Annotated in this window: 96 protein-coding genes and 4 pseudogenes (2 of these 100 cut by a window edge); 43 read left to right on the plus strand and 57 right to left on the minus strand. The window is 46.1% G+C overall.

The features are described 5' to 3' along the window. From QUB77_RS05320 to QUB77_RS05330, 3 genes are all read right to left on the minus strand, one after another. Positions 1–591, minus strand: partial view of a GDSL-type esterase/lipase family protein gene (locus tag QUB77_RS05320; RefSeq protein WP_333170719.1) — the 5' portion only. 495 nt of this gene lie to the left of the window's left edge; the window shows 591 of its 1,086 coding nt (coding positions 1–591); its start codon is at positions 589–591; its stop codon lies off the left edge, out of view. A gap of 27 nt (positions 592–618) precedes the next feature. After that, positions 619–1,914 carry a TldD/PmbA family protein gene (locus tag QUB77_RS05325; RefSeq protein ID WP_333170716.1) on the minus strand — a complete coding sequence of 432 codons (1,296 nt, stop codon included), beginning with the start codon at positions 1,912–1,914 and terminating at the stop codon, positions 619–621. A 434-nt stretch (positions 1,915–2,348) separates the two neighbouring features. Further along, on the minus strand, positions 2,349–3,209 hold the full coding sequence (locus QUB77_RS05330) for a Tab2/Atab2 family RNA-binding protein (protein ID WP_333170713.1): 861 nt from the start codon (positions 3,207–3,209) through the stop codon (positions 2,349–2,351). Positions 3,210–3,631: 422 nt separating this feature from the next. Between QUB77_RS05330 and QUB77_RS05335 the strand changes: the two genes are divergently transcribed. Next, positions 3,632–7,135, plus strand: a complete 3,504-nt coding sequence (locus QUB77_RS05335) for a HEAT repeat domain-containing protein (RefSeq protein ID WP_333170711.1) — start codon at positions 3,632–3,634, stop codon at positions 7,133–7,135. On the opposite strand, the gene QUB77_RS31675 is transcribed toward QUB77_RS05335, so the two are convergent. Beyond that, the gene (locus QUB77_RS31675; protein ID WP_445251720.1) at positions 7,047–7,298 is read right to left on the minus strand and encodes a catalase; all 252 of its coding nucleotides are present in this window, start codon (positions 7,296–7,298) and stop codon (positions 7,047–7,049) included. The two genes, QUB77_RS05335 and QUB77_RS31675, sit on opposite strands and share 89 nt — an antisense overlap. A gap of 356 nt (positions 7,299–7,654) precedes the next feature. On the opposite strand from QUB77_RS31675, the gene QUB77_RS05340 reads away from it, so the two are divergent. The 3 genes from QUB77_RS05340 to QUB77_RS05350 all read left to right on the plus strand — a co-directional run bounded on the left by QUB77_RS05340 (position 7,655) and on the right by QUB77_RS05350 (position 10,546). Then, positions 7,655–8,440 (plus strand): nucleotidyltransferase domain-containing protein, encoded by a 786-nt coding sequence (locus tag QUB77_RS05340; protein ID WP_333170708.1) that lies wholly within the window; start codon positions 7,655–7,657, stop codon positions 8,438–8,440. A 62-nt stretch (positions 8,441–8,502) separates the two neighbouring features. Continuing rightward, positions 8,503–9,225, plus strand: coding sequence for a pyridoxine 5'-phosphate synthase (locus QUB77_RS05345; protein ID WP_333170706.1), 723 nt, complete (start codon positions 8,503–8,505; stop codon positions 9,223–9,225). A gap of 574 nt (positions 9,226–9,799) precedes the next feature. Beyond that, the gene (locus QUB77_RS05350) at positions 9,800–10,546 is read left to right on the plus strand and encodes a hypothetical protein (protein WP_333170703.1); all 747 of its coding nucleotides are present in this window, start codon (positions 9,800–9,802) and stop codon (positions 10,544–10,546) included. A 91-nt stretch (positions 10,547–10,637) separates the two neighbouring features. On the opposite strand, the gene QUB77_RS05355 is transcribed toward QUB77_RS05350, so the two are convergent. The 3 genes from QUB77_RS05355 to QUB77_RS05365 form a co-directional block, all read right to left on the minus strand. Beyond that, positions 10,638–11,660, minus strand: coding sequence for a tetratricopeptide repeat protein (locus QUB77_RS05355; RefSeq protein ID WP_333170701.1), 1,023 nt, complete (start codon positions 11,658–11,660; stop codon positions 10,638–10,640). 490 nt (positions 11,661–12,150) lie between these two features. Beyond that, positions 12,151–12,513, minus strand: a complete 363-nt coding sequence (locus tag QUB77_RS05360) for a hypothetical protein (RefSeq protein ID WP_333170699.1) — start codon at positions 12,511–12,513, stop codon at positions 12,151–12,153. 324 nt (positions 12,514–12,837) lie between these two features. Further along, positions 12,838–13,032 carry a hypothetical protein gene (locus QUB77_RS05365; protein WP_333170696.1) on the minus strand — a complete coding sequence of 65 codons (195 nt, stop codon included), beginning with the start codon at positions 13,030–13,032 and terminating at the stop codon, positions 12,838–12,840. 128 nt (positions 13,033–13,160) lie between these two features. Between QUB77_RS05365 and deoC the strand changes: the two genes are divergently transcribed. The 6 genes from deoC (at position 13,161) to QUB77_RS05395 (ending at position 19,535) form a co-directional block, all read left to right on the plus strand. Continuing rightward, entirely contained in the window at positions 13,161–13,841 is a 681-nt protein-coding gene (gene deoC, locus QUB77_RS05370) for a deoxyribose-phosphate aldolase (protein ID WP_333170693.1), read from the plus strand. A gap of 220 nt (positions 13,842–14,061) precedes the next feature. Beyond that, complete coding sequence (gene recO, locus QUB77_RS05375) at positions 14,062–14,937, plus strand: DNA repair protein RecO (protein ID WP_333170691.1); 876 nt, start codon at positions 14,062–14,064, stop codon at positions 14,935–14,937. 231 nt (positions 14,938–15,168) lie between these two features. Next, a complete protein-coding gene (locus tag QUB77_RS05380) occupies positions 15,169–16,740 on the plus strand; it encodes an MFS transporter (RefSeq protein WP_333170688.1) in 1,572 nt (523 codons plus the stop codon). 26 nt (positions 16,741–16,766) lie between these two features. Then, complete coding sequence (locus tag QUB77_RS05385; RefSeq protein WP_333170685.1) at positions 16,767–17,993, plus strand: glycosyltransferase family 4 protein; 1,227 nt, start codon at positions 16,767–16,769, stop codon at positions 17,991–17,993. A gap of 90 nt (positions 17,994–18,083) precedes the next feature. Continuing rightward, complete coding sequence (locus QUB77_RS05390) at positions 18,084–18,512, plus strand: NUDIX hydrolase (protein WP_333170683.1); 429 nt, start codon at positions 18,084–18,086, stop codon at positions 18,510–18,512. A gap of 111 nt (positions 18,513–18,623) precedes the next feature. Next, positions 18,624–19,535, plus strand: a complete 912-nt coding sequence (locus QUB77_RS05395) for an NAD(P)H-dependent glycerol-3-phosphate dehydrogenase (RefSeq protein ID WP_333170680.1) — start codon at positions 18,624–18,626, stop codon at positions 19,533–19,535. Positions 19,536–19,818: 283 nt separating this feature from the next. Here QUB77_RS05395 and QUB77_RS05400 read toward each other — a convergent pair whose 3' ends face one another. The 13 genes from QUB77_RS05400 to QUB77_RS05460 all read right to left on the minus strand — a co-directional run bounded on the left by QUB77_RS05400 (position 19,819) and on the right by QUB77_RS05460 (position 40,940). Further along, a complete protein-coding gene (locus tag QUB77_RS05400) occupies positions 19,819–20,124 on the minus strand; it encodes a small RNA NsiR4-regulated ssr1528 family protein (RefSeq protein WP_333170677.1) in 306 nt (101 codons plus the stop codon). 239 nt (positions 20,125–20,363) lie between these two features. Continuing rightward, the gene (locus QUB77_RS05405; RefSeq protein ID WP_333170675.1) at positions 20,364–23,576 is read right to left on the minus strand and encodes a helicase-related protein; all 3,213 of its coding nucleotides are present in this window, start codon (positions 23,574–23,576) and stop codon (positions 20,364–20,366) included. A 19-nt stretch (positions 23,577–23,595) separates the two neighbouring features. Next, the gene (locus tag QUB77_RS05410) at positions 23,596–23,778 is read right to left on the minus strand and encodes a hypothetical protein (protein ID WP_333170672.1); all 183 of its coding nucleotides are present in this window, start codon (positions 23,776–23,778) and stop codon (positions 23,596–23,598) included. Next, positions 23,768–24,349 carry a zeta toxin family protein gene (locus tag QUB77_RS05415; protein WP_333170670.1) on the minus strand — a complete coding sequence of 194 codons (582 nt, stop codon included), beginning with the start codon at positions 24,347–24,349 and terminating at the stop codon, positions 23,768–23,770. The genes QUB77_RS05410 and QUB77_RS05415 overlap by 11 nt, the downstream gene beginning before the upstream one ends. A gap of 146 nt (positions 24,350–24,495) precedes the next feature. Beyond that, positions 24,496–27,336 (minus strand): DUF1156 domain-containing protein, encoded by a 2,841-nt coding sequence (locus QUB77_RS05420; protein ID WP_333170668.1) that lies wholly within the window; start codon positions 27,334–27,336, stop codon positions 24,496–24,498. A 1-nt stretch (position 27,337) separates the two neighbouring features. Then, positions 27,338–27,838: a PIN domain-containing protein gene (locus QUB77_RS05425; RefSeq protein ID WP_333170665.1), complete on the minus strand. Its 501-nt coding sequence runs from the start codon at positions 27,836–27,838 to the stop codon at positions 27,338–27,340. Further along, positions 27,835–28,116, minus strand: coding sequence for a hypothetical protein (locus tag QUB77_RS05430; RefSeq protein WP_333170663.1), 282 nt, complete (start codon positions 28,114–28,116; stop codon positions 27,835–27,837). The genes QUB77_RS05425 and QUB77_RS05430 overlap by 4 nt, the downstream gene beginning before the upstream one ends. Before the next feature lie 147 nt (positions 28,117–28,263). Continuing rightward, a complete protein-coding gene (locus QUB77_RS05435; RefSeq protein ID WP_333170661.1) occupies positions 28,264–28,647 on the minus strand; it encodes a hypothetical protein in 384 nt (127 codons plus the stop codon). Between the two features lie 4 nt (positions 28,648–28,651). After that, a complete protein-coding gene (locus QUB77_RS05440; RefSeq protein ID WP_333170659.1) occupies positions 28,652–29,080 on the minus strand; it encodes a DUF7680 family protein in 429 nt (142 codons plus the stop codon). Between the two features lie 111 nt (positions 29,081–29,191). Continuing rightward, entirely contained in the window at positions 29,192–29,617 is a 426-nt protein-coding gene (locus tag QUB77_RS05445) for a four helix bundle protein (protein WP_333170657.1), read from the minus strand. A 77-nt stretch (positions 29,618–29,694) separates the two neighbouring features. Continuing rightward, the gene (locus QUB77_RS05450; protein WP_333170654.1) at positions 29,695–32,922 is read right to left on the minus strand and encodes a DUF499 domain-containing protein; all 3,228 of its coding nucleotides are present in this window, start codon (positions 32,920–32,922) and stop codon (positions 29,695–29,697) included. Between the two features lie 119 nt (positions 32,923–33,041). Further along, on the minus strand, positions 33,042–34,007 hold the full coding sequence (locus tag QUB77_RS05455) for a threo-3-hydroxy-L-aspartate ammonia-lyase (RefSeq protein ID WP_333170653.1): 966 nt from the start codon (positions 34,005–34,007) through the stop codon (positions 33,042–33,044). Between the two features lie 627 nt (positions 34,008–34,634). Beyond that, positions 34,635–40,940, minus strand: a complete 6,306-nt coding sequence (locus QUB77_RS05460) for a cadherin-like domain-containing protein (protein WP_333322842.1) — start codon at positions 40,938–40,940, stop codon at positions 34,635–34,637. 1,418 nt (positions 40,941–42,358) lie between these two features. On the opposite strand from QUB77_RS05460, the gene QUB77_RS05465 reads away from it, so the two are divergent. From QUB77_RS05465 to QUB77_RS05480, 4 genes are all read left to right on the plus strand, one after another. Further along, positions 42,359–42,613 (plus strand): hypothetical protein, encoded by a 255-nt coding sequence (locus QUB77_RS05465; RefSeq protein WP_333170650.1) that lies wholly within the window; start codon positions 42,359–42,361, stop codon positions 42,611–42,613. 4 nt (positions 42,614–42,617) lie between these two features. After that, the gene (locus tag QUB77_RS05470) at positions 42,618–44,315 is read left to right on the plus strand and encodes a CHAT domain-containing protein (RefSeq protein WP_333170648.1); all 1,698 of its coding nucleotides are present in this window, start codon (positions 42,618–42,620) and stop codon (positions 44,313–44,315) included. Between the two features lie 1,768 nt (positions 44,316–46,083). Beyond that, entirely contained in the window at positions 46,084–46,494 is a 411-nt protein-coding gene (locus tag QUB77_RS05475) for an AbrB family transcriptional regulator (protein WP_172184952.1), read from the plus strand. A 113-nt stretch (positions 46,495–46,607) separates the two neighbouring features. Next, positions 46,608–47,075, plus strand: coding sequence for a regulatory protein RecX (locus QUB77_RS05480; protein WP_333085570.1), 468 nt, complete (start codon positions 46,608–46,610; stop codon positions 47,073–47,075). 103 nt (positions 47,076–47,178) lie between these two features. Here QUB77_RS05480 and QUB77_RS05485 read toward each other — a convergent pair whose 3' ends face one another. Further along, positions 47,179–47,694, minus strand: coding sequence for a DUF4385 domain-containing protein (locus tag QUB77_RS05485; protein ID WP_333170646.1), 516 nt, complete (start codon positions 47,692–47,694; stop codon positions 47,179–47,181). After that, positions 47,691–48,116: a DoxX family protein gene (locus QUB77_RS05490; protein WP_333170645.1), complete on the minus strand. Its 426-nt coding sequence runs from the start codon at positions 48,114–48,116 to the stop codon at positions 47,691–47,693. Before QUB77_RS05490 ends, QUB77_RS05485 begins: the two co-directional genes overlap by 4 nt. 858 nt (positions 48,117–48,974) lie before the next feature. On the opposite strand from QUB77_RS05490, the gene QUB77_RS05495 reads away from it, so the two are divergent. The 5 genes from QUB77_RS05495 to ureG all read left to right on the plus strand — a co-directional run bounded on the left by QUB77_RS05495 (position 48,975) and on the right by ureG (position 52,493). Then, the gene (locus QUB77_RS05495; RefSeq protein WP_333170643.1) at positions 48,975–49,241 is read left to right on the plus strand and encodes a hypothetical protein; all 267 of its coding nucleotides are present in this window, start codon (positions 48,975–48,977) and stop codon (positions 49,239–49,241) included. A gap of 324 nt (positions 49,242–49,565) precedes the next feature. Continuing rightward, positions 49,566–50,015, plus strand: coding sequence for a DUF4168 domain-containing protein (locus tag QUB77_RS05500; RefSeq protein ID WP_333170641.1), 450 nt, complete (start codon positions 49,566–49,568; stop codon positions 50,013–50,015). 431 nt (positions 50,016–50,446) lie between these two features. Next, positions 50,447–50,884: an urease accessory protein UreE gene (gene ureE, locus QUB77_RS05505; protein ID WP_333170640.1), complete on the plus strand. Its 438-nt coding sequence runs from the start codon at positions 50,447–50,449 to the stop codon at positions 50,882–50,884. A gap of 130 nt (positions 50,885–51,014) precedes the next feature. After that, on the plus strand, positions 51,015–51,728 hold the full coding sequence (locus QUB77_RS05510) for an urease accessory protein UreF (RefSeq protein ID WP_333170638.1): 714 nt from the start codon (positions 51,015–51,017) through the stop codon (positions 51,726–51,728). 162 nt (positions 51,729–51,890) lie between these two features. Further along, positions 51,891–52,493 (plus strand): urease accessory protein UreG, encoded by a 603-nt coding sequence (ureG, locus tag QUB77_RS05515; RefSeq protein ID WP_333170637.1) that lies wholly within the window; start codon positions 51,891–51,893, stop codon positions 52,491–52,493. Here ureG and QUB77_RS05520 read toward each other — a convergent pair. Both QUB77_RS05520 and murG read right to left on the minus strand, forming a co-directional pair. Then, on the minus strand, positions 52,490–53,104 hold the full coding sequence (locus QUB77_RS05520; protein ID WP_333170635.1) for a hypothetical protein: 615 nt from the start codon (positions 53,102–53,104) through the stop codon (positions 52,490–52,492). The two genes, ureG and QUB77_RS05520, sit on opposite strands and share 4 nt — an antisense overlap. A 76-nt stretch (positions 53,105–53,180) precedes the next feature. Further along, positions 53,181–54,281 carry an undecaprenyldiphospho-muramoylpentapeptide beta-N-acetylglucosaminyltransferase gene (gene murG / locus QUB77_RS05525; protein WP_445251889.1) on the minus strand — a complete coding sequence of 367 codons (1,101 nt, stop codon included), beginning with the start codon at positions 54,279–54,281 and terminating at the stop codon, positions 53,181–53,183. 185 nt (positions 54,282–54,466) lie between these two features. On the opposite strand from murG, the gene QUB77_RS05530 reads away from it, so the two are divergent. Further along, positions 54,467–55,372: a nuclear transport factor 2 family protein gene (locus QUB77_RS05530; RefSeq protein WP_333170634.1), complete on the plus strand. Its 906-nt coding sequence runs from the start codon at positions 54,467–54,469 to the stop codon at positions 55,370–55,372. 309 nt (positions 55,373–55,681) lie between these two features. Further along, positions 55,682–56,470, plus strand: a complete 789-nt coding sequence (locus QUB77_RS05535) for an SDR family oxidoreductase (protein WP_333170633.1) — start codon at positions 55,682–55,684, stop codon at positions 56,468–56,470. Between the two features lie 1,088 nt (positions 56,471–57,558). Here QUB77_RS05535 and QUB77_RS05540 read toward each other — a convergent pair. After that, a complete protein-coding gene (locus tag QUB77_RS05540; protein WP_333035640.1) occupies positions 57,559–57,780 on the minus strand; it encodes a hypothetical protein in 222 nt (73 codons plus the stop codon). Beyond that, the gene (locus QUB77_RS05545; RefSeq protein ID WP_333170852.1) at positions 57,777–59,546 is read right to left on the minus strand and encodes a S8 family peptidase; all 1,770 of its coding nucleotides are present in this window, start codon (positions 59,544–59,546) and stop codon (positions 57,777–57,779) included. Before QUB77_RS05545 ends, QUB77_RS05540 begins: the two co-directional genes overlap by 4 nt. 255 nt (positions 59,547–59,801) lie before the next feature. On the opposite strand from QUB77_RS05545, the gene QUB77_RS05550 reads away from it, so the two are divergent. The 3 genes from QUB77_RS05550 (at position 59,802) to QUB77_RS05560 (ending at position 62,593) form a co-directional block, all read left to right on the plus strand. Next, complete coding sequence (locus tag QUB77_RS05550) at positions 59,802–60,218, plus strand: hypothetical protein (RefSeq protein ID WP_333170850.1); 417 nt, start codon at positions 59,802–59,804, stop codon at positions 60,216–60,218. A 452-nt stretch (positions 60,219–60,670) separates the two neighbouring features. After that, complete coding sequence (locus QUB77_RS05555; RefSeq protein ID WP_333170629.1) at positions 60,671–62,371, plus strand: pentapeptide repeat-containing protein; 1,701 nt, start codon at positions 60,671–60,673, stop codon at positions 62,369–62,371. A gap of 30 nt (positions 62,372–62,401) precedes the next feature. Further along, positions 62,402–62,593, plus strand: coding sequence for a hypothetical protein (locus QUB77_RS05560; RefSeq protein WP_333170628.1), 192 nt, complete (start codon positions 62,402–62,404; stop codon positions 62,591–62,593). A gap of 15 nt (positions 62,594–62,608) precedes the next feature. Here QUB77_RS05560 and QUB77_RS05565 read toward each other — a convergent pair whose 3' ends face one another. The 7 genes from QUB77_RS05565 to QUB77_RS05595 all read right to left on the minus strand — a co-directional run bounded on the left by QUB77_RS05565 (position 62,609) and on the right by QUB77_RS05595 (position 72,463). Then, the gene (locus QUB77_RS05565; RefSeq protein ID WP_333170626.1) at positions 62,609–63,574 is read right to left on the minus strand and encodes a hypothetical protein; all 966 of its coding nucleotides are present in this window, start codon (positions 63,572–63,574) and stop codon (positions 62,609–62,611) included. Beyond that, positions 63,571–64,509, minus strand: a complete 939-nt coding sequence (locus QUB77_RS05570; RefSeq protein WP_333322844.1) for a site-specific DNA-methyltransferase — start codon at positions 64,507–64,509, stop codon at positions 63,571–63,573. The genes QUB77_RS05565 and QUB77_RS05570 overlap by 4 nt, the downstream gene beginning before the upstream one ends. 144 nt (positions 64,510–64,653) lie before the next feature. Further along, the gene (locus QUB77_RS05575) at positions 64,654–66,747 is read right to left on the minus strand and encodes a HEAT repeat domain-containing protein (RefSeq protein ID WP_333170622.1); all 2,094 of its coding nucleotides are present in this window, start codon (positions 66,745–66,747) and stop codon (positions 64,654–64,656) included. Positions 66,748–66,963: 216 nt separating this feature from the next. Further along, a complete protein-coding gene (gene nirD, locus QUB77_RS05580) occupies positions 66,964–67,323 on the minus strand; it encodes a nitrite reductase small subunit NirD (RefSeq protein WP_333170621.1) in 360 nt (119 codons plus the stop codon). A gap of 221 nt (positions 67,324–67,544) precedes the next feature. Then, a complete protein-coding gene (gene nirB / locus QUB77_RS05585) occupies positions 67,545–70,109 on the minus strand; it encodes a nitrite reductase large subunit NirB (RefSeq protein ID WP_333170620.1) in 2,565 nt (854 codons plus the stop codon). A 301-nt stretch (positions 70,110–70,410) separates the two neighbouring features. Then, positions 70,411–71,199 (minus strand): ABC-2 family transporter protein, encoded by a 789-nt coding sequence (locus QUB77_RS05590; protein WP_333170618.1) that lies wholly within the window; start codon positions 71,197–71,199, stop codon positions 70,411–70,413. A 283-nt stretch (positions 71,200–71,482) separates the two neighbouring features. Further along, positions 71,483–72,463: an ATP-binding cassette domain-containing protein gene (locus QUB77_RS05595; RefSeq protein ID WP_333170617.1), complete on the minus strand. Its 981-nt coding sequence runs from the start codon at positions 72,461–72,463 to the stop codon at positions 71,483–71,485. 200 nt (positions 72,464–72,663) lie between these two features. On the opposite strand from QUB77_RS05595, the gene QUB77_RS05600 reads away from it, so the two are divergent. Beyond that, a complete protein-coding gene (locus QUB77_RS05600) occupies positions 72,664–73,473 on the plus strand; it encodes a calcium-binding protein (RefSeq protein WP_333170616.1) in 810 nt (269 codons plus the stop codon). Between the two features lie 60 nt (positions 73,474–73,533). Here QUB77_RS05600 and QUB77_RS05605 read toward each other — a convergent pair whose 3' ends face one another. After that, complete coding sequence (locus QUB77_RS05605) at positions 73,534–74,541, minus strand: NAD(P)-dependent alcohol dehydrogenase (RefSeq protein ID WP_333170615.1); 1,008 nt, start codon at positions 74,539–74,541, stop codon at positions 73,534–73,536. Positions 74,542–74,701: 160 nt separating this feature from the next. Then, a complete protein-coding gene (locus QUB77_RS05610) occupies positions 74,702–75,505 on the minus strand; it encodes an SDR family oxidoreductase (RefSeq protein ID WP_333170613.1) in 804 nt (267 codons plus the stop codon). A gap of 443 nt (positions 75,506–75,948) precedes the next feature. On the opposite strand from QUB77_RS05610, the gene QUB77_RS05615 reads away from it, so the two are divergent. Both QUB77_RS05615 and QUB77_RS05620 read left to right on the plus strand, forming a co-directional pair. Then, the gene (locus QUB77_RS05615) at positions 75,949–76,875 is read left to right on the plus strand and encodes a DMT family transporter (RefSeq protein ID WP_333170612.1); all 927 of its coding nucleotides are present in this window, start codon (positions 75,949–75,951) and stop codon (positions 76,873–76,875) included. 163 nt (positions 76,876–77,038) lie between these two features. Next, positions 77,039–77,896, plus strand: a complete 858-nt coding sequence (locus tag QUB77_RS05620; RefSeq protein WP_333170611.1) for an Hpt domain-containing protein — start codon at positions 77,039–77,041, stop codon at positions 77,894–77,896. A gap of 139 nt (positions 77,897–78,035) precedes the next feature. On the opposite strand, the gene QUB77_RS05625 is transcribed toward QUB77_RS05620, so the two are convergent. After that, positions 78,036–78,410 carry a hypothetical protein gene (locus QUB77_RS05625; RefSeq protein ID WP_333170610.1) on the minus strand — a complete coding sequence of 125 codons (375 nt, stop codon included), beginning with the start codon at positions 78,408–78,410 and terminating at the stop codon, positions 78,036–78,038. 489 nt (positions 78,411–78,899) lie between these two features. Between QUB77_RS05625 and QUB77_RS05630 the strand changes: the two genes are divergently transcribed. The 3 genes from QUB77_RS05630 to QUB77_RS05640 all read left to right on the plus strand — a co-directional run bounded on the left by QUB77_RS05630 (position 78,900) and on the right by QUB77_RS05640 (position 84,051). After that, positions 78,900–81,419, plus strand: coding sequence for an ATP-binding protein (locus QUB77_RS05630; RefSeq protein ID WP_333170609.1), 2,520 nt, complete (start codon positions 78,900–78,902; stop codon positions 81,417–81,419). A 122-nt stretch (positions 81,420–81,541) separates the two neighbouring features. Then, a complete protein-coding gene (locus QUB77_RS05635; RefSeq protein ID WP_333170608.1) occupies positions 81,542–83,005 on the plus strand; it encodes a CIA30 family protein in 1,464 nt (487 codons plus the stop codon). Positions 83,006–83,172: 167 nt separating this feature from the next. Beyond that, positions 83,173–84,051, plus strand: coding sequence for a sugar ABC transporter permease (locus QUB77_RS05640; protein ID WP_333170607.1), 879 nt, complete (start codon positions 83,173–83,175; stop codon positions 84,049–84,051). A 453-nt stretch (positions 84,052–84,504) separates the two neighbouring features. Here QUB77_RS05640 and QUB77_RS05645 read toward each other — a convergent pair whose 3' ends face one another. After that, positions 84,505–85,206, minus strand: coding sequence for a DUF4079 domain-containing protein (locus tag QUB77_RS05645; protein ID WP_333170606.1), 702 nt, complete (start codon positions 85,204–85,206; stop codon positions 84,505–84,507). 607 nt (positions 85,207–85,813) lie between these two features. Between QUB77_RS05645 and QUB77_RS05650 the strand changes: the two are divergent. Beyond that, a pseudogene (locus tag QUB77_RS05650) lies at positions 85,814–85,930 on the plus strand (winged helix-turn-helix domain-containing protein); the annotation flags it as partial. A 93-nt stretch (positions 85,931–86,023) separates the two neighbouring features. Here the strand turns inward: QUB77_RS05650 and QUB77_RS05655 are convergent. Both QUB77_RS05655 and QUB77_RS05660 read right to left on the minus strand, forming a co-directional pair. Continuing rightward, positions 86,024–86,446 (minus strand): DUF6335 family protein, encoded by a 423-nt coding sequence (locus QUB77_RS05655; protein ID WP_333170604.1) that lies wholly within the window; start codon positions 86,444–86,446, stop codon positions 86,024–86,026. A gap of 238 nt (positions 86,447–86,684) precedes the next feature. Then, positions 86,685–86,891, minus strand: a complete 207-nt coding sequence (locus tag QUB77_RS05660) for a hypothetical protein (protein WP_190734170.1) — start codon at positions 86,889–86,891, stop codon at positions 86,685–86,687. A gap of 165 nt (positions 86,892–87,056) precedes the next feature. Here QUB77_RS05660 and QUB77_RS05665 point away from each other — a divergent pair, with 165 nt between their 5' ends. Next, entirely contained in the window at positions 87,057–87,470 is a 414-nt protein-coding gene (locus QUB77_RS05665) for a peptide chain release factor 1 (RefSeq protein WP_333170602.1), read from the plus strand. 247 nt (positions 87,471–87,717) lie between these two features. Here the strand turns inward: QUB77_RS05665 and QUB77_RS05670 are convergent, their stop codons facing one another. Further along, on the minus strand, positions 87,718–89,229 hold the full coding sequence (locus QUB77_RS05670; protein WP_333170600.1) for an FAD-dependent oxidoreductase: 1,512 nt from the start codon (positions 89,227–89,229) through the stop codon (positions 87,718–87,720). Between the two features lie 101 nt (positions 89,230–89,330). Here QUB77_RS05670 and QUB77_RS05675 point away from each other — a divergent pair, with 101 nt between their 5' ends. The 4 genes from QUB77_RS05675 to QUB77_RS05690 all read left to right on the plus strand — a co-directional run bounded on the left by QUB77_RS05675 (position 89,331) and on the right by QUB77_RS05690 (position 93,559). Next, positions 89,331–90,176, plus strand: a complete 846-nt coding sequence (locus QUB77_RS05675; protein ID WP_333170598.1) for an ABC transporter permease — start codon at positions 89,331–89,333, stop codon at positions 90,174–90,176. A gap of 109 nt (positions 90,177–90,285) precedes the next feature. Next, the gene (locus QUB77_RS05680) at positions 90,286–91,137 is read left to right on the plus strand and encodes an ABC transporter permease (RefSeq protein ID WP_333170597.1); all 852 of its coding nucleotides are present in this window, start codon (positions 90,286–90,288) and stop codon (positions 91,135–91,137) included. 51 nt (positions 91,138–91,188) lie between these two features. Then, the gene (locus QUB77_RS05685; protein ID WP_333170596.1) at positions 91,189–92,250 is read left to right on the plus strand and encodes a spermidine/putrescine ABC transporter substrate-binding protein; all 1,062 of its coding nucleotides are present in this window, start codon (positions 91,189–91,191) and stop codon (positions 92,248–92,250) included. Positions 92,251–92,470: 220 nt separating this feature from the next. Next, the gene (locus QUB77_RS05690) at positions 92,471–93,559 is read left to right on the plus strand and encodes an ABC transporter ATP-binding protein (protein WP_333170847.1); all 1,089 of its coding nucleotides are present in this window, start codon (positions 92,471–92,473) and stop codon (positions 93,557–93,559) included. A gap of 165 nt (positions 93,560–93,724) precedes the next feature. Here the strand turns inward: QUB77_RS05690 and QUB77_RS05695 are convergent, their stop codons facing one another. Further along, positions 93,725–95,812, minus strand: a complete 2,088-nt coding sequence (locus tag QUB77_RS05695) for a thioredoxin domain-containing protein (protein ID WP_333170595.1) — start codon at positions 95,810–95,812, stop codon at positions 93,725–93,727. A gap of 127 nt (positions 95,813–95,939) precedes the next feature. Here QUB77_RS05695 and QUB77_RS05700 point away from each other — a divergent pair, with 127 nt between their 5' ends. Then, a complete protein-coding gene (locus tag QUB77_RS05700) occupies positions 95,940–97,514 on the plus strand; it encodes an outer membrane protein assembly factor BamB family protein (RefSeq protein ID WP_333170594.1) in 1,575 nt (524 codons plus the stop codon). Between the two features lie 189 nt (positions 97,515–97,703). Beyond that, positions 97,704–97,835: a hypothetical protein gene (locus tag QUB77_RS05705; RefSeq protein ID WP_333170593.1), complete on the plus strand. Its 132-nt coding sequence runs from the start codon at positions 97,704–97,706 to the stop codon at positions 97,833–97,835. Here the strand turns inward: QUB77_RS05705 and QUB77_RS31680 are convergent. After that, positions 97,772–97,912 (minus strand): annotated as a pseudogene (locus tag QUB77_RS31680) (DUF255 domain-containing protein); the annotation flags it as partial. The gene QUB77_RS05705 and the pseudogene QUB77_RS31680 sit on opposite strands and share 64 nt — an antisense overlap. 174 nt (positions 97,913–98,086) lie before the next feature. Next, positions 98,087–98,308, minus strand: coding sequence for a hypothetical protein (locus QUB77_RS05710; protein ID WP_333170592.1), 222 nt, complete (start codon positions 98,306–98,308; stop codon positions 98,087–98,089). 1,116 nt (positions 98,309–99,424) lie between these two features. On the opposite strand from QUB77_RS05710, the gene QUB77_RS05715 reads away from it, so the two are divergent. The 3 genes from QUB77_RS05715 (at position 99,425) to QUB77_RS05725 (ending at position 102,763) form a co-directional block, all read left to right on the plus strand. After that, complete coding sequence (locus QUB77_RS05715) at positions 99,425–100,147, plus strand: PEP-CTERM sorting domain-containing protein (RefSeq protein WP_333170591.1); 723 nt, start codon at positions 99,425–99,427, stop codon at positions 100,145–100,147. A gap of 1,018 nt (positions 100,148–101,165) precedes the next feature. Continuing rightward, positions 101,166–102,002: a cyanoexosortase A gene (gene crtA, locus QUB77_RS05720; protein WP_333170590.1), complete on the plus strand. Its 837-nt coding sequence runs from the start codon at positions 101,166–101,168 to the stop codon at positions 102,000–102,002. 263 nt (positions 102,003–102,265) lie between these two features. Beyond that, positions 102,266–102,763 (plus strand): 2TM domain-containing protein, encoded by a 498-nt coding sequence (locus QUB77_RS05725; RefSeq protein ID WP_333170589.1) that lies wholly within the window; start codon positions 102,266–102,268, stop codon positions 102,761–102,763. A 140-nt stretch (positions 102,764–102,903) separates the two neighbouring features. Here QUB77_RS05725 and QUB77_RS05730 read toward each other — a convergent pair whose 3' ends face one another. The 10 genes from QUB77_RS05730 to QUB77_RS05775 form a co-directional block, all read right to left on the minus strand. Continuing rightward, positions 102,904–103,908 (minus strand): CHAD domain-containing protein, encoded by a 1,005-nt coding sequence (locus QUB77_RS05730; RefSeq protein WP_333170588.1) that lies wholly within the window; start codon positions 103,906–103,908, stop codon positions 102,904–102,906. Positions 103,909–104,335: 427 nt separating this feature from the next. Next, positions 104,336–104,674 (minus strand): cytochrome c6 PetJ, encoded by a 339-nt coding sequence (gene petJ, locus QUB77_RS05735; RefSeq protein ID WP_333170587.1) that lies wholly within the window; start codon positions 104,672–104,674, stop codon positions 104,336–104,338. A gap of 125 nt (positions 104,675–104,799) precedes the next feature. Beyond that, positions 104,800–105,300: a photosystem II cytochrome PsbV2 gene (gene psbV2, locus QUB77_RS05740; RefSeq protein WP_333170586.1), complete on the minus strand. Its 501-nt coding sequence runs from the start codon at positions 105,298–105,300 to the stop codon at positions 104,800–104,802. 86 nt (positions 105,301–105,386) lie between these two features. Continuing rightward, positions 105,387–106,568, minus strand: a complete 1,182-nt coding sequence (locus QUB77_RS05745; protein ID WP_445251719.1) for an RNA-guided endonuclease InsQ/TnpB family protein — start codon at positions 106,566–106,568, stop codon at positions 105,387–105,389. 193 nt (positions 106,569–106,761) lie between these two features. Continuing rightward, on the minus strand, positions 106,762–107,250 hold the full coding sequence (gene psbV, locus QUB77_RS05750; protein ID WP_190663569.1) for a photosystem II cytochrome c-550: 489 nt from the start codon (positions 107,248–107,250) through the stop codon (positions 106,762–106,764). A 145-nt stretch (positions 107,251–107,395) separates the two neighbouring features. After that, the gene (locus tag QUB77_RS05755) at positions 107,396–107,587 is read right to left on the minus strand and encodes a translation initiation factor IF-2 (RefSeq protein ID WP_333068403.1); all 192 of its coding nucleotides are present in this window, start codon (positions 107,585–107,587) and stop codon (positions 107,396–107,398) included. A 384-nt stretch (positions 107,588–107,971) separates the two neighbouring features. Then, positions 107,972–108,922 (minus strand): acetyl-CoA carboxylase, carboxyltransferase subunit beta, encoded by a 951-nt coding sequence (accD, locus tag QUB77_RS05760; RefSeq protein ID WP_333170585.1) that lies wholly within the window; start codon positions 108,920–108,922, stop codon positions 107,972–107,974. Positions 108,923–109,037: 115 nt separating this feature from the next. Further along, positions 109,038–109,259, minus strand: a complete 222-nt coding sequence (locus QUB77_RS05765) for a hypothetical protein (protein ID WP_006633441.1) — start codon at positions 109,257–109,259, stop codon at positions 109,038–109,040. A 61-nt stretch (positions 109,260–109,320) separates the two neighbouring features. Further along, entirely contained in the window at positions 109,321–110,151 is an 831-nt protein-coding gene (locus QUB77_RS05770) for a prepilin peptidase (RefSeq protein ID WP_333170584.1), read from the minus strand. Between the two features lie 228 nt (positions 110,152–110,379). Next, positions 110,380–110,640, minus strand: coding sequence for a hypothetical protein (locus QUB77_RS05775; protein WP_006633439.1), 261 nt, complete (start codon positions 110,638–110,640; stop codon positions 110,380–110,382). Between the two features lie 88 nt (positions 110,641–110,728). On the opposite strand from QUB77_RS05775, the gene QUB77_RS05780 reads away from it, so the two are divergent. Further along, positions 110,729–112,306 carry an adenylate/guanylate cyclase domain-containing protein gene (locus QUB77_RS05780; RefSeq protein WP_333170583.1) on the plus strand — a complete coding sequence of 526 codons (1,578 nt, stop codon included), beginning with the start codon at positions 110,729–110,731 and terminating at the stop codon, positions 112,304–112,306. Between the two features lie 32 nt (positions 112,307–112,338). On the opposite strand, the pseudogene QUB77_RS05785 reads toward QUB77_RS05780, so the two are convergent. Beyond that, a pseudogene (locus QUB77_RS05785) lies at positions 112,339–112,500 on the minus strand (YgiT-type zinc finger protein); the annotation flags it as partial. 81 nt (positions 112,501–112,581) lie between these two features. Between QUB77_RS05785 and QUB77_RS05790 the strand changes: the two are divergent. Continuing rightward, a pseudogene (locus tag QUB77_RS05790) lies at positions 112,582–113,431 on the plus strand (IS630 family transposase). Between the two features lie 339 nt (positions 113,432–113,770). Here the strand turns inward: QUB77_RS05790 and QUB77_RS05795 are convergent. The 3 genes from QUB77_RS05795 to QUB77_RS05805 all read right to left on the minus strand — a co-directional run. Next, entirely contained in the window at positions 113,771–113,995 is a 225-nt protein-coding gene (locus QUB77_RS05795; RefSeq protein ID WP_333170582.1) for a DUF4258 domain-containing protein, read from the minus strand. 161 nt (positions 113,996–114,156) lie between these two features. Next, positions 114,157–114,666: an N-acetyltransferase gene (locus QUB77_RS05800; protein ID WP_333170581.1), complete on the minus strand. Its 510-nt coding sequence runs from the start codon at positions 114,664–114,666 to the stop codon at positions 114,157–114,159. 39 nt (positions 114,667–114,705) lie between these two features. Beyond that, positions 114,706–115,343: the 3' portion of a tetratricopeptide repeat protein gene (locus QUB77_RS05805; RefSeq protein WP_333170580.1), read on the minus strand. Its footprint extends 451 nt past the window's final position; the window shows 638 of its 1,089 coding nt (coding positions 452–1,089); its start codon lies beyond the right edge, outside the window; the stop codon is at positions 114,706–114,708.

Genomic DNA, 115,343 nt, shown 5'->3' on the forward strand with positions numbered 1-115,343 from the left:
CAGTGGCGTGCAAACATCTAGATAAGGCACTTCTAATTCGCTGCAAACTTGGGAAAAATGTTCAGATAAGTTGGCAATCCGGCTTGTGCGATCGGCATCAATAACTGGCGGTGGCCCTACCATTAATACTGGAAATACATTTTTGGCTGACGTGAGAATAGAGCGGGTATTTTCAATTGATTTGTCAAATTCTATGCGAATTTTTTCGTTTTCTAGGTAAGTGTCGTTGACGCCAAAGGAAAATACTATTCTGCCGTCGGTGTAGTGAGGTAAGCGGGCAGAAATTTCATTGAACCAACGAGTTTCTATATCGGCACTGGTTTCTCCCCTTATTCCTAAATTGTAGTAGGTAATATCGTGTCCTTGTCCGCAAGCGCCAGCGCAAATCCGTCCTGTCCAACCGAGACATTTTGGATCGCAAGTACCGTTTACAAAAGAATCGCCGATAAAACAAATACGCATATTATGTGTGGGAAGTGAGAATTGGTGACTGTTGACTGCTGGCTGTTGGCTGTTGACTGTTGGCTGTTGACTGTTGGCTGTTGACTGTTGACTGATGATTGATGGCTGATGACTACTAACAACTAACAACGGCCAACTGCCAACGGCCAACTGACTTTAATTCTTGCCGATGACGGACAATCCCTCTACAATTACAGACGGTGTGTGGCAAGAACCATTCCACTCAGAGTCTCCTCCCAATTCTACTAATTGTTTGAGGACGCTGTAGACGTTGCCAGCTACCATTGTGTCTTTGATTCTGCCGACTATTTGACCTTTTTTGACTCGGTAGCCGAGATCGACATTAATTGAAAAATCGCCGGAAATTCCGGCACTGCCGCCAAGCATTTGATCGACTACAATTCCGTCGTCTAATTGAGCGATTAAATCGATTAGGGAAAGCGAACCTGGTTTAATCAAAACATTGAACAAACTCGGCGTCGGATAGCTGCCCAAACCCGGGCGAAATCCGTTGCCGGTGGTGCCGCTGCCCAAGGCTCGACCGGTGGTGCGATCGGTATAAAATAGCTGCAACACTCCGCTGTTGATAAAGACGATCGCCCGAGTGGGAGTACCTTCGTCGTCAAAGGGACAGCTATAGGGCCCGATATCCGGCTGCTGCGAGAGGGTGACAAGCGCCGATGTCACTTGTTGGCCTAATCGATCGTTCCAAGGCGAAGCGCCTTCGAGTACCTGTTTGCCGTTCAACGCCGCACACACAGTCCCCCACAACAAGTCGGCGGCTTTGGCTGTAAATAGGACTGGCACGCGGCCCGTGGGAGGGGCTACATTGTCTTTCGCCCATTCTAAACGCTGCAAAACCCGCTTGGCGCTGGTGTTTAAGTCGAGGGTGCCGCGTTCGGTTTCGCCTTCCCAAATGTTGAGGAAATCTTCGCCCCGCACTAATTCTGCTGATAAGTAACCGCTGAGGGTGGTGTCGGTGTGACTGGAATCCAAGCCTAGTGTGTTCAGCAAGCGGGTGCTCTCGATTTCGCAGTCGAGTTCGGCGGTGCAGAGGCTTTCTGGATAGGCTTCCCGGACGATCGCGATCGCCTCTTTGCCCCAGTTTACTAGCTGTTCGGCCGGCACCGACACTCCGCGATCGGGATAAACAACTTTCTCACCGGTGCCGAGTTCGATGGTTTCCGGTTCGTTAAGTTGCGAAAGCGCGATCGCCCTGTCCACCAAAATTTGCGGTTCCACCGGCCCGTAGGCCACCGCCAAACCCGGCCGCCCGTCCCGCCACAGCCGCAGGGCAATGCCTTCTGCTTGGGCGGTTTCTAGCTGTTTGAGGCGGTTTGCTTCAAAAAAGACCGGCCGCGAGAGCGATTGCGATTCCAATACCTCAGCAGCTTCTGCACCTGCTTTGGTGGCTAGTTCTAGCAGTTGTTCTGCTGATTGGTCATGGGTCATTGTTCTCGGTGGTTGCTAATGGGCGATTCGATTTTCGATTTTCGATTTTCGATTTTCGATTAAAGAATTGGCAAGGACTTACTGGATATGGCTTGGGAGCACGGGCCTACATTTAGATTCTTTGGGGAAACTGGTGGAAGGCGCGATCGCAATATTGTACGCATTTGTGATTGTTTGCATCTTGCCAACCGCTTAGCGTCGATTTTAGCTTTTAGATTTACTCCACAGATGAATCTGAGAACTTGAACTAGAATCTAAAATTTTCATATCTCCATTACAGGAGTACGTGGGACGCTATCTGTTTTTGGCTGCGGTCAGAAACCGACTTTTTTGCTGCGGTTCAGATCTAAAAGCCGAGATTTTTTCTGAAAAAACCCGGTTGCTTAAATCTGATGGAGAATGCTGCCCGATATCAGTTATTGCTAAGCTATTAACTAAATAGTTAGTTCGTGCAGCAGCCAAAATCCTGCAAAAGATTCCGATTCTGGATTCGACTGAATTGCTAAGAAATGTACTTTTTTTGCTTGCTTTTTAGCTTCTTCAAATCCTTTCGCTTCTCTCTCAGTTGCTGCGTCTCTGAGATTAGCTAAAATCCAGCGATCGTTAGCTCCGGTATCTAATACCAGCCTAGCAGGTGGGCCGCTCTCAAATTTCAGAAAAGCCAACTCCAACCCCGACATCCAACCTGCCAAAGCTGTTGCTCTCGACGAGTAGATAATTAGTCCCGGAATTTGCGTTTCTGGGGCGAGGCGTGTCATCGGCAGTCCGAAAGCTTCGCCAAATCCGATATCCCACTCGGACATTTCGTCAAAAGCTGCGATCGGCAAACTCACAAACCTCCATTTTTCGCCGATTAAAGCATCCGGCAGCGCAACTGGCGTTTCGGGTATAAATTGAACGCTAGGGTTCACAACCGGTTGATAGCCCGGTTCGGCGGGATAAACGTTTTGCATCCGTTCTTCCAGCCACAGGCTGAGGGCGAGGGTGCGGCGGCTGCAGGCGGCGGGAATGTCCAAATCCTCACAGGCTTTGGTAATCATGTTCCCCATTTGGCGGCGGAAAAAGCGGATTTTTTCAGGTCGTTTGGGTGCTGCGGCGATCGCATCTTTAATGGCGCCAGCCAGCCACAGGGAATTCACGGTAGAACTAGAGCACAATTGCGAGTAGCGAAACAGAGATTCGGCATTGTCGCCTACATTCAGCGGGCTTTCGCAGATCAACACTTCCCATTTTTTTTTCTCTCGCTCGTCTAGGATTGGACGGCTGTAAAAGTCGAGTTCCCAAATAGTAGCCATGCCGCGCTGTTAAAAATTAATCCTTTCTCATGTTACCGGACAGCGGGCAAGTTTCTGATTCTGACAATATAAGGCTGATTTTCAATCGCGGGCGATCGCATTAACCTAAATCTGGGTCGGTCAAACCCTTGCCGCTCAAAATTGTCAGTGCAATGCTTGGCACTCGTTGGTTAGTATATGGTTGATAGAACTGCTTAATAAATATCGGCAGTAGTTAAGTTTAGTAAATCTCATCATGCACAATAATTAAAATATCCCGATAACTGTTGTCAAAAGAGTCGGTATCAAATATAGAGCCTTACATAAAGCTGCCCGTCATACTGCATCTTAGCCGGAGTAGTTCCTAAATCAATATTTTTTGCCTGCTGTGATAATTCTTGTGCCAGAGTGGCGATCGTCGATGACGTAAACAGGAAAAACCTATGATATCGGCTGAATCTCTGATTGATGCTCTCAAAAACTCGGATTTGGAATTGTGCCACAGTGCGGCTAGAGCTTTGGGTATTGAATCTCTGATTGACACCCTCAGACACCCAGACTCGGAAGTGCGCCAGAGTAGTGCCATTGTTTTGGGTGAACTGGGTGACAAGCAAGCGGTTGCACCCCTGATCCAAGCTCTCAACGACTCAGTGACAGGAGTCCGCCAGTACGCCGCCTCCGCTTTAGGTCAACTGAGTGACAAGCAAGCGGTTGAACCCCTGATTCGCGCCCTCAAAGATGAGCGTACTGCGGTACAGGGTACGGCTGCCCGGATTTTGGGTGAGATGGGTGACGCACGAGCTATCGACCCACTAATCAATCTATTTAGCGATGATGAGTGGGGGCTGCGTCGGACAGCTACGGAGGCTTTAGTTAAGCTTGGTGAACTGGGATTATCACCGTTGCTCAACGCGCTCGCCGATGAGAATAAATGGGTGCGGTTTCAGGCCGTAGAGACGTTGGGCAAGTTAGGCGACGCACGAGCCACCCTGCCACTGATCGAGGCACTCAAGGACTTTGACTTTGATGTTCGTAGGAGTGCTGCCCAAGCTTTGGGTGAGCTTGGGGATAAGCGGGCGAGTGAACCGCTGATAGAAGCTCTCAAAGATAATGATGCTGAGGTGCGCCGACTAGCTGCGTTTTCCTTGGGTAAGGTTGGGCACACCGACAACACACGGGCAGTAGAGTCTCTGATTAATGCCCTCAAGGATACGAACCGTTATATTCGCTGTAGTGTCACTGTTGCGTTAGGTTATCTAGGTAATCGGCAGGCAGTTGAGCCACTGATCGATGCTCTTAAAGATGGCGATGACAACGTGCGTAGTAATGCCGCTACCGCTTTGGGTGAGCTACGTGATGTGCGGGCAGTTGAACCTCTGGGCCTCGCCCTGAGCGATCCGTCTATGTCGGTACGCTGTTGTGCTGCCAAAGCTTTGGGTCAGTTGGGGGATTTGAGAGCTATTGACTTGCTGATTAACGCGCTCAATGACTCGGAGTGGCAGATGCAAAAAGCTGCAACCCTCGCCTTGGGTGAGTTGGGCGGCTTGTCGGCGGTTGAACCACTAATAAATAAATTAAAAGATTGGAAAGGCAATGGATCTGTGCCAGAACCTACCATTACTGCTTTAGTCAAACTGGGTGAGCTTGCGGTATTACCGTTGATTGAAGTCCTCATGAATGCCTCGCTTTCGGTATGGGTACGCAAGGCAGTCGTCACAATTTTAGCGGCTGTGGGGGATGTGCGGGCGGTAAAACCCCTAATCCAAGTGCTTAAAGATGAGGACGACCGTGTGCGTGCCGGAGATAGGTACAACTGGGTGCGTGCCGAAGCCGCCCTAGCTCTGGGTCAATTAGGTGATGTGCGAGCCATTGAACCCCTAATTGAAGTGCTTAAAGACTCTGATGAGAGTGTCCGCTCAAAAGCAGTTGGAGCCTTGAGCAATTTTAGCCACTCGCCTGTGGTTGAACTGTTTATTCAGATGCTTGAGGGCAGGCGTTGGAGCGCAGAAATGCTCCCGAATATAGCCCGATTTTTGGGCAAAATGGGCGATAAGCAAGCTATTGATCCACTAATAAAATCACTCAACTATTCAAATGAATTTAGGTGTGGCTTTGCCATCGGCAACGATGAAATGGAAAATGGCGGCTACGTGCCAATGTTTGCGGGACTGAAGGTTGAGGAGCCTCGTCTGGCTGTTGTCGAGGCTTTGAACCAGTTAACGGGCAGCAGTGCCGTTGAGTTACTGTTCAACATCCTCCGACAGCCAAATCATCCTCTACGCCCGGATGCTGCTAAAGCACTGGGCAACTTGGGCGAACTGTCGCAATTGCGATTGATTAATGCACTTCAGGATGAAGATAGTTTTGTGCGACAAAGTGCGGCTAAGGCTTTGGGCAACATTGGGGATAAACAGGCAGTTCCAGCGCTGATTGAAGCGCTCGATGACGAAGATGACAAAGTGCGTTTGAGTGCGATCGAGTCTTTGCGCTGGATTGACAACAAAAAAGCGGTTGAACCTCTGATGCTTCAGCTTAGAGATTCTAATTGGCAAGTGCGCGAAGCTGCCATCAGAGCCTTAAGTCGGCTGCGAGACGATCGGGCTATGAAACCGCTCACCGATATGCTCAAAGATGAAAATAGCGAGGTACGCGAGCAAGCTCTTTATGCTTTAGGCAAGTTTGAGGGCCACCAAGATGTTGAACTGATAATCGAGTTGCTTAAAGATAGTGATTGCAAAGTGCGTCAGCAAACAGCCTATATGTTGGGTCAGGTGGAGGACGTGCGGGCAGTTGAACCGCTGATATCGGCGCTGCTAAATGACTCTGACTTGTTTGTGCGTAAGTTGGCTGCGATATCTTTAGAGCAGATTGGTGACAAGCGGGCAATTGAACCACTGCTCGAGGTTTTTAAACAAGAGGACGAAGATAGCGAGCTGCGTTCTACGGTTGCCTGGGTTTTAGGTAAGATTGGCGATCGGCGGATAGTTGAACCGTTTATCGATGGTATTGGGAATTCAAAGAGCAACATCTACTCTGCTGTTAGTGCAATACTTCGGACTGTTTTTAATTTTTTTAGACGACCGAATAAGGGTTTGAGGCAAGTCAGGACTTACGAAACATCAACTATTCAAGTCTCTTTTCCCCACGGAAGTGTCCGAACTCTTGTTACAGAGGCTTTGGGTGAGTTAGGCGATCCCCGTGCCGTCGAACCGCTGATCCAATTGCTTGAGGAGGGGCTTTTTGAGGAGCGTCAGCAGGCGGCTAGGGCTTTGGCAAAAATTGGGGACGTGCGAGCCGTAGAGCCCCTGCTCCAAGCTCTGAAACAGCCTTGGCCGAGTCCCCGTTTAGAGGCGACCCAGGCTTTAGAAAAGTTTGCTGATGTACGGGCGGTGGAGCCGCTGATTGAAACGCTTAAAGATGAGCATGAAGAAGTGCGATACGCAGCGGTTAAAGCTTTGGGAATAATTGGCGATCGCCGATCGCTTTTACCGTTGCTTGATGCCCTCTCTGATAGTAGTTGCCTGGTACGTGTTTACGCTGTGGAGGCTTTAGGTAATCTCGGCGATCTCAGTGCAGTCGAGCCGCTCATTCCGCTGCTTAAAGATAAAACTTGGCGAATAGACAGAATTGCTGCTAAGGCTTTGGGCAATCTTGGAGATGCACGGGCTGTCGGGCCGCTAATCGAAACCTTCCAGGATAGACATGACGACAATGATGCTGCCCTTGAGTCTTTGGTGAAGCTGGGCGAGCCTGCCTTAGTGTCCCTGTTTGAGGTCCTCAAGGATCAGAATCAAAACGTGCGGCGGAAAGCTGTTGAAGCTTTGAACAAGTTTGGGGATGCACGGGCGATCGCACCGCTCACTTCTGTACTAAAAGATCGAGACCCAAACATAGGTTATGCGGCTCGCAACGCGATCGAGAGCATCCGCAACCGGAATCTTCTTTAAGCTCACAAACCATTGTTGGGGTTAAAGTTGCACGCTCTTGGGCTTGAGCAAAGCAGTTGTCGGGATTGCGATTGGGCACCATTTTGCCGATCGCCGCCACTGGAACAAGTTCTTCAGGAATGATTTTATTTGTAGCCCCATGCAAGCTGTTATTGATACCCACGGCTTAAACAATCATCAATAAATCCGAGATGACTACTGCAAAATTGCTAAACTATAAAACAGAAAGCAAATTCTATGTATCAGTCCTCTTTGAGGGACACAACGAATAGCAGTTATTGCTGCTCGCCGCTTGTGCTGCGGATTTTATCAATAAATAATTCAGGGATCAAGAGTCAGAATTCATGCTGACTTCTGAAGGAGAAGAAAGAATTCAGTAGTAATTATAATTCCTGAATTATTGTTCGTTAATATGACTCCTCAATTATGACTTTTAAATTGTTATTCAATTGCGCTTTGCTTTAAACGGCATTTACAGAATTGACCTTACAAACACCACCCAAAGTATAGCTTTATTCTATGAGACAAATCATTCTCGAAAAGATTGTTTCTACCTTACAACCTTTAGATTTTGTTCTCGGTTTGTGGCAAGGAGGTTCAGCAGCCCACGGATACACCGACGAGTGGTCTGACCTCGATATTGCTGTTGTAGTTGAAGATAACTGCGTGGAAGAAACATTTAAGATTGTGGAAAAAGCGCTCGCAGAACTTGGCGAAATCGAACTCAAATATCGAGTTCCCGAACCAGCTTGGCACGGTCAGTCGCAGTGCTTCTGGCGGCTCAAAGAAACCCCGCCGTTTTTGCTAATTGATTTTGCCGTTTTCCGGCGCAGCAACCGCAACGATTTTCTGGAAGTAGAGAGACACGGGAAAGTGCCCATCGCCTTTGACAAAGCTAATCTAATTGTACCGCCTCCTTTGGATACAAACAAGCATTTATCCCAAATGCAAACTCGATTCAACGAAATAAAAATCCGTTTCGATTTGCTGCAACCTCTGGTAAAAAAAGAGATTTATCGGGGACATTTAGTAGATGCGAGCGGCAACTATCACAATTGGACGCTTCTACCCTTAGTCGAACTGCTGGGCATGATTTACCGTCCGCACAGATACGACTTTGAACTAAAATATTTCACGCGAGACTTTCCGCCCGAAATAGTCGATCGCGTCGCACCGCTTTTCTGCATTGCCAACCTTGAAGATTTGGCAGACAAACAGCAAATAGCTGAGGCTTTTTTTGCAGAAATTTTACCGCTTGCAGAAGCTAATTTTTACTTTGATAACACCCCAACACTACCGCAGTAGGCTCAAAGTTTCGTCCCGAAAACGATTAATATAGTAGCATCAACCTTAAAGATTAACATCCCATGACTAAACTCAGCGTTAACATCAACAGAATCGCCCTCCTCAGAAACTCTCGAAATATCGGCATCCCCAGCGTTACTGAAGCCGCAAAAACAGTAATTGCCGCCGGAGCCCACGGCGTTACAGTCCATCCCCGCCCCGACGAAAGGCACATCAAAGCTGCGGATGTTTACGAATTAGCTAAAATGCTAACCGTCGAGTTCAACATCGAAGGAAATCCGTTTCAGCCGCCATTTATGGATATAGTTTGCGACGTAAAACCGGCTCAGTGTACCTTGGTGCCGGACGCTCCCGACGTGCTAACATCGGATAGCGGTTGGAATATTCCCGAAAATCGCGATCGGCTCCTACCAATCATTGAAAAATTAAAAGACAATGGCATCAGAGTCAGCTTGTTTATGGACGCAGATGCTGCTCTCATGCCACTAGCAAAAGAAGTTGGAGCAGACCGAGTAGAACTGTACACAGAACCCTACGCGACGGCTTTTCGCGAAGGTAGAGTAGAATTTGTTTTTCAACAATATGTCTTAGCAGCTCAAGCAGCTCAATCAGCAGGTTTAGGGGTGAATGCTGGACATGATTTAAATTTGCAAAATTTAGCTAAATTTTGCTCTATTCCTGATATACTCGAAGTATCAATTGGTCATGCTTTAATTGCAGAAGCGCTAGAAATGGGTTTGTACAACACAGTACAAGCTTATCTAAAAATCCTGGCAGGTTCGTAGTACAAAATAACCTCGTGTGGTAGGGCGGATTTTGCCGTAATTAAACTCGTTTTTATCAGAGATTATAACTAAATCCGCCTACTAACATAAAGTATCAAAACTTACGTAAAAAAGGGTTTGACACGCTACAAATATTGTAATGTGGGGCTCGCAGCGCCATAGATAATTAGGCGATCGTCAAAAATAAAGTAAAACTAGAGGCTGTCACCCTGTGGGGGTGCTAGCCGCTTTCTAGTAGCAAGGCAGAGCCTGAATCCCAGACACCGCGTTTTTTGGGGGGGGCATTTCTTTAGCAACCTCCTCGGAAAAAGCTTTAATTTTTCTCCACTAAATTACTAATATTCTTTGATGATATTATGCGTAAGGAGTATCATTAAAATGTCCCGACACACTGAGGCTACTACTTAGCTCCCGCGCTGGCAACTTGCTACCTGCAGGTTTTGTGCAAGTACGGGATATTTACGTGTATCCAATATCCTCCTGTAGCCTCTGTGCGATCGCCAGATTTAATCCGGTGAAAACAGGCAAACACAAGTAACCATATACAATTCCTTACCCCCCTCGGAAGTGCGACATGAAAAAACTAATTTTACTGACTGGAATGCTACTCATGATGACGGCAAAATCAGTATTTGCCAGCCCAGTAGCCCCCAAAATTGCGCCGAGCGAGCTGATGGCTGCCTCGGAAATTACAGAAACCCTTAACAAACCCGTTACCTCTGAATCAGTTTCCAACCTCGAACCGATCGAACGAATGTCAACCTCGGAAATCCGAGAAACCATCAACCAACCCACCACCTATATTTTTGAAGGCATCAAAGGGCGAGAACTCACTCTCTCCCTGTGGGCGGGACAACTGACAGCCGAACTGTACAGTCCCAATGGTGAAAATATGGGGGTTATTGAAAAATCAGATAATCAGTGGATTGGCCAGTTGCCAGAGTCAGGCATCTACCGCGTGCGAGTTACCCCGAAAGGTGAAACCACCAGCTTTGTACTCGGACGCGATTTTAACGCTAAGTGGACTTATAGGCCCGATCGCGCAATTCCCATAGCATTCAAGGAAAAACAAGCCACAGTCAAACTCAAAATGTCCGGCTACCAAATCCAGCCCATCACGCTTCAAGGCAAGCAGGGACAGACAATTAGGGTGACAGCTAGCAACAAAAATCTAGATCTGGCGATCGAATCTCCGTCGGGGCAACTTCTGGATCAAGGCGAAGGTCAAACTTTTGCTCAACTACCCGAATCCGGAACTTACCGTGTGATCGTAGTTGCCAAGAGGCCGGTCAAGCCCTCAATCCGAGTTTCTGTGCAATAGCAAAGATTGCAGAAATACTCTTGAGGGCGATCGAATTTGCGCCACAAAAAAAAATAGCTCGCCCCATTGGCGAGCTATTTTTTGTGTAAAATCAACCTTGGATCAGCGCTTCAAAACGTTCTTGTTTCCAAATGCAGCTTAAATCAGAGTCAGCTAAAGCTAGCTCTCGGTATAAATTAGGGATCAACTCAACAGCCCGCTGCAAATTGTCAAGGGCCAAATCAGCAAATCCGAGTAGCGCATAACAGCAAGCTTTATTGTAAAAAGCGTTAGCAAAATCAGGATTTATTTCTAAGACTGTTTCGTAGCAAGCAATCGCCTCCGAGTAGCAGCCTTTTCGTGCCAATTCCACACCCCGGTTGTACCAAATCAAATAATCTTCAAAGGCACGCTCAGATGTGGGAGTAAACTTGGCATTTCTCTGATTTAAACCTATTAATTTCTCCAAAGCAACTCTCCGTTCGCCCACAGCTTCGGCTCTGCCCGGTTGTAGAGCGATCGATCGGCTAAAACTAGCCACTGCTTGTTTGTAAAGTCCCATTGAGTTGGCAGCTATACCGCGATTGTACCAAGCCTTTGCGTCGTCTGGGTTAAACTCGATCGCCCGGTCAAAACTGTTGAGCGCCTGATAGTAAAGCTTGAGTTCCAACAAGGCATTACCTCGGTTGTACCACGCCCAAGCAGCCTCCGGGTGCAAATTTAAAGAGCGATCGAAACTCCGAACCGCCTTCTCATACAGCCCCATATCGATCAGCGTCAGTCCCCGGTTGTGCCAAATACTCGCCGCACACGGACTGAACTCCAGAGCCCGGTCAAAACTGTTGAGAGCCTCCAACCAGCGGCCCAACTTTCCTAAAGCAATAGCCCGGTTGTGCCAGCCAAAGCTCGCATTCGGCTCCACCGCCAAGGCTTCATCAAAACTCTTCAGCGCCTCTAAGTGCCGTTCTAATTTCCCTAGAGCCATACCTCGGCCGAACCAAGCCTTATAATGATCTGATTGCAACTTCAAAGCTCTGTTAAAGTTCGCCAGAGCACCATGATCATCGTTAGCTTCGAGGTGGCGCGAACCCAGATGGTAATACCAAGCCGCTTCCAAGTTTTGAATTAAGTTCATAATATTTCGTATCTATCTTAAGGATGATTCTACATGAAATCCTACTGGGAGTAAAACTGTAATTCCACTAAAAATCTGAAAAATTTGATACAGGCTGATCGCCCGTACACACAGCCAGTAACAACCTCAACAATTTGCTGTCGAAACTAACTATTTTCCTCTAGTAAAAAGCTCTTTTAGCTAACCGCACTCATCGTTTTGTAGAGCTGATGCGAATCTTAACTCTGCGTCAATTACGCAACTCTTACCAAAAAAAATTGGTTTAAAGCCCCAAGCCTTGTAGGGAGAAATTAAAAGAAGACTATTCATTACTCCAATCCTATTCCTTCCAGGTAGAGGTCGCCCCGCGGTCAACTGTCAACTGTCAACTGTCAACTGTCAACTGAACGCATCCCGAATTAGGTTTGCAGTTACACAAAGAGTCCTAGGGCGCCCCAAGTCTAACTGCAAATCTCATAGTGCTAATAGATCGAACTTCTGCTTGCCCTATTCAAGCAACCACAACCGCTGTTTTAGCATTCTCACTCAACAGCAACTGGCCTGTTGCATCAATACTAAAATCTTTCCCCAGCAGAAAACCCTTGCCCATCAACCGCTGGCAAACAACCAGCGCAGTAATCCGGCGAATTTCTTCCATCACGTCAGCAGGAATCAAATAACTCAAACTCCAAAGCACGGACTCGCAGTCATACCAAATCAAACGCTCAATACTGACAATCATCAAAGCAGCTACACTGTCAACAGACAGCCGCCCTCTGAGATCGGCAATCAAATCCTTACCAATTAAGCTATTGCGAGTCATCATCGCTCTAGCCATCTTCCCAATTTCTTGTTCGAGTTCTAAATGATTCATGCTTGGCACTGGCTTTTATGTTTTTAAAGCACTACTAAAAGTAAAAACAGTAGACGCTACCAGGCTCTGCCATAGCGTAGCTGACGCAGGCTCTACCGCAACTCTTTTAACAAAGTATACCTAAAGAAAGATCAAAAATGTATCTAAAGGGAGATACCAAAATATTATTTTTTTGATATAAATTGTTCAACCAATTCCCACAAGAGTTTTTACCAGCAGCAAATTGAGTATTTATACTTGCTATGGCCCGGAGTAAAGTCGATCGATTTTAGATTTTAGATTTTAGATTTTAGATTGGGGAGCATCTCATATTTGTAAAAACACTTATTCTGGCTCCTTCCTTCTTCCTCCTGACTCCTGACTTCTTCCTCCTGACTCCTGACTCCTGACTTCTTCCTCCTGACTCCTGACTCCTGACTTCTTCCTCCTGACTCCTGACTCCTGACTCCTGACTCCTGACTCCTGACTCCTGACTCCTGACTCCTGACTCCTGACTCCTGGCTTGGCTGCAAAAGTCAATCGATTCGAGAATTGGAGAAAGCAAGCTCACGGAGGAAAGCGGGGGGTTGTACTCTGGCTGCTTTCAGTCGAAGATTGGTAAATTCGCTACATAATAAGGAAGTAGTTACCTCAGAGAGAAAAAAACAATGGCTGCAAACCAGGCAGACATCGATATTGCCCCCTTGATCGACTACGGCCTGATCGACCCCACCGCTACGCCAGAGCAAGTAGAATACTGTTGCCAACAAGCCGAGAGATTTGGGTTTGTCACAGTTTGCGTGTATCCCGCCTACGTCAGACAAGCAGTCGATCTGCTGCACGGCAAACGTCCCAAAGTCTGTACAGTTATAGGTTTTCCCACCGGTGCTTCAACTTCAACGGTGAAAATTTACGAAGCTCTAGAAGCAGCAGATAATGGAGCCGTAGAGTTAGATGTCTCCGTTAACTTAGGATTGTTGAAAGCTGGAAGAATCGACGAATTCCACCGGGAATTAGCCCAAATTTGCGAAGAAACTAATCTCACCATTAAAGCAATTATCGAAAGTTCGCTGCTTTCCGATCCCGAAAAAGAATTAGCGGCTGAGATTTGTATGGAAGCTGGTGTCGCTTACATCAAAACCAACACTGGCTTTTTTGGCGCGGCGAAAGTTGACGATGTGCGCCTGCTGAAGGAAGTTACGAAGGGAAGGATTGGGATTAAAGCGGCCGGAGGAATTCGTACTCACGAACAAGCTCTAGATTTGGTAGTAGCTGGTGCTACTCGTTTGGGGACTTCCCGCGGCCCGGAATTAATCCGCCAGCGAGATAATTTAGATAAAAGTCATTAGACAGTTGACAGTTGTCATTAACTGGTTCCAAGGCTCTGCCTGGGAATCGATATTTAGAGGCTCTGCCTCGGCTGGGATTAGGAGGCAGATCCTCCGGATCTGCGTTACCAGGCAGAGCCTGGTAACGAGTATCTAATAAAAGTTCTGCGTCGCGGACTGTTTTTGCTACTGTCCTTGTAAATCTAAAATCTAAAATCTAAAATCTAAAATCTAAAATCTAGTGAATCGAACTTACAAAGCAACTGGAATTAATCTTAAGAGTGCGCCGATGGGCGAATCCGATCGAGTGCTGACAATTTTGACGCGGGAATTCGGCTTAATTCGAGCCGTAGCACCGGGTGTTCGCAAACAGCGATCGACCATTGGTGGCAGAAGCGAATTATTTGTCGTTAACGAATTGCTAATTGCCAAAGGCCGATCGCTCGACAAAATTACCCAAGCCGACACGGTACAATCCTATCCGGGTTTGAGCCGCAACCTGGGAAAACTCTCCGCCGCGCAATATCTGGCCGAATTGGCGATCGCCAGCGCCCTTTCCGACGAGCCCCAAGAAGAAATCTTTTGGTTGCTGGGCGAACATTTGAGCCGTTTGGAGCGTTTGTCCGATCGCACAGAAATCGAATCCGCCGCCGTGCTGATTGCTCACCTCACCCACGGCATTTTTCACCTGCTAGCCTTAGCCGGCCTCGCGCCCCAAGTCCAAGTCTGCTGCGCCACCAGACACCCGCTCATCCCAAATTTCACCGATCCGAACTGGCAAACCGGGTTTAGTATACCCTCTGGGGGAACCTTCAGCTTGCCGCAGCTAGCTAACCTAGAGGCAGAACTCTCTTCAGAAATCGGTAGCTTGTACAAATCCCCCTCCCGTTCCCGGCAAACAAATGGCAGCAAACACTTGACAAATTTCGAGATTAATGCTAAGGAATTAGCAGCGCTGCAACAGTTGGCTAGTCCAGAACTAGGAGAGGGGATTGCCGATCGAACAACTTGGGTATCAGTAGAAAATATTTTGCGGCAATATGCCCAGTATCATTTAGGTTGCACGATTAGATCGGGAAGCTCGATCGACACCTACCTAGAGAGTTTTGAGTTTTAAATTTTGAGAGTTGATTTAAATAGGTGAACGGGCGATCGTACATCGCACCCCCAACCTGCCGGATACCCGAACCAGCCGGCCATTTCAGGTAAATTCTCAAGGTTGTTGCGACATCAGATAATAGATAGAGATAAAGTTACGAGATTATTAATAAACTTAGGGGTTAACACCTCAATTTCAAATTCCCATCCCCCCAACCTCCACCATCCCAGGCCATCCACCCCAAATCCTATGATGCGACTGTCCGATTCTGATTTGAGAATATCTGTGTTAGCTGTAACCCACCACAAGATGGAAGAACGAGAAAATTTTCCAGATTTTGACTCTTATCCCGTCTCCGCCGATCGACAATGGAGCAACGTCCCAGACCCAGAAATGGATAAATATCCCACAACTCCCGAAACAGAGTCAAGCAACGGCAAAAGCCAACAAGCCGAAGCAATCCCCCCGGTGCCAACACCAGAGCCAGCAGCAGAACTCTCCGAAGCAGTAGCCGAAATTCCCGAACAAGAAACAGGATTTCTGCCAGTGCTCAAAAACCCAAATTTTCTAGCGCTGTGGAGCGGGCAAGTTTTTTCCCAACTAGCAGATAAAGTTTATCTCGTACTGACGATCGCCCTCGTGGCCAGCCGCTTTCAAGCGCCAGATCAAACCATCAGCAGGTGGGTATCGGCAATCATGATCGCCTTTACCATTCCCGCAGTGCTGTTCGGGGCCGCCGCGGGCGTCTATGTCGATCGGTGGTCGAAAAAAGCAGTGCTAGTCGCCACAAACCTCCTGCGGGGAGGCTTTGTTTTAACATTGCCCGTGCTGCTGTGGCTCTCTGACGGGTGGGAACTCGGTCAACTGCCGCTCGGATTCTGCTTGCTACTGCTAGTGACATTCCTCGTTTCGACTCTCACTCAATTTTTCGCCCCAGCAGAACAGTCAGTGATTCCCCTAATTGTGGAACGCCGCCACCTGCTATCGGCAAACTCCCTCTACACCACAACCATGATGGCTTCGGTGATTATTGGCTTTGCAGTCGGAGAACCCTTACTAGCTTTAGCCGACACCCTATTTTCCAACCTCGGCGGCGGACTCGGCATCGGCAAAGAATTAGTAGTAGGCGGAAGTTACGCCTTCGCCGGAGTGCTCTTGCTGTCGATGAAAACAGGCGAAAAAAACGAAGTCGAACACGAACCGCCGCACCCCTTAGCAGATTTGCGAGATGGGCTGCGTTACATCAACGATCAACCGAAAGTCCGCAATGCTTTAATTCAACTAATTATTCTATTTTCCATTTTTGCAGCCTTGGCAGTTCTAGCAGTGCGGCTGGCAGAAATCCTCCCCGGTATGAAAGCATCGCAATTTGGCTTTTTGCTGGCGGCGGTGGGTGTTGGCATGGCTGCTGGGGCGACGACAGTCGGCTATCTCGGCCACAAATTTTCTCACTCCCAACTGAGTTTAATCGGATCTGTTGGCATGGCACTTGCTCTGATGGGCCTTTCTGCATTTACAGACCATTTGTGGCTCTCGGTGCTGTTCATTACCCTGTTGGGTTTATTTGCCTCATTGGTGGGAGTGCCAATGCAGACTACAATTCAAGCAGAAACCCCAGAAGAAATGCGCGGAAAAGTCTTCGGGCTGCAAAACAATGCCACTAATATCGCTTTGAGTTTACCGTTGGCTTTGGCCGGGGTAGCCGAAACATTTCTGGGTTTGCCGACAGTATTTTTGGCTTTAGCAGGATTAGCGATGGCTGGGGGTGTCTTAACCTGGTATATTTTCCGTACCAGTAATAGTAAAGTCGATCGAAGCTAAAAAATAACAAACTCTGACTTACTCGAATGCACATCGCTTGGCTAGGAAAAAAATCACCTTTTTGCGGTAACGTCACTTACTCCAGGGAAGTCACCAACGCACTATTAGACCGGGGATACCAGGTCAGTTTCCTGCACTTTGCCCAAGAAGCGGGCCCGCTGGACAGGAACAATACGGCGTGGAGTATGGCCAATGGTTCGTGGGGCAAGGGAATTGCTCAAACCTCATATACCAATTCGCTCTCGCCCGCTAGTTGCAACGAAGTTTCTTTACCCTGTCACTACAAGTCGCAAATTTATACGATTCCCACTCTCAAGTCCCGCACAGTGCTGATGAAATCTCTGCGGCGGCTCAAACCCGATGTGGTTCACGCTTCCCTGACGCTTTCGCCTCTAGACTTTCTGCTGCCGGAAATTTGTCAAGAATTGAATTTGCCTCTGGTGGCGACTTTTCACCCCCCGTTCGATCGCAAATTGCGGAATTTGACATCGGGAACCCAACACCTGATGTATCAACTGTACGCTCCGTTTTTGGCGAACTACGACTCGACGATCGTATTTTCTTACATTCAGCGAGATATTTTGGTGCGCTTGGGAGTGCCGGAAGAACGGGTGGCAGTGATTCCCAACGGAGTAGACGCGGTGAAGTATTCGCCCGGGCCTTCGGGGTTGAAGTCGGAATTAAAGGCCGATCGAATTTTTGTTTACCAAGGCCGCATTGCCCAGGAGAAAAATGTCGAGGCTTTGCTCAAGGCATGGAAACAGTGCAATTTTGGCCCTGGGAACGTGTTGGCGATCGTAGGCGACGGGCCCCTAGCAGCCTCGCTGCAACTGTTTTACGGGGAAGATGATGGCATTGTGTGGCTCGGATTTGTTGCCGAGGAGGAACGCCGGATCGAAATTCTGCGGGGTGCAGACGTATTTATTTTGCCTTCTTTGGTGGAGGGACTGTCGCTGTCGCTGCTGGAAGCGATGGCCTGCGGTTTGGCTTGTTTGGCAACCGATGCCGGTGCTGACGGCGAGGCCTTGGAGGAAGGCGCGGGGATAGTTTTGAACACTCAGCGGGTACGGAGTCAGTTGCAAACTTTGCTGCCGCTGTTTTGCGATCATCCTGAGTTGGGAATGCTGCTTGGTCAAAAAGCACGCCAACGAGCGATGGAGCGGTACACTCTCAGTCAGAATATTACTGAGTTAGAAAAGCTGTACTCTGAGGTTTTGCAAAAGCAGCGCGTACTAATTCGCGGTTTAGCATGATTCAGCAGGAAGAAGGAACTCCGAACCAGTTGAAATTAAGCCGTTTATCTGTGTCAAAATTCTTGTCGTGCCTTCCTTCTTCCTTTGCAAATGACATACAAAAATCCCGCTCCTACAGTTGATATTATCATCGAATTGGTCGATCGCCCCCATCGCCCGATCGTACTCATCGAACGCCGCAATATTCCCTACGGCTGGGCAATTCCCGGCGGCTTTGTCGATTACGGGGAATCGGTAGAAACGGCGGCAAAACGCGAAGCTTTAGAAGAAACTAGCTTGAATGTAGAATTAATTGAGCAATTTTACGTTTATTCCGACCCAAATCGCGACGCCCGCGAACACACTATCAGTATTGTATTCTTGGCTTCTGCAACGGGCGAACCTCAAGCCGCCGACGATGCTAAAAGTTTACAGATTTTTGAATCTTGGCAGATTCCCGATCAATTATGTTTCGATCACGAGATCATTTTGCGCGATTATTGGCGTTACCGTCATTATGGATTGCGTCCGCGTTTGTAGAGTCAGGATTTTTTAACCGCAGATGCACGCGGATTAACGCAGATTGATTGCTATGATTTATCGGTGATTTATCTATGTTAATCTGCGGTTAAACTTATTAAACTATATTCTATGGCAAACTTGACAATATTAGGCGGAGGTGCTTGGGGTTCGGCACTGGCAAATCTGGGAGGCAAAAAAGGATCTCGAGTTAATTTGTGGTCACGCAGCAGTTCTGTTAATCTAGAATCAGTTATAACAGGTGCGGATGTGGTTGTTTCCGCAGTTTCGATGAAAGGAGTTGGCGCAACAGTCGATCGACTTTTGGCTTTAGAGTTAAGTCCCGATACAATTATAGTTACTGTCACCAAAGGTTTAGACCCCGCGAGCACGCGCACTCCGTCTCAAATTTGGCAAAATGCTTTTCCTAACAATTCAATTGTGGTACTTTCGGGCCCGAATCTTTCCGAGGAAATTCAGCAGGGATTGCCGGCTGCAACGGTAGCGGCGAGTTCGGATTTAGCGGCGGCCAAACAAGTGCAAAATATTTACAGTTCTGATATTTTTCGGGTTTATGTGAATGAAGACCCGCTGGGGACTGAGTTAGGTGGAACTTTGAAAAATGTATTTGCGATCGCCGCTGGTGTTTGCGACGGTTTACAATTAGGAACTAATGCTAAATCTGCTTTGCTGACTCGCGCTTTGCCGGAAATGATTCGGGTGGGAGTGCGTTTGGGATCTCGCGCAGAAACTTTTTACGGTTTGTCTGGTTTAGGAGATTTGCTCGCTACTTGCAACAGTCCTTTATCGCGCAATTATCGGGTTGGTTTCGGATTGGCTAAAGGCAAATCTTTGGAGCAAATTTTGCATGAATTGCAGAGCACTGCTGAGGGTGTTAATACTACTAATGTGTTGATTGATTTGGCTAATCAACGCGGCATTGAAGTTCCTGTTTCTCGTCAAGTTTATCGCTTATTAAATAGTGAAATTACTCCTGAACAAGCTGTTTTATCGCTGATGGAACGAGCTTTGAAACCGGAGTAAGTAAGTTTTTTAGCATTAAAACTTAACTCTTTGGGCGGGCAAGATGCCCACCCCACAACAAGTTTTCAGAAACACCATCCACAATAAATTAATATCAAATCCGTTAGCATCGGAATAGTAAATTCGAGTTCACTGTTGACGGTTGACTGTTCACGGCGTTCAATGTTCACAACGTCAACCGTCAACATCATGTATGAGTGTAACCGGAAATGATATCACTCTTTGTGGAACAGGCCGGACAGCCTGTTGCTGACAATGATGCAAGATGTGAGATTAATGCTATTTACTTAGCGCCGTAATAAAAGGCAATTTCTTTCTCTTTCAGCGGTGCAAAGTTGGCCGCAACCAGCATTTTATCAAGTTCCTCTTGTCCGATGTGTTTGACACCGATTCGGACAATGCGCGATCGCATTGTATTTGACACGCCACTGCGCTGTCTGCCGGCTTCTAATCCCATCACTTGCTTGTAGAGGTCTAATTTTGCTTGCGGAATCGGAGTACCGTCAAAGTCGATTCCAGAGGCGATGGCAACATCGATCGCATCTGCACCAGTTGTAGATTGAGCCGCTGAGTTTGTTTCTGAAGACATTGTACAAATTAAATAAAAAGGACGATCGTCATTAAAAGTAGTTTAGTCCTAAAAGTGCCCTAGTTGAGCACCAAACTCTAGCACTGCTGAAAGTATAGCAGGAGTCAGGAGTCAGGAGTCAGGAGTCAGGAGTGAGGATAAGGATGCTTAACCATTAAGGGTGGAAGAAATCATTAATGTCTTAACGGCCGAGAAGGTTGCTATAGCGTAAACTCGTGAAACAGGCTAAACATATTCGATTAAGAACAGTTTGCCGCAAGGTCGATCGCACTTAGCATTTCTTCAAACAAGGGATTGCCAAAACTCATCAATTGCAGTGAAGCATTTTCCTCAAAGATATCCGGGTAAAATGTGATATAATAATCGCGACTTTTATAGTTAAGCTGCCAAGTGCGATTTTCAGAGCGATCGAATATCACGCCAATCTGCTTTAAAATCAAAGAATTGACAAACAAATTTTCGATTGTTTCAGGAAACAGAGAAGTCGGCTGCAGAGGTTGACGGATTTCTTGCAAGTCTGATTCTACATCCATCGCTACCATTTCATCGAGGGCAGGGCCCGGAGGCGGCGCGTCTAAAGTGCGATCGAACTCTCCCAACAAAACGCCCTCTTCTTCGGGATCTGCACTCATCACAGCCTGTTCGATGAAAGTGGGAACTCTCGCCAGAATCGGCTGCAAATTGCCGACAACGGTTTGAAAAGCATCGATGCGATCGCGCAATTTCTTGTAAACCTTCGCCTCTACTGTTCCGTCATAGTAAAAATTGTGTATTCTGACGGTATCATAAATCTGCCCGATGCGATCGAGTCTGCCGATTCGCTGTTCCACGCGCATGGGATTCCAAGGCATATCGTAGTTAATTAAAACACCGCAAGTTTGCAAATTTAGCCCTTCCGATGCGGATTCGGTACAAAGTAAAATTTTGATTGTTCCTTCTCGGAATTGGGTTTTGATTTGTTCTTTCGGAAAAGTTCGCCATTGGCCATTTTGATACAATTCTCCGCCGCGCCCGGAATAGCAAGCAATCTGAGCACCATATAATTGTTGTAAAGCAGTTCTGAGATAGTCCATTGTGTCGGTGTACTGCGTGAAGACGATCGCACTTTCGCGCTGGATTAGTTCTTGACGCAAAATTGTGATAAAATGCGAAAGCTTGCTATCTTCGCCTGTATTCTCGAACTGATAAAGTAAATCTTCTAAATATTTAATCTCTTCAGGATCGGCGGGTTCAAAATAAGATTCCATCCCTTCCAAAATCACATCATCGGCATCATCTAAATCCTGAAAGTCATCTTCAGTAATGCTAATTCCTTCGAGGCGACGCTGTAAGGATTCGCGAATGGCGTAAAAGGAACTTGTCAGGCGTTTGCGGTAAAGAGTCATCAAAAATCCTAACGCTTTGCGGTTGTCTTTTTGCGCTAGATTGTAAAAGTGCCGCACGTAATTGCTGACGGCGAGATAAAGCGGCACTTCGCGGTTATTTTCTAAAGTAATGGCATTGTCTCTGACGGCGCGGTGGGGAATATCCCGATCCAATAATCCCCGCTGATAGTATTGGCGCAAGGTGTCGCGGGTGTGGCGAAACATCAAATCTTTGAGGGGAGTATTCACTGTCAAATATTGGCGGGAAGCGGCGATAAAATCCGTGTCTTCAGCAACTTGTTTTGGGTTGACTCGCTGGTTTTTTTCCCAGACATCGCGCAACTTATAATATAGCAATCGATCACCCTTTTGTAAATATTCCTGCAATCGCAAACAGGGCGAACCTCCTTGCTGGAAGTAATCGACAGACATCAGTTGCCAAAAATTCAAGGTTTGCCGATCGGGCTTTTCCGACAATGTGCTAAAATAATTGCAGAAATTCTCGCCATAAGACCAATGTCCGCGCAGCCCGAGAAGGTGCAATAAATCGAAAACTTCGATCGCGTCAATCTGCATCGGCGTGGCGGATAATAATAACAGCGATCCGCTTTTTTCTCGCAACTGCTGCATTAACTGAAGCAACCGATTCGGAGTTTCCTTGCGGTTTTGCGGGCTTTGGCGGCGGGCGTGATGCGCTTCATCCAGAATCACCAAATCCCACGGTTGCGCGTCTAGGAGTTCTTTGGTACGATCGCTCCGACGGACTAAATGAGATGATGCTAAAATCAGATTCTGGGAATTCCAAATATTTTCTTCACCTGACTGACTTTTCTCGCCATAAGAATTTTTTAATTCACCTTTGCTGTAACTCCAAAAGTGCAAATTAAATTTTTCGCGCAACTCTTCGTGCCATTGCGGCTGAATGCTAGCGGGTGCTAAAATTAACACACGTTTGACTTTTTTACTGACAAGCAAGTAACGCAGAATCAACCCAGTTTCGATAGTTTTTCCCAATCCAACCTCATCCGCAATTAAGAAACTTTTCGGGAAATTTGCCGCCACTCTACGCAATATCTTAATCTGATGTGGCCAAGGTGCGATCGGAATAGATTTCAAACAATAATCGAGACAACTTGGCGAAGCGTACAAGTTGAGAAGCGGTTCAAATTTAGCATAATCTTGAGATAATTCAAAATCCCCAACTCCTCCTCCTAAATCCCGACTCCTAACTTCTGACTCCTGACTCCTGACTCCTTCCCTCCCGACTCCTGAATTCTGACTTTTTCCCTCCTGACTCCTGACTCCTGACTCCTTCCCTCCTGACTCCTGACTCCTTCCCTCCTGACTCCTGAATTCTGACTCCCGACTCCACACAGGTTTACTGCTAGGCGCATAGCTAAGCAGCTTATTTTTCACCGCTTCCGGCACTTCAAAAACGCGCACATTCGGCGATAAATTGTTCCACAACTGTTCAAACCGAAAAATCTCTTCAGAAACTCGTTCTGCATCTCGGCCCCCTTCCCAAGCACAATAAACGTGGAAAGATTCAACATTGCTTTCCCAACCGCTGAGAGATTCGTTATTGGAACCGCTAAAAGCTAATTGTGCGCCCTTGCTGTCGGTGAAAATGCCGACTTTTTCATGAAAAATATGCTGCCGATCGAGTAAACTTTCAGTATCGACTGGTAAGCCGTTAGATTTGAGGGGAACGGCAATTTTAATATCGAGATAACTGTTTTGAATCAGCCAACTGAGAATTTCAAAATGTTTGAGTTGGGCGAAGGTTTTGGGCGGCTGTAAATCGGTATCGAGGCGGATGGTAACTGCATCTCGGAGGGCGTAACCTTGTTGGATGGCTTGCAAGTCTTGCGGGCTGAATTGACAGCCCATGATTAACCGCATCCGCCCTTGATTGTGCAGCATCGCGCCCAATCCCTGCGCGACTTTACTGAGGATGGCGCTGTTGAAAAAGCCGGATTTGCGATCGTACTGCAGAGCACATTCTAGCGCGGGAATGTAGAAATCGGCGATCGGGTTATTTTCGTTGCTAGAATAGCTAATCCGCCAGGGATAATCTGTTAAATTCATTGTCCTGAATCTGGGTAACTTATTCTGGTATTTGTTGTGGCGGAATCTCATCAGCAGAAAGAGTCACCACTTTTCCATCTTGCCAAATACTAATAGATTGTCCGAGTTTGCGGTGTTTCTCGATCGCCTGTGCGATCGCCATTTTAACACCAGCATCAATTTTTTGATGCAGCGGTGAGAGGGCGGGTGGTTCAGGATTCATCGATACCTCCAGTAATTTGGTTCCAGATTTCCGATCGATAAACAATTGGATCTGCTGCGGCACTATTATAACTAGCCACCACTTCAGAGATTGAAGTTGAATTATCGTAAACTATACAAGTATCACTTAAAGGTAAGTACAATTCTAATAAATTTTTGCGTCCTCTTTCATAGCGGCGGCGAATCACATCTTCAGGAATATTATGCCCCCCACTTTCTACCCGCCGCCGCACCCGATAAACAGCTAATTCCGGGCTTTGCAACCAAAAATAAATTAAATTAATAGTATAACCTTTTAATTTACACTTCCGCAAAAAACGGACATAATTGCGAGAGGCGAGAGTTGTCTCAAAAGCAAAATCAGCAGCGGCATTTGATAGCGCGTCTAACCGTTGCAGCATCAATCGCCCCGCTTGCATCGCCACAGATTCGGGATTGAAAGGTGAAAGCCCAACAGCTATTTCATCAGCATTGACATACTCAAACACATTGAGAAAATGCGGCAACAACTGCATCGCCGTAGTTGTCTTTCCCGAACCGTTACAACCTCCGATCACATAAACATCCGGCATAATTGTTATTAGTAATTTGTTATTGGTTATTTGTTATGTGCCACAGTCCTCGATCCCCCTAAATCCCCCTTAAGAAGGGGGACTTTGAATTAAACTCTTGTCCCCCCCTTCTTAAGGGGGGTTAGGGGGGATCTCTTCTCATCCTTTCAACCACCTACATTCAAATCTAAACTCAACTGCCCCTCAAACTGAATCTCCATCTGTTGATAAACAACCTTCGCCTTAATCTCATCCATCGCCAACCACAAATCTAACAAAGCCTTCTCCTCCGGGATGCGTTTCTTCTCATCCCCAATCCGGGGAATAACTTTCAGCGCCACCTCTATCGCCCGCATGAAATTATCGTTATCAGTCAAAGCCGTTTTTTTCATAAACTCGCGCACGATTTGAATATCTCCATCTTCTTGATACAAACCGATAATCGCGTGCAATCCATCCACTAAATAGGTAATCGAAAAATCTTGCGGATTGACCGAAAAAGCTGATTTTTTCAGCCGCTGTTTCGGTGTCAAAAATTTGCAAGTGCCGCTAACCGAGTCAATCAGTTTGTATTTTTTTGCTAAATCAACGACATCGAAACCGCCGACGGCGAGGGCGAGTTGTCGCGCTTCATCGAAGGGGAACTCGACAGCGCCGAAGGCATCCCACGCGAGGAAATACCATTGAGTCAGGGGGTCAAATCCGGCGGTATCGGTTTGTACAAGTTTGCGGAATCGGTAGTTTGCTATGGCTTTTCTGGCTTCAGCAAATGCAACTTCCGGGCGCACTTCTTCGCCGCTGCTGTCGAGGATGGGATAGGAACGGCTGAACACATTTAAAGCGGGGCCAAAGGCACTCAGGTAGAGGTTAATGCCGGGGTCTTTTTTTTGTCCGCTTGAAGTAGTCACTTGCAAGGCTTCCTCTAATTCTGGGGCTTTCATAAAAACCTGGTTGCGAACTTCAATTTGTAAGTCATCCCACCAAGCTTGGGCGGCGTTAGGATCACGTTTGCGACAGACGAGTAAGACGGTACTGGAAACCGAGTTTTTCTGCGCTTGGTGCAAGTTTTGCGGGTTTTCGGTACTGACGGCCCAGGATGCGGTAATCTCGAAACCGGCATCGATGAGGGATTTTGTGAGCACGTCCCACGCCCCGGATTCTTTGTGGTTGAATTGGACTGTCATCACGCCGTCTTCGCGCAAAACTCGGTAATATTCGCTAAAAGCTAGGGCCATTTTTGCTTCGTAATCTTGTTTGGCGAGTTCGTCGGGGGATGTGCGCATGTTGCGGAAGCGCGACGGATTGGCTACTGCTTCTCTATCTTTGTCGGTGAGTTCTGAGTAGAATAAATCGGGGAATATATCGCCTAATGTGCGCTTCATCCAGACGTAGAAAAAGTCTGAAAGTTCGGCATACTGAATTGTGGCATAGTAGGGCGGATCGGTGATAATTGCATCGACAGATTGGTCGGGAATGTGATAGAGGCTATCGGCTGATGCGGAATGGATTTGAATGGTTTTGGGGTCGTATTGTTCGATGCCGGGTAAACCAGTTGAGTGGGGTTTTGTGCCGAATAAAGCGCAAAGCTTTATATATTGCTTGCTAGCAGTTTCATTACACCATATCCACAAATATGGATCGCCACTTGTTTCACCATAATTCCATAATAAATTTAGTGCGTGTTGAGCTGATGCTCTACGAAGAACTCCGACGCTTGAATCCCAACCTGAAAGACGACTATTGATATCAACACATCTATCTAATACTAAAGCTAGATAAGTAATAATCGCCTCTACTTTCTCCGGTTCGTACTCAGCCTGTAGCAGCACCTTAGCTTCGTTGATAATTTCTACATAAGTGACAAGCGTTAGCAACTGACGCGGGTTAAATAACTGTAGCCATTGATTTATTCCATACCTGATTAATTCATTCGTTTTTTCACCTAGAGCAACATCAACATCAGGCAAAACTCCACTCGCCTGCAAATCAGCCAAATTTTTATTTATGTATAATTCAGATTTAGCAATGCCATCTAAGTCTAAATCTATGGGTAGTCTTAACTCTAAATTACCTTTTCCTTGTTTATAAGCAACCGCATAAAGTTGATGTCCAAGTTTTCCTGATTGAGCTTGAGACTTAATTACATCATCCTCAATCACATTCCCACAATTAGGACATTTGCCAACACCTCGGCTAATCGTGTTATGAACACTCGGATCGAACTCCCCCGCATCGGTTTTAATCGTCGTATCCTTGCCTTTCTTCCCCTTCACCAACTCAAAATCAACCCGCTTCTGTTCCAAGTTAGGAATCGGTTTCACCGCACACCATTTATGTAAATTCTGCTTTTCCGGGCGCTTATACAACCACCAATTCGGACTCAACGGAACAACCGACTGACAACTCGGACAAACCACCGTATGCGCCCACAAATAATTCTGCACAGTTTCCCCCGGTAAAGAAGGGAAAAATTCAGTTAATCTTTTCTCAGCTTCATCCCCCACCCATTTCACCCATTTATCAATATCCTCCTGCAAATCCGGGCCAAATTTCAGCGGATATTCCATCGCCGCCTTCATCGTCACCACCGCCACCGGATTGAGATCCGACGCCAACACATTCAACCCGTACCGCGCCGCCTCAAACGGAATGCTTCCCCCACCCGCAAACGCATCTAAAATCGTCGGCGTGCGATTCCCCCACACCTTCTCGCAATAGTTGTGAACCTTTTTAATTCGCACGGAAGACGGGGGAGTTTTGTAGAGTTTAATTTCCTTCCCCGGTTCCAATCCCAGCAAATATTCAAACTCTTCTAAAGAGATATCAGCGGGTAAAATCGACCCCAACACCGAAGCGCGAGAAAACGATAAAGGTTTGCGCGAATACCAGCGATGCAATCCTTTAAATGGATTGCCGCCGTGCTCGTAATAAACCTGCTGGTTTAGCAGATTTACAGGCATGATTTTCTCGATGAATAGTTTGGGGCGTTTTTTGATACAGTCACTCATTTTACTTCCATCCAGAGGGGCGAATATTATTGAAATTAATAGTGTCAATTCCTAGTGTTTGAAGGTAATTAGCTAACTTAAAATCATCAGTAAGTACGAGATATTTATTCTTAGCAAGATTGATTATACTACAATCCGTTAAACCAAATTTAGTAAAACTGTCTGTCCTAACAACCTCCGTACTTTCCAGATAGGATTCATTTAATCTGGCCACTCCTTCAGCAAATACAGACAAACATTGAGAACGTTCGGGTTCTCCAAGCTGATTCGCTAAACTGTTAACTTCTGTCAGGATGTTTGGAGTTGTAACTATTTTGTTAAAATAAGACAAAATTTGCACCAAAGAATCGTAATCTTCGGGGACAAATTTTTCGGTGCGATTGAATTTTGAAATTCGCTCCCGGTTAACCGTACCAACAAACCATAGCAAAAGGATATTTGTATCAATTAAAATTCCTTTCTGTTTGTATTTCTGAAATAAAGAACGAACAATATCTTTCATGCTTCGCGAATTTTCATAGACTGCACTTCCCCAGTTGTGGCATCTATTTTAAATACTTTATACTCTCGTTCATAATTGCGAGTTGCGATCAAATCAGCAAGGGGATTGCTTGTTTTATCCACTGGTCGGATAAATCCCAATGTAATAAACCAGTGTTTTTTATCCTCTGAAAGTTCGGCTTCTTCTAGCCTCAAATCTTCGGTACCAAAACCTATCAGATCTTGCAAAGAACTAAAATGTTCGCGAGCCGCAACTACTGCACTTCTTACATCAACCATAATCAATTCCCCTCTTCAAAAAATTTACTTGTTATCCAACTGTGCCTGGTACAGCAGATCCAGAATCAGAGACTTTAGGCATTTTCAGGCTCTGCCTTGGAAGCAGTTAAAAGCAGAGGGCGTGGTATTATCCCAAAAATTATTAGCTCAACCTTCAAATACCTCTGCTTTTTCAATGATAAACCATTCGTGGTACAATACTGCTAAGAAAAACTCTTCTCCTTTTGGGCGATCGCACACAGCCATATATCCCGATACAAACATATCATCATCAAAAGTTGTATCCTTAAGAAACAGAGTCAGCGAGTTACCATCCGCACTCCAAATCGTCCGCAAAATCGTGATATTTTGGTGACGAGATGCTTCAACGGGCAATAACACCCACCGCCCCTCAATTTCCATAAATTCCGGTTCGCCGTATCTAAACTCCGACTCCCATGTCTCCGGCCCTTCATGCTTCTCAATAATTCGATCCCACCGCACTGTTTTAATCTTGGCTAAAGTTTCGTTTGACAAATCAGCTACTTTCATAATTTCAATCTCCCAATAAAATCCGCAAAGCTTTCAAAGCATTTGAACGATTGCCATTGGCAATTTGTCCAAACCAATAATGTGCCTCTTCATTACTCATCGCCATAATCCCTTCGGCAATATTCGCAATTCGTTCAGTTTTCGATAGCGGTTGCAGCGATTGAAATAAAATTGCCAAACTCACCCCCGATTCTTCTGATAATATATAAGGCGTTTGTCGCTGCTGAGATAAAGTTTTCGGATCGTAATTATTCGCTTTGAGAGTTGCATAAATTTTTTGTCTCGCCAAAACCAGCGCATTGCCTTTGAGTCGCCCCAATTTTTTAGCCGCTGGACGCTTTTTTTCACCCGCTTTTTTGTAAGCGCATTGATAGAGTTCCAAAGCGAAATTATTATTTTCTAAAGGCAAAACTCGTAATTGAAATTCTTGCATAAGAAAGGAGTCAGGAGTCAGGAGTCAGGAGAAGGGAGAAGAAAGTTAGGAGAAAGGAGGCAGGAGTCAGGAGTCACGAGAAGGGATGAGTAAAAATTCTGACTCCTGAATTCAAAATTCGGACTCCTGACTATTGAATCCTGAAGTCTCTTTTCTTAATCCTGAATTATTATCTCTACGACTTCGGATTTTACTATAGTAGGAGTCTAACAATCTACTAACTTCTTCGATGTCGAAGATTAAAGACTGAGAATTCCGATAATTCAGGTCTTCCGATAGGATTAAATAATATCGACATTCCTCTAAAGATCCTTGGGCGATATTTAAAAATCGCATTTTATCAGCCAGACCTTGTTTTTTAAATCCTTCAGCTATATTAGCAGCAATAGATACTGCTGCGCGTCTAAATTGAGAAGTTAACCCATACAGTTCGCTAGTTGGAAATTTACTGGTAAACTTATAAACCCCTAAAACAAATTTATGAGATTTTTGCCACACAATTAAATCTTGAAAATTTTTAGCTGGTTCGAGTTTCATCCTAAATTCTCCTTTCTAACTCCTAACTCCTGAATTTTATTTTCTAACTCCTGACTCCTGACTCCTGACTCCTTTCCTCAATATATCACCCTTGCCATTAAATTTAAACGTTCTACAGGATTGCGTTCTAGCGTTTGTTTTATACTGCTAATATCCGAGGCATTTGCTGACAAAGCTGGCTTGAATTCTAAGGTGATTTTCAAACTAACATTGGCTTGCGCGTCGGGACTGTTCAACAAACTGTTGATAGTGGAGAAAAAGCTCTGAAATCCCCGCAACGCCCCTTCATATTCCAACCTCACAACTTGGTCGCCTGTTTTAATGGTTGCGGTTTGGTCGATGTGGGGTTGCCAGCGCTGCAATATGGAAATTGCTGTTCCCAATTTGCGATAATCCATTACCCGATCCACAGACAATTCTAGCACTTCGATGCCTTGCACTTTGTAGTCGCTAATGCGATCGCCCAATTCCGCAAATACCTTATTAATCGTGCCGTCACTTTCGATAATCTGCGGTTTCGCCTCCCACAAAGTCCCCTGTAGCCCTTCCACAACATAAGGAGAATTGCCACCATCTCGAACGCTAGAAACTTGAGAATTTAGATTTACATTGGTTGCTTTTTCTGCTGTCTCCCCGTTGCCATAATCGGCCACCACACGAAAAATAGTGTTATTAACAATGGTGATTTCACACTCATCGGAAGGGCGGAAATTTCCCGGCACTAAAATATTATCTTGATACAAACTAACCGTCAGTGCTCCTTTGGCTTTCCACCTGACACGCACGGGTTTTGCCGCTTCTGCACTCGGCATCAATTGGGCGCTGAGTTCCACTTCTTTGGGCGCTGGAGGTTCGAGAATGCCGCGTCTGTAGAGGGAGGCGCGATCGCTAAATTCGATCGTCTCCGGCAGCGCCAACACGCTATCATCAGTTTTGATAAACAGTCTCTCCCCGACTTTCATATCCCAATTCCCCATTTTCAACCCTTCGCGAATCGTCTCCCGCAGCATCGAAACTTCCGCATCGAGGAGAATATTCAAACTCAAATCCTTAGCAAAAGCATCGCGCAGCGCCTTCGTCGTCCAACTATCCAACCCCGCCGGCCAAACTTTTTGCAAGATAAAAGCCGGGGCGAAAGGTTTAGCTTCTTCGGCGCGAATCTTGCCGCAATCTTTGAGGGCTTTGAGAATCACATCTTGCTGGTTATTTTTGCCTTTCACCATACTCGCATCCTGCGCGGAAAGAGTGTAGTGCATCAATCCTTTCGGTGCTTTTACTTGGTCATTTGACGGATAAAATAAATGGCGGTAAGCATTAGTCAAAGATACTCTCACCTCCATATCTTTCCTGCCTTCCCGTTCCTTCAATTCCTTTTGCTGGCTTCCAGATAAATCTTCCATCCGGTTCTGACTCTTGAGAATATTTTGAATTGCTTTGTATTCTCTGGTATTGTCGATCGCCCTTTCTAATTCTCGCCGATTTGCCACCAAAAATAACAAGCGATTTCGGTAGGTGCGAAACTTCCCTGATTCGCCGCTATTGTTGAAAATTCTCTCGATTAATTCCGGCGCTGCGTCGGTAGAAGCATTCACCGTGGCATCGTCAAAGTCGATCGCGCACAGCGCCACATTATCAGGGTTGTCGTCTACATTGCCGGGACTGTCGATATTAGAAACTAAGGTAAAGAATTTCTTGGCAAAAATGCTATCCCGACGAATTCTCAAATCTTCTTTCGCCGCCAATATAGCGACTTGTTCTTTCTCTTCGGTAATGATTTTATTAATCGAAGGTTCTTCTTTAAACCGGGCTAAAGATGTGATCGGATCGGAGTCTAAATACCAGGCTACCTCCGTCAATGTTTTTAAAACGCGATCGACAAAACCGCTATCAACCCCTGGAGTCAGCAGCGATAAATTCAACTCAGCCAGCCGAATACCCGAAGAATTTCCCTGAGTCAGAGAATGCAAAAATATTGTTCTGCTTACCCAAGTAGAAAACGGCGGTTTTCCCGCTGCTATCCATTCCCCATCTTGCAATTGTGCGTAAGCCGGCCTACCATCGGGATTGTAGATATCAGCGCCGATCGCATTCCGCAAGGGCGATCGCTGCAACCGAGAAGTCAGATCGTTAGTAATTTCGCCATCCATCCCTATGGGAATGTGATGCGTGTGAATCATCGGCATCCAACCGTCGCGATTTTCCCACAAATGCCGCACGACTTGCGCGAACAATCGCAAAGCGCCCCGCGTCTTCTGGAATTCGGGAATAGAAGCAATTTTTTTAGTAAGAAGATTGAACAATTCCGGGTGAAACGGATAACTTTGGGCGATCGCTTCTGAGTATGACGCATCTTTGCACCCATCGGGCAAATTAACGCGGCAATTGCGATAAGCCGCCAAATATTCCGATGCCGCTTTTTGCGCCGCTTCCTCGCTAACTCTGTCAAACACGCGCTGTTTGACGATGTTGTAAATTTCGATATCTGTAGAAGGACTCAACACCCTTTCTTGTCTTGCGGAAGCGCGCATCGTTTCTTGCAATTCTGCCGTTTCTTCCGCAAAAGTATCTGCTGTCGAGGCGAGGGAATAAACCAATACTAAATTATCGCAGGCTGCCGCCAAATCCATCAGGGAAAATAGAAAAGCTACCACTTGTTTGGCTAAATCGCTTCTGCCAATTTGTTTCGCTTTTGCCGATCGCAAATACCGGGCAATTTCATCTAAAATAATCACAGTCGGCTGTCCCCCCGTCAACCGTTCTAACACCGAAGTACCGGGGCTGACACCGCTTGTATCGCTGCCTTGCAGTAACTGATAGCCTGAAATCCCGCCAATTTGGTAAGCAATTTCGCCCCAAATAGTGTAGGTTGTCAAGCCGCTGTCCGAGTGATAAACTCCTTGTTCTGGGTCTAAATCTCGACCGTCGATCGCTGCAACTTGGATCGGGCGATCGGGAATAACGCTAATATCTGTAAAGCGTTCCAACCCGTGAATTTCTCGCCCTTGCTTGCAGATATGCCAGAGTGCAATTTCATCGTGAGTTTTGCCGCCCCCAAAACTCGTTTCCAAACGAACCACCCCAGCCCCGGCGCTTTGCTTCATCAAGCGGCTGAAAACTTCCCGGATTAGGGTTTTAATGCCATCAGTTGCGAAGGTATTGGCAAAGAATTTATTGGCATCTTGATAAACTTGAGGTGCAGTTCCTTCGACTACCAGCCGCAATTTTGCTGCAAATAAATCTAGAGACAAGTCCCCCGATAAAATCTCATCTCTGGGCACGCAGGTATCAAAGATTAATGGCAGCATCTCAAAGCTCCTTAACTAATAATATCAATTCCGCACTTCATCAGAATTATTCATCTCTCTCTTGTCTCCCTCTGTGTTCTATGCGTTCTCTGCAGTTAAATCATTCCGATATCCAATAACTAATGACTAAAATCGACATTTCCCCCGCTGACAATTACGCCAACTCTCGCATTTTCAGCTTTCACAACACCTGAAAGCAAAGCTGCTGCCCCCAGCACTCCAGTCGGCTCGACAACTATCTTCATCCGTTCCCACATAAAAAACATTGTACTGCGAATTGCCTCTTCGGAAACTGTTGCCATATCATCAACATAATGCAGCACCAAAGGAAAGGTTAATTTCCCCAAAGATGGCGTGCGCGCACCGTCAGCAATCGTATCCGGGTTAGTAACAGTTTGTAGCGTTTTCGTGCGGAACGATCGCGCCGCATCGTCTGCTTGCTCCGGTTCTACCCCGATTACTTTACACTGCGGAGACAAAGTTTTTGCGGCGATCGCGCATCCCGACAGCAAACCCCCGCCACCGCAACAAACCAGCAGCAAATCCAACTCCCCAACTTCTGCGATTAATTCCAGCGCCGCCGTACCTTGTCCCGCAATCACCCACGCATGATCGTAAGGAGGAATAATTGTCAAGTGCCGTTGGGCGCCAATTTTAGCGGCTAACTCTTCGCGGGAAACTTGAGTGCGATCGTACAAAATAATCTCTGCGCCGTAGCCGCGAGTCGCCTCTTGCTTGACTTTGGGCGCATCTGCAGGCATGACAACAGTAGCAGGAATTCCCAGCAACCGTGCCGCAAGGGCGATCGCCTGCGCGTGATTTCCCGAAGAAAAAGTCAGCACTCCCCGCTGTTTTTCGGCTTCAGATAGCTGCATCAAAGCATTGCAAGCACCCCGAAATTTAAACGAACCCGTGCGCTGAAAGTTCTCGCACTTGAAAAATACCTGAGAATTTGTGCGTTTGTTGAAAGTTTCCGAAGTCAGCACCGGCGTTTTGAAAGCTGTGCCCTGCAAGCGATTTGCCGCCCCCTCCACATCGGCGAAACTGACTGACAAGGGATTTTCAGTAGAGAAGTCGGCACTCATAGATTTTAGATTTGGGCGATCGAGAACTTTATTTGTAGGATGGGCATAGCCCGCTTCACTCCTACCATTAAACTATAAATTTTTATCATAAGCTGTTGCGCTTAATTGTTAAAAAACCTGTTGACTAAAATCAAAGTTATGACAATTTACTATCAAAAAGTAAAGGGGAGTTGGTACTTGCACAGGAGAGGGATTAATGAATACAAATTTAACCACCTTCCAATTAATTGTAAGGAAACGGCACGGCGCAGTGTCCTGATTTTGGGTAATATCAAATCCGTTGGCATTGGAATTATTCATCTATTCATCATCTCTCTCTTCCCTATCTCTGTATCCTCTGTGTCCTCTGCGGTTAAATGATTCCCACCGGAATCGATGTAACGGGTAAACTCAACCGGATTGCATGGTGGAATTACCCTCGCGAGTGCGATCGACTTCAACCATCGACAACAACGCCAAAGAGGACACCGCAAAGCCATTTTCCTACCCAAAAAATAGCGGCTAAATTGTTAAACAATTACAAAAAAAGGACACAGCAATGCTGTGTCCCTACTCGTATCTTGTAGGAACACGGCATTACCGTGTCCCCATCCGTACCGCCGATATCCCGATTAGGATTCTTGCCGTTTAGAACAAGAACAATTCAGAACCACCCGAAATTCCAAAATCGACATTATTGACAGTTGCAAACAAACTGTTACCGCCAACCGTAGAACCGTTGCTATCGTAATACAGTTTAGTAGACAAACCGTCATAGAGAGCAATGATCGACGGCTGGGTTAAAGTTGCTTCAAACACAGTTACATCAGACACTGTGCTGCTGTAAGCGTAGAAATTCTGAGTCAAAAATCCAGTTCCGCTTCCGAAGGCTGGAAAGCCAGTGTTGGAGATGCTAATTTGATCGTCAGCAATGCTGTAATCGGTAATTACATCCCCGCCGCCAGCAGTAGTTCCGAGGAACGTAAACTGATCCGCACCAGCACCACCGTTGAGAACATTGGTTCCCACACCACCGATTAAAGTGTCATTCCCCTCGTCACCGTTGAGAGTATCGCTACCCACGTTGCCGAAGAGACTGTCGTTACCAGCGCCACCGGAGATGCTGTCGTTACCTGCACCGCCGTCGAAAACATCAAAACCCAATCCGCCGCTGAAGATGTCAGCAAATTCAGTACCAGTGACTCTGTTATCAGTCGCATCTCCGGTAAACAAGACAGGAGTGGTGAAGTTGTAACCGCCAGCACCAGAACCGAAATTGTTAAAGTCGGTCGGGTAAGTGTTCCCAGCAGCAGTTAAATCGGCAACGCTACCTGAGTTGGTAGTAGTACCAGTAGGAGAAGAGGCGATCGTACCTGTGAATACAAAGTCCGCCGTTCCCAGATTGCTAGCAGCAGTACCCAGATTTGCAATCAAGGTAGAACCAGCCGCTTCGGTACCGTTCGAGTCAAAATACAACACCGTTTCGTTCGACGCATTCGTAAAGGCGAAGAAACCAGCAGTTGTAGAATTACCCAGGGCTGTAGCTTGTGCAGCTTCCAAAGAGGCATAACTGCCGCCTGTGAAAATCACTAACTCTTGGCCAGTAATGTCAGGATTTGAACCCGTAACACCGTCAAAGTTAGTCCTCGTCAAATTACCGAAAGCGCTCGCGCTAAACTCGAATTTGTCACTTCCAGAGGTAAAGTCAGTAATCGTATCACCGCCTTCGCCTGCTGCTTTGTAAACAAACAGATCCGCACCAGAACCGCCTGTGAGAATATCTGCACCAGAACCGCCGCTGAAGATGTCAGCAAACTCAGTACCTGTGACGCTGTTAGCCTTCGCATCTCCGGTAAACAAGACAGGAGTGGTGAAGTTGTAACCGCCAACACCAGAACCGAAATTGTTAAAGTCGGTCGGGTAAGTGTTCCCAGCAGCAGTTAAATCGGCAACGCTACCTGAGTTGGTAGTAGTACCAGTATCAGGAGAGGCGATCGTACCTGTGAATACAAAGTCCGCCGTTCCCAGATTGCTAGCAGCAGTACCCAGATTCGCAATCAAGGTAGAACCAGCCGCTTCGGTACCGTTCGAGTCAAAATACAACACAGTCTCGTTCGACGCATTCGTAAAGGCGAAGAAACCAGCAGTTGTAGAATTACCCAGGGCTGTAGCTTGTGCAGCTTCCAAAGAGGCATAACTGCCGCCTGTGAAAATCACTAACTCTTGGCCAGTAATGTCAGGATTTGAACCCGTAACACCGTCAAAGTTAGTCCTCGTCAAATTACCGAAAGCGCTCGCGCTAAACTCGAATTTGTCACTTCCAGAGGTAAAGTCAGTAATCGTATCACCGCCTTCGCCTGCTGCTTTGTAAACAAACAGATCCGCACCAGAACCGCCTGTGAGAATATCTGCACCGCTGCCGCCGCTGAAGATGTCAGCAAACTCAGTACCTGTGACGCTGTTAGCCTTCGCATCTCCGGTAAACAAGACAGGAGTGGTGAAGTTGTAACCGCCAACACCTGAACCGAAATTGTTAAAGTCGCTTGGGTAAGTACCGGGATTAGTGATTAAATCCACAACGCTACCTGAGTCGGTAGTAGTACCAGTGGGAGAAGAGGCGATCGTACCTGTAAATACAAAGTCCGCCGTTCCCAGATTGCTAGCAGCAGTACCCAGATTCGCAATCAAGGTAGAACCAGCCGCTTCGGTACCGTTCGAGTCAAAATACAACACCGTTTCGTTCGACGCATTCGTAAAGGCGAAGAAACCAGCAGTTGTAGAATTACCCAGGGCTGTAGCTTGTGCAGCTTCCAAAGAGGCATAACTGCCACCTGTGAAAATCACTAACTCTTGGCCAGTAATGTCAGGATTTGAACCCGTAACACCGTCAAAGTTAGTCCTCGTCAAATTACCGAAAGCGCTCGCGCTAAACTCGAATTTGTCACTTCCAGAGGTAAAGTCAGTAATCGTATCACCGCCTTCGCCTGCTGCTTTGTAAACAAACAGATCCGCACCAGAACCGCCTGTGAGAACATCTGCACCAGAACCGCCGCTGAAGATGTCAGCAAACTCAGTACCAGTGACGCTGTTAGCCTTCGCATCTCCGGTGAATAACACAGGAGTGGTGAAGTTGTAGCCGCCAGCACCGGAACCGAAATTGTTAAACTCGCTTGGGTAAGAGTTCCCAGCAGCAGTTAAATCAACAATGCTGCCTGAGTTGGTAGTAGTACCAGCAGGAGAGGCGATCGTACCTGTAAATACAAAGTCCGCCGTTCCCAGATTGCTAGCCGCAGTACCCAGATTCGCAATCAAGGTAGAACCACCTGTCACCGTACCGTTCGAGTCAAAATACAACACCGTTTCGTTCGACGCATTAGTAAATGCGAAGAAACCAGCAGTTGTAGAATTGCCCACGGCTTTAGCTTGTGCAGCTTCCAAAGAGGCATAACTTCCGCCTGTGAAAATCACTAACTCTTTGCCAGTAATGTCAGGAGTTGAACCGCTAACACCGTCAAAGTTAGTCGTAGTCAGATTGCCGAAAGCGCTCGCGCTAAACTCGAATTTGTCAGTTCCAGACTTAAAGTCGGAAATTTTATCGCCGCCTTCTTTAGTTGTCCTGTAAACAAACAGATCCGCACCGCTGCCGCCGCTTATGACATCCAAACCGAGGCCGCCGGTGATGGTATCGTTGCCGTCGCCGCCGAGGATGGTATCGTTAAAATTGCTGCCGACAATCTTGTCATCGCCTGCTAAACCATCGAACTTAACAGCAGCCGGATAAGTGCCGAAATCGAAATTGTCAGGGCCGGCAGTACCGACAGGAACATTTAGTGGCTCGCCGATGAAGACAAAGTTACTGACATCCAGGCGAATGTCCACCGAGAAACTGGTGACAACTTCAAAGCGCGCGCCAAAACTAAATACCAGCACGGAACGGCCGGTAGTGGCATCTATAAACTGACAGAAAATAGGGGAGTCAGTGTTGCCACCCAACTCTGCAAACCGCAGTTGCAAAGACACGATGCTGTTAACACTGGTATCCAGGGTGAAGTCGAGCAAATTAGCGCTGCCGATCGACCCCACAGTAGAAGTAGCAGTAATCTCCAGTCGGGTCAAACTAGAAACGCTGAGATTACCAAAAGCTGCCGTAGAAAGCTGTAAAACATCGTCATCGACATTAAAGTCAGTAATAAAGTCAGCTTCTACAACTGTTTGAACCTCTTGGCGGGAAGTGAGGTAAATAAAGGTATCGTTCCCATTACCCCCACTCAGATTATTGGTTCCTAGACCACCTTCGATCGAGTCATCGCCATCATTTCCGGTTAATGTGTCATTGCCAGCACCGCCTATTACGGTGTCATCGCCGCCGCCAGCTTCGATATCGTCATCGTCATCGCCGCCGTCGATATCGTCATCATCATCGCCGCCTTGAACTTTGTCGTTGCCCAAGCCTCCTTTTAGTGTGTTTTTGCCTTTACCACCGATGATATCGTCATCATCATCGCCGCCGTCGATATCGTCATCATCATCGCCGCCTTGAACTTTGTCGTTGCCCAAGCCTCCTTTTAGTGTGTTTTTGCCTTTACCACCGATGATATCGTCATCGTCATCGCCGCCGTCGATATCGTCATCGTCATCGCCGCCTTTAATTGTGTCGTTGCCCAAGCCTCCTTTTACTTTGTTTTTGCCTAGGCTAACTTCGATATCATCATCGTCATCACCGCCGTCGATATCGTCATCGCCATCGCCGCCTTTAATTGTGTCCTTGCCTTTGCCGCCGATGATTGTGTCTTTGCCTTTGCCGGCTGTAATGTTATCGTCACCCTCGCCGCCTTCGATGTCGTTATCGAGCGTCGCAGAACCGAAAATAAGTTGAGGTGCTGTAGTGCCACCAAACTTAAAGACATTTTGCTCGACGTTCAAGCTAAAACGCTGGCCGGTGAGAGTTCTTCTGCCGTTGGTAGCTTCAAAACCAAAAGTAGCGGCACCGACAAAACCTACTGTCGCTTTGAAAGTTAACGAGCCTGCGTTAATGTCTGCTTGAGTTAAGGTAAAACCGACTTGTGTTACGGCGACTCCATTAAAGAATAGTTGGCCGATTGTAGGATCGGGCAGCTCGGTTAGCTTGATGACTGTGTTGCTAGGACCTTGCTCATCATCGACAACACGCAACAACTCAGAAGTAATAGTTTGCGAGCCTCCGCTGGAACCAGCAATCAGGAGCTCATTAACTTGCACTCGCGGAGGGTTAACAATCGGAGTTGGAGTTGGAGTTGGAGTTGGAGTTGGAGTTGGAGTTTGAGTTTGAGTTTGAGGATCAACTCCTAAAAAGTCGCCAGCAGTGATAAGCGTTGCGTTGACATTCAACAATAGCGCCAAGGCGAAGTTATTGACCCGAATTTCGGTATTGCCACCGACTTGTATAAAGGTCAAGCTGCTAAAGTTCAAGTCGCCAAACAGCAGAAACTTGTCTGTGCCGTCTTCGTAGTCAGTGATGACTGCACTTGCCCCAGAGGTACTGTTACTCACCACATAAAGGTCATCTCCAGCACCGCCTACACAGGTATGGTTGCCAGTACCGCCCATCAGCGTATCGTTGCCGTTGCCGCCCATCAGCGTATCGTTGCCGTCGCCGCCGCCGCTAACGCTGTCGTCGCCGTCGCCACCGTCTGTCATGTCATTGCCGTCGCCAGTGACGAGGGTATCGTTGCCAGCACCGCCCATCACGCTGTCGTCGCCGCCGCCACCCATCACGCTGTCGTCGCCGTCGTCGCCTGCACAGTTGTCGCTGCCGTCGCCACCCATCACGGTATCGTCGCCGGTGCCGCCGCTAACGCTGTCGTCGCCGTCGTCGCCTGCACAGTTGTCGCTGCCGTCGCCACCCATCACCGTATCGTCGCCGATGCCACCGCTAACGCTGTCGTCGCCATCGTCGCCTGCACAGTTGTCGCTGCCGGCACCGCCCATCACCGTATCGTTGTCGCCGCCGCCGCTAACGTTGTCGTCGCCGTCGTCGCCCATCACGGTATCGTTGCCGGCACCGCCCATAACGCTGTCGTCGTCGGCACCACCGCTAACGTTGTCGTTGCCGTCGTCGCCTGCACAGTTGTCGCTGCCTACACCGCCGCTAACGGTATCGTTATCTTTGCCGCCGTTAACGGTATCGTTGCCGTCGCCGCCGCTAACGTTGTCGTTGCCCTGATCGCCCCTGACGGTATCGTTGCCTTCGCCGCCCTCGCAATCGTCGTTGTCTTTGCCACCGTAGATGGTATCGTTGCCGGCGCCGCCGTTAACGTCATCATCTCCTTCATTGCCGTGGGCCAAGTCATCGCCGTCATCGCCTTCGCAGATGTCGTTGCCGCTGCCGCCCAGGACGGTATCATTGTCTTTACCGCCGTTAAGGGTGTCGTTGCCTCTGCCGCCCTTAACGTTATCTTTATCGCGATCGCCCTTTATTTCATCGTCGTCATCGCCGCCTTCGCAATCGTCGCCACCTTTACCCCCGTACATTTTATTTTTTTTGCCAGGGTTTCCTTTGAGTGTGTCTTCGCCTTTTTGGCCGAATATCTGATCCTGCTGGCCGGTGGCGACAATTAGGTCATCGTTATCGGTACCGACGGTTGGGCCGCCATCGATGCCGCTGCCATCATCTAAACCATCCTCTTCCGTTTCCGTACCTCCGAAGGTCTGGAAAATGTTGTCGCTGTCGTTGTCATCGTCATCATCGTCATCATCGTCATCGCCCACACCTGTCGTGGATCCGCCGTTAGACTGATTCAGAAATGTGGTAACGCCGTCGGTGTTTTCGGCGAGTGCTAAGTTAATTAAATCGTCTAACTCCTCTGAGGAAAGTGTAGGGCTGTTTTTGCCTAAGTCCTCGACAGGATTTTGTGTTTCATTTTGAACTGCCAAAACTTTTTCCTGTCCTTCTTCTAACGAAAATAGGTCATCCATCGTTGATATTTCCCAAAAAATGGTAAGCTTCTTAGAATCAATTTATCAGCAAACAGGAGGCTGCACAAAATTTTTTTTTTTAACTTCATGCTTTCGCCTGCTAGAGGAGCTCGTCTCCTTATCTTTGCTCTTAATAGATGCCACTTAAAATGCAAGGTTTTTTTCATTCTGTTGCGAGTTTTATATTCTGACATTGCGTACCAAAATTAATGGAGCCGCAACCTCCACTGTAAGTAATCCGACCAAGATCCGAGCATTTAGAATGTTCTCGGTAATTTCTACAGTAAGCTGCGCCGAAAAGCCTCAAATTGTAGATTTTCTACGTAATTTCTACAGTGAATTAGCTGAATTTAAACTCGCAACTGACAACTCCTAAATAACTACCCAAAACCTGTATCCCCCCAATTTTACCCTTGCTTTTTTTCCGAGTTCGGCTGGGTGTATTGAAGTTTTGTAACACTCCCAGCTTTGACAAATCCTTCCCTGACTTAGAATTTGAATCTCTTGACTAAACGACTGCACGCTTCTAATTTTAGTTCCCAATGATTAATTAGAAATTTAGATAATTCGCCCGGGCAAATATTTGTTCTAATTTTTAGTTGCACAATTTTCTCTCGATTCGAGGAAACCTCGCGAACTGAGCAAAAGTTTTTTTTCGGCTCAATACTAAGAGTTCTGCCAAAATATATCTATCTCAAGAAGGATTGCGAAATGTGTTAAAAAGTAGTAGTGCAGAAGTCGTTTTTGGTGACAGTTGCAAGCTCGATCGGCATTTTGAGCGGGAATGACCCACGGCGAGGCTGCGAAACCCTATGGTTTTGTAGAGGCTTCCCTACCAAATCCAATAATTATAGGAGAAACCGGCCTGATGAGGCGTAATCCTCTAGATGCCAAAAATGATGGTTGCTTGAGAGTACCGGAATAATTTGATTGCCGTTGTATTGTTGAGAGTTCTTGGCTGCTTACGTTTATTTTTGCTGCTTAACTTTAACTAGATTAAGAGAGTTAAATTAAAAGTTTTCTATATCATAAAAGCGGCAAATTAGCAATAAGTTATTAGCAATTATTGATGGTCAACTATCGATTACCGATCGCCACTGAGGTCTTAAGGATGAGGGCGGAGCACTTACGGATGAGATCCCAGGGCTGACCAATTAATTAATTGACACAAAATCAAGATTACAGATGGGGGGTTGGTGCTAGAGGATAAGCGGTAAAGACCGATCGACCGATCGCCAAAAAAAATAAAATACTCAACTTTCCCTGCGATATTGCCCTGAAACCGGTTGGCGAGACCCGAAGTAATTTTAATAAGAACTAGAGATCCGCCTGGTAAAGTGCCTCCAATTTTACTTTACTCAGCAATGAGAAACTCAAGTTCACGACGAATCTAAAGGGGTCTGCGGTAGAGGTGCAAAATGTTAAAGATAGCAAGATTGGAGAAAATTCGGCTTTCACCGAGCCACAGGGCAATCAAAACTAATAAACTGTTATTAAAGTACAACTTTTATATCCTCAAAGTGTTTGAACAAATATATATGACCCTAGCGATCGCCCGATCGGGGGAAGCGCATTCAGAAACTTTGATTGAAAGAGTAAAAATATTTTTGCCGATCGCTATTGCTAGCCGCAAAAACGCAGGCAAATTCAGAATTAAGGCGGGAGGGCGCTAAACCGGTGAGCCAGGAATTTCAACTCTCAGTCACCCCTGTTGGGGACGACGAATATCTAGTGCGGACAGAAAGGGTTGCACCCGGTGTACCCTTAGCCGAACAACAAGTCCGCTGGCCGATCGACGAATGGCTTGCACTGTCTGCTCAACTGATGAACGACCCGCTGGTGGGCTTGCTCCAGGGAAAAGCAGTACAGGGAACCAATTTTGCTGGTCGCGGCCTCTCCGGTTCGGGAAACAACTCAGCGCCGAATTTAGTAGCCCTGGGGCAACAATTATACAGCGGGCTGTTTCAAGGAAACTTGCGCGATAGCTGGACTTGCGCTCAAGGCATTGCCCAGCACCGCCGAGAAGTGCTGCAACTGCGACTCGGACTCAAAGGCCGGCGCTTGCCACGACTGCCGTGGGAAGTTCTGCACGCCGGCGATCGCCCTTTGGCAACCGGCACCGATGTCGTGTTTTCTCGCTACCAACCAGGTACAAGTTTGTTCAAACAAACCCGGATACTGCCTAGTAGCGGGCCGCTAAAAATTTTAATGGCGATCGCGTCTCCGAGCGATCGAGACAGCTTGCAGCTCAAGCGAGAAGTGCTCCACCTGCAACAAGAACTCCAAAACCGCACCGCTAATCCTCTCAAAAACAACCCCCACTCCCCGGAAATTCAACTGACTATTCTCGAACAGCCCGATCGAGAACAACTTACCCAAGCCCTAGAACAAGGACACTACCAAGTCCTGCACTACGCAGGCCACAGCAACTTAGGTTCCAGAGGTGGCGAACTCTACCTAGTCAGCAGCCGCACCGGCTTAACCGAAACCCTCAGTGGCGACGACTTAGCTGGATTGCTCGTTAACAACGGTATTCAGATGGCCGTGTTCAACTCCTGCCGCGGCGCCTACGGCGACCCCTCAGACCTCGCGGACGACAGCCCGGAACGGAACTTAACCGAAGCTCTAGTGAAGCGAGGCATTCCGGCTGTGCTAGCAATGGCAGAAAGCATCCCCGACGATGTAGCCCTAACTCTGACGCGACTGTTTTACCGCAACCTCAATCAAGGCTATCCAGTCGATCTCAGCCTGAGCCGGGCCAGAGCTGGGTTAATTTCTGCCTACGGTTCTCACCAGCTATACTGGGCTTTACCGATTCTCTACCAGCACCCGGACTTTGACGGCTATTTGACCGGCGCCCCAGTCCACAGCCCGACATCCGGTTCTATGGTGCACATAATCGCGTCGGGAACGCAACCGGTGCTGGCGGGTACTGAATGGAAGGCCCCGTCTTCGGTTTCGGCGATCGCCCAATACCCCCCAATCCCAACCAATCGATCGCATGAGTCAGACAATTCTGACGGCGAAGTCTGGGAATATCCCAACCAATTAAAAGATCGTAGGGATTGGGTTCACCAGAACGATCGACCCGATGCTACTAATTCACCGAACTCACCGACGGCTTCGCCGTCCTCTATTCCTCATTCTGAGTGTGCGGCGATCCAAGCAACTCGCGCCGCTGCAGCGACTCAGAAACCGTTAAAAAAACCGGGGCTGAAAACATCTGTCGCCCTAATACTTTGCTTATTACCCGTTGCTTTGAGTGCTGGCTTTTTTGGGTGGCGGTACTCGAACCAGCGAAGCACGAAACCAGAAGAGTTACTGCCAGCGGTACGGACTCCCCTGTCGCAAAATTACCTGCAACAACGCCACTAAAAGCGATCGCCCACTGCGATGCTGAATTTAGACCCTCTTGACCTGGCTCCAAACTGGGTGGGTTTTGTGCTGGCAATTTGCGATCGGGTGCCGCTGGCAAAGCGATCAAAAGTATACTGCTCGATCGAATCTCGGACTTACCTTCATCAAGCCGGTTTCTAGCCAAAATCAGCAGCAGCGCAACCAAGTATCTAGGAAGAAACAGGGTTTCTCGTGGAGAGAGTATGTCCGGGAGTGCTTAATATAGAATTCGTCAGTCGATTTGAGATTTTAGACTTCGGCTTGAGCCCGGAGTCGAAGGATTTGAGATTTTAGATTTACTCCACAGATGAATCTGGAAGCTTGAACAATAGTCTAAAATTTTGATCTCTCCACGACAGGAGTCGGTGGCTTTTATGCGTTTTTGGGCGGGCTGATTCGGCAGCAGGAGCATTCGTCCTTTGGCACAAGACAATAAAAGCCAGAGTTGCAACAATTAAGAACGTCCTCACCGTCAGCGCGGTTGCTATATTTCACAATTAATTATGGAAGCAGCGTGAGTTTGACCGAAAGCATCCAGGATACAAGCCCCCGGATTCATCCGTCCAGAAATAAAAAACCTGTATCCGATGAAACTTGCCCCCCGAATTTATCCGTAGGGTCAATGCTTCAATTCTTTAATCTAAAATCTAAAATCTAAAATCTAAAATCGATTGACGCGCCCCTCCAGTTGGTGGATAAATTTTGAGAGTCTGGCAGTTTACAGCCCACGAGTGGAAACCAATAGATTCCCATCAAAAGTCCATGTCGGGAACCGCTGCTAATTTGTAGTGCATCAAACATTTAAGCAGTTGTGCATTTAACTCGGTTTTTTTCAATTCCCCTGTGGAAATAACCTCAAATTATCTGGCTTGGGGCCGGAGGAGGAAGATTTTCCCGAGTTACGCCTAGACCTCTACTGATTCTTGGCGAAGTGTTAAGAGTCGCGAAGCAATCTCGCCCGATCAAAACTATTCCCCTCTTAGTGGCTGCCGGATGTTTCTGCCGCCGCGCCCATTGAGTCGGGTTTTAGCTTAAATCCGTTCAACGAAGAGGTGAAATTTCCTTCAATTTTTACCGGATTGGCTTCCCCAGACTGCGTTCTGTGGCAGTTATATGCCCCACACCTTAATAAAAGATTGCTCGTTGGTATTTGGGGTTTTGAGGGGATTTCCAGCCCAAAAAGTAGGGTTTATACCATGTTAGATTTTAGATTTTAGATTTTAGATTGAAGAATTGGGAATGACTTATTCCATAAGGGTTTGGAGCTTGCCTACAGTTGGATTCTTTTTGTAAACTGGTGCGTGCAAGTAACTGGCAGGGGCATTGAGAACAAGTGCTGCCTCCCCTTGTTGAGGTAAAAGTTAACCCCGGCGGGTAAATGCTTTCGGTAGATTTGCAGCGGTCGCGCTCTAGGTATTTCGATTCATGGCTGTCTTGTTTTTACCTTGACCGCAGACTCGATCGGGGATTGGTGAATGCAGGGAACAGACTTTACTGTAAAAAAGTAAAACATTTAATTTGCGACAATAATTCCCCGCGAGATCGCTCCGAGGCTTACACAAGCATTTGGGTCGCGAGGAGCAAATTGATCGCCCTTCGAGCATCCTTACTTGCACCCCCGGTCTTGAGGCGGCAGAAATTTCTCCAGAATCTTAATATTCAGAATTCTTAGTATTGACAGTGAAACAAAGTTCATCTAATGTGTTGTAATTGATATAAGTAAAGTCCAATAAGCGAGGTACGGTCAATGGCAGAAACAGCTACAGCACCCTTAACAGGAAAAGGTCTGCTTCAAAAAATCAAAGGCAGTGATTTGCCGCGCAGAGAACTTGCAAAGCTTTGCGGCTACTTCACTGTCAGCAAAAGTGGAGAAACCCGGATTAATCTGGCTGAGTTTTACGATGCAGTGTTAGCTGCTAAGGGCATTGAGCTAGAGAAGTCGAAAGCAGACGGACGCGGACGAGAAGCAAGTTATCGAGCTAGCGTTCACAAGAATGGTTCGATCGTGATCGGGGCAAATTATACCCAAGAAATGGGATTAAAGCCGGGAGACGAGTTTGAAATTAAGCTCGGATACAAGCACATTCGCTTGATTCAGATCGATGTGGACAGACCGGATGTGGATGTGGATGATGAAGAGGAGGATACAGAAGAATAGAGGCGATTCCCTGCGGGATAGCTTCGCCGCGCGTGATGCAGTCAGCCGATAGCAAGGCGACTGGATTGGGCTTCGCTACACGAGTATTTGCGCGCCACCCTTCGATTTAACTGATGAGCTGTCTTGACTATTTCTATTTTCTCTTGTCCCGCAAAGACTACAGTGCCTCTGAACTTCGCAAAAAGGGGCAAGAGAAAGGTTTTGGCAATGAGGAAATATTGGAGGCGATCGCGCAAATTCAAGACCGCGGCTATCAGTCCGACACTCGCTTGGTGGCAAACTCGATCGCCTCTGCAGCAGGCAAATACGGGAAGTCTGCCATCAAGCGCAAGTGCCTGCAAAAAGGAATTACCAACGATTTGTTTGAGCAAGTCTGGGAAGAAGAAATTGCCGAAAATCAGGACTCCGAAGCAGAAAAACTGGCAGAATTAAAAGCCAAAGTCATGCGGAAATACAAAATCGATACTTGGGGTAAAGCAGATCCGAAAACCAAGGGCAAAGTCTTGAATTACCTGCAATACAGGGGCTTTAATGCTTTTGAAATTTGGCGACAGTGGCAGGCGGAAGAAGAGGATGAGTAAGTTATAGGACAACCCTCGATCGATGCGGCCCCCAGATAGTCAAGCACAACTGTACCGCTACCTGGGGGCTAAATTGTAAGTTCTGAGTTTTTGTAACTTTATGTCAATCCTCAGACTTGACTAAATAAGATTCGTACATCTGCCGGTGTCTGGCTAAAAGCTGGAGATATTTCTCATTGATTTTGGCCAGCATCCATTTCTCTTTAAAAATGGCGGCGGATTCTGCTTTCACCGGATCTGCTTCTAGTGGCAAAATATCTTTTCGAGCTACGGTTTGCTCTGCAACAGACTTCAGCTTCTGAGGGTTTTGCTGGTATTTTCGACCGCTTTTGTGGTTGGCGTAGCGACGCGATCTAGTATACCCCATCTGTAAGAACTTGCGGGCCATGTCGGCTCCAACAAAATCTTCGCGATCGAGATACTCTAAAAACAAGGAGTAAATTTTGCTGCTGGACTCCCTGGCAATTTCAGGAGTCTTAAATCTCCAGAAAGGCAGAATTTCTCCTTTGTAGGGTTCCACCAACAACACTCCCTGTTCTCCTTTCCCTACCCGATAAAGTTCCGGGTGCTGTCGAAAGTCGATGTTCTTAAAATCCAAAGAGTAGTCAAACTGCTTCATCGGGCATTTTCTGTTCTATCTGGAACTAGAGAAGCCCGGGGTTTACCTTCGTCTGGTTGGGTATAAACCCAGGCCCAAGCAATCAAGACGGCTTGAAAAGGCAGCCTGAACCAATACAGTAATTGGTTGTGGGGAATCCCTTCTATGGGAATGTTGTTGACGGCTTGATTGATATTAGCTGGAAACACGGCAATAAACAAGGCAATTAATCCCCACGCCGCCGCCCTGCTGACAGGAGGAACTAACAGCCCAATTCCGCCCAAAACCTCGAAAAAACCGCTGATATAAACCAATGCTTCCGGGTAAGGAAGCTGGGGCGGCACGATTCTGATAAAAGGTGCGGGCACTGCAAAGTGCAGCACGCCTACAATACTGATAGCTACTGCGAGAATAACTCGCCAAATTTCTTTTTGACTTTTCATTGGCAATGGGTAATTAATAATTGTTAAATTGCTGCGCTCATGCTTGCCAAAATTCGCTATCTGCGATCGAGATTATAAGAAAACTAAGGCCCAAAAATTCCAGCTTTCCGGGTTTGTCTACTCTTGCTGGTGGCTGTAACGATTTTATTTCGTAAAAAAACCAGCTTTCTGGGTAACTCCCAGACAAGTTTTCACAGCCCCAAACTTGAGGAAGCAAGAACTGGAATCGAAGGCCTGCGCGTTGACTGCCGAAAACAGATAGCGCGCATTTTGATAACAATATTTTAATGTCTAATGCCCTGTTGCTGTCTCTATCTTCGGGTAGTGAAGTACCCATCACTAATCGGAGTACCGATATAGTTAGGGCTTCCCGTCTCGTCTGCCGTTGCCCGTTTAAACCCGTGCTTAAATTGGTCTTACACAGCATAAGAAGGTCTTTCGACCTTTATACTCCCTTTCAAGAGGAACCCCGGCAGCCGCTCGCCTTCGGCAAGCAGTTTAATTGTTTTTTCGTACATTCCTGTTTGGATTATGTTTTATCGCCTTGTTTGTAGAGCAAGACGAACCAGTGACCGGAATCTTTCTCTCTTTCTCTGGCTAGTTATTTTCGCAAGCATATGACTGCTACTTCGTGTTGTGGTCAGCCGAGTGGACGGGCCGGAACCACTAATATATTATATGACAGACTGAACAATTCCGGGAAATCAAGGAATACTTTGGTGATTCTTCGGACATCCACTTGAGCGTTACCCAGAGGTTAGCAATTGTCGGGGATGCTCTCATAAATCACCCACCTTACATCTTGCCACTAATCGGATTACCGATATAGTGGGAGTATTACGGCGGTGTAGGTAAAACATGATTTTTGTTCTGGCTCTGGCTTCGTCACCAGTCAAACCAGTGGCGGATTTTCTCGATCGACAAATGCACCACCGCTTAACATTAAATAAATCATCGCCGCAATTATTGATGAGTGCGATTGCTGCTAAATTTTGCCTAGCCTTCCAGGCGCTTCCCTACCCTACGGGGAACGGGAACCCTTGGGGGAAGATAGCTTTGCTACCGCGTAGCTTGATGAGACTAATTAAGGCGAGTAATTTGTCAAGAAGTTTTAGAATTATTTAATATTTGCGCTTTGAGAATTATTGGGAGAGGCAATTCGAGAACACTCTGTAATTAAAATTACCATCTAAAGTTTGAATTTTGTCAACTTCCGACAGATGTTATAATGAATGAAATTATTGAATTTGCTAAAAAGTCGATCGTCGTAGCAACTCCCCAACCATCCTGCTGGAATTCAAAATAGTCGTCAACGGCAGGAACTTTTTAGCCACCACATTATTCAAAAAGATTGAGCCTCCAAGCGCTGTGTCATTTTTATCTACACGCAATCAATCACCGACGACCATGAACACCTCAATAAACACCTCTAAATTTGGCATAAACCGGATGCTGCGACAATCGTTGTTTGCAGGCATCATTTCTGCAGCAGCTTTAGCTAGCGGATGGGCGCCCGGTATGTACACACAATCCCCAAACCTTGTTTTCGGAGCTGCAGCCCAAGCTCAAGAAATTAGCAGCGAAGAAATTACTAGCTACGCTCGTGCTGTGTTGGCAATAGAACCCAGACGGGTGGAAGCTTATAACGAAATTAAAAGAATGGCTGGAGGCTCGGTTCCCAGAGTAGTGTGCAACGAAAAGCAGGAAATTAATAGGCTGTCTGGAAATTTTCGTGGCATCGCAGTGAATTACTGCCAACAAGCTAAAAAAGCTATCGAAACCTATGGTTTGACAGTTAGTCGCTTCAACCAGCTTACTTTGCTCCAGCAAGCGGACCCGGCAGTCAAACAGCGAATTCAAGCCGAGCTCCTGCGACTGCAACAAGCTGGCAATCAATAAGCTTGAGGGTTTGAGTCTTTCTTCCTCTCCCGTTCTATTAGACTTCTCCATAAAAGCTTGTTCAGGGCAGGCAGGATGCCTAACAGCTACCTCCCCTCAACAATAATATTGGAGATTTAAATTGTTCGAGTTCCTAGACGGTATGCAAAATTTTTTGAAAAAAAAGCGATCGTCTGTGATTAAGTGCTTGACAAAATAACATAAATTTGGTAATAAGGCCAGAACGGGAGCGGTCAGAGAGATGAATATTTTTCCACTGGCTGTCAATCGGAATGAGATATAACGATCGCCAACACGATTAAGACGTTTTTAATTTCTGAAACATGAGCTGAAGATTGGAACTTCAGTCTTTCTTATTCCTTCGGCTATAAAAAAGATATTCCTCAAAAACTAAATGTCAAGTCAATTGCTCTGAGGAATAGAATATAAAAATGCTAACATTCACAAAACATTTGCCTGCAAATCCCGATGCTATTGTCAGCTTTACTTTACAAATGACATCGGACGATCGCACTCGCAGCCGTCACCGATTCGAGACGGAGACGGGGGAAAGGTTGCACCTGAGTTTGCCCAGAGGTACTGTACTGCGCGATCGAGATTTATTGCAGTCGGAAGACGGTAGCTGTTTGGTACTGGTAAGTGCAAAACCCGAGCCGGTGCTGACAGCGCGGGCATCGAGTCCGCTGCTACTGATGCGGGCGGCTTATCATTTAGGAAACCGTCACGTAGCTTTAGAAATTGCGGATAATTATTTAAGGCTTTCTCCCGACTCTGTATTGCAGGGAATGCTAGAAAAAATGGGTTTGGAAGTAACAGAGGAAATTGTGCCGTTTCAGCCGGAAATGGGCGCTTACGGGCACAGCCATTAGATTTTAGATTTTAGATTTTAGATTTTAGATTTTAGATTTACTCCCACCCTGGAATCCGAGGGCTTATAACCAAATTAGTTTGGGTAATTCAAGAAGGAAGAAGTAAACAGTCAACCGTCAACCGTCAACAGTGAACAATCAACTTTTATGTTTGTTACAGCTAGCTTTTGCACCTGTGGGAGCTTATAGTTATTCTGAGGGAATCGAAAGTCTGGTAGAAGCCGGTGCGATCGACAGCGAGATTACTTTGAGGAATTGGTTAGAAAATTCGCTGCAATTCGGGGCTGTGCGAGTAGAAGCCGCTGTGGTGGTAAGGGCTTTGAGGGCGGCACAGATAGGGGATGTGACGGCTTTGAATTACTGGAATGCTTGGGCGACTGCTACTAAGGAAACAGAAGAGTTGCGCTTGCAAAGTTGGCAAATGGGGCGGACTTTGGTCAGGTTGCTGATGGATTTGCGTGAAGCGAAGCTATCCTGCAGGGAATCGCCCCTTGCTTCTGGGTTAACAACAATTGTAAAAGAATTCGTGGAATCTGGCAGCAATCAGTGCAATTTTGCGATCGGCTTTGGCATTGCCGCCGCCAACTGGCAGATTGAAGAGGAAGCGGCCGTGTTAGGATATTTGTACAGTTGGGCTGCCAATTTGGCGAGTGCGGGCGTGAAACTGATTCCCCTCGGTCAAACAGCCGGTCAGCAGTTGCTGTTAGATTTGCAGTCTCAAATTAGCTGTACGGCGCAAGAAGTTTTACAATTAGAAGATGATGAGCTTGGCAGTTGCAGTTGGGGATTAGGACTGGCTAGCATGGCGCATGAAACTCAGTACACTCGGTTATTTCGGAGTTGAAAATCAGACAATCCAAAATCTAATTAGTAAGGTGCGTCAGCACCCCAAAGCCTCGATAATCGTTCCATAACTCCGTCTGACGCACCCTACAACTACAACTCGGTTATTTCGCAGTTAAAAATCAGAAAATCTAAAATCTAAAATCTAAAATCTAAAATCGCTATGGGTGCTTTTCGTGTAGGAATTGCTGGGCCGGTTGGTTCGGGAAAAACTGCTTTACTGGATGCTTTGTGCAAGGCGCTGCGACAGCAATACCAGATTGCGGTTGTTACTAATGATATCTATACTCAGGAAGATGCACAGTTTTTGGTTCGGAGTCAAGCTTTGGAGAGCGATCGAATTTTGGGCGTAGAAACGGGAGGTTGTCCCCACACAGCCATCCGCGAAGATGCTTCCATTAACTTAGTAGCTATAGAAGAGTTAGAACACAAATTCACTGATTTAGATTTAGTGTTTGTAGAAAGCGGCGGCGATAACTTGGCGGCAACTTTTAGCCCGGAGTTAGTAGATTTAACAATTTACGTAATCGATGTCGCTGCCGGCGATAAGATTCCGCGCAAAGGCGGGCCAGGAATTACTAAATCTGATATGTTGGTAATTAATAAAACAGACCTCGCCCCTTTTGTGGGAGCAGATTTGGGCGTGATGGAACGGGACGCTAAAAAAATGCGAGGCGATAAACCTTTTGTTTTTACTAACTTGAAGACAAAGGAAGGATTAGAATCGGTAGTTAACTTTGTTAAGTTGAATATTGGTGATAATTAGGGATTAAGCGTGCGATCGTCCATTCCAAATGCTAAAATTCCCAAAATTTTACCCAAATTGGTAAGCAAAGTTTCCGTTGTCTCAACAAAAACCGCTTGTCCTTCGAGTTTTAAGAATTTCCACCTATCTCCTGTAGTGACAGCCCCATAAATTGTGGTAATCTCATTACCTTCGCGCTCGTTGAAGATTTTAGCTGCTAGCATTTCAGCTATGCACTGTCCCAATCCAGAATTAATGTTTTCCTTTTTAGCCTCTACAATAGCAATGACTGGGGCTTTTACAATCAACAATTCTGGCGATCGACTTATCAAAAAATCACAATTCCCATTCAGCCCTCTTTCAGCATCTACAGTAAAATCAATGCCAGAAAATAAGCTCACGCGATGGTGCAAAAGTTTTCTCACTTCCATTAAAATGGGCGCGATAATCAGTTCCGAACGCGATTTTTCTGTATTGCTACCGAGAGCTACAGGCAGATTTTCTTGCAAAGTTTCTGTCAGTAATCTGCTGTACTCTAACTCTGGTGCAGGAGTGAAGATTTCGACTATTTCAGAATAAGCTAAGTCAAAGGTTTTCAAAACTCTATCTAAATTAAAGTCACTGTATGCCATTTGACTTTCTCCTGGTTACCAATTCTCGTTAAGCGAAGCTATCCCGAAGGGAATCGCCTATTTACTTTAACACTCCCTACCGCACCACCAATTCCCTGACCAAATTAGCCAAACGTTCTGTACTGTCTGTCACCGCTAATTCAGAAGCAGCTTTAGACATTTTTGCCAAATAGTCGGAATCTCTTAACAAATACAACACTTTGCTTTGCAACACATTTGCTGTCAGTTCGCTTTGACGGAATACCACGGCGGCGCCGGATGCGGCAAATACTTCCGCATTAAATCTTTGGTGGTCGTCAGCGGCGTGAGGAAAAGGAATTAAAATAGAAGGTACTCCCGTCACTGCTAATTCTGTCAGAGCACTCGCGCCCGATCGACTAATTGCTAAATTCGCTCGCTGCAACAAACTCGCCACATTTTCGTAAAATGGCATTGACAAATATTGCTCGTGTTTCAAACTTTCAGCATCCGGGTCATTATTTCCGGTGAGGTGAACCACCCAAGCACCGGCATCAAACCAAGCCGGTGCGCACTCGCGCACTAACTTATTGACTGCGACAGCACCTTGAGAGCCGCCCATAACTAAAATTACAGGTACACTGTCAGGAATTGGCAAATTTAGAGGTTGGCGAGTCAGGAATTGCGATCGCACCGGTGTACCAGCAACCACGGTTTTCGCGCGGGGTAAATGCTGGGCTGCTGCTTCAAATCCGATCGCCACAGCAGTGCACAAAGGACTAAACCAGCGCGTCACCTTCCCCGGAATTGCATTAGATTCGTGGAGAATTACCGGCAAACCCAAAGAACGGGCCGCTAGAATTGCCGGTGCTGCGATGTAACCGCCGGTAGTAAAGACTCCCTGAAAATTTCCCGCTTTGAGCAACTTCCGCACCTGAAGGACCGAGCCGGCGAGTCCGCCCAAAATTCGCAATGTACCGAGCCCAAATCCCTGCTGAAAGCCTTCAACGGCGATCGTGTGGAGGGGGTAAAGGGATGAAACTAACTGGGTTTCCATGCGGTCTGGGACTCCTAGCCATTCGATCTGACAGTCGTTCAACTGCCCAGCGGTGGCGATCGCGGGAAATAAATGTCCACCAGTGCCGCTAGCTGCAACCAACAACCGGAGGGGAGCTTTTGTCAAGGTATTTGTTTCTTTTTTTACAAGTACAAGTTCCACAGGTCGATCAATTTTATATTTGAGGTTTTAGATTATTATGCTTATTATTCCGGCAGTTTCAGCCAATTTTGAATCAGCCATCTAAAATTAGATTGTGCCGTGTCCCTGCTTCCGTTGTCAGTTTTCGTTGCAGGCGAACAGTTGCCCAAGCTACGACCCCTGACAAATAACCAAATTATCATCTAATGCGTAATTTTTTGAATTTAGTGCCAAGTGCATCTCAGTATTTTTCCAGCCGTCGGGACAAAAAAACCGATCGTGCGATCGTTTTTGGCTCTAACGGCAGGCAGTCGATCGCTCAAATGTTGTTATGTTTAACAGTGGTAAGTGCTGGTGTGCTGCATCAAGGTGCGGCAAGAGCGATCGGTGCGATCGCGGCGACTCCCCGAACGATCGCCCAAACCCCTGCAAATGCGCCTGCCCCACTCACAAAAGTGCTAACAGAAATTGACGCAGCGGCCAACCGGCGCGATGTCAAAGCAGTCATGGCATTTTACAGCCCGAATTTCACTCATTCTGACGGCTTAAACAGCCAAAGCATGGCAAAAGCCCTCACCCAACTCTGGGATCGATATCCGAGTTTAAATTACCGCACCGAGATCAAATCTTGGAAAACCGAAGGTAGCGCGATTCTCGCAGAAACCATAACTACAATTGCCGGCACTCAAAAAAAGGATGGCAGAGAATTAAATCTCAAAGCTACAATCCGTTCCCAGCAGCGCTTTGAAGGTGAAAAAATAGTTAGTCAAGAGATTTTAGCAGAACAAACTCAGCTTAGTTCTGGCCAAAATCCTCCCACAATTCAAGTTAATTTTCCGGATCAAGTTAAGGTGGGCGAAGAGTACCATTTTGATGCCATTGTGCGAGAGCCGCTCGGCGATGATATTTTAATAGGGACTGTTTTGGAGGAACCCATTACCGAAAAAACCTTGTTTAATCCCTCAGAAGTCGAGCTGGAGTTGCTAAATTCCGGGGGAATTTTTAAAGTAGGTAAAGCTCCGGCTACGCCAGAAAATCGGTGGGTTTCAGCAGTTTTGATGCGACAAGGCGGAATTGCAACAGTTAGTGTGCGATTGCGGGTTGTCAAATAATAAAATAGGTGTTATGGGTTATACCATTTTAGATTTTAGATTTTAGATTTTAGATTTTAGATGGGGAATAACTTATGAATTAAATTTTGGGAGCGCTGGTCTACAGTTGCATTTTTTAGGGGATGGTATTATCTGGGTAATTTTAGTAGTGGCGAGTTCAAGAAAATCTTGAAGAGAAAAAACAGAAGTCCCTAAACTCGTCACTAAAATAATTATGTTGAATGGACAGTATGAAATATCCAAACCCTTATCTCATTAGTCCTTCCCAATTCCCAAATCTAAAATCTAAAATCTAAAATCTAAAATCGTATGATTTCTCTCCAAAACCAAATTGTTTTCATTACAGGTGCGAGTAGCGGTATCGGAGCAGCCTGTGCCAAGATATTCGCCAAAGGAGGAGCCAAACTAATTTTAGCAGCCCGCCGTCTTGAAAAGCTCGATCGACTGGCAAACGAACTTGTAGAAACAAAATCCATCGCGTCGAGGAACGAGATTTATTTGCTAGAATTGGACGTGCGCGATCGCCCGCAAGTCGAATCGGCCATAACTGCGCTTCCCGATGCCTGGAAAAGCATCGATATTCTGATTAACAATGCGGGATTGAGCCGTGGTTTAGACAAACTGCACGAAGGCAACTTCCAAGATTGGGAAGAAATGATTGATACCAATGTTAAAGGCTTGCTTTACATGACTCGCGCGATCGTGCCGGGAATGGTAAACCGAGGCCGCGGTCACGTAGTGAATATCGGCTCCATAGCAGGCCGCCAAGCTTATCCGAAAGGTAATGTTTATTGCGCTTCCAAAGCAGCAGTGAGAGCTATTTCCGAAGGGTTGAAACAAGACCTTTTGGGAACACCCGTGCGGGTGACGGAAATAGAACCTGGTTTGGTGGAAACAGAATTTAGCAATGTCCGGTTTCACGGCGATGCAGAAAAAGCCAAAAATGTCTATCAAGGATTGACACCGCTGACTGCTGACGATGTAGCCGATGTCGTGTATTTTTGCGCGACGCGATCGCCCCACGTCAATATTAGCGAAGTTTTGCTAGTTCCGACAGACCAAGCTAGTGCAACTCTGGTTCACCGAAAAGAGTTGTGAGTTTTTAGTGAGAAGTGTCCGGATTGCGCTCGAATTCTCAGGAAGCTTAATTGGTAGATGCACCCTGATTAATTAACTCCCGACCAATTTTGGCCGGGTTTTTTTTGGCGATCGCACCCTTAGCCACACATTCTCCAAAATTCTGCCAAAGTGTCCTGAAAGAGGTGCTTTGAGGCGGGAGATTAAATTAGTAGATGCACCCTGATTAATTAACTCCCGACCAATTTTGGTTTGGGGTTTTTTTTGCGATCGCACGCTGAGCAAAAAATTCTCCCAAATTCTGCCAAAGTGTCCTGAAAGAGGTGCTGTGAGACGGGAGACTAAATTAGTAGATGCACCCTGATTAAATAACTCCCGACCAATTTTGGTTTGGGGTTTTTTTTTGCGGTATCCAGGGTGATGCTGAATAAAGTTTGAGGTTGTCCGGATTGGGTTTCCAATTCTCAGGAAGCTTAATTGGTAGATGCACCCTGATTAAATAACTCCCGACCAATTTTGGTTTGGGGTTTTTTTTTGCGGTATCCAGGGTGATGCTGAATAAAGTTTGAGGTTGTCCGGATTGCGCTGGAATTCTCAGGAAGCTTAATTGGTAGATGCACCCTGATTAATTAACTCCCGACCAATTTTGGCCGGGTTTTTTTTGCCTATCGCACCCTAAAGCTCGAATTTTCGTAAATTTTCGCAAACTGTCCGGAACAGGTATACCTCGAACCGGAGACTAAATTAGTAGATGCACCCTGATTAATTAACTCCCGACCAATTTTGGCCGGGTTTTTTTTTTGCCGATCGCACGCCCTCGCCGCCCATGTTCGCAAAGTCTACCAAAGTGTCCTGACAGAGGTGGTGTAAAGCCGGAGAATAAATTAGTAGATGCACCCTGATTAATTAACTCCCAACCAATTTTGGTTTGGGGTTTTTTTTTGCCGATCGCACGCCCTCGCCGCCCATGTTCGCAAATTCTGCCAAAGTGTCCTGAAAGAGGTGTTTTGAGGCGGGAGATTAAATTAGTAGATGCACCCTGATTAATAAACCCCAGCCAATTTTGGCCGGGGTTTTTTTTAGCTCAAAAGCTGCATTAACCAATTAGGCTAAATCGCCTCAAAAGACTGCACCTCAAGCACCGGGCCGATCATAGCAAAAGTCATCACATCCTTGCGGACTTCACCTTTAACACTGACTTTCAAACCAGCTTTTTTCAAGTCAGAAGGAGCATCCTTAAGTTCGTAAGTTTCCCCATCTTCGCCAACCAAAGCCCAAGTACCGGGACCCAATCCTTTGCGTTCAATTACACCTTTGACAGTAATACTCATGCCGATCGCACCTCTGTTTTAATTGCTAAACGCGCCAGTCCGAAACACAGTAAAGCATTGACAATCAAGAATGTTTGTGATACCAAACCTGTGCCCAATCCCCAGACTGCGGGAGACACAAAAGCATTCACCGCTAAACTGCTGGCAAAACCGATCGAAATTGCGATCGCGATCCACTTCCACTGTTGATGTCCTAACAGCAAAGCAATCAAAATCCCAGGAATCAAAACGCTAGCAAAAAAGGGATTCAGCATACTGCTGCCATTAATTGCACCGCCGAGTTCGGGAATAGAACTGCCCATCACCCGCATCGGCCACTGCGGCAAGTCAAATACAAACAAGTTCCGCAGGAAAAAGAACCCTGAACTACCAGCAATCAAACCGCCGGAAAAGCCCCAAGTCCAGGCGAAGGGGAAATAATTCCGCATCAAGAAAGCCAGCAGGTAAGAACCGAGCACCATTGCAATTTTAGGCAACAGGGCGACTGCACCGCCGTCAATCCAAAAGCGGGGGCTGAGATAGCCGTTATCGCGCAGCCAGCGGAAGAAATCGCGGAAGTTGATTTGTCCGCGCTGGGCTAGCTGAACTGCTGCGGCTGCGTCTAGGTGTCCTGAACCAAAATGGTTTAACGGATCTTCAGTGACAGTTCGCGAGGACTGCAAGAGTACGCTGCGAATTTCGTCTGGTTCTGTGATGCCGGAGGCCTTGACAAGGGCTGCAACGGCGGCAACGTGGGGAGAAGCCATGCTAGTGCCTTGGTAGCCTTCAAATACTTCGGCGCCTGTTTCCGGGTCGATCGTACTTTGCAGGATCTTGCCCATTTCAGAACCGCCGGGGGCTGCAATATCAACCCCTGCGCCGAAATTCGAGTAAGAGGCTTTTTCGTCGTCGGGGCCGAGGGCGGAAACGCCGATGACGTGGGGATAGCGGGCGGGATAGGAAGCGGAACTATCGCCGGAGTTGCCGGCGGCTGCGATGATGACAACGCCTTTAGAGTGGGCGTAGTCGATCGCCTCTTCCATTAACTGACTTTCGCCACCGCCACCGAGACTCATGTTAATCACGTCGGCGCCGTTGTCAGCAGCAAATTTAATCGCTTCGGCGATGTCAGAAACCGTGCCACCACCGCTGCCGCCTAAGACTTTTAGCGGCATTAAAGCTGCTTCGTAGGCGATGCCTGCGACGCCATAATTGTTGTTAGTTGATTGGGCGACAGTACCTGCGACGTGAGTACCGTGGCCGTTGTCGTCGTAGGCCTCGGCGCGATCGTTTACAAAGTCGTAGCCCGGTACAAATTTGGTTTCTTTTAAGTCAGCGACTGGAGTAATGCCCGTGTCAATTATCGCTACTGTTGTGCCGCTGCCTTTGGTTTCGTTCCAGGCAGATTCTACGTTGATGCTGCGGAGATTCCACTGCTTGGTATACATGGGGTCGTTGGGAATCTCGAAAGCGCTGTAGACAAAGTTCGGTTCAATGTATTCGGTATCTTTAGCCAAATTTGATTTTCTCAGGGCGTTTAGCAAAGTGCGATCGCCCTTAACTACATATACATTGTCGGCCGCTGAGAATTCGCTGTTGAGTTGCGGTGCGACTTGGTACTGTTGGGCGATCGCATTTACTTCTTTCGCAATCTCAGCAGCACCCAAATCTTCGCGGAAATCCAGCACAATCGAGTCGTAAGTGCCTTGAGTAGCAAGTCCTGGGAAATTAGAAATCGCCCAGCCGAGCCCGATTAAAAATAAGCACAGAAGGAAAAACTTTTTCATTGCCGATCGTCCGTTTAGGGAAGGCGTGTTCACCACAATAACCCAATTTTCACCGCCAGCGCCAGTTTTCCTTGCTGCGACTGGTGGATATTTCCCACGCGAGCGTTGGGTAGTTTTCGGCAGTGGCTGTTGCTAGAACTAAAATTGCTCTAATTTATAGTTTAAATTGCAGAGCAAGTTTTAGGAGTTCAATTAATTGTATCATTATAGAAGATGACAAACAGAACAAGCGAGTATTTTCAACAAGGGTATCGCATGGAAAGAGGTTTAATGTGGCTGCCGCTGCTGGCAATTTTTATTTCTCTGGCTTGGGCTGGATGGAACGAGTATCAAAAGCTAGAAGCGTATCGCGTCTGGGCAGAGCAATTTGCTAAAGCCAAGTACGATATTTATGCTGTACTCGGTCAAAAAGAAGACTGTTTAACTTGGGGAAAACCTACTCGCAGCGGGCCGGTGAATTTGCAAACTTTTTCTTTAAAAGACGTTGAGTCGCTGCGGTTGTTAGTCAACTCTCAGGCAGTTGATTTAGAGTCACCTCCAAATTCGGGAAGTCCAATCGCCATCGAATTTTTGTTGAAAGATGCTGCTGCGGTGCAGGTTCCTTTTACAGAAATTCCTCTAGCGACTAAATGGGGAAAACACTTGCAGCAAGAATTGCAGCGCTTTAGGTAAAAACACTCTCCGGCTGGGCAGCGTATCAGATATGAACTCGGCTACTTGAAGTTACAAAAGTCTGTAAAACTGGTAGTAGAAATAGAACTTAGGCAACAAATCCTTTGAACTGCAATCTATAGGGGTAAAGTACCCACGGATCACCCGGAGGACATGAGTTATTGCAGTAAGTAATAGGAGTAGTGTTCCCGTGCTTAGCCCGCTCGTGTTCCGTGCGTACCTTACAGTTCAAGTTATTGACCGTAAGCATCCAGGATACAAGCCCCCGGATTCATTCCTTCGCCGACTCAGGACCCAGAAATAAAAAACCTGTATCCGATGAAACTTGCCCCCCGAATTTATCTGTGGGGTCAATGCTTTAATCTAAAATCTAAAATCTAAAATCTAAAATCTAAAATCGATTGACCCGCGCGTCCTAAAACAGCTAAATTGCCAGCCCCCCAATCTGCGTAATGCAAACACAAGAATTTTTACAGCGCTATCAACAAGGAGAGCGCAACTTTGGTCACATTGACCTCAGCGGCGCTAGTTTAAGCGGTGTTAACCTGCGAGAAATAGACCTCACTGGTGCTAACTTGACCGGTGCTAATTTGAGCTGGTCTTTTTTGAGCAATGCCAAGTTGATAGGGGCTTGTTTGCGCCGCGCGGATCTCCGCAGTGCGGGGCTGGCTGGGGCGAATCTGAGCGGGGCCAATTTGAGTGGGGCAAATCTTGCTAAAGCGGATTTGCGCCTTGCTTGTTTGGCAGCAGCAGAAATCAATTGGGCCGCGTTTCCCGAAGCGGATTTGGGCGGTGCTAATCTTCAAGGAGTTAAATCTGACCAGATTAATTTTGCTGGGGCTAAACTCGACGGCGCAAAGTTGATGGCGGCGGAATTGATGGAGGCGAATTTCAACCGCGCCAGTCTTGTTGGTGCTAATTTAACGGGTGCTAATTTGCGGGAAGCGCATTTGGTGGAAGCGAATTTGCGATCGGCAATTTTAATCGGTGTAAATTTGATTGAATCTGACTTGAATGGCGCTCAAATGCGATCGGCAAATCTGACGGGCACTGACTTGCACCGAGCTGTGCTGGCGGGGGCGGATTTGACTGAGGCGGTGCTGGATAACGCTGATTTGAGTCGAGCTAATCTGGCGGGTTCTTATTTATTGAAAGCGAGTTTTAAGAAGGCGCTTTTGCTGCGAGCAAACCTGCAAGGAGTGTATTTGCTGCGGGCGGATTTGAGCGAAGCTAATTTACGCAGTGCTGATTTGCGGAAAGCAGATTTGAGTGGCGCTTATTTGATGGATGCGATGTTGGGTGAGGCGGATTTAAGAGAAGCTTGTTTGATTGAGTGCCGTTTGATTCGGACGAATTTGGAGGGGGCGCAGCTTACGGGTTGCTGCATTCAAAATTGGCAAGTTCAAGATGTCGATCTGTCAAGAGTTGACTGCAGCTATGTTTTTACTGAGTTTGATTATACTGCGAAAGTTGCGGCAACTCGCTTTCCGGTAGATCGCGATTTTGAGTCGGGGGAATTGGGGCGGCAGCATCAAGAGGACAGTTCTATTGTGAAGGTGTTTTTTGATGAATCTCCTAATTGGGAGGCTTTGGTTTTTACGCTGCGTCGCGTGGAGTTGGAAAGCCACGAACTCAAATTTAACGTTCAATTTTTTGACTCTGCGGGAGAACAAAATTTACTGCGGCTGAGCGCGAACCGTTTGGTGAACGGCAAGATTTTGGGCGATCGCATTTTGGAGCTTTATCCAGATATGTTGGAAAAGGTTTTAGCCAAGGACGCTGAAATTTTGAGTTTGCTCGACTTGGCTGTTCCTAGTAACAATGCGGAGCCGAGCCAAAAGGAAGTATTGCTCAGAAGACAGGAAATCTACCAGCGAATGGTGCGCCAAATTTCGTTTATTTTGATGTCTCAGACGCCGGATAAATTCTCCGAAAGCGTGCAGCGGCTGTTGGATTATTTGAAGCAGCAAGGTATCCCGACAGAGCAGATTCAAAAGAAAGTCATCAGTCAGGCGATCGTGCAGCGGGCGAAGCAAGATCGGGGTTTTCGGGAACAGTTACTCGCGTGGGAGAAAACGGCGTCCGATAGCGTTCGTTTTTCAATGATGGGGGAAGCGGTGCGGTATGCGATCGCCCTTTTGATCGATTATTAACCGTTAATTGTTAACACTTGAAGCCGGAGAGTGGCTAATACCCGCACTTGCTCTTGTGCGTCGGAAACTACAAGCATCGTGCAGCGGGCCAAGCAAGACCCGGTGTTTCAGGAACAGTTGCTCAGGTGGGAGAAAACGGCTTCGGATCGCGATCGTTGTTCGGTAATGGGGGAAGCGGTGCGGTTTGGAATGCCCTTTTGTGGGAATGAAAGCGTTTTTTAGCCTGCGCTTGCTTAACTATTCTTCGCTTTCCTCGTTTTCGTCTTCTTCTATTTCTACCTCTTCTAGGGACTGTCCATCTCTACTGAGTAAATTCCAAAGATCGTCATAGAAAAAATGATCGATAGTTTGAATGTGCTGTGAGAGCAATGGATCTGTAATCATATTTGGTCTAATATCGCAATAATACACACCATCCAATGGATTTAGCTTAATAGTGTAAGCTTTGAAATGCCCCGTCAAAAAGGTGGCATTAATGCCATAGCGATGCTGTTGCTTCGTTTTCTTTCTTTGCACATCGTTGAGAAAAATCGCAATATGAGGTACATCGGTATTGGTCAATTTCTTGTACAAAAACTTATCTACAAAAATTTTGTCAATACGATCTTTACTTGAGGTTTTTACCGAACCAATTATTTTGAGTTTATCTTCTTTGCTGATCAACAAGTCGTGTTGATAACTGCTATGAAACAAAATTTCATCGTTGTCGTCTTTAACGGGAACTTGTGCTGTTCCAGCGACACAATCTATATTGAGAGCGGAAATTATGAGACATATTAAACGCTCAAAAAGATCCCCATTTACTTTACGAGCTTGATTAGATCTTCCTGAAGGTAGCGCATCCAGAGCAGCGCCTATGGATTGCTGCATCGTGTAGATGGTACAAATTAAAACTTGCCTCAATCCATCATCAGGTAACTCTCTATCACGCAACTGTTCAAGAGCTTGTAAAAACTGAACATAATTAGTTTCAAATACAGATTTATCATACATCAAAGATGTATTAATTGGGCGCGTAATATTGTAATAGCCCTCACTCTGATACTGATAAAACTGGTAGTGATTCTCGTTCTGCGAAACAATTCTAGCTTGCAAACCCGTTTCAATAAATTTTAGATAGCTCTTACAAAAATTTATATAATCCTGAATATTTTGAAAGCGTTTTTTGTCCGTTGCATGATTGACTATATCTGTTAAGCTCATCGTATAGATTCCCGTCTTTCTGCATTTTTCCGATCTAGAGATATCCATTCTTCTTTTGTCATACGACGAACATTTTCTATACGCTTGACTGCCCAATCGTTGTATTCCATATTAAGATCGCATCCCATCCAATAACGATTTAGTTGTTCTGCAACAACGAGAGTTGTTCCTGAACCTGAAAATGGATCGAGAACCACATCCCCTTCATTAGAAGACGCAAGAACAAATTTCCTTAATAACTCTTCTGGTTTTTGAGTCGGGTGAGGTGTTGTTTCACCCATACCGTTACAAGTAGTAGGAATCTCTATTACATCTTTAGGCTTTGCACCTTTTGGATTTGGTGTCCAGTTATGGTTTTTCTTTGTTGCTCCTTGCCCATAAGCACTTGTTTTCGCTTGCGGATGTGAAGGATATTTTAAAGTATGTGCGCCATAGGGAATCCGTACATCATCAATATTTAGTTTGACGCAATCAGATTTACGAAAGTGAAGAATGCTTTCATGCGAACGCCCCCAATCGCTACCTAAATTCGCTTTATTTTTATAGTGCCAGATTAACCAGCGGCAACTCTTAAAATACTTTGATGCTGGATGTTTTAGATCGGCTAAAATTTCCGAAAATCCACAAATATATAGAGACCCTGTTGATTTTAGAATCCGCGAAGCTTCGCTAACCCATTGAAGTGACCATTGAATGTAGTGCTCTTGATTTTCAAAGCGATCCCAATCGGCTTTATTAATGTTATAAGGTGGATCGGCAAAAATTAAATTAACACTCTCAGGCTCAAGAGATTTAAGCCAATCGATAGAATTACCTTGATAAAGTTGCCCATGAGGATGTGAATATTGCACTTGAAAACCTTGTGTTAAAGGTTTTAACTCTTGCTCCCTAATTTGTTGTGTATCACCTACAACGTCTAAGGAGGCTTCCATCATGTTCAAAGCTTTATTAGAACTGACCACCCTCGTTTATTCCTCGCTACCTGTGCAAACGACTAGGGATAGATTATAGTACACAGGGATTAGACCTCACTAATTTTTTGAGACCTAGGACTCAGAGATGGATGGTATCGTTTCCACTTACCAGTCTTGGGTGCGTAGCCGGCGACCCGCTAAGGCGCGGATTTGCTCGTCGCCGTCGGAAACTGCAAGCGATCGCAACAAAGGCACAACTCCCGGATTTTCGGGATAATGTTCGATAATCGCTTCGAGCGCTGTAAATCGGGGATTGTAAGGAAAAGAACCGTTTTGATTGTCAACATCGCTCAAAGCTCGATCGCGCAAAAACTCAAACATTCCCGGCTCGTCTTTCCATCCCCGCATTAACTCTACCAGGGCGATCGCCCGCACCTGCGAATCTTCATCTTTTTGAGCTCTAATTTTCAGCCACTCGAAAGTTTGAGACTGATTTGTCCACCCTCGCGCTAACTGTTGCAAAGCGATTTGCCTGACAGCCGGACTCTCATCGCCCTCTGCTTTAGCCTCCAGCAGCATCCAAGTTTCAGGATTGTCCGGCCAGTTGTCAGCGAGTTCAAGCACCGCCGCTTGCCGCACCAGCGCTTCCCCAGAATCGAGCTCAATTTTGAGCCAAGGCAAGGTTTCCGGGTCGTCGGGCCACCCCCGCACGATCGCCCGCACCAGCACGCTCAGCAGGTGAGAATCTTGCTCTGACTCGACCAGGCTTTTGAGGAAAGGCAGCGTCTCGCCCCGGTGAGACCAGCGTTTTGCGATCTCTTCCACGGCAGTTTCTCGGACGTTCAGGTGTCTGTCTGACTCGGCGAGATTTTGCAACCAAGTAAAGACTTCGAGACGGGGTGACGGCAGTGTGGCGACAGCTTCCACTACTACTTGTCGCACAGTCCAGTAATCTTCGGAATCAGCTATTTTTTGCAGCAGGGGCAGGGTTTCTGGGTGGTCGGGCCAACCTGCTGCTATCTGTTTTAGGGCTATTTCGCGCAGGTCGGCGTCGCGATCGCCCAATGCTATATTTTTCAAAAAAGTCAGAGTTTCGGGGTTCCCGGGCCAGCCAGTGGCAATTGCTTGCACTGCTGAGCGCCGGACGCTCGAACTCGCGTCGGACTCGGCTTTAGTTTTCAGCAGCGGGTAAATGTCTGGTTCATCGGGCCAGTGCGAAGCCAATTCTTCTAAGGCTGCTGTCCGCACTTCTTTGCTGCTGTCGGATTCGGCTAGGGTTTTCAGCAGCAGGCAAACGTCGGCTGCAGCAGGCCAGCCCGCTGCCAACTCCCGCACCGCTACTGTTCGCAGGATAGAACTTCCTGTCTGGGCAAGGTTTTTGAGCAGGGAGGCCGTGCCTAAAAGGCTGTGCCAACCTCTGGCTATTTCTTGCCACGCTGCGACTCGCACTCCCAAGTTTTCGTCGGATTCGGCGGCGGTTCTCAGCACCAGCAAGGTATCTGTGCGATCGGGCCAATTAGAGGCTAACTGTTCGAGTGCTGTGGTGCGGACTGCGGGACTTTGATCGAACTGAGCCAGGGCAGCTAGCAGCGGCAAGGTATCGTTCGTGTCGGGCCAACCACAAGCCATTTCTCGGACACAGGTCGATCGCACTGCCCAGCTTCGATCGGATTTGACGAGGTTTTTGAGCATCAGGTAAATTTCTGGCTGGTCTGGCCAACCACGGGCTATTGCTTCGACTGCTGTGGCTCGGACTTCGCCACAGTCACTGGAATGAGCGAGTATTTTCAGCCAAGGCAGGGTTTGCGGGTCGTTTTTCCAAGTTTGGGCGATCGCGGCGATCGATCGATTGCGAATTTGATAAGTTTCCTGCAATTCTTGAGCGCTTTGATAAAGAATCAGGAAACCCGTGCCGTATTGCGATAACTTTTTTAAAGCGTTTAACACTTTTTTGGCGGTTTTTTTATTAACATCGTTTTCAACTTTTAACAGGCATTGCGCTGCTAAAAATAAATTAATAAATTTTTCTTGTTGACCGTTTTGATCTGTGAGATATTCTATAATTTTGCTCGCTGTTTCTTTGTCGAGCTTGGCTGCAATTTCTCTGAGGACTTCGTGGAAAGATTCGTCCCGCCAGTGCTGGCCGAAAACTTGTATGTTGAGCTCGCCCCAAGTCAGTTGACCGATTTTGAGTTGGGCATGGATTAACTCTGCTACAGTCTGGGGATTATTTTCGGAAACAAGTTTTTTTAACAACATACCGATACCCTGCCCCTGAAGTTTGTTTGCATTGACAATCCTCGCATCAGCTCCGATATTAGTTGAGATTTTTTGAGCGAGCCTGAAGTATGGAACCAATCGACTCTATCTTATACGAAAAATACTGAGTCGGGAGGGCCCCAATGCAAAATCCGCCACAACCCAGAGAAATGTTAGGTGTTGGCGGATGGCGATCGAACAATTAAGCCACTGAATCTAGCTAACAGCTACTTGGACGCGATCGGCTGCAACCCGAACCGCAAAAGTCGGAATCTTTACCGTTTCATCATCCAGACATTGCCCGGTAGTCAGACTAAAGTTTTGTTTGTAAATGGGAGAAGCAACTTTGAGAGTGCCGTTGCGATCGCCCACAATTCCCCGCGACAAAACAAAAGCTTTGCTAAACGGGTCGTAATTACTAAGCGCATAAACTTCATCCCCGTTTCCCACTCGGAAAATCGCCACTTGTTCGCCTGCTACTAAAGCGCAAACTCCAGTATAAGGGGCGATCGCATCGAGAGAACACACATCTACCCAAGTTGTTACTGTATCGGAAACTTGTAATGATTGAACCATCTTCTTTTCCTGTTATTTACTTCAATCTCGTTCCCAGTCTGTGGCTGGGAACGTAGGTTTCGAGGCTCTGCCTCGCCTCGCCGAAGGAGGCAGAGCCTCCCGGAATTCATTCCCAGGCAGAGCCGGGGAACGAGATTCTTGCTCCCTCCCCTTAGCAAGGGGAGGGCTGGAGAGGGGTTATCTTGCTCCCTCCCCTTAGCAAGGGGAGGGCTGGGGAGGGGTTATTCGGAAACTCCAACCAGAGCCTTTTCCTGTTCGTTAGCCGGTCGCGTTTGTCCCCGTTCCGCAACACGAACAATACTCGGATCGGGCAAATCGGAATTCACAAAATGCTGGAACCGCTGCACCTTTTGTGGGTCTTCAATGGTCGTTTTCCACTCACATTGATAAGTGTTCACTAAATGTTGCATCTGCGCTTCTAATTCAGCACAAATGCCCAGAGAATCCTCAATTATTACCTGTTTTAAGTATTCAATCCCGCCCTCAAGCTTGTTCAACCAAGTTGCAGTACGTTCCAATCTGTCGGCGGTGCGGATGTAGAAAACCAAGAATCGATCGATATACTTAATCAGCGTTTCCTTATCGATATCCGTCGCCAGCAAAACCGCGTGCTGCGGCTTAATTCCCCCGTTGCCGCACACGTACAAATTCCAACCATTCTCAGTAGCAATTATCCCAAAATCCTTGCTTTGAGCTTCCGCGCATTCGCGAGTGCAACCAGAGACAGCAGATTTGAGCTTGTGGGGCGATCGCAAACCGCGATACCGCAATTCAACTTCGATCGCCAAACTCGTAGAATCCTGCACGCCAAAGCGGCACCAAGTGCTGCCAACACAAGATTTTACAGTACGCAGAGCCTTACCGTAAGCGTGTCCCGACTCAAATCCCGCATCAATCAACCGACGCCAAATATGCGGCAATTGATCCACGCGAGCTCCAAACAAATCAATCCGTTGCCCACCAGTAATCTTAGTATAAAGCCCAAAATCCCTGGCAACTTCACCCAAAACAATCAACTTATCGGGAGTGATTTCTCCCCCCGGTATTCGCGGCACCACCGAATAAGTACCGTCGCGCTGAATGTTTGCCAAAAAGTAATCGTTTGTATCTTGCAAAGCGACGTGAGGCTTCTCTAAAATATGGTCATTCCAAGTAGAAGCCAGCATCGAACCAACAGCAGGCTTGCAAATTTCGCAACCCTTACCTTTGCCGTGTCTTTCAATCAACTCCTCAAAGGTTTTAATCTCTTGAGAACGCAATAAATGGTACAATTCTTGACGAGAATATTCAAAATGTTCGCAGAGATTATTTTTGACTGCAAACCCAGCTTTCTTCATCTCCGCCTTGAAGATATCCGTCACCAAAGGCACGCACCCGCCGCAGCCAGTCCCAGCTTGAGTGCATTTCTTGACGCTGGCAACATCGGTTAAATTGCGATCGCGAATCGCTGCACAAATCTGCCCCTTGGTAACATTATTGCAAGAACAAATTTGAGCCGAATCAGGCAAACTGTCTACTCCAAAACCCGCCGGTACTCCCCCTTCTCGCGGTGGCATTAACAAATCTTCGGGATGCGGGGGCAGAGCAATTTCATTTTGCATGAATTGCAGCAACGTGCCGTAAGCCGAAGCATCTCCCACGAGAATTCCGCCTAAAATTAGACTGCCGTCTTGATTTAAAACTAATTTTTTGTAAATGCCTTGGAAGGTGTCAGTGACAACAATTTCTTTAGCATCGGCAGATTTGGGAAAAGGATCTCCAAAACTAGCGACATCCACCCCCAATAATTTCAGTTTAGTGGACATATCCGCACCTGTAAAAGTGCTTGTGGAACGGGCATCTTGCCCGTCATCCGCTACACGGCTCAAAATATCTGCTGCTACGCTTGCCATTGTATACCCAGGCGCAACTAAGCCGTAGATGCGATTTTGATACAGCGCGCATTCTCCGATCGCATAAATGTCAGGATCGGAAGTTTGGCAACTATCATTTATGATTATGCCACCGCGTTCTCCTACTTCTATACCGCAAGTTCTGGCAATTTCGTCGCGGGGGCGAATGCCAGCAGAAAACACTATCATATCTGTTGCCAATTCCGAACCGTCAGCAAACAGCATTTTAGTAACTTTGCCGTCTTCGCTGACTATTTCTGTGGTAGATTTGCTGGTATGAACCGAAACCCCCAACTCTTCTATTTTGCTGCGGAGAATTGCACCGCCCATCTCGTCAACTTGCACGGGCATCAGCCGCGATGCAAACTCAACAACGTGAGTTTTTAGACCCATATTTTGCAGAGCATTAGCACACTCTAGACCTAACAAACCGCCGCCAATTACTACACCTGTTTTGCAATTTTTAGCGTAATCTGACATCGCTTCCAGGTCGTCAATTGTCCGGTAAACAAAAGTTCCTGTAGCATCTTTGCCTTTAATTGATGGCACAAATGGATAGGAACCCGTCGCGAGAACAATTTTGTCGTAGGGAACTTCTAAACCGTTGGCTGAAGAGACTATTTTGTGTTCCCGGTTAATGGCGACTGCTTTGTCGCCGATGTGAATTTGGATGCCGTTTTCTTGATAAAATCCCGGTGCAACTAAAGATAAATCTCCCGCTGTTTTGCCAGAGAAAAATCCGCTGAGGTTTACGCGATCGTAAGCAACGCGCGGTTCTTCACAAAAAGTAATTAAATTCCAGTGTTTGGCAGCATCCGAGCTGACCATTAACTCTAGGAACTTGTGACCTACCATGCCATTGCCGATTACAATGAGGTTTTTTTTGGCTGTCATTAGAATCTCTTTTATCCCGTTTATCAGTCGTTGGGTTTATTAATATAAGACTTTATTGTAAACTTTTGTACTTATATATACAAAAAATGGATGTTTATGCAATTGTCGAATACTCCCGATTGCATTTTTGCATGATGTGTGCGATCGACTTAACTAGGTGCGTCAGTTCATTTTAGATTTTAGATTTTAAATTTTAGATTTTCTTTACAGTTAAGAATGGTGCGTCAGCTAAGTTTTTTTGACAAAACGATTAATATTTTACTCTGACGCACCTTACAAATTTCTAATTTTTAATTATTATTTAAGCTCCCATCCCCGAATACTGCTTCAAACCCTGCCGCCAAAGCCAGCGGTTCCACACAAAAAACACCGCAGCCCAACCCAACATTACCAACAAACCGCGGCCTACATCTACGGGCAATCCTATCAAGATTGAAGCGGGAAAATGAATCAAATAAGGAAAAGGCGTCCACAAAACTACTTCACGCACGGGTGCGGGAAACACTTCTAGCGGCGCGATAAGTCCCGATAAAAACAGGTAAATTAGAAACCAGAATTGCTCGATCGCACTTGCCCTTTCCAGCCAAAAAGCAAACAGCGCAAAGGTATACTGTATCAAGAACCGCAAGCAAAAAGCCAAGACGACAACCAACAAAAATAGCAAAAACCTGCCCAAACTCGGCAGCCAAAAAGACTGCGGGTAAAGTGCAAAAAACAGCAGCACTAATCCGAATACAAAGGGCAACCTTGCAAACCTTTCGGAAATGTGAGATACGAAATGGTGCCATACGGGATCGAGAGGCTGCAACAATCTATTAGATAGCCTGCCTTGCACTACTTCCTTTTCAAACTCCCAAATCACCCAAACTACATTTGTTTGCCTGACAATGAAAGCGGCTAAAAAATAACGGGCAAAGTCGATCGAAGTCAGCCCAAATTGACGATTTTCGGCCGCCTGCATCCACACACCCATCAAGATAAACGGCAAAGCTCCCGACAGCGCCCACAAAAACAATTCTGCCCGGTATTCGAGCATATAAGCGTAGTAGGTAACTAGCAAAGTTTTAGCAATTTTGATTGATTTTGTCATATCACTTTTAGATTTAATTTTTCAGTGTTAGCAACGGGCAATATGCCCGTTCTACAAAACATTGAAGCTTTAGTGGAACAAATATCTTGCCTTTTCAATTTTTCAGTGTTAGCAACGGGCAATATGCCCGTTCCACAAAACATTGAAGCTTTAGTGGAACAGATATCTTGCCTTTTCAATTTTTCGGTGTTAGCAACGGGCAAGATGCCCGTTCCACAAAACATTGAAGCTTTAGTGGAACAGATATCTTGCCTGTTATGGAGAATGAACTCATCCAAAAACATTACACTTTTCCCGTGCGGAAAACGCGACCGATTACCTCTTCAATTGGCGGATCGGTAACAGTCAAATCTATCACTTCTAAGTCCGCCAAAATCTTCGCGACGCTCACCGTCAGCTCTTCCCTTTTCACTAAAAAACGTACCGATTGTCCCTCAATAGATTCTACCTCCCCGTAAGCAAAAGCACTATCTTTTGCCAGCGGCTTAGCTAATTTTACCTGAACTTCCCGATAAGGTGCAAACCTGTCGAGCAATCCGTCTAAACTGCCATCATAAACTAATTGTCCTTCATGGATTAACAAAACGCGCTTGCACAAAGCAGTAATGTCAGCCATGTAATGGCTCGTCAACAGCACCGTTGCTTGATAGCGCTCGTTATATTCTCGAAGAAATTGCCTGACGCTAAACTGTGCGTTTATATCCAAACCTAAAGTCGGTTCATCTAAAAATAATACTTCCGGCTGGTGCAGCAGCGCCGCCATCAATTCAGCTTTCATGCGTTCGCCTAAAGAAAGCTTTCGCACTGCCTGATTTAACTTGCCTTCTAGTGACAGCATCTCTGTCAATTCTCCGACTCGCCGCCGATAATCTGTATCGGGAATGCCGTAGACAGCGGCATTGATTCGCAGAGAGTCAAGCACAGGTAAATCCCAAATTAACTGCTGTTTTTGCCCCATCACTAAGGTAATTCTTTGCAGAAAATCTGCTTCCCGACGGAAAGGAGTACGATCGCACACTCTCACAGTACCAGCAGACGGATAAATCAAACCAGTCAGCATTTTTAGCGTAGTAGTTTTGCCCGCACCGTTAGCACCGAGAAACCCCACTACTTCCCCAGGTTCAATACTGAAAGAAACGCCCTCAACTGCTTTGACATTGCGGTAAGTGCGACTAAAAAAGTGCCGCACTGTTCCTTTAAGCCCCGGTTCTTTAATCGCTACCGGATAAACTTTGCTCAAGTCTTCAACTAAGATAATTGGCATCGGCTCAAATTTTAACTTTTATTTTAATCTAGGGTATTTCCATCAGGCTTGTGCCAAGATGGAGCGATCGAGCTTTCTAGTAGGGTGCGCCAGCGATTGCTCGATCGCTCCATAAACATAGTAACTGTGTTCTGGCGCACCCTAATAAGCTGTAGAATATTGCAAAATATCCATAATCACATCGCACAAAGTTTACAATTATGGTACTCACCCCAGATAATTCAGACATCCCTCGTTTGGTAGGAGACAATTCTCCTGAAAATATTACACTTGCACCAGGACAACTTGCTAGTTTTCCTGGGGGACTTTGGATGGTGGGCGGCAATGATACTGTCAGGGGATCGTCAGATGCAGAACGGATTTTCGGTAACGATGGTAAAGACAGTCTGTTAGGTGGTGTCGGCAGTGATTCTATTTACGGTGGCAAAGATGATGACGATGTTTTGGGAGAAATTGGCGAGGATTTCTTGACAGGAGATAGAAATAGCGATTTCCTTGATGGGGGTGCGGGAAATGATTTGCTGCGCGGAGGACAAGGTGTTGATTTGTTAGTTGGCGATGAGGGTAATGATACTTTAATTGGCGACAGAGAGGTGGATATTTACCAAGGTGGTGCAGGTAGCGATGTATTTGTTTTGAGAATCGATCAAGCGGGAGTCCGAGTAGTTGGCATTGAAGTTCCTGACGCGGTAATTGTGGATTTTGATAAGTCTAGCGATTCGATTGGAATTAGTGTGGCATTTACTAGCAGCAATATCTCCTTGGAAGAGGTAAGTTATAGCTTGAACGATCCGAGACTGCTGCTGATCGATCCTGCAAGTATAGCCGGTGGAACTAGCTTATTAGCCAAGGGCGGAATCTCGCAGCGAAGTCTCGATCCCGATGGCAACGGCCGTGTGGAAGCTACTAATATTAGATTTGGTTTTACTAATGCTTTGTTGGGTACTGTGTTGAACGTGACCCCAGCCGATTTAAACGGTCGTTTTATTAATGCTAGTTCTTTGCTTTAAGTCGTGGCTTATATATCTCTAGTAGGGTGCGCACTGCGCACCTTACGCATTAGGCATTATCTAACTCACCGTCAAAACGGCGCGATAGCGCACTTGATTGTCGCGGACTTTCTGCATTGCTTCATTCGCTTGTGCGATCGCAAAAACTTCGACAATCGGCTCAATCCCAAACTTATCTGCAATTGACAGCATTTCATTAATCATAGCGCGACCGCCGATCGGCGAAGCCATAATTCGGCGCCGCTTTGTCAGCAACGAAAACAAGGGAATGCTCAACGGTGCGTCGGGAACCCCCACAAAAGCAAGAGCACCGTCAGAATCGAGCAAATCAATGTACGGAACCCAATCTAAAGCAGCAGGAACAGTGCTCAATAAAATATCTAATTTGCTGCTGGGGGCTTGAGGAATTTCGCCTTTTCCTACTACAATAGCTTCGTCCGCCCCCATTTTCTGTGCAAATTCTGCCTTATCTTGGGAAGTAGTAAAAACTGTAACACGGTTGCCTAATTTTTTCGCAAATTGCACCGCCATGTGCCCCAATCCGCCGATGCCGAGAATGCCAATTTCTTGCCCCGAACTCATCCCCGCATTCCGCAAACCGGCGTAAACCGTAATTCCGCCGCACAACAGCGGCCCCGCTACGTTGGAATCGAGGCCTTTGGGAATAGGAAAAGCAAAGCGGGAATCTACCATCAAATAATCGGCAAAACCGCCCGGCCCTGTAACAATTAATCCCTGGTTTTCATCGCAGAGATTTTCGTTACCGCGCAAGCAGTCGCGGCACTGCAAACAAGACGACCTTTGCCAGCCGACACCAACACGATCGCCCACTTTTAAATGAGTCACTTGCGGCCCTATTTCTGCCACTTCTCCGATAACTTCGTGACCCGGAACGAGGGGATATTTTGATTGACCCCAATCGTTGTCAATCATGTGCAAGTCAGAGTGACAAATGCCGCAGGCTAAAACTTTGATAATACATTCATGTACTTTGGGAGGTTCGACATCGAATTTGTATTCTTCAAGCAATCCGCCTGTTTTTGTAACTGCCAGTGCTTTGATTTGCATGGTGTATTTCCTGGTTTGTTTGCTATTATAGTGTTCGGGTGGCTTTCCTAGTGTCTTTCTTTAGTTGTATATATTCAGGTGAACATACCCCTAAGACTGATGCGCGTTACTAATAATTGGTCGGGTGCTTATGGCGCAGCTTACCAATTCCAAATTAGGATTATAACTTGCCCTTTTCCATTGCCCACTGCATCAAACCGGGAAATAACCGATAAGCTTCCGACGCTACAAAAGCAGGGCCGACGGTAACTTCTGCACGCTGATTTTTCACAGCATCCCAGATAGCTTTAGCAATATCTTCTGGCTGAGTTGCCCACTCAGATTTCAGCATTTTGCTCATTTGCTGACGGCGCACTTCGACTGCAGGTTCGTCTCGATCGCGAAATTGAGCTCTTTCTAAAAAATCACTGTTAATCAGGCCCGGATGCACGGCGCAAACGTGAATACCTTGAGGCGCTAATTCCAATCTCAAAGTTTCTGTTAAACCGGTTACTGCATATTTGCTGGCACAATAAGCAGTCATTTGAGGCAAAGGCATTTTGCCGCCAATGGAACCAACATTGACTATTGTCCCTGTTTTTCGTTCCAGAAAATGTGGCAACATTTCTTGAATTGTGTTAACGCATCCCCAAAAATTGGTATTCATTAATTGCTGCCAGTCTTCGGAGGTAGTGTGCTCGATCGCCCCCGTGAGACAAATGCCAGCATTGTTAACCAAAACATCGATACTGCCGCAGGCATCTAGGGCTTTTTGGACGATCGCGCGCACTTGATGAATGTCGCCGACATCGCCCGGAATAGCTACAGCGGAAGTGCCTTCTCGCTGCACTTGAGCCGCTGCTGCTGCCAATCTCTCTGGCTGGCGAGCTACCATCACTACATCGTAACCTTTACTTGCAAATAAAATTGCTGTTGCTTTGCCACTTCCTTGAGAAGCGCCTGTAATCAGAACTGTAGGAGCCATAGATTGTTATAAATTGTAATATCAATTCCAGTTGAACCGGAATGACCGTTGACTGTTGACTGTTGACTGTTTGGACATTTTAACAATACCGATCCAACCGGAAACGAGATGATTCGGACTTGTGTGATGTTAAATTTTGTAGGGGCGGGTTCGCCAAAAATAATTACCCATAATCTACAATCTCATAAACCCGCCCTGCCCCTACTGCGATATTGAAACTATAACAGAGGTCAGGTAATTTTAGGCGCGCTCTAGGTTAATATTTCTGGAGGATAGCAATTTTTCATGATTGGCGATCGTTTTTTTTTTACAAACCGCGAAGACGCAAAGGACACGAAGGAAGAGAGAAGAGGAAAGGAGAAGAAGAGAAGAGAAATTATTCATAATTTGTGCGAAAATTGCTTTGTAAATTTTCCTAATGTCCAATGCCCAATGCCTAAAAAATGAATCTCCCGAAACAAGCACCTAATTGGTCGATCGCCCTAGTGTTAATTATTGGGGTTTTAGCCGTCTCAACTTCCTCAATCTTAATTCGGCTGGCTAACTTGAAAGCAGGGGCGGGCGGCTTGGGTTTCAGTCTGGTACTCGCGGCCTCTCGTCTGACTTTATCTGCTTTAATTCTGCTTCCGGCTTGGCGGAAAATTCAGTGGAACGCCTTGCAACCGGGAGCTCGGCGCTATGCTGCTGCTGCGGGTTTGTGTCTCGCCCTGCATTTTGCCCTCTGGATTACCTCACTTTCTTATACTTCGATCGCCGCCTCGACTGCCCTCGTCACCACTAATCCTGTGTGGGTAGCGCTGTTGTCGCGCTTCTGGTTCGGGGAAAAACTCAGCAAAATGTCGATCGCTGGCATTACTATAGCCCTGACTGGGGGAATGGCGATCGCTGTGGGAAGTGCGGGCGCAGCCGATGCTGGCAGCAGCCAACTGCTGGGCGATTTCCTGGCTCTGGCTGGTTCCTGGGCTGTCAGCTTGTATTTGCTGCTGGGCCGGGAAGCTCAGCGGCGGGGACTGGGAATTGGTGGCTATATCGCGATCGCCTATACTGTTGCTGCGATCGTCCTGCTGCCTCTCCCCTTCGCCTTCGGCACTACTTATACTAATTACCCCGACATTGTATATTTTTATATTTTGTTAACGGCCGCTTTGCCTCAGTTAGTCGGCCACACCATTTTGAACTGGGCGGTAGTGCAGATTTCCCCAACTCTGGTAACTCTTGCCATCTTGTTTGAACCGGTTGGGGCGAGTTGGTTGGGTTATTTGCTGTTTGGGGAAGTGCCGGCGCCGGCGGTACTCGCAGGTGCTGCGGTGCTGCTGTTGGGGGTAGCAACCGCTACCGTCGGAGCAAAAAAAATCACTGTCAACAGTTAAGAGTTAACAGTTTTCGACATTGCCACTACACTTGCCGTGAGTCAGAATAAAACAAATTAGGGCTTAAAAACCCCAATAACTCATCAGTGAAATATCGATTCAAAACTATCAAATGTCTGAGTAATGACTAATAATACTCGGCTGCCTTTAGGAGAATAAAATTATGCTGCCAGAACAACTACAGCGGATCATCGGCTACTTTATCGAAGAAGCCACAGAACAGATCCAAATTATCGGGCAAGGCTTGCAAGATATGCAATATACCGTGCCAGATCCCCAAAGAATACACCAGCTCATCCGAGCCTCGCACTCGATTAAAGGGGGAGCAGCTATGCTCGGATTTAGCAGCATTCAGCGCATTGCTCATCGGTTGGAGGATTATTTAAAGCTGCTTAGAGAATGTCCGATCGCTATTGATAGCAGGCTACAATCCCTCTTAACCGAAGTTTTTGATATTTTAGTAGCCCTCGTGTCAAAGGTTTCTAAGGGTTTTGGACTCAACCACGAAGATGCAAACCAAATGCTCTCCCTCGCCGAACCGGTTTTTGACGAACTCGATGCTTACCTGAGATTGCGAATTCCCACTCGCCTGACTGTGAGAGCTACTACGGACGAACATATTCACGTTTTCTCCGGTTACTGCACCTCCCTGAGCGAATTTTCCTCGGCTATGGCTTCGCGCGTCGGTTTGCTCGGTGGCACTATTACCCGCCACGAGCAGGATAGCCAGGGCCTACGCCTTTGTATTGACATTTACCTGCCGCCTTACACTAGGATCGAAAACATCCGCCAAGCTGTCGAACTCTCTGGCGCTATTATCGGGAATGTCCAGACGCAGCGCGACTTTTCGCTGCTGGCGACTGCGGATTATCCGGTTTACCAAAGTGCGATCGAACCTCCCGCAATTTGCATCGGATGCCGCTATTATTACGGCAGAAGCGACGGTGGCTACCTGCTCAACTGCACGATCCATCCCCGCGGCCCGGAAACAGAAGATTGTCGCGATCGCGAACCGGAATAACGGCTGAAAACTCAGCCCTCGGAAGCACGATTGGCCACCCGAAAAACTTTCTTCTGAAACCAATATTTTCCCTGGAACATTTCACATTACCCCCCTGCCAAATTCTTTTTGAGTTCCTAGATAATTAGAGCTTTCTCTTTTAGATAACTACATCCTTCTTCCTTCTGAAACCTGCCCTAACCACTGATACCCCAACTCGAATTAATTGCATCATGCTTGCAGGATGAGCGATCGCCCAGACATTGATTGTCAGACAAGTAATTGCCATAACTAGCAAGATGTATGTCGGAGGCATTACTACCCCGATCGCGAACCAGGTGAAAACGTGAAATATCATTGCTGTAGCCCAAAGGCTGGCCACAGCGACAGACGCCCAAATTTGCATTCGAGGTCGGTTTAGTCCTATCAAAATCGCTGTATGCAAAGTAGTCAGCAAGTTTGCCGGAACTAAGAAGGCACAGATAGCTATGCAGTAGGTATGAGAAAATTCAGTAATTGTATTGAAGTCGATCATCAGTCTAATTGTCGGGCCTGTTGGGTATACTTAAAGAGCTTAGCGTGACTTGACTTTCAGATCTTGTCACCCTTACCTTAACTTAATATTTCCGTAAGTAGGCCGCTCTGGAGACGCATTTCTCTCCCCCTTTTCCAGCAGGCAAAATTTTACCACAAATATTAAAGTTTGGGGAAATTATTAAACATACTTGAAGAATGGCAACAATTGCTATGATAATTAACATCGGGAAGCGATAGTATAGAAGAGCCAAGTCGGTAAAATTTCTAGAAGGCTGAGGCTGGTATAACAGCAACACATACTGCAGGCTGGTTTTCGACTAAATCATTTTTGATTCGCTGAGTATCGGGTGATTGATTCTCCGTGTCCGTCCAGGGATCGAGCCATTATGCGATCGAACAATATGAGATTATTATGGAAAAGCCAATTTAATCTCAAATCTCAAATCAATATAACCCTCTCCAAATTTCACAGCGGAAGACAAAGCAAATGGATCAACAAATCACAATTCCCGCACTCGAAGAAGTTGACTTGACAAACTGCGACAGAGAACCCATTCACCTATCGGGGCACATTCAGCCACACGGGGTGCTACTTGTGGTACGAGAACCTGAACTAGAAATACTGCAAGTCAGCGAAAATACGCAAGACTTGTTAGGAATTGATGCCAAAAGTGCGATCGGTAAAAATTTGAGCGTATTATTCAATCGAGTTCAACTAAAAAAACTCAATCTTTGTTTGCGTAATGAAAACTTAAAAACCGTTAATCCCATTAAACTCTCTGTCACAAACAAAGGTAAATATTTAGAATTCGACTGCATTCTCCACCGAATAGAAGAAGTATTGATTGTCGAGTTGGAATTAGCCACAAACCCAGAAAATATTTCTGTTTTTAGTTTTTATCATTCAGTGAGAGCCACGGTCAGTAAAATTCAAAGCGCCCCAAATCTCAAAGAATTATCTCAAATAACTGTAGAAGAAGTCAGAAAAATATCTGGTTTCGATCGAGTTATGCTATATCAATTTGACTGCGAAGGCAACGGCGCTGTGATCGCTGAAGACAAAGCAGAAAACCTAAGTCCTTTCTTGGGATTAAACTACCCCAGCTCAGATATTCCCAAACAAGCCCGACAACTGTATACGTTAAATTGGCTGAGGTTGATTCCCGATGTTAATTATCAACCCGTCCCCCTTGTTTCAGGAAACAATGCTGTTACCACCCAGTCTCAAAACCTCAGTTTCAGCGTGTTGAGAAGCGTTTCTCCCATTCACATAGAATACCTGCAAAATATGGCCGTTGCAGCTTCGATGTCAATCTCATTAATCAAAGACAAAAAACTCTGGGGATTGATTGCTTGCCACAACTATACACCAAAACACCTCAACTATGAATTGCGCGCAGCTTGCGAATTTATCGGGCAAGTAATGTCCTTAGAACTGCAATCAAAAGAAGGAAACGAAGACTACGACTACAAACTATACTTAAAATCGATTCAAACCAAGATTTTTGAAGACATATCCACGTCCGAAAACTTGTCACAAGTGTTAGTTAAATGTCAGCATAATTTGCTAGAAGCAGTCAACGCCCGGGGAGCCGCAATAGTATTTGGGGACAATTGCTATCGAGTCGGGCAAACACCTCAAGGAGAATCCCTCAAATACTTAACTCAGTGGGTGCAAAAGCATTTAAATAAAGAAATTTTTTATACAGACTCGCTGACCAAATGCTATCCTGAAGCTGAGGAATTTAAAGATACGGCTAGCGGGTGTTTGGCTATAGCAATATCGCCGACTCAGAAAATATACATTTTGTGGTTTCGCCCCGAAGTAATTAAGACCGTAAATTGGGCGGGCAACCCCAACAAACCAGTTGAAACCGATGAAGATGGCAACCCTCGACTGTCTCCTCGGAAATCCTTCGAGCTGTGGAAAGAAAATGTGAGGTACAAATCTTTGCCTTGGAAACAATGCGAAATAGACGCTGCCTTGGAACTGAAAAAAGCAATGATTAATATAGTGCTGCGCCAAGTTGACAAACTCGAAAAATTAAATACAGCACTAGAAGCATCAGTCGCCAGAGAACGCGAAAAAACTGCTAATTTAAAAACAGCAATGGCCGAGCTTAAGCGGGCGCAAACTCAATTGGTGCAAAGCGAAAGAATGTCAAGTTTGGGACAGTTGGTGGCGGCGGTAGCTTATGAAGTCACTAACCCGATTAACTTTATCTATGGAAATCTTAGTTATGCCAACGAATACAGTCACAAAATGCTGAATTTATTGCAGCTTTACGAGCAGCACTATCCTTCGCCTTCGCCAGAAATTCAAGCACAAATAGAAGCAGTAGAATTAGAGTTTATAGTTGAAGACTTACCCAAGTTGCTGGGTTCAATGAAAGTAGGAGCTAACCGCATCCGCGAGATAGTTCAGTCGCTGCGAAATTTCTCTAGAATTGACGAAGCAGAGATTAAACCAGTTGACATTCACGACGGATTAGACAGCGCTTTGCTGATTTTGAGCAACCGACTCAAACCGAAGCCCGATCGCCCCGCAATTCATCTCATCAAAAAATATGGCTCTCTGCCTTTGGTTGAGTGTTATGCAGTTCAAATCAACCAAGTATTTATGAATGTACTGGCAAATGCAATTGATGCTCTCGAAGAGGCCTTTGTCAACAATAATTTATCGCCGCAGGGCGGCGGCGAAGAGCCAGTTAAGTACGGACAAATTCGGATTGTCACTGAACTTTGTCCCGGAGAAAAAGCCGTAGCAGTTCGGATCGAGGACAACGGTTGGGGCATGGAAGAAAAAGTTCGCCAGAAAATTTTTGAGCCGTTTTTTACCACAAAACCGGTGGGCAAAGGTGCGGGGATAGGTTTAGCGATTAGCCACGAAATTGTCGTGGAACAACACGGCGGCAAATTGACTTGCATTTCTGCCCCCGGAGAGGGAACCGAGTTGATTATTGAGATTCCCTTGAGCCAAACTCATCCTAAACCCATTGTGAAGTGAAAAAAAGTCCGCGCTAGGGAAGCTATCCCGAAATTAGGAAATCGACCCAATTCACAAATCGAAAATTCGATTAAAATACAAAAGCAGCTAAGTAGATTTGAGCCAATTCAGAGGAAGCTAGTATGACTGAAAAAAAAACCGCCCAATGGGATGCCGGCCGGTTTCTCAAAACCTTGGCTTATTTCGGCGTCATTCCCTTCATTGGCAGCATTAGCTGGCTGCAACAAATCTTTGGAAGCAGCAGCAAAACTAAAAAAGACCAACCCAAACTGATACTGGTAGCCGGTGCCACTGGTGGCGTCGGGAAGCGAGTTGTCAAGCGGCTGCAACAGCGGGGATATAGAGTGCGAGCCCTCGTCAGAGATACCAAAAGAGCAACAGAAATTCTCGGCCAAAATGTCGAATTAGTCGAAGGAGATATTACTCTGCCAGAGACGCTAACACCGCGAGTAACCGAGGGCGTGGAAGCAGTTATCTGCTGTACCGGTACTAAAGTTCAACCGATAGAAGGAGACACCCCAACCAGGGAAAAATACTATCAAGGCATCAAATTTTATATGCCGGAAGTTGTGGATGTTCCCGAAATTGTAGAATACAAAGGCATCAATAATTTAGTCCAAGCTGTTCGCCGCCAGCTAATTCAAGCAGGCGACAAAACAATTTTTGACTTCACAAAACCCAGCCAAGATTTAAAAGAAACTTGGGGTGCCCTCGACGACATCGTGATGGGTGGCACCAGCGAAAGTTCGATTCGGCTGACAGGCAATACTGCTTTATTCACAGGCAATGTTTCTACTGCCAACTCGGGCGGCTTTGCTTCGGTGCGTACCCGCAACTTTGATACTCCGCTCAATCTCGCAGGATGTAGCGGCCTCCAACTGCGGGTCAAAGGAGACGGAAAGCGCTACAAATTGATTGTTCGCAACGAAGCTAAATGGGATGGAATTGGCTATTGCTATTCGTTTGATACTGTTTACAATATCTGGATTACTGTCACTGTTCCTTTTGATGAGTTAATTCCAGTATTCCGCGCCAAAACTGTCAAAGATGGCTCTAAATTTGATGCCAGCAGTATTTTTTCTTTTCAGTTAATGTTGAGCAAGTTTGAATATGATGGGGCGCTCAACCCGAAATTTACACCGGGTATTTTTCAACTGGAGTTAGAATCTATTAAAGCTGATGGGGGACAGGCTTTGCCGCGATTTGTGATGGTGAGTTCGGCCGGAGTTACCCGCCCTGGTCGCCCGGGAATTAACTTGGAAGAAGAACCGCCTGCAGTCAGGATGAATGATATGTTGGGGGGGATTTTGACTTGGAAGTTGAAAGGAGAGGATTGTGTGCGATCGAGCGGCATACCTTATACTGTTGTCAGACCTTGCGCTTTGACGGAAGAACCGGGAGGCAAAGCTTTAATATTTGAGCAAGGAGACAATATTAGGGGCAAAGTCAGTCGGGAAGATATTGCAGAATTGTGCGTGGAGGCTTTGGAACAACCGCAAGCTTGCAATGTTACTTTTGAGGTGAAAGAGGGGGAAAATGCCCGTTCTCAAGGAGACTGGCAGGCTTTGTTTTCGGAAGTTAAATAAGTATTATTTGTAGGGGCGGGTTTTGCGCGCACAATGATGAGGTTTGGTGCGCATTGCGCATCCTACAAATGCGAGTTATTGAGTAGGGTAAGGTGCGCATTGCGCACCCAGAGGACTCAGCGCCGGTGCGCATTGCGCACCCTACAAATTACCAATTACTAATTACTATGTCTTTTAGTTTTTCCCGACGCTCCTTGACTCCTTATTTGTTTTTGCTGCCTGCTGTATTTATTTTGAGTTTGACTGTGTTGTGGCCTGCGGTGCAAGCTTTTTATTTGAGTTTTACCAACTACGAATATGATTTAACTCAAATGCCGCAGTGGGTGGGTTTGAAGAATTTTAACAGGTTGTGGGGCGATCGCACATTCTGGCAAACTTTGACGAATACGCTGCTGTATCTCACCTGCGTTGTGCCTGTATTGGTTGTTCTACCGTTGGGAATGGCGATTTTGTGCAACCAAAAACTCAGGGGGATGAACTGGTTTCGAGCCGCATACTACACGCCGGCGGTGATTTCAATGGTTGTCGCCGGGATTGCTTGGAAGTGGCTGTTTGCTGAGACTGGACTGCTGAATCAGTTGGGGGAATTGTTGGGTTTACCTCCTGTTTCTTGGCTGGCTAATCCAAAGTTAGCAATCTTTAGCGTCATGGCGGTTACTATCTGGAAAGGATTGGGCTATTACATGGTAATTTATTTGGCAGGGCTGCAAGCTATTCCGGCAGAACTTTATGAGGCGGCTGCTATTGATGGTTCTGATGGTTGGGGAAAGCACTGGGATATTACTGTGCCGCTGATGAAGCCTTATTTAGTTTTGGTAGCCGTGATTTCGGCGATTTCTGCTACTAAGGTTTTTGAAGAAGTTTATATTATGACTCAGGGCGGGCCTCGCAATAGTTCTAAGACTGTTGTTTATTATCTGTACGAACGGGCTTTTAAGGATTTGGAAATTGGCTATGCTTGTACGATCGGGCTGGTTTTGTTTTTGCTAATTTTGGGTTTGTCGATTTTGCAAGTTAGCCTTCAGGGTTTGACTCGCAATGATTAAGATTTATGACTGATTAGAACTGACGCAATCGGGGCTTCATAAACTAGGTTTGACGGGGAGCATCTCACTTTTGCAGCCAAGCTAGAAATTGGAGTTAGGAGTCAGGAGTCAGGAGCCAGGAGAAAAGAGGAAGAAGGAAGGAGCCAGAAGAAGTGTTTTTACAGGCGTTGCTTAATCAGGGTATGAAAAAAATCACTTGAAAATCCAAAAGCTTTGTGGCTACTGGTTTCTGTGACGGGCATATTTAACGTTTCATACCGTAAATCAGCAACGCCTGTTTTTACAAATATGAGATGCTCCCGGTTTGACGTGAATATAGTCCTGAACGCACTGTACGGTCAGAAACCGGGTTTTTTTACGACAATTCTGCATTGTCGCCCACAGATTCGGTAAAAAACCCGGTTTCTTTGGTCTTAATGGGTAAATTCTGGAATATCAAAGTAATGCGATCGCTCACGGCTTTGGGCAGGTCTTATTGGCGAAATCGCAGGTATAAATATAGGGTTTCTGCCAGTTCAGAGGAATTTCTAATAAATCCCTGGTTCCGGTCATTCCCTGTCCCAGAAAGAGCAGCACAGCGATCGAGTTCAAGATCACATGGATAGTGCGCCAGCGATTTGAGCGGTCTTTGTAAATATCTTGAATGATGGCAAGGGAGAAAACCATAATTAGCGCAGCGGTGATGCCAATGTAGTAGTGAGACCAATACCATTCATTGGTTCGCCGATAAACGCCATCTTGAGTGCCAAGAATCACCAAACCCGTACCTGTTAGGGTCGCAAATATGCCGCGCCATAAAGCGGGTGTAGCTCGATATAGCATGACCAAAGAGGCGATCGTTGCAACAAACATCAGCACAATGAAAATGACCTGAAACGAGTTTTTGCTCCAAACATCCTTGCTCAAAATATGCTCAAAAATCGGGTAGGCTAGACCCAACAAAGTCACTCCAACCACAGAAACTGACAGAATTCGACCTGCTTTGACGTGTTCTGAACCGACTACAGGTGGAATTTTGCTCTTGGTGTCGATCGCAATTTGCTTCCGACGCTGCATGGTTTGCCACGCCATATTGAGAACAACACCAAGCATAGGAAAAACAATCGCTACAGCTAAAATAGGATGCAGCAAAGCCATAAAATCTTTAAATTCCATAGATCACCTTTTTGTTGAAGAGGGTTGGCTTCATCAGCCCGGTTTTTGCGATACATAATATCATACCTGGCGATCTAAGCACAGTAAGTTTGTAGTCAGGACTAATAGTGATTATTCAGCCGCATATAGAAGGCTAAAGTCCTGACTACAAACACGCTTTATGAGGGGTAATTCACCGGAAATGTTGATAAATCAGAAGATATATAGCCATCCTCGCATCATTTGTGAATTTCTTACTCCCTCCCCTTGATAAGGGGAGGGTTGGGGTGGGGTCAAAAAATTACGGCTCCTGCAAGGATTGCTATAGCAGTTGTCTATTGCGTGAGGTACAACTTTCTCAATTACGCAATTACCCAATTACAATTACCTTGTTCCCAGGGAAATGAAAACTGCTGGCGGTAATGTCAGTGCCAGTTAGCCACTAATTCCCTGCATCACTTTGAGCTTAGCTGAACAGTTCTTTGTTATTCCCAATAGTAGGCTAATTTTTGTTCGCTAAAGCAATGTGACCAGGGATATCACCCATCCACTGTGCTTTTACTTTCTTGTAGTAGTTGAGATAAAGCTTCCGATTAACGATTTTCTAGGCGTCACAAGGGTTGGCTTGTGCAACCTTATTGAAGTGTATATTCGTGCGTTACGGATTAAGTTAGAAGCCAGTAACTCAAAACGCCTGCTGCATACTGTTCGGGGAGTTGGATATGTGTTGCGAGAGGAAAAGTGATGAGGGGCGGATTTACAAATACCTGGGAGATGAAGTATGGATACTGGTGAACCCGCTCCTACTATACTACCTATTTTTTGGTGAAAAATCTACCTAGAAATCCGGTCGTTCCTGATAATCTTCTGCAGAACTAGGGTCTAATTCCCAGCGACTTTCATCTCGATGTTCAAGCATATTTGTTGTGTTCAAAATAGCGCCATCGGGCATTTCTATGCCCGCAGCGGCTCCGAGTTCGTCAACCATATCCAGGTCGGGAGTAGGCGCAGTTCCGCCCACCGATTGCTCGCCCGTGGCACTTTCTTGTTCCGCAGCCGGATCGCCATCCTCGCCGCCGATTTGGGAACTGGTGGAAGAGTAGTCCGAACTGCTGTCCTGCAGGGTTGTTATGTCGTCTTGGCTCACTCCGGGTTGATCGATGACGCCGGTACCGTAAGATTCGGTAATTTCTTGAGGCAATTCGCCCAAATTATCGCGTTCTGTAGTTGTTTTTGCGTTGCTTTTATTTTGCTTGGTCACGATACTTGCTCCTGTTTGTTTGGGAACTCAATTAAATTAAAAATGTCCGAATTTGGCTTAAACTGAATTGTTTTTAGTAATTGCCGATGGCTATAATTAAGTTGTATTGTAACTACTTTTTAAGCTTTTAGCTTCTATCCCAGGAAATATATTGATTCTGCTCAGCTATTTCATAGGGAATACAAAAAGCGATCGCCATTTTCAAACGGGCGATCGCTTTTTAATTGGGAGGCTAATTCTATTCGGGAAAATCAGGAATTACCCATTTGGGGGGTTCCATGCGTTTCCTTCTCACCGCTTCCTCTGCTATTTCTAGCATTTTATCGAGAGAAGTATTTTCAATAAAGTTAGACGTTGCTTCTGCGTATTCCCGCTTCGGGCACTTGTCGCCCAGAACGCAGCCATTGACGCAAGCTACAGCACAATCGACAGTGTTCTCCACCATAACTTTTTTCCTTTCACGGTTCCAACAACTAATAGGCAGGTACTCTGGGTGAATTTGTCAAGAGACTGCTCTATATCTTTATTTTACTTCACAAATTGTCATCAAAGGTCGATCGCCAGCGCAAAACTGTTATAAAATCAAAGCAACCTACTTAATCTGCCGATCGTGAACAATTTTCTGCGGCGCTTAAAACTTTTACCTTGGCGAGAAATGCTGCAAATTTCCGCCCTCGTCAACTGCATCGTGGTTGGATTAGAGTTATTTTTAGCATGGGGTTTCACGCAATCGCGGCCAATCCGCAAGGTCGTGACGCTTCTGTTCGGCTCCCCGCTGGGGACATTGATACCTTTCGCTGCTGCAGTGGGAATGGGAGCTTTAGCAGTGTACTTTTTAGAGTATTGGCAACAACAATTTTTGCTCAACCGAATTAGTTTGTGGGTTTTAGTTTTTTGCGTGCTCTTGGGTTTGGTGTTAAAGTCATTCCTACCCATACCTGCTTTATTAGCAAGTTTATCGGAAGCTGCACTAATTGGAGTTACGGTGGGAGTTTTTTGGAAAGGTCGGCCTTATTGGCGATAGTTAGGCAATTTTAGATTTTAGATTTTAGATTTTAGATTGGCTATGACTGATGAAGATTCGGGTTTCTAGCTTGTCTACACTTGCATTTTTTGGGAAAAATAGTATCATTAGTCATCGCTTATTGGTTATTAGTCTATATGTAGGGTGCGCAGTGCGCACCTTACCGCTTCAAGCAAGAAATTCCTTCTTCCTTCTTTCTGACATCCGTTAAATCCGTTACCGAATCCTTTGCCAAACTTGCTTATTCTTATGGCAGCCAAAAATCTGGAATGAATGTTTTAGTCAAACTGCGAGTAAACTGATTAATCTTTCTCCCGATTTGAATGTGCGGTTCGTCAGCTTCCACGGGAATAATTGCTGCTTTGTTCCCAAGTCCAAAACGCGAAATTACCAAATTTGCCGCCTCCAAACCAGTAACATAAGCTTTTTCCTGCGACCAAGAACCGTGGCGGGTTACAACCCAATCGCCGCTCATGAACACATTATCATAACTTGTTACCGCAGGCAACAAATACTGATAACTGCCCGGTGCAAAATGCGTCACCGCCCGCGACAGCCGAATCACGCTGCTATCAATTACTTTTGCCTCCCGAAAAGCAGGAATGCAAGTGGCTAAATCCCGCTGAACTAAGGAAACTATTTCCTCATCTTTTAGCGGAATTAATTGGTTTGCATGATAAAAGTCAGCTTCGACAACTGTTCCCGGTTCGTCTCGAAATTCGTCGTGCAAAGCATTCAAATCAAAAAACGTCCAACCTGTAGTTGAACTAAATCCAAAACAGGCATTAGAAGGCAGGGAAATGTCAATTTTCCTGTCAAACCACAGGCGAACAGCTAACACGTCAACGGCACCCAAATTCATGGCATCCCTAAACTCTTGGCGGCTTTGCAAAGCTGGACTGCTGCTGATAATTTTTTGCATTCCCGTGACGCCAACTGCAAAAATAACTGCGTCTGCATCGAAGGTTTCTTCGCCGCAAACAACGCCTGTGGCTCTGTTGTTGCTGTCAACAATTAAATCAGTAACTCGCCGCTGAGTCAATACTTTTGCGCGGATTTTTTCCAGGCGCTCGATCCAGGGACGAAAAATTTTTTCTCCGACTGTGCCGCGACACCAAACTACATCAAAATCCGGTTGGTGTGCTAATATGAAATAATACAGCATTCCCAAAGCTGCGGCGGCAGAACATTGTTCTCCTGGTGCAAATAAACCTACTAATAACATCGGTTCAAAAGCATCGCGGTATAGCCTTGCAGAAACGCCAAACTGTTTGAATAGTTCGCGGGCTGTGACGCGATCGTACCTGCGCCAAGCTTCGTGGGAATTGTCGAAATCTAGGACGGCGTAGAGTAAGGGTAAGGCTGAAAGCCGATCGACTAAGGGCAACCTTTTAAATCGCGTGTAAAGAAATGTTCCTAACGGTGTGGGAAGCCGCGGTTCGTCCTGAAAAATTGGCGATTCTACTTCCAATCCGGCGGGTGAATACTGACAAGAACGAGTCCAAGGCGTGAAGGGATCGAGTCCTAATTCCTTGACTAAGGAAAAGATATTTTTGTAGGGATACCAGAAGCCATGAATGCCTGCTTCTACGGAACGCCCGCCGGCGGTTTTCCACCCTGCAACTAAGCCACCCGGATAAGGGCCTGCTTCTAGCAGGGTGACATCATAGCCTTGCTGCGCTAGGTGATAGGTAGCACCTAAACCGGCCCATCCTGCACCGACGACGACTATTTTTGGGGTTGACGATTCTGCTGACATTGCGTACCTCTTGATAATTTATTAATGATGACATAATTCATAAAATGCGGATTTGATATAAAATGTGTTGCATTATGTGCTAAATTTCGCTTGAGTGAATAATGAGTGTCAAGAACCGCCAGCAAACTAACCTGTTGCTGCTCTTATTTCCCGCTACCGCATGGCTGATGGTTTTCTTCATTTTGCCCGTGCTAATTGTACTGTTGTACAGTTTCTTAGAACGCGGTACATACGGCGGCGTTACTTGGATATTTACTCTCAGCAACTACCAGCGTTTGTTCAGTGGACTTTTCTTAGGAGTAATTGGGCGATCGCTCTGGCTGGCTTTTTTGACCACGGCCACTTGTTTGTTAGTTGGCTATCCCCTAGCATTTTTCATCGCCACCCGTTCTCCCCGCTGGCGAAATGCTTTGCTTTTGCTGGTAATTATTCCATTTTGGACTAACTTTTTAGTGAGAACATACGCCTGGATCATACTGTTGCGTAGCGAAGGAGTAGTTAACACAGCCTTGCAAAGCCTGCAAATTATTAGCGAACCGTTAAATTTGCTTTTTACGCCTTTCGCTGTGGCGATCGGTCTTATATACGGCTATTTACCTTTCATGGTTCTGCCTTTATATTCTAGCATAGAACGCTTCAATTTTTCACTGGTAGAAGCCGCTCAAGATTTAGGGGCAAATGATATTCGCACTTTTTGGCGCGTATTTTTACCATTAACAACTCGTGGCATTGTGGCGGGTTCGATTCTAGTTTTTGTTCCCGCTGTCGGCGCTTTCATCACACCGGATATATTGGGCGGTTCTAAAACAGTTATGGTGGGAAATGTGATTCAAAATCAATTTATGAAAGCCCGCGACTGGCCTTTTGGCTCGGCGCTTTCTATGCTGTTGACGGTAATCATATTGATTCCTGTGTTAATTTACTTCCGCGTGTCTGACGAAACTTAAACAGGTAGATTGAGATTTACAGTTGGGCGGGGCGGGTTTATGAGATTATTGGTTTTAGGCACACATTGTCTGTAAAACCCGCCCCTACAGGCTACCTTATTTTGGACTCATGACTAAACTAGACTTGCTCGTGCGGGCGATCGGCAAAAAGTGGCTTTGGGTACAAGCTGTACTAGCATTTGCCTTTCTTTACTTGCCAATTCTGATCTTAATTATTTACTCTTTTAACGCCTCCAGATTCAATGCCGTGTGGCGCGGCTTTACCCTCGATTGGTACCGCAGTTTGTTTAGCAATGCAGGCGCGACGATTGCTACGAGTAGCAGCGCCGGAATCTGGACAGCACTCAACAACAGCTTGCTAATTGCAGCTATTTCGACTGTGTTAGCGACAATTTTTGGTACAATGATCGCGCTAGCACTGGAACGCTTTCATTTTCCGGGGCGCAAAGCTGTAGAAGCTTTACTGTTTTTGCCGATTATTATGCCCGATATTACGATCGGCATTTCGCTGCTAGTTTTCTTTACCCTAGTATTTCGGATCGTAGAAAATCTCACGGGAATTCGTCTCAATCTCGGCTTACCTACCGTAATTATCGGTCATGTTGTCTTTAATATTTCCTTTGTGACTATTACTGTCAGGGCGCGTTTGGCGGAACTAGATCCTCAATTAGAACAAGCAGCTTTTGACTTAGGCGCTAACGAATGGCGGACTTTTTGGCGCATCACTCTCCCTCTAATTTGGCCCGCTATTTTCAGCGCAGCACTCCTGGCTTTTACTCTGTCGCTGGACGATTTTGTCGTGACATTTTTTACCACTGGCGTCGGTTCCATGACGCTACCATTATTTGTTTACGGCATGATAAAATTCTCAGTGACGCCAGCGATTAATGCCATTTCAACTTTGATGTTGTTGGCTTCCTTGATGCTGGTTTTATCATCGTTAAAAGTTCAGAAAAGTTAAAAAAATTGCTTTCTGTGTCATAATTATTGTCGTCTGCAACTAACACAACCTATGAAACGCCTGCTGACTTTCCTAATTTTGTTTGTGATGAGTGCAACAATGGCTTTCGGCTGTAGCCCGACAGGTGGCAACCAGCAGCAAGTCCTCAGCATTTACAATTATGCAAGTTATATCGCCCCAGAAGCGATCGCCCAATTCGAGAAAGAGAACAATGTTAAAATTCAATACGACACTTTCGAGAATAGCGACGCACTCTATGCCAAACTCAAACAGGGCAACCCAGGTTATGACTTAATATTTCCCGCCGATTACATGGTGAAAATCATGATCGCAGAAAATATAATTGAGCCGCTGAACTTAAACAATATTCCCAACCAAAAAAACCTAGAATCTAAGTTTATCAATCAAGCTTTTGATCCGGGAAATAAATATTCCCTGCCCTACCAGTGGGGAACAATGGGAATTGGCTACAACGTGAAAACAGTCCAGGGAGAAATTAACAGTTGGGCGGCGATGTTCGACCCAAAATATACCGGAAAAGTCGCGTGGCAAGACGATGCTAGATACACATTAGCAGGAGTTTTAATGTATTTAGGATTTGACCCAAATACAACCAATCCCGAAGAGATTAACAAAGCCCGCGATTTGCTGATTAAAAGTAAAAATATCATTGCAGCTTTTGTCCCCGACACCGGGCAAAATATGCTAGATCAAGGAGAAGTAAATTTGACAATGGAATGGAGTGGTGATATTTTCCAAGTGATGACAGAAAATCCTAATCTCCGTTACGCTATTCCCAAAGAAGGAACAATCATTTTTTCTGACAATATGGCTATTCCCAAAGGTGCGCCCCAGAAAGAGTTAGCGGAGAAATTTATTAACTTTATTTTGCAACCAGAAGTAGGCGCCCAAATTTCCAATTTTACCCACTTCGGATCGCCCAACAAAGCAGCAATTGATAAAGGTTTAATCGATCCGAAAGATTTGAATAATCCTCAAATTTACCCGCAGGCTGAGGTGTTTGGCAAAATGAAATTATTGGAGGATGTCGGGAAAGCCACTGCATTGTACGATCGAGCTTGGACGGAAGTTAAAGCCGGGGCCGGAAAGTAGATATAAAACAGGTTTCTGCCGAGGCTGGTTTACTTAAATTTTTAGCTTGTATTGGAGTTGGACCATTCTCAAGAACAGGCAAGATGCCTGTTCCACAAAGAATAAATTTCTTGTGGAACGGGCATCTTGCCCGTTCCTAAACAAGTAATTGAGAATGGTGCAAGATATAAGTTTAACCGGACTCGAACTCAAATTTTTATTACTCACACATACTAACACAATGCACGCTGTCGAAGTTTTAGACGTTTCCAAAGTATTTAAAAGTAGCCGCAGTCAAGATTTCTTAGCTGTAGACAACATCAAACTGCAAATTTACGATCGAGAATTCTTTTCTTTACTCGGCCCTTCCGGCTGCGGCAAAACTACAACTTTGCGAATGATTGCCGGTTTTGAAATTCCCACAGCCGGCGAAATTTACATTCACGGCCAACCGATGCAAAATCGTCCGCCATTTCACCGCCCAGTAAATACGGTATTTCAAAATTATGCTTTATTTCCGCACATGACACTAGCACAAAATGTCGCTTTTGGGTTGGAAATGGAGAATTTGCCTCAGAAAACAATTCGCGATCGTGTTGCTGAGGCCTTAGCATTAGTACAGTTAACCGATGTAGGAAAACGCTATCCCCGCCAACTGTCAGGGGGACAGCAGCAGCGAGTAGCACTAGCAAGAGCATTAGTCAAACAGCCGTCTGTTTTGCTGTTGGATGAACCCCTGGGAGCGCTGGATTTAAAATTGCGTAAAGAGATGCAGTTAGAATTAAAAAAAATGCAGCGAAAATTAGGAATTACATTTATTTATGTGACTCACGATCAGGAAGAAGCACTAACAATGTCGGACAGAATTGCAGTGATGGATGGAGGACAACTGCAACAAGTCGGCACGCCTGTTGATATTTATGAATATCCTAAAACGCGGTTTGTTGCTGATTTTATTGGCGACAGCAATTTTTTAAGTGGTCGAGTAGTAGAAAAACAAAACGGTAAAATAATAGTGTTGGTTGACCAGCAGTTGCCCGTGTTAGTTGCGACAGCAGAAGATATGCCCGCTGGGAAAGTTGTCACCCTGGTTTTGCGGCCAGAAAAAGCTGCTATTTATCCGGCTAATTATGACGCTGAAAATAGCTGGCCCGCAATAGTAGAAGAGGCTATTTATATTGGCACTGACACGCGCTATACAGTGCGGTTGACTGCTAAAAGTTCGATCGCCCTTCGCCGACAAAACTTGCACAGAGATGACTTGCAGCGATACCAAGTCGGCGACAGCGTTCGAGTTGCCGTGCCGCCGGAAAGTATTTGCATTTTTTGACACTCAAGCGGGCTGAAGCCACTGAGATTCTTTGGAAGATTGAGGGGCAGACTGAAGATGCGATTCCTTCCCGGTAGGAGATAATCTACTTCTTCCTTCTGTTTCCCCCTTCTTCCTTCGCCTTCTTCACGTCTTCGCGGTTCAATAATATAGACAGTATTGGCACTAAACCCGCGTTTGACTTTGCAAAATTTCCTCCAACAACCGGTCTTGACTTTTCGCCGGTTCTTTGCAAGTCAGACACTCGCAAACTAACCCGATAACACCTTCAGGCAAATCAGCCTCAATCTGACAGACAGCAGTCGGATAATACTGCGAAATCAAGCCAGAAATTCGATCGGGAGTCGTGCGAATCAGGGTAGAATGCTGATACCAGTCGATCGCCGAAAGTAGACTCGGACAAGCTTGCGGAGCATCTTGTACAATACTGCTGAAAGCTTGCAAACCTTGCTCCGCGCGATCGAGATATTCCAAATTCTGCCCCAGCAGTGCCAGACGAACCAAAGAGGCGATCGCAATTCCATTCGCCGCCGGAGTTGCATTGTCTATATAGCTGCGTTCCCGCACCAACAAATCTCCGCTAGCATCCTTAGCAGTATTGTAATATCCTCCCAATTCCACGCTCCACAAAAACTCATCAAACTCTTCTTGCACCTGCACAGCTTTCTCCAACCAAAACTGAGCATTCGGCAACTTTTTTCCCTCTTCGCCGTTGCCTAAAGTCAAACTCGCTTGGTGCAAATCCAACAAAGCTTTCACAAACAAAGCATAATCTTCCGACTGCGCGGTTACAGCAGATTGTCCGTCATAATTCAACCGCTGAAACCGCCCATCCGTCCACTGATTATCTAAAATAAAATTAGCAGTAGTCACAGCTAATTCCAGATATTCCCAATTTCCAAAAACCGCTGCAGCGCGGGCTAAACCAGAAATCATTAAGCTATTCCAAGCAGCAATCATTTTCGTGTCAGTAACTGCGGGAATTCTACCCGGCCAACTGTCGTTTTTAGCTTCCTGATTGTTGCGGGCTGGTGGAAAGGTTTTTACAGTATCGGGATTGCCACCGTAGCGAACAGCAAAGAGTTTAGCCAAAGCCGTTTCTACCGTGTTGCTCAGTTTTCCTGGATGGCGGCGCTGCAATACATTTTGACCTTCAAAATTGCCGCTGCGACTAACAGTAAACTGTGCTTTAATTTCCGTTAATTCCTCAGCATTTAAAAGTTGTTCCAGTTCGGCATAACTCCAGACATAAAATGCTCCTTCTTCCGGCTCAAGTTCTTCAGAAGTGTTAAAGCTGTCAGCATCCTGTGCGGCATAAAAATAGCCTGTTGGCGCAATCATTTCTCGCTTCAACCATTCTACTGTCCCCGCGATCGCAGTTTCAAAAGCTGGTTCTTGTATTCCCGCACTCCACAAATTTGCTAAATACTCAACAATTTGACCGTTGTCGTAAAGCATTTTTTCAAAGTGTGGCACAGTCCAAGTCGCATCAACCGTGTAGCGGTGAAATCCGCCTGCTACGTGGTCATAAATGCCGCCCAACGCTAAGTCTAATCCGCGCTGAGTGCAGACTTGTTTGCTGTCGTATTTTGATTCCAAATTAAATCGGGTTCCCCGCAGTGCTAACTCAGCATAAGGTATCATCGGAAAACTGGGGCCGGGGTTGCTGCCCGCAATAATTCCGGTGTTGAGTTCTAAGCCTTTTTGGAAGAGTTCGCGATTTAATTCGGCGGTTACTCCTGACAGCGCTGCCGTCTGTTGGAGGTTGCCTAAAATCTCTGCTTTGAAAGATTCTACTTTGCCTTTTTCTGTGTCGTAAAAGCGGCGAATTGCTTGCAAAACTTCTAAAAATCCCGGCCGTCCGTAGCGCGGTTCTACAGGGAAATAAGTGCCTCCGTAGAAGGGAACTCGCTCGTCTGGAGTGAGAAAAACGTTGAGCGGCCAACCGCCTTGACCGGTCATCATTTGCAAGGTTTGCATATAAATGCTGTCGATATCCGGGCGTTCTTCACGATCGACTTTTATCGGTATAAAATGCGAATTCATGTATTCGGCGATCGCGCCATCGGAAAATGCTTCTCCTTCCATCACCGTACACCAGTGGCAGCTAGAGTAGCCAATTGACAGGAAAATCGGTTTATTTTCGCTTCGGGCCGTTTCCAAAGCTTCGTCGCACCAAGGCCACCAGTCGATCGGATTTTCGGCGTGTTTCCGCAGGTAAAGGCTTTGGGATTGAGCAAGACGGTTGACCATAATCAAATATACTTTTACTCGTGCTGGGTAAGCTTGTCAGTCCTCTAGCAGTTTAGCGCGAGATGTTTTAGTTGAGCTGTTGCTGATAATTATGTTTTAATATTATGACTGATTATCTCGATCTAATATGAGCTTATCATCTCGGAGAACCTTCAATCAACAGCTCGGACAATTTTTGCTGAGTGCTGCTGTTCCTCCTGCTGTTATCCAACTGAGCCAAACTGCATCCTCGGAACAAGCTTTAGTAGAAACTAATCTTAACAATTTTCTGGCTAAAGCAGACCCAGAAATAGAATTATTAGTCCCAACATTTTTAGGTAATGACAAGCGCCGCTTTTACGGCAGAGGTGTTCCGAAAAGCTTGAATTTAATCGACAAATTTCAACTAGGCGGCGGCCGGACTTTTCTGGGAAGGCGGTCTGTAGTTTGGAGCGGTGCCGGTTGGACAGGACAGCCGACAATTACCAGAGACGGGGGAAAAACTTATTTAATTATAGGTGCTTATGACCACAATTTGCGAAAAATAGATATTGCTACCAATAAAGAAGTTTGGCGCTATAAATTTGATGATGTGATCAAAGGATCATCAACGATTTATATCGATGCAAAAGCCAGCGCCGAAAACAGAATTGTGATTTTGCAAGGCAGCCGCAGTGGTGGTGGTGGCAAAACTGTCGTGCCTAGTTTTAGGGCAATATCTTTTAGAACTGGCAAGGAACTTTGGAAATTGGACATCAGGAAAACACCCAGCTACAGCCGGGATAATGACAGCAGCGCTTTGGACATCGGCGGTGGAGTTTTGTTCAATGCGGGGGAAAATGCGATCGGCTATTTTCTCGATAGTTCCACAAGCAATGCAAAAATCAAACAAGGCATCAAGCAGCCAACTATCTTGTCGGAAGTACAGCTTTATGCAGCAGCAGATATCAGGAAGCACGGTGGCAACTTGGTAGCGGAATCATCCCCATCGAGGCTCAAAGATAGAATATTTATAGCTGCTGGTTCCGGTCATATTTACGGTATTAGCATTGCCACTAAAAAGATAGTTTGGGATTTCTATACTGGTTCAGATTTGGATGGAAGTGCTGTAATTTCTAAATCAGGGAAACTGTTTTGTGCCATTGAAAAACAATACATTCAGGGCAACGGCGGAGTGCTGAAGCTGAATCCGAATAAAGAACCGAATGCCAGTGTTGAATGGTTTTTGCCTACCGGAAATCGCCGACTTTCTAGCTGGGAAGGCGGGATAATTGGCTCCGTGGCGTTGAATGACGAGTACAATTCAGGGGAGTTTCCGGCGCTGTTTGCCACAAATGCACTCGACGGCAATTTGTATATCGGTTCCCAAGATATGATTACAGGTAAAAAAACTTTTGTGCCTTGGCGTAACCAGTCTTACGATACTCCGGTAATAGTATTTAAAAAAGCGATTGGTTCTTCAATTTCGACTCCGATTTTTACCGATGGCAATAAACTGATCAGTGCGGGGTACAACGGTGTTTATTTGTTCAATTTGAATTGGGAACGAGCGAAGTCGGGCGATCAGAATGCTTTGAGAAATGCTAAAGGGGAGTTTTACCGCTTGAAAGTAATAGAATCGGGGAGATTTAAGCCGGGTTTGTCATTTGAGGCGACGCCTGTAGTTTGGGACGGAATTGTGAGGATTTGCGCCAGGGATGGCTGGATGTATACTTTGGGTTAGTTATTGGTATTTTGTACCTCTATCGGGAACAGGCAAGATGCCTGTTCCACGATAAGTAGACTCTGTTGTGGAACAGGCATCTTGCCTATTCTTAAAAGGGTGTTGAAATCCGCAACCTATTCCTACCTGCGGTTTAACTGCGGTTATATGTATGAGAGAAATAATTTCGGAAATTATCGGAAACTCGTTATGGCAACTCATGAAACTCAAATCAGTCAAGTTTACGGTTCAGAGGATGCTCAAGGTATTTTACAGCTTGCGATCGCCCGATCGCAAAATGCTTCACCTTCCATCACCCTACACCAGTGGCAGCTAGAGTAGCGAATTGACAGAAAAATCGGTTTATTTTCCCGGACGGCCCTTTCTCTGGCTTGGTCGCACCAGACCCACCAGTCGATCGAATTTTCGGCCTGTTTTCGCTTTTGCTGGGTAAGCTTGTCATATTATGTCCGGTCGATTACCCCTAATAAGGTAGGGGCTCCCCTCACCAACAATACCTGCCAATAATTGACAATCTCAAAAACCCGCCCCTTGTATCTTAAAAGAGTGAGGACGGTCGATCGCCATATCAATCAGGTGATCGCTAATAATTTAGATGTCAAACGAGTCGATCGTCTCGGAGAATCTTCAATCAACGGCTGGGAAAATTTTTGCTGACTGCGGCGGTTCCTCCTGCTGTCCTCAAACAGTGCCAAACTGAATTTGGGAATTGACGGAGTGATAAAGCCGCTGAAACCTTGATATTTAGAGGGTTTAGGCTCTTCAACGTCCCTCAAGAGAGTAGAAATTATCACAAGTTTATTGACAATTTTGATGGTAGCGATCGCCAACGATCCTCATTCGATCGTGTAGGAAGTCTCAAAAGTAGCGATCGCACGCACACATTTTTTTGAAGACAAGCAGCTCAAACCCTTACTGCGTCAAGTCTTTCAACTTGCTTGTCACCGTCAAATCTAGGAATTGACTTTTTTCCACAAAATAATATTAAGAAATTTTTAGCGCAAGCAGACCCAGAAATATAATTGTTAGTCCCGACATTTTGGCGTTGCCTAATTGCCGGATGATTTTGATTTTTTTGTGGGATGGGATCTCCTAGCCCGAAGGCGTGTATTTTCACTGCAGGCGGGACACCCCACAAGAATCATCCTCAAATTGTGCAACGCCGACATTTTTAGGTAACTACCAGCGCCGCTTCTACCGCAGAGGCGTTCCGAAAACTATGTCCCAGAAAGTCGAGTCGTCCCTTTAGTCGGCCAAAGTTCCGGCGTCACAGATAATAACGACCACCGAAACCATTGGTCTCTAAACTGAGATGTTGCACCACGATCGATAAGCCTGTTTTCGGCGGGATCTCCTGCCCACCCCCTACTCCCCACAAGAAAACTCATTCTTTGTGGAACGGGCCCCAGAGCTGGTTCTTGGTAATCGTGCAACATATGAGTCTAAATGGCGCTTGTTGCTGAATTGGAAAGCGAGAATCGACGCACCAAATACGATCCAAGATTTTGTCCTGAGTTATAGCCCACATTCCGCAGTTTCAACTGTCACCATCGGTTTTTACCTATTTTTACCCAGCAATCAAGCTATCACTTAAACTTTTCTACCGTACATTAACGGATCAAAAACTTTTTAAAGGCATAATTTAGAGCTTAAAAATAGTTTTATCAGTAATTATGCTGTGTAAAAACTCAGGTTAGGAAGGTGGGTTATAGCTTTTTGAAATAGAAAAAACTCAGGATTAAAATCCGGATGGCAGCACCCCTATTCTTGGATGCACGCCATAGGAAATAGCTAGCTAGAACCCATCCAGTTAGGCATTTTGGCTAAATCCAACAAGCGTATTCTGAATCTTCATCGAATCTTTATCAAAACTACTTGCGTTAACTTGTGGTTCGGTTTACATTGAATATGTGAAGGAAAAAAACCTGCTTCCAGCAAACTTAAAAATAAAGGTGTCAACCATGAAATTCCAATTAAACTTAGTCAAATCTATTTTAGCTGTTGCCGGTGTCGCCGCTGTTAGTGCAGTCTCCGCAGCACCTGCCTCTGCCTTCAGCTTTGGTAATATCGCTGGTGGCGATACGGTTGGAGATAACTATCTAAACAGCTTTAGCTTTAATGTAACTCAAACAAGCGCATCATCAGTTCTTTTTAACATCTTAAACTCGGGAAATTCCGCAGCCCCTAATATGTTCATCGGTGGAGTTTTCTTTGATGATGGTGGATTGCTATCTAATGGCGCGGCTGTTAACAATAGTACCGCAGCTTTTGGCAGTGATCAAGGTTCTGGTAACCTACCTCAAGGCAACATTGTGGGTTTCACAACAGATCATTCCTTCTTCAGCAACAATGGTGGTGGTAATAAATGGGGTGTTCAAGGTGGCGAGTCCATAGGCTTTAGCTTTGCTGGTAACTATAATAATGTAGTTTCAGCTTTGAATAGCGGTAGCTTAAAATTAGGTTTGCACGTCCAATCCTTACCAGGTAGGGGTGCCACTAGCGATTCTTACATCAGCAGCACTAGCAACACTGAAGCTACTCCTGAACCTTTAACAATGCTTGCTGCTGGAGCCGCTGTTGGGTTTGGTACTATGTTCAAAAAGCAACGCGCTCAAGCTCAAAAAGCTCAATAGGCTATCATTTGAACTCGTTTCCAATTCTGGCTTGATGCCAAACTAATTATTTTATGTTCGAGCTAAAAACCTGGTTTCTTGGTGAAACCAGGTTTCTTAGTATCTGATAGCGCGCCACCCTGAAAACCCCAGACTTGGAAGCCGAGATGAAACGCAGTTGTAGCGTTACCGCTGTTATTAAGATTTATAATTGAGTCCTGGGAATCTAGTGTATCAACTAGGCATTGAAACATCTTAGAGGGCGAGCAATCCCTACAACGGACTAATCCGAATTGATGCGGAACTGTTAAAGGGCGAATAATCGCTGGATGGGTGGCGTAATTACAGCACCCCAGGGTAGTGGTATTGAACGTCAAGTCGCCCCTAGACAGCGCATTTAAGAACTACCGTAAGGCTGTTTCTTAATAATTTCCGCTTTAAAGACACGCTCGATTCTTTAAAAGGAGATAATCACCCTCGATCATTGCTCGAACTCTAACTCGCTCAGCCGTATTTACTTGAACCTCAGTGTCACACCGTGCGCGGTGCCAATGCCGTCTACTCTCAAGAAATCCAAGCCTCATTAAGGCTACTTATTTTTAATTATTGTTGATTCACTCCCTTTTTAGTCTTTGCTTACAGCGGCTGAGTAAGAAAGTGCTAAGCACCCAACCAATCATTTCGAGTAGCCGTCTTTCCACTAGGTGTCCTAATGCTGAGCTATGCGTTGCATCTGAGTCTCACCATCCATCAAATTCCCGAGTGTCTATTAACATCATCTCAAAGATTTACGACCATTAAAATCCTCCGAACCCTTGCCGTAGGAGGGTTTCAAGCTAATGAGTTGTTTACATCCCCTACTATTTTTATGATATGATCTAACAATAGTCTGGACTGTTTTTAGTTCCGAGTCTGAAACCCTGGATTTTTCGTTGGTACTTCGACTGCCGCATCGACTGGCAACCTTTATTCTACGGTTGACAATCACAAACTGTCCGAAGTATGGCTCTCCTAAATCAACTAATAACTAATATCTAAAATGTTCAAGACAAAAATTTTTTGGCTCATCATTCTAGCCACAGCTTTAGTCACTCTGAATATGACACTCTTGTGGAAACTGGACGATATTGCTCATTTTTGGATGAGTATAGTTTTTTGGTGCGCTGTGGGTTCCCTGCTTTGGGATAACCAGGATATTCTCAAACAGAGTGACATAAAAAGTGACCTGTTATCGAGAGTAGCAGGGACGCTATTAATAGCTTTTATTTTATTTAAAAGTGCTGTGGTTTCCAGTAAATTCGATCCTTTTTTAAGACTGGCACCTTTTTTGTCAGGTTTAGGTTTGAGCCTAATTGCGGTAGGTTTTCAGAACTTAAAACTATATTGGCGTGAATTGGTAATACTATTTTTTCATGGCATCCCCAGTGTCCTTACGTTACCTTTAGTGGATTTTGTTACCTCGCTTACTGCTAAATTTGCTCATTATTCTTTGTGGTATGTCGGTTTTGATGTAACACGTGACGGTAATTATGTGGCTTTACCGACAGGAAGGGTGTTGGTAAATGGGGGTTGTTCGGGTATGGAGGCAATGAATTACTTATTAGGTTTAGCTGTAATTTGTTTGGTGATGTTTCCTACTAAACAAAATAAGGCTTTGGTAATAGGTGTCGCTGTCCTTTTTGGTTTTATTATTAATGTTTTTCGCGTGGCAGGAATGGCATTGTTAGTTGCATCTAATCGCCTAGATTTGTTTAAATATTGGCACGAGGGTGAAGGGTCTTTAGTGGTGGGAATGATTGCGGTGATTTTGTTTGGAATATTTTATCAATTTATGTTGAAACGAGATAGCAAACTTACTCAAACTTCGGGAAATTAATTAGTTACAATTTGAGGTAATATAGCCTTTATCAAAAAGGGGAGGTACGAATTTTGACCTGGAAAGCTTGACAATACAGGGTTTCTGTATACCTCATGTTACTGATAAAGGCTATATATCGATGCTTCGATTTCCCCGACGATAGTGAGGAGTATCGCCCACTAAAAGGTCCGGGTGTTGAAATCCGCCAATTTCACTACCTGCTGTTTAAGTGCGGCTATATCTATCATAGAAAGGATGTCAGAAATTATAGGAAACTTGTTATGACGACAAATGAAAGTCAAATAAATCACATTTACGGTTCAGAGGATGCTCAGGGTATTTTACAGCTTGCGATCGCACGCCGACAAGATGAAGGGGAGTTATCCAGAGTGCAGCTTTTCGAGATTGCAGCGGAATTGGGCATTTCCGAACAGGATATTGTAGCGGCGGAACAACAATGGTTAGCAAATAGAGGAGAAGTTCAAGAGAAACTGGCTTTTAATCGTTACCGTCGCGGCAAATTGCAGAAAAATGTGACCAAGTACGCAATTATCAATACTTTTCTAGTTTTGTTTAATCTAGCAGGATCACACGAGCTTTCTTGGTCGCTGTTCATTTTACTAACGTGGGGACTGGGATTGTCGCTAAATGCTTGGAATGTTTATCAAACTGAAGGGGAAGAGTACGAAAAAGCGTTTGGGCGGTGGCGGTTGAAGAAACAAGTCGAAGAGTCTATTGGTACTGCGACGAATAAGTTTATGAAGTGGTTGCAGTCGTGATGTGCTATGGTAAAAAACGCGATCGCCCTTTATTTTACGTCATACTCAAAAACGATCGCCCTTTTCCTTCCCAAGGCGCGATCGCCCTTTAAATCCCCGACTTTTTTTATAAATCGGGGCTCTGGGCGTTATAGTTACGGCTAATCGAGCTTAGCAGCATCTTCAACCACAGGATGAATTAAAGTAGATCGAAAACCTTGCCGAATTTCCGAACTCAAATATCGGCGCTGCAAAATCTGCCATTTTTGCCAAGCTGCGTAGCGATTATCGGCCAACAAACCAGCCAACTTGGGCAACTCTTTTTTCAGATCGCGATCGACAAAATCTGTCAGAAACTCGCCTAAAACTTCACTGTCTTGAATATCGCCCAAACATTCCTGAATAGCTTTCACATCTTCGACATAAACTTCGTAACTCTCGCTGTAAAAATCCCCAAACAGATTCATCAAATAGCGAACTCGCTTAGCTTGCTTCCGCAAATCGTGTAGAATAGTTCCCTCGGCTGCTAACTTCTCTTCGACAGCCTCAGCATTCAAATCATCAACAACTTTAACTTTGCCATCTTCATATTCCGTGCCCAACAGCCAAGCCTGATGCAGGAAAAACTCACTGACTTGAGGTAACAGTAAATCTGGCAAAACCTCAGCAATTGGCAAATATTCGATCGCCTGAAACTGCGGTTCTTCCAACCAATTCTCGATCGACTGCTTCAGCGATTCGTAGCTTTTGTGCTCTAACATCGCCCTCACCCCTTTCAAAGCCCGCTGGCGCTGTTTGAGCAAATTCAACAAAGCCTTATCCAAAACTTCCTGTTCGTCAGCCGGCAAATTCTGGTAATAGCGGTCTTGGAGACTTTCGAGCATCACATCCAAATCCCTAAGAGTTCCCAGAATCCGCCCCACCTTACCAATTTTACGTTCAGAAGCCTCTTTTGGCCAATCTAAAACCGGAGCAAAACCAGTCACAGCCGATCGCAAACGTCTCAATCCCACGCGCATTTGATGAAGTTCTTCCGCGTCTTTGTCTTTGATAACTTCAGCCTCGTGTGCTACACTTTTGCGGAAATATTTCTCAATCGCCCCAGATGCAGCGTCTCCGAGAGTTTTAACTTTAGTTTTAACTTTTGCTGATGTTTTTACGTTCATGGCAGGTGTAGATTCCACTTTGCAGATCGACTTTAATCTCGATTTCAAAGCTTTGCTAATAAGGGGTTATATCCTAGCACACATTTTTAATTTAGGAAGCGCCGCCACAATAAATCTTAATATAAAGTGCTTGACAATTTCTACAAAATCAGCATCTAGCAATCTTCAAATCTTCAAATCTTCAAATCTTCAAATCTTCAAATCTTCAAATCTTCAATCCAAAATCTAAAATCTAAAATCTAAAATAAAATGTCCCTCCCTCACCCTTGAGCTAATAAAAATCGGATTTCTGGCGCGCTTTCCCAAATAGGTTAAGATCGCTGCAAACCGATATTTATTCGCCAAAGGGTGAGAGAGGGTGCGATCGGGAGGACAAGTTTTAAATTAAATCAAACCCGCCCAGGCTGCCCGACTTCAAAGAAACAGTTTAGCCTTTCCAGTCTTTCTCAGATTGCTCGAGCACGTAGGTTGCTACATCCTCGATTTGTTCGGGCTTCAAGCGGCCGGCGAAAGCAGGCATAGCATTTTTGCCCTTAGTTACCTGAGTGGTAATAGCTTCGAGAGAATTCATGCCGTACTTCTCAAGAGCACCTTTTTTCAAGGTTTTCATGGCCATAACCACGTTGCCGCCACCGATGTGACAAGCAGCACAGTTCGCGCTAAAGACTTTAGCTCCTTTAACAGCATCACCTGCCAAAGCAGGGCGACCAAAGCCGACGGTAAAAATTGCGATCGCTAACAGGGCGATCGATAAGAGTCTTTTCAACGCAGTTCTCCTCTAATGGACACGCAAAGGGTGATTCTTTAGATATTTTACCTGTTAAAACAGGCGCGATCGCGCAGTCGTATCGCCTTCTTCCGAGTAATTTACCACTTTTTGGCAGTGGCAGTTCAACTCTCAAAATTCTCCACGCCCCAGCCCGGAGCTTTCTGAGCAGCCCGGATCACAAAAGCCGCTAAATTTTCAATCTCAGCCTGTGGCATCCAGCTTTCCGGCACTTGGCGGCACCAAAAAGTCTCCTCAGTACCGTCATAAGTCATCGGTTCTCTCAGATACGCCACCAGACTATTGATGTTGTTGCGGGGAGGCGTTGCCCCTTTGAGGTCAGCCAAAGACAGAGATATCGTCGGATCGGGCAAATTAGCTCCTCCGACGTGACAATTGAGGCAATTTTGCTCGAACAATACCTTACCCGCAGACAAATCCTGAGCCGAAAACAAGCGAGTATGTCCCTCAGAGTCCAACTCCAGAGCCACAGGTTCGCTGGCTTGTAAATACCTATTCACGTAAGAATCGGCAGCAGCCAAAACAGGTTGAGGAGCCAACAGCACGATCGGCAAAATAATTAACATCCCCAACAGAAAGCAGACAAAAGCACCACGACGCAGCATGAGGGACTACAACCTTTTGCGATAATCAATGAGCCGGAGTTGACACTCCCCTGCTATCAAGGCGAGGGGATTCTTTGTTCACGGACTCAACTTGCTTGCGACTGGATTTCTCCAGCCAAAGTAGAGGTCGAATCTCCCAAAGCGTTCGGGTCTTTGACCCAAGTTCCGGTATGCCCTACCGTACTCAAGGCTAATTTCAGAATGTTAATCGCGGCGTTCCCATCCCTCTCCATAACAAATCCGCATTCACAAGCGTGAGTTCTTACGGATAGGGATTTTTTGACGATTGCAGCGCAGTTAGAACATTTCTGCGAAGTATAAGCAGGATTGACAGCAACCGTTACCCTACCAAACTTTACTCCAAAATATTCCAACCACTTCCTGAATTGATACCAACCAGCATCGTTAATCGATTTAGCCAGACAGTGATTCTTTGCAAGATTCTTAACCCTCAAATCTTCGTAGGCGACCAAATCGTTAGATTGGGTTACGCAACGCGCCAGTCTCTTAGCGTGTTCTTCCCGCTGCCTACTTATTTTGAGGTGTACTCGCCCTAGTCGATTAATTGCTTTCTTTCGGTGGGCAGAGCCTTTCTTTTTGCGAGAAACACGGCGTTGTCTAAACTTCAGCCGCTTCTCACTCGTTCGGTAAAACTTGGGATTTGGTTCAGTGTGGCCATCGGAGTCTGTATAAAACTCTTTTAGCCCCACGTCCAATCCAACTGTTTTACCTGCTGGCGTTGTATCTACATTGTGATCAGCACTGATTGCAAACTGAACGTAGTAGCCGTCAGCGCGACATATTAAGCGAACTCGCTTGATCTGATCGATTTGGTAGAAGTTAAGATCCCACGTCCCTTTTAGTTTGAGCTTGCCAATTCCCTTTTTGTCAGTGAATGTGATTTGCTTCCGAGTTTCTGAAAGTTTCCAACCGCTGACTTTGTACTCGACGGATCGACAGTTCTTTTTGAACTGAGGATATCCCTTCTTTCCGGGAACAGCTTTCTTGCAATTGTCGTAAAACCGAGCAATTGCAGAATAAGCTCTTTCCACAGAGGCTTGGCAAGCACTAGAATTCAAATCTTTGACAAAGGCAAACTCTTCTCTGAGCGCAGTGCTGTGTCGATACAAGTCTTTTTGCCCTACTCCTCGGTTGTCGATCCAAAATCGGATGCACTTGTTCCGAACGAATTGAGCAGTTCTGATTGCCTCGTCTATTGCTGCGTACTGATTTGGTTTGCCTTTAGCCTTGAATTCTAAAACGAACATCTTACGTAAGAACTCGCTACGTTAAAAGTCTAACCCAAAGCCGTCCTATAAGGACGGGGCTTTAAACCCAAGTTTTTGGTAAATTTTAGATTTCAGATTTTAGAGCGAAAAACGACCAGCCAGCAATTCTTGCCGAACTTCAGCCTTCTCCCAATCCAAAATCCAAAATCTAAAATTTAAAATCTAAAATCGATTAGCGAGCGCCTTTGCCACCAGCCCATTGCTTGGAGACAATTTTCGGCTGCAACAGAATGTGACCAGCAATCGCGTACAAATCATCATCCGAGAGATTTCTCATCTCAGCGAAAATATCGGCACTCTTCATGCTCGGATGCAGTTCCGAAATTTCCTCAAACCCGTCATAAGTGGTGGGATTTTTCATAAAGTCCACCAGCGACTCAATATTATTCCGGGGCGGGTTGGCCAAAGCCAGAGTTTCCGGGCTCAAATTCACGTTCGGGTCAGTTTTTGTCATGCCCGCAGCGTGACATTGAGCGCAAGCCGAATTGAACAGGCGTTTGCCTTGTTCAACTTGTTTGAGGCTCAGCACTACCGGAGTACCCTTGTCATTCAAGGGCAGAGTGCGAAGTTCAGGACTCAGTTCGATAGCCATCGCACTGCTGACAAATAACTGAAATGTCAAGAATACAGCGGTCAGAGCAATGAAATATCTTTTAAGCATGGTTCTCCTTAAAAAAATCCGGCAAATTATTGAACGCTAAGAGATCATACCTGGCAAACAGATGTGTGTTCAAAATTCCCTGATTCTGCAACAACTGGCGAAAGTTTGTGCAGCCCTACCTTTAAAGGTAGAGGAATTTTGCGATCTAATCTGCAATAAGTTTTGAGTCGCGCCTTTTTTCGAGAGTGGACATAATTGCCTTAACATCCTCCAAAGCCAAACGGGTTTGAGGGTGCTTGTAGGCAATTTCCAACTCATCGCACAAGCGGATCACGTCTTCAACAGGGACGTTGAAGTCCTCTGCTATTTCTGCGATGGACAGGTCTGCAAAACCCATAATTTTTAGGTCGCTGACAGGTCAAAATTGAGTTGACGGCTATTAACTGAAAGCCGGACAATTTTAGAAAGCGCTGTTAGCTTGTTTTGTTAGTTTGTTCTGAGATTTTGTTTGATCTATCGCAAGCTAACTAACCGCTAACTGGGACTAGGCATTTTTGCTCAGCCAAACTTCAGGGCCAATCAACTTCCGATCAATATCATCCCACTGCTGGGTCGTTATTACCAATAGGAAATGCGGGCGCGAGGTTCAAAACCCGGTCTCTGCGTGAACGTCTCGTTACCAAACTAAATATTTTTGGTACAAGCCTGGTTTTGAGCAATTCCTCAGCAATTTCCCTCAGTGTCCCGCACTAACCAATAGACAATCATCCGGCGCGACAGCTTAGGGAGAAAGTTTGAAAGCGTGAGTTTGCGGGGGCAAAGCGTGGTTGTCGCTGCCATTGAGGGCGGGAAATTCCGAGTCGGCCAAGAAAGGCTGTGGCTGGTGGAGGCTGATGAGCTGACCCAGAGTTTTCTTTAATTGAGTCCGGGGTACAATCAAGTCTACAAAACCGTGGGCGAAGGAGTATTCGGAAGTTTGATAATTTTCCGGCAACTTTTCCCGCAGAGTTTGCTCGATTACCCGGCCGCCCGTAAAGGCCACAGTAGCTTTTGGCTCTGCAATTATAATGTCTCCCAGCATGGCAAAACTGGCGGTGACGCCGCCGGTGGTCGGGTGGGTCAAAATCGGGATGTAAAGCAGTCTCGCTTCCCGGTGGCGTTCCAGAGCCCCGGAAATTTTAGCCATTTGCATCAAGCTGAGCATTCCTTCTTGCATTCTTGCACCACCGGAAGCGCAGACAATGATGACGGACAAGCGTTCCCGCGTGGCGTGTTCGATGAGGCGAGTCAGCTTTTCTCCGACTACTGAGCCCATGCTGCCGCCGATGAATTGAAATTCCATGACTCCGAGGGCGACGGGCAAATTTTCGAGTTTGCCGGTGCCTGTTTCTACGGCGTCTAGGTGGCCTGTTTTTTCTTGAAATTCTCGGAGTCGATCGCTATATTTTTTGCGATCGCGAAATTTCAGGGGATCGGTGGCGTGCAGTCCTTCGTTAAGGGGCATCCAGGTATTGGGATCGATTAACTGCTCGATGCGATCGTCACTGTAAACTCTGATATGATGCCCGCATTCCAAGCAAACCATTTGATTTGCTCGCAGGTCTTTGGTATAACTCAGGGCATCGCAAGCTTCGCATTTATTCCAAAGTCCGTCCGCAATTTCTCGTTCCGGCCGTTCTTGGGAGTTCGGTACTGATTTTCGTCGATTTGCAAACCAATCAAATAGAGACATTAAAAGTTGGTAATTGGTAATTGGTAATTGGTAATTGGTAATTAGTAATTGTTAGTTGTTAGTTGCTAGTTGTCAATTGTTAGTTGTTCAGTGACTAATGACTAATGACTAATGACTAATCACCAGATTCGGGCTCATCTTCAACTGGACTGATGAGGAGCGATGCTGTTCGCTGGTGTTCTGGAAGAACTTGCAGGGCTGTAGCACTTCCAGCACCCAAATAAGATGCTATGCCCAAGTCTACAATCCGGGCCGGGATTTCATGAGCAGCTAGGAGCTGCTGCATTAATTCCGCTTCCCAACGAAAGCTAGTAGTTGTAAGTGTAATCCAAGACACGGAACAATTTTACCAATTTTTGAGACAATATCATGCTCGATCGCGCCTGAGTACCTGTCGCTCAGAAACTAAAATTCGGGAAAAACAACTGCAAGTAAGTAGATAAGATCGCTTCGCCCCAGAGAGCAGTAATTGCTGCACCGAGAGCCAGAAAGGGGCCGAAAGGCATGGGTTGACGCCGATCGAGCAAGCCGAGGGCGATCGCCCCGCCACCGGCAAAAGCCCCGGCTAAACAGGCGATGAATCCCGCTAGCAGCAAGTATTTCCACCCCAGCCAAGCTCCCATCAAGGCGGCCAATTTGGTATCTCCGGCGCCCATAGCATTCTGGCCCAAGCCGATAGTCCCGGCGAGTCCGATCGCGTCAAACAGCCACAACCCGACAACTGCTCCCGCGATCCCATCGAGTACCAGATAGTGTACCGAGTCGATCAAACTAAAAGTCGGCCACCAACCTTTTGCCACCTGGAAAACCAATCCGAGCATCAAACCCGATCGAGTTAAAGAATTAGGCAAAGTCATTGTATCGCAATCAATCAAAGACAAAGCCAACAACCAGCTAAACAAAGCCCAAAAACCCAGAGTTTGCACTGTTACGCCAAACCGCCAGAAGATGAGCAAAAACAGCAAACCCGTAGCTGATTCCACCAGCGGATAGCGGGCCGAAATCCGACTGTGGCAGTGATTGCAGCGTCCCCGCAGCCACAGCCAACCGAAAACGGGTATATTTTCGTAAGTTCTGAGTTGATTTAAACATTTGGGACAGCGAGAAGGAGGGTTGATCACCGACAAACCCGCAGGCAACCGATAGACTACCACATTTAGAAAACTGCCAATAGCCGATCCGAGAATAAAGACGATCGCCGCGACAAGGCAATTAAAGATAATTTCCATTAATTTGTCTGTTGACTGTTCATTGTTGACTGTGGTTATGTGTCACTTGTTAGTTGTTAGTTTTTTAGAGCGTGTCGGGTCAGTTACCCATCATAAAAGGTGTTAATAGTCAAGAATGCAAATTTTCATAAAATCCTGAAAACTTAGGTATGCACTAGAAACCTATTTTATTGCGATCGTAGGAGCGGGCATAATATTAGTTACCAATGATTAATGACCAATTACCAATTAATACATTTGAGATTCAATTTCGTCAAAAGTAACAAAACGTTCACCGGGCAACAAAACGGGCTGTGAAGCAAAAATTACCTGACCTCGATCGCTTCCTTGACTGACAACTACACCGGCCGGACGCTGCATCTGCTCGGAATGCACTTTTAGATACATACCATAGGCGGATCGAGCAGCTCGGATCAAATCGGGAGCTAGCAAACTGTGACTTTCGGAAGTTTCTATCGTGGGTTCTGGGTTTGGTTGGTATGGGTTCACTGGAAACTTATCATAATGGTATTAAGTCGAGCTATTGGTGTTGCCTCTAGAGCGATCGAACTTACCTTATTTTTTAAGAATAGACTAGGTGGAAATTATTAATAGATTAACCTACAATCCTCCCTTAGCTGCGATCGAACTGCGGCTGCGATCGCTCCTTTCCGCTCAACTGTACGCTGCAGCGTGGGTAGATCCGTCCCCCGCAACGCTAATGGGAGTTTTCGATCACCTGCGAACTCTGCGCTACATCCTACATGACTACGTGCCCCGGCCCGTGTCCGAATCTCCGCCCAACCCAGGCGAGGTGCGCTACCAGTGGCAAACAGGCACCTTGCTATTCACGGATTTGGCAGGGTTTACTTCGCTGTTGGAAGCGAATGCGAGCCAGGGGCGCAAGGGCGCTGAAAGCCTGCTGGGCGTGATTAACGATTATTTTGCCTCGATGATTGAAATTGTCAGCAAATCGGGCGGGGATTTGCTGGAGTTTACCGGAGATGCCATGCTGGTGCAGTTTCTGTCAGGGGTTTACCAAGAGGATACAGCCAGGGCGGTGCGGGCGGGTTTGCGGATGCAGCGGGCGATGGCTGAATTTGCCCATATTGAAACGGCGCGGGGTGTTTTGTCTTTGAGGATGCGGGTGGGTATCCACTGCGGCCGCTACATTAGTGCTGACATCGGTACCCCCCTGCGGATGGCTCACGTACTGCTGGGGCATTCAGTCCAGCAAGCCAAGCAAGCTGAGGGTTCTGGGACTGTGGGGCGGGTATGTGTGACTGAAACTGCTAGAGAGTGTTTGGGAGAGCAATTTCGTTTTGAACCCGGGGAACCTGGTTATTTTTTGGTGGCGGACGATTTCACGGACGATCGACTCGGAGAGTATGATATCACTTTGACTGGGCGGCGGATGCCGAGTTCGGTATTGCTCGATCGCAGCGTGGCTGGCTTGGTAAAAGAAATCGGGGAAGCTGTGAATCGGCTTGAACCCCTTGCTAGTTATATTCCCAAAACTATCCTGAGACTGCTGGTTGAAAATGCAGACAGGCGCAAAATCCCGCCGGATTTTCCTTCTCCGACGGTGATGTTTGTCAACTTGATTGGTTTACCCGAGTCTGTGGAGAAAGCTTCGCCGGAGGAAGAAGTCAATCTGGTAGTGGGTTTTTCTCGGGTGTTTGCGTCGATCGATGCTGTAGTCTCAGCTAAAGGGGGCGTGTTGCAAAAAGTAACGGCGCACTTAGACGGTTCGGATATGCTGATTTATTTTGGCGTGCCCGACGCTCACACGGATGACGCCAGCCGCGCGGCTAGTGCGGCGATTGCGATCCGAGATATGATTGCAGGTTTGCCTCTGGTAATTATCGCCGGCGAAGAAGTAAAAGTAAGCTGTCAAATAGGGCTATCCCTGGGGCCGGTGTTTGCTGCTGAGGTTGGGGAACCGCGAGGGCGCAGGGAGTTTAATATCCTCGGCGATACGGTGAATACGGCGGCTAGGTTGATGAGCAAGGCGGGGGAAAACCAAATTTTGATTGCTGAAAGGGTTTATGAGTCGATCGAGCTAAACTTCATTTGCGAAGCTTTGGGAGCTGTTTCTCTGAAGGGGAAATCTGCTCTGACTCCGATTTTTGCTTTGCAAGGTGCAAAAGGGGAGAAGGGAAAGGGGGGCGTTTAAATAACTTTGCTGGGTAATAGTTGTGCCGCCCTTTATGCTGATTCTAGATGACAAACTGGAATTTGTTCGGTTCTTTCAGGCAATCTCGCTCCCGTTGCGACAGCATGAACCGCATGAATAATATCGGCTGAATAGTATCGATTGCCACAGTTATCACAAACACCGATAGTCACATTTTCAAGAATTACAAATCCATTTTTATAGTCATTTCAAATAAGTATGAGACTATTTAAAAATGAGGTAAAATGAATAAAAATAGTGAAGCTGCTAGGAAAATGTCTTACAGTATTGATTTGAGAAAAAGAGTAGTGGATTATGTAGAAAATGGCGGTCGTATCGCTCAAGCTGCCGGACTTTTTAAGGTAGTTGTGGCAACGATATATCGGTGGCTGGGTCGGACTGACCTTAGAGCCACACAGGTAAAAAGGCGTAAGAGAAAACTAGATTGGCAAGCCTTAGAAAAGGATGTAAAAGAAAATCCAGATGCCAGATTAATCGACAGAGCCAAGAAGTTTGGGGTAAGACCAAGTGCCATATCTTATGCTTTTAAAGAAATGAAAATTACTCGAAAAAACAAAGAACTTCGTTACCAGGAGAGAAACCGAGAAGCAAGAATGAAATACTACAGATCTCTGAGAGAATTGATTAAAGTATCGGGAAGTCAAAGTCGGGTTTTTATTGATGAGTCAGGATTTGAAGAGTTTCAAGATTGTGCTTATGGCTGGTCAAAAAGAGGCAAAAAAATCTGGGGCGAAAAGTCAGGAAAACGGGGGAAAAGAGAAAACCTAGTAGCGGTTCGACTGAAAGGAAAAAAGGACTTAGTTGCCCCAATGGTTTTTACGGGCAGCCTCAATGCAGAAGGTTTTGAAGGGTGGTTATCTTTATATTTATTACCCTCTCTGACGGAGCCATCTATATTAATCATGGATCATGCACCGATTCATCGAAAAACAGCCATCCGAGAACTGGTAGAGGAAACGGAGCATCAAGTTCTTTTTCTCCCAAAATATTCTCCCGACCTGAACGATATTGAACACGATTTTAGTGCCAAGCAAGCGAGCCAGAATGTATGCTCCTGCTGGCACATCTTTAGATGAACTTATCTGTGCCTACTGCGCTCAATAGTGTCTCTTTTTTATTTGAAATGACTATATGTTTGAATGCCTCGCGCTTGACAGTGCGGGGTTGAACAGTTCCTTCGCAATACTCACATCGGTATCTATACATAGGATTAGGCCTCAAGTTCAGTGACTTCATAAACCGTGATGATTAGATAACGTCCGTTACTAGCGAAACGTCCAACCACTCCAACAGGTGTTTGTCTATCCAGTGCAGTCCCCACTACTACATATTTTGTACCGGGAGCATCTCAATGAAAGCAGCCAAGCCCAAAATTGGAGTTAGGAGTCAGGAGTCAGGAGCCAGGAGAAAAGAGGAAGAAGGAAGGAGCCAGAAGAAGTGTTTTTACAAATATGAGATGCTCCCTTTTGTACCTCTGGGGTCGCCTTTTTCAACCCGGATAATCTGACCGTTGAGAATAGCCTCTTCCACATCCAAGATGGTTAGCAAATCCTCCGCCATTTCTTCCATTTCGTGGGCTGACATATCGTACTGGCGGATGCGAATTTTTTCTCTGATACGGTTAATATCGTTGGAAGGCACTGGCTGATTAATGTTATATCTAGGCAATGATACTAAACCCTACCATTTTATACCATTTCTAAAAATTTTTGCTACAAAAGAAGTGTTGGGTTTGTTTCCACGAACGAGAGTTTGTTTGGTGCAAAGCTGTAAGATTGTCGATATTTCTTTGGGGGTTTTTCATGGCGACGCACCCTACGACTACTTCGTCACTCGCATAAACTAAACTCCGATCGATACTTCACTATTCCGCTGCAATCCTGCAAGGCTCCATTTTCTAACTCCAATATCATAAAAGCCTCATCGGGCACATCGTATTCACATCCCAAGCTCTTTGTACTAGCAGGAATGAACCCAAAACGCGGATAAAAATCTGGATGACCAAGCACAACCACTGCCTGAAATCCCGATCGCCCGCACTCTTTTAAACCCTCGCGAATCAGCAGCGTTCCTATACCTTGCCGCTGATAGTTGGGTAGAACTGCGACTGGCGCCAACCCTAGAATCGACAAATTCTTAGAACATTTTCCTTCGACGACAACCGGACTGAATAAAATGTGCCCGATAACGCGATCGGATTGTACCGCAACGAAGGAAAATGTAGATGCAATTCCCCGCAATTTATCGACTAAGTTAGCCTCATTTTCTCGCCCGAATGCCAGAATATTAATATTCCGAACAGCTTCCACATCTTCTGGCTTTTCGGTACGGATCTCCATAGCTTATATTGATTGATTGTGCTAGCAACTAACAGTCTATTATTGCGGTACAAGCTGACCGGAAGACAATCGCTTAATGCCCTCCATCGCTGTAGTTTCTCCGGCTTTGTCACCGCCCTCGCGGGCAATTTTTAAAGCTCCCTCGTAGGATTCTAGAGCTTGAGGATATTGACCGAGACTTTCATGAATTGCGCCCATATTGTTGAGCAAGCGTCCGATACTTGTCTTGTCGCCGATTGCTTCTAACATCGGTATTGCTTGCTGAAAATAGATCAGGGCTTGAGTATCTTTGCCGAGTTTGCGAGAGGTAAGTGCCATGTTGTTGAGGAGGCGGCCGACGCCAGCCCGGTCTCCAATTTCCCGGCGAATTGCTAAAGCTTGGTGGTAAAATTCCATCGCTCTATTAAAGTCACCGATGTTGTAGTATACGCCGCCCATGTTATTGAGGGTACGGCCTAAATCGCGCCGATCGCCGAGGGCCGTCCGAATTGTCCGCGCTTGCTGGTAAAATTCGATCGCCTTGGCGTAATCTACCTGTTCTGCGTACACGGCCGCGATGTTGTGGAGGGATTCTCCAATTTCAATTTGGTCGTTGGCAGTTTTCGCAAGTTCCAAAGCTTCTTGGTGCAGTTTCATCGCTTCGGAAAAATTGTCCCCAATCCGGTTCACGAAACCTA

It is taken from the genome of Microcoleus sp. AT9b-C3 (genome assembly GCF_036705485.1).
Lineage (GTDB): Bacteria > Cyanobacteriota > Cyanobacteriia > Cyanobacteriales > Microcoleaceae > Microcoleus.

Bases quoted from the DNA above. Each gene is read 5' to 3' on its own strand.
- QUB77_RS05635 (WP_333170608.1), top strand. From the start codon at position 81,542: ATGACTGAAAAAAAAACCGCCCAATGGGATGCCGGCCGGTTTCTCAAA.
- QUB77_RS05725 (WP_333170589.1), top strand. From the start codon at position 102,266: ATGACGACAAATGAAAGTCAAATAAATCACATTTACGGTTCAGAGGAT.
- deoC (WP_333170693.1), top strand. From the start codon at position 13,161: ATGGCTGCAAACCAGGCAGACATCGATATTGCCCCCTTGATCGACTAC.
- QUB77_RS05680 (WP_333170597.1), top strand. From the start codon at position 90,286: ATGACTAAACTAGACTTGCTCGTGCGGGCGATCGGCAAAAAGTGGCTT.
- QUB77_RS05575 (WP_333170622.1), bottom strand. From the start codon at position 66,747: ATGTTGTTAAAAAAACTTGTTTCCGAAAATAATCCCCAGACTGTAGCA.
- QUB77_RS05335 (WP_333170711.1), top strand. From the start codon at position 3,632: ATGATATCGGCTGAATCTCTGATTGATGCTCTCAAAAACTCGGATTTG.
- QUB77_RS05490 (WP_333170645.1), bottom strand. From the start codon at position 48,116: ATGAAAAGTCAAAAAGAAATTTGGCGAGTTATTCTCGCAGTAGCTATC.
- QUB77_RS05455 (WP_333170653.1), bottom strand. From the start codon at position 34,007: ATGAGTGCCGACTTCTCTACTGAAAATCCCTTGTCAGTCAGTTTCGCC.
- QUB77_RS05435 (WP_333170661.1), bottom strand. From the start codon at position 28,647: ATGAAAGTAGCTGATTTGTCAAACGAAACTTTAGCCAAGATTAAAACA.
- QUB77_RS05730 (WP_333170588.1), bottom strand. From the start codon at position 103,908: ATGAACGTAAAAACATCAGCAAAAGTTAAAACTAAAGTTAAAACTCTC.
- QUB77_RS05565 (WP_333170626.1), bottom strand. From the start codon at position 63,574: ATGAGCTTAACAGATATAGTCAATCATGCAACGGACAAAAAACGCTTT.
- QUB77_RS05415 (WP_333170670.1), bottom strand. From the start codon at position 24,349: ATGCCGGATGTTTATGTGATCGGAGGTTGTAACGGTTCGGGAAAGACA.
- QUB77_RS05395 (WP_333170680.1), top strand. From the start codon at position 18,624: ATGGCAAACTTGACAATATTAGGCGGAGGTGCTTGGGGTTCGGCACTG.
- QUB77_RS05485 (WP_333170646.1), bottom strand. From the start codon at position 47,694: ATGAAGCAGTTTGACTACTCTTTGGATTTTAAGAACATCGACTTTCGA.
- psbV2 (WP_333170586.1), bottom strand. From the start codon at position 105,300: ATGCTGCGTCGTGGTGCTTTTGTCTGCTTTCTGTTGGGGATGTTAATT.
- ureE (WP_333170640.1), top strand. From the start codon at position 50,447: ATGCTAACATTCACAAAACATTTGCCTGCAAATCCCGATGCTATTGTC.
- accD (WP_333170585.1), bottom strand. From the start codon at position 108,922: ATGTCTCTATTTGATTGGTTTGCAAATCGACGAAAATCAGTACCGAAC.
- QUB77_RS05380 (WP_333170688.1), top strand. From the start codon at position 15,169: ATGATGCGACTGTCCGATTCTGATTTGAGAATATCTGTGTTAGCTGTA.
- QUB77_RS05640 (WP_333170607.1), top strand. From the start codon at position 83,173: ATGTCTTTTAGTTTTTCCCGACGCTCCTTGACTCCTTATTTGTTTTTG.
- QUB77_RS05465 (WP_333170650.1), top strand. From the start codon at position 42,359: ATGTTAAAGATAGCAAGATTGGAGAAAATTCGGCTTTCACCGAGCCAC.
- QUB77_RS05645 (WP_333170606.1), bottom strand. From the start codon at position 85,206: ATGGAATTTAAAGATTTTATGGCTTTGCTGCATCCTATTTTAGCTGTA.
- QUB77_RS05625 (WP_333170610.1), bottom strand. From the start codon at position 78,410: ATGATCGACTTCAATACAATTACTGAATTTTCTCATACCTACTGCATA.
- QUB77_RS05355 (WP_333170701.1), bottom strand. From the start codon at position 11,660: ATGAACTTAATTCAAAACTTGGAAGCGGCTTGGTATTACCATCTGGGT.
- QUB77_RS05405 (WP_333170675.1), bottom strand. From the start codon at position 23,576: ATGAATTTAACAGATTATCCCTGGCGGATTAGCTATTCTAGCAACGAA.
- QUB77_RS05800 (WP_333170581.1), bottom strand. From the start codon at position 114,666: ATGGAGATCCGTACCGAAAAGCCAGAAGATGTGGAAGCTGTTCGGAAT.
- QUB77_RS05325 (WP_333170716.1), bottom strand. From the start codon at position 1,914: ATGACCCATGACCAATCAGCAGAACAACTGCTAGAACTAGCCACCAAA.
- QUB77_RS05595 (WP_333170617.1), bottom strand. From the start codon at position 72,463: ATGCCAATTATCTTAGTTGAAGACTTGAGCAAAGTTTATCCGGTAGCG.
- QUB77_RS05385 (WP_333170685.1), top strand. From the start codon at position 16,767: ATGCACATCGCTTGGCTAGGAAAAAAATCACCTTTTTGCGGTAACGTC.
- QUB77_RS05660 (WP_190734170.1), bottom strand. From the start codon at position 86,891: ATGGTGGAGAACACTGTCGATTGTGCTGTAGCTTGCGTCAATGGCTGC.
- QUB77_RS05555 (WP_333170629.1), top strand. From the start codon at position 60,671: ATGCAAACACAAGAATTTTTACAGCGCTATCAACAAGGAGAGCGCAAC.
- QUB77_RS05350 (WP_333170703.1), top strand. From the start codon at position 9,800: ATGAAAAAACTAATTTTACTGACTGGAATGCTACTCATGATGACGGCA.
- QUB77_RS05600 (WP_333170616.1), top strand. From the start codon at position 72,664: ATGGTACTCACCCCAGATAATTCAGACATCCCTCGTTTGGTAGGAGAC.
- QUB77_RS05340 (WP_333170708.1), top strand. From the start codon at position 7,655: ATGAGACAAATCATTCTCGAAAAGATTGTTTCTACCTTACAACCTTTA.
- QUB77_RS05400 (WP_333170677.1), bottom strand. From the start codon at position 20,124: ATGTCTTCAGAAACAAACTCAGCGGCTCAATCTACAACTGGTGCAGAT.
- nirB (WP_333170620.1), bottom strand. From the start codon at position 70,109: ATGACAGCCAAAAAAAACCTCATTGTAATCGGCAATGGCATGGTAGGT.
- QUB77_RS05475 (WP_172184952.1), top strand. From the start codon at position 46,084: ATGGCAGAAACAGCTACAGCACCCTTAACAGGAAAAGGTCTGCTTCAA.
- QUB77_RS05520 (WP_333170635.1), bottom strand. From the start codon at position 53,104: ATGGCATACAGTGACTTTAATTTAGATAGAGTTTTGAAAACCTTTGAC.
- QUB77_RS05590 (WP_333170618.1), bottom strand. From the start codon at position 71,199: ATGACAAAATCAATCAAAATTGCTAAAACTTTGCTAGTTACCTACTAC.
- QUB77_RS05705 (WP_333170593.1), top strand. From the start codon at position 97,704: ATGGCAACTCATGAAACTCAAATCAGTCAAGTTTACGGTTCAGAGGAT.
- QUB77_RS05530 (WP_333170634.1), top strand. From the start codon at position 54,467: ATGCGTAATTTTTTGAATTTAGTGCCAAGTGCATCTCAGTATTTTTCC.
- QUB77_RS05450 (WP_333170654.1), bottom strand. From the start codon at position 32,922: ATGCTGCCATTAATCTTTGATACCTGCGTGCCCAGAGATGAGATTTTA.
- nirD (WP_333170621.1), bottom strand. From the start codon at position 67,323: ATGGTTCAATCATTACAAGTTTCCGATACAGTAACAACTTGGGTAGAT.
- QUB77_RS05500 (WP_333170641.1), top strand. From the start codon at position 49,566: ATGCTGCGACAATCGTTGTTTGCAGGCATCATTTCTGCAGCAGCTTTA.
- QUB77_RS05495 (WP_333170643.1), top strand. From the start codon at position 48,975: ATGATTTTTGTTCTGGCTCTGGCTTCGTCACCAGTCAAACCAGTGGCG.
- QUB77_RS05420 (WP_333170668.1), bottom strand. From the start codon at position 27,336: ATGAGTGACTGTATCAAAAAACGCCCCAAACTATTCATCGAGAAAATC.
- QUB77_RS05620 (WP_333170611.1), top strand. From the start codon at position 77,039: ATGCTGCCAGAACAACTACAGCGGATCATCGGCTACTTTATCGAAGAA.
- QUB77_RS05540 (WP_333035640.1), bottom strand. From the start codon at position 57,780: ATGAGTATTACTGTCAAAGGTGTAATTGAACGCAAAGGATTGGGTCCC.
- QUB77_RS05695 (WP_333170595.1), bottom strand. From the start codon at position 95,812: ATGGTCAACCGTCTTGCTCAATCCCAAAGCCTTTACCTGCGGAAACAC.
- QUB77_RS05430 (WP_333170663.1), bottom strand. From the start codon at position 28,116: ATGGTTGATGTAAGAAGTGCAGTAGTTGCGGCTCGCGAACATTTTAGT.
- QUB77_RS05330 (WP_333170713.1), bottom strand. From the start codon at position 3,209: ATGGCTACTATTTGGGAACTCGACTTTTACAGCCGTCCAATCCTAGAC.
- QUB77_RS05610 (WP_333170613.1), bottom strand. From the start codon at position 75,505: ATGGCTCCTACAGTTCTGATTACAGGCGCTTCTCAAGGAAGTGGCAAA.
- QUB77_RS05605 (WP_333170615.1), bottom strand. From the start codon at position 74,541: ATGCAAATCAAAGCACTGGCAGTTACAAAAACAGGCGGATTGCTTGAA.
- QUB77_RS05670 (WP_333170600.1), bottom strand. From the start codon at position 89,229: ATGTCAGCAGAATCGTCAACCCCAAAAATAGTCGTCGTCGGTGCAGGA.
- QUB77_RS05755 (WP_333068403.1), bottom strand. From the start codon at position 107,587: ATGGGTTTTGCAGACCTGTCCATCGCAGAAATAGCAGAGGACTTCAAC.
- QUB77_RS05545 (WP_333170852.1), bottom strand. From the start codon at position 59,546: ATGAAAAAGTTTTTCCTTCTGTGCTTATTTTTAATCGGGCTCGGCTGG.
- QUB77_RS05630 (WP_333170609.1), top strand. From the start codon at position 78,900: ATGGATCAACAAATCACAATTCCCGCACTCGAAGAAGTTGACTTGACA.
- QUB77_RS05675 (WP_333170598.1), top strand. From the start codon at position 89,331: ATGAGTGTCAAGAACCGCCAGCAAACTAACCTGTTGCTGCTCTTATTT.
- QUB77_RS05440 (WP_333170659.1), bottom strand. From the start codon at position 29,080: ATGCAAGAATTTCAATTACGAGTTTTGCCTTTAGAAAATAATAATTTC.
- QUB77_RS05550 (WP_333170850.1), top strand. From the start codon at position 59,802: ATGGAAAGAGGTTTAATGTGGCTGCCGCTGCTGGCAATTTTTATTTCT.
- psbV (WP_190663569.1), bottom strand. From the start codon at position 107,250: ATGCTTAAAAGATATTTCATTGCTCTGACCGCTGTATTCTTGACATTT.
- QUB77_RS05410 (WP_333170672.1), bottom strand. From the start codon at position 23,778: ATGAATCCTGAACCACCCGCCCTCTCACCGCTGCATCAAAAAATTGAT.
- QUB77_RS05480 (WP_333085570.1), top strand. From the start codon at position 46,608: ATGAGCTGTCTTGACTATTTCTATTTTCTCTTGTCCCGCAAAGACTAC.
- QUB77_RS05690 (WP_333170847.1), top strand. From the start codon at position 92,471: ATGCACGCTGTCGAAGTTTTAGACGTTTCCAAAGTATTTAAAAGTAGC.
- QUB77_RS05390 (WP_333170683.1), top strand. From the start codon at position 18,084: ATGACATACAAAAATCCCGCTCCTACAGTTGATATTATCATCGAATTG.
- QUB77_RS05615 (WP_333170612.1), top strand. From the start codon at position 75,949: ATGAATCTCCCGAAACAAGCACCTAATTGGTCGATCGCCCTAGTGTTA.
- QUB77_RS05425 (WP_333170665.1), bottom strand. From the start codon at position 27,838: ATGAAAGATATTGTTCGTTCTTTATTTCAGAAATACAAACAGAAAGGA.
- crtA (WP_333170590.1), top strand. From the start codon at position 101,166: ATGTTCAAGACAAAAATTTTTTGGCTCATCATTCTAGCCACAGCTTTA.
- QUB77_RS05445 (WP_333170657.1), bottom strand. From the start codon at position 29,617: ATGAAACTCGAACCAGCTAAAAATTTTCAAGATTTAATTGTGTGGCAA.
- QUB77_RS05345 (WP_333170706.1), top strand. From the start codon at position 8,503: ATGACTAAACTCAGCGTTAACATCAACAGAATCGCCCTCCTCAGAAAC.
- QUB77_RS05535 (WP_333170633.1), top strand. From the start codon at position 55,682: ATGATTTCTCTCCAAAACCAAATTGTTTTCATTACAGGTGCGAGTAGC.
- ureG (WP_333170637.1), top strand. From the start codon at position 51,891: ATGGGTGCTTTTCGTGTAGGAATTGCTGGGCCGGTTGGTTCGGGAAAA.
- QUB77_RS05360 (WP_333170699.1), bottom strand. From the start codon at position 12,513: ATGAATCATTTAGAACTCGAACAAGAAATTGGGAAGATGGCTAGAGCG.
- QUB77_RS05700 (WP_333170594.1), top strand. From the start codon at position 95,940: ATGAGCTTATCATCTCGGAGAACCTTCAATCAACAGCTCGGACAATTT.
- QUB77_RS05570 (WP_333322844.1), bottom strand. From the start codon at position 64,509: ATGATGGAAGCCTCCTTAGACGTTGTAGGTGATACACAACAAATTAGG.
- QUB77_RS05460 (WP_333322842.1), bottom strand. From the start codon at position 40,940: ATGGATGACCTATTTTCGTTAGAAGAAGGACAGGAAAAAGTTTTGGCA.
- QUB77_RS05745 (WP_445251719.1), bottom strand. From the start codon at position 106,568: ATGTTCGTTTTAGAATTCAAGGCTAAAGGCAAACCAAATCAGTACGCA.
- QUB77_RS05770 (WP_333170584.1), bottom strand. From the start codon at position 110,151: ATGGAAATTATCTTTAATTGCCTTGTCGCGGCGATCGTCTTTATTCTC.
- QUB77_RS05685 (WP_333170596.1), top strand. From the start codon at position 91,189: ATGAAACGCCTGCTGACTTTCCTAATTTTGTTTGTGATGAGTGCAACA.